Source organism: Ruegeria sp. CE8 (assembly GCF_056537465.1).
Window position 1 is genome coordinate 1 of record NZ_JBQFRP010000011.1, and the last position, 111,203, is coordinate 111,203.

A 111,203-nucleotide genomic window follows, 5' to 3' on the forward strand; every position below is an offset into this window, starting at 1 on the left:
ACAAATACTGGTCCCCCGTCAACCGCGTCGACAACGCATACGGAGACCGAAACCTCGTCTGCACATGCCCACCAATGTCAGAATACGAAGAAGCCGCCGAGTAAAAACGCGAAACCCCCGCTGAAAAGCGGGGGTTTTTCTTATGGTACGAACCCTTCAGGCACGCCGAATGGCGGCGTCTCTACGCTTGACCCCGTCAGTGCCTGCAAAAAGGCGATGAGACTTTTTATTTCCTCGTCGGATAGTTCTACTAGACGAATGTCGATCTTGGTGCGCTGACGTTCCATTTCGAACTTGTCGTCCCACACCACAAAGTCCGCTTTCTGAAGCCAGGGCACGTCGGGCAAAGCGGCCATGTCCCGAGTCCACTGCGACAGGCTCTGCTGCGGATTCAGATGATGACGGATCATGCTTTCGAGATCGGGTAACGCTCCGTTATGGCCGTAAGGCGCAGTCAGCGCGATGTTTCGAAGCATCGGTGTGCGAAACCTGTAGGCATCTTCCAACCGGTCGCTTTCGCCCATGCGACCGACGTCCCGGACGTAGGGGTCCCATTGTCTTGTACGGCCCGGTCCGAATGGTGGCAGAGCCAGCGCGTGAAACTTCTGATCCGACATGAGCGGCCCGGAATGGCAGGCAGAGCATTGCGCCTTTCCGTAAAACAGGCTCATGCCGTTCTTTTGGTCCTGTGACAGGGCGGTAGTGTCTCCGGCCAGATACTGATCAAACGGGCTGTCTGTGCTGCGCCATTCGACGGCCATGAAGGCTGCAAGCGCGTTGGCTATCTGGGTGATCGAGATGTCCTCGGTCGCCTCGATTTCGTCAAACGCAGCGACGATGGCCGGACCATAGTTCGGATCGGTGCGCACCCTTTTGGCGAGGATCGGCCAGCCTTTGTCGATCCGGTCGTGTACGGCTCCAGTGACCTGGTTCTCGGCCACGTTGCCTGCCATCTCAAACTGCGAGGTCAGCGGAAACAACGCCTGCGCAGCGAGCAGTGAGTTCAAACCCTCTGGCAACCATTCCTGTGCGGGCGAGTTGAAGCGGTTGCCATAAACATCTGAGATGCTCAGCCGACCGTCGTGAAACAGGGTGTGAATGTCCTTCGCCCCTAGGTTCCAAAGGCCCGGAGAGTTTCGGGGGATGCGTTTGCGGATCTTGTCGGCGCCTGTGCCGGGGTTTCGGTCGGGTCCCAGGCCGTCACCACCTTCGCCGATGCCCAGTGACAACCCGTCCGACGTTCCGAAATCGGGGTGATGGCAATGGGCGCAGGCGATGTTCTGATTGCCTGACAGGATCGGGTCGTAAAACAGTTGATGACCGATGGCGGCCTGTTTCATATCAAAGGACAGGAAATCGTCATCTGTTAGCGGTCGTGGAAGTTCTTGCGCGATTGCCGTCCCGGCCCAGAGGAAAGCAGCCACCCCATGCGTCAGTATGTTTTTGCCCTTTGTCTTCTTGCCACCCCGGCGCTTGCCGAACTGGAGCAGGCCCGCGATATGATGGAGGCGGGAGAGTTTGAGGCCGCGCGCGAGGAACTTTGGCCCGCCGCGCGTTCTGGCAATGCCGAGGCGGAAGAGCTGATCGGTGTGATGTATGGCCTTGGGCTGGGCGTCGAGCAGGATTATGAGCGGGCCTTTGAATGGTATCTGCGCGCCTCGATGAAAGGTCATCCCGGGGCGCAGTCTGGTGTTGGCTGGTATTATGAGCTTGGTCTGGGCATGCCTGCGCCCGATCTGGTGCGGGCTTACATGTGGTACACGCTTAGCGCCATTGGCGGCGATCCCGACGCGGCGATCAGCCTTGAGGAAGTGGTCAAGAAAATGTCGCCGGAGCAGATTGAAAGGGCGCATGTTCTGGTCAACGACTACAAAGGGTGGATGTACCCGTTTCGGTGAAAGGGCCGGGCCACAAGGCCCGACCCACAATTGATTAGTTCAGGTCTGCATCGCGTGACGCATTGATCTCGCCTTCCGCAATCGAAACGGCTTCGGTCAGCGCGGCAAAAATCTCATCACCGCGAGCCACGTTCGACTGGAACCACTCGTAAACAGGCGTAGCCGCATCTTTGAACGCGGCTTTCTGATCGGGTGTCGGGACGTAGAGGTCACCGCCGCCCGCAACGAAATCTTCATAAGCCTGGATCGACTTGCGCTTGGGCGAGGCAAAAGTGGCCTGCTGCAGGGCATAGAAACCGTCGACGACCACGCGGCGCAGATCCTCGGGCATCTCCTGGAACTTGGCGTTATTCATCCACCACAGCGCACCCATATAAGCGTGGCCGTCCAGCGTGACGTATTGCAGGCCTGCATCCGGGAACTTCATGCCCATGATGTCGGTAATGCCGTTCTTGGATCCTTCAACAACACCGGTCTGGAAGCTGGTGAACAGCTCGGGCCACGGAATCGGCGTGGGCGAGGCGCCCAATGCCTTGACCAGTTCCTGAGGCAGGTCAGCGACCACGGTGCGGATCTTCAGGCCTTCCATGTCCGCGGGTTCGGCGATCCGGCGCTGCGTGTTCGCAAAGTTGCGCCAGCCGCCTGTGTTGCCGATGGTCATCAGACGGATCGCACCGCCGGAATCCTCCAGCGCCATCTCGCGCATTTTCCGTGTGAAATCACCGGACAGTACACGCTCGGCCACACGGTCATCTGCCATCAGGTAGGGAAGATCGAGCACCTGTACGTAAGGGAAGATTCCCGACGCACCGCCAGAGGTAGAGATGTAGATGTCGATGGTGCCATCAGCAACGCCCTGCAGGCATTCCGCGCCGTTCGAACACAACTGCGTTCCGATGAACAGTTCGACTTCGATCGCACCGTTCGAGGCCGCTTCGACAAAGTTTTTGAAAACGATCAGACCGTCATAGTCCTCATCGTTTTCATTAGAGTTTGCAGTCGCGCGCAGCGTGTAGTCAGCTGCAGTTGCCGCGATGGCGGATGCGGCAACCAGCGATGTCGCTAGGGCTGCTGTTTTGATAAATCTTCCGAGCATGCGTTTCCTCCCTGTGATACTCAGTCAGTTTGCAAATCCCGTTATGCGTGGGATCGTCATTGATAATGCGGGGACATAGGTGATCAGAAAGATCACTATGATTTCGACAGCCAGGAACGGCAGGATCGCCTTGGCAATGGTTTCAACCTTTTCCCGTGACACGGCGGCGGCCACGAACAAAACCAGCCCCATGGGCGGTGTCGCAAGACCAACGGTCAGGTTGACGCTCATGATGATGGCAAAGTGGATCGGGTCGACGCCAAGGCTGGTAAAGATCGGGGCCAGGATCGGGCCAAGGATGATAATCGCGGGGCCTGCATCCAGAAACATACCAACGATGAACAGCAACAGGTTGATCAGGAACAGCAGGATCAGCGGGTTTTCCGACAGGCTGAGGATCAGCGAGGCCAGTTGTTCAGGCGCGTGGCTGAGGCTGACAACGGTTTTGAACGCCATCGCGGCACCCACCAGCAACAATACGACGGCCGAAGTCAGGCCTGCATTGCTGAGGATTTCCGGCACCTCTTTCAGGGTCAGTGTGCGCAGCACGAAGAACCCGATGAGGAATGCATAGCCGACAGCAACTGCCGCAGCTTCGGTTGGTGTGAAGATACCGCCCAGAATACCGCCGAGGATGATGACCGGTGTCAGCAACGGGAAGAACGCCTTGAGGCTGGCCTGTCGACGCTCGCCCCAGGTGTACTTCCTGCTGGCGACGGGAAAGTCGTATTTGTCGGCCATCACCTTGATCATCAGCATCAGACCAACGCCCACCATGACGCCCGGCACGATACCGGCAAGGAATAGCGCCGCAACGCTTTCGCCCATGACATAGGCATAGATGATCATGATGCCCGAGGGCGGAATGATCGGCCCGATCACCGAACTGGCCGCTGTGATCGCAGCGGCGAACTTGCGGGTATAGCCCTGTTTCTCCATCGCTGGGATCAGCATGGACCCCAGCGCCGAGGTATCGGCAACAGCCGAGCCTGACAGGCCTGCAAACAGGATCGAACTCAGCACATTCACATGAGCCAGACCGCCCCGGAAGTGCCCCATCAACGCCTGACTGAATTCAACCAGGCGAATGGTGATGCCACCGCGGTTCATCAACTCACCAGCCAGCATGAAGAAGGGGATGGCCATCAGCGGAAAGCTGTCCATGCCGTTATAGACGTTGCGGTAGAGCAGCGTGATGTCGTTGGTCTGGCCGTTCAGCCATAGCAGAATGCCGGGGGCTGCCAGCAGAGCGAAAAAGACCGGCAGGCCGATCAACAGGAACACGAGAAACGTGGGCAGGAACCATATCAGCATTTACTCGGCCCCCACGGGTGCGTCGGCAATGTCCGGTAGCAGATGCCCGCCGCCCATCAGGGTTACGAAGGCGCGCAATATCAGTTCGATGTTCACCGAGATCAGCAGGATGACGCCAACCAACAGCGATGCCATCATCCAGCTGCGGGGGATGCGATACCACTCGTCAAATCCAAAGGATGTCGGCAGATACAGCGCAGCTGTGGCGAATTTGCCGCCAAAACCGGTCACCTCGGACCAACCGATATTGACGGCGACCAGCAGCACGGCCAGCGAAACCAAAAGAAGCAGGATATTCAGGATCTGCCCGATCCCACGCGGCAACATCAGGGGCACCATGTCGATGGCGACGAACCCGCCACGCCGAAATGCCGTGGGGGCCATCAGGCCCGTCATCCACAACATACAGAACCGCGCAGCCTCATCCGGCCAAGGCAGCGCGTTGCCCAGAACGTATCTGAAAAACACCTGAATCAGGATCGCGATTACCATAAGCGCAATCGCAACGACACCAACCGCGCGGCCCAATCGCAACACGGTTTCATTAACAAACGCGATCGGCGCAAGCACCGACGTCAATCCGCCCATGCGGATCCTCCCTTTTCAGCCGCGGGTTTCCACCGCGACAGTTATTCCGCGCTTACTGGTGCGCGAATTGGCCGAGCTTTCCGGCGTAGAAGGTCAATGCGTCTCCGTCCGCCATACTGGCACGCAGGACCTTTCCAATAACAATAACGTGGTCGCCAGCGTCATGATAAGCGTGTTGCTCACACTCGAACCGGGCCAGGCAGTCGGGCAGCAGCGGGGTTCCGTTTTCACAACGGTCGTGCTCGATATCCTGAAGCGCAAACGCGTCTTTCGAGCATCCAAAGCACAGCTCGGCCTGTTCGGATGACAAGACGTGAACACTGAAATGGCGCGCCTCGTGAAAATAACGGAAGCGCCGAGAATTGCGGTCCCCCGCCCACATCACAAGCGGCGGATCCAGAGACAGCGACGAAAAGCTGTTGGCCGTGATGCAGACCGGTCCATCGGCGCTGTCGCAGGTGACGACAGTGACACCGGTGGCAAAGCGGCCAAAGGCATCGCGCAGGGTGCGGGTGTCGTCCTTGTGCGGGACGAAGGTGTGTGTCATGTCCTTTGAGATTGCGTTCATCATGGTACCTCATGCCCCAGTGCCGCCTCGTACAGGCGAAACCAGCTCTCGCGATCCAGATTGACTTTCAGCGCATCGGAAATGCCTTTGATGCGGTCCAGATTGTTAGTGCCCAGAACCGGAAGGATACCGGCTGGATGCGCCAGCAGGAACGCGATTGCGACGGCGGCGCGATCCACGCCGAACTCGACCGCGATCTCATCCGCAACCACACCGACCGGAGGGTTTCCGGCCATCAGCAACCCGCCACCTAATGGTGACCAGGCCATTACCGGCTGGCCGTGTTGTTGATGAAAGGCAAGATCACCGTTAGTGAAGGGGCTGATCTCACCCAGAGAAATCTCGATCTGGTTGGCCACCAGTTGCGTATTCATCGCCGATTGCAGCAAGCTCCAGTCCCAAGGGCGGAAATTGGACACGCCCACTGCGCCGACCTTGCCGCTGGCGACAACTTCGTCCAGCGCGGCACCTGTTTCGTGATGATCCATGAACGGATCGGGGCGGTGGATCAGCAGCAGGTCGATATGATCGATAGCCATTTCTGACAATGACGTCTCAACCGATTTCAGGATATGCGCGCGTGAGGTGTCATAGTACTTGCACTTGGCGTCCGCATATCGGCCCATCGGCGCGACGATGTCACATTTGGTGACGATTTCCATCTGTTTACGCAGGCCCGGATTTGCGCGTAGGGCGTTGCCCAGAACAGCCTCGGCCGCGTAACCGCCATAGATGTCGGCCTGATCGAATGTGGTGATGCCCTGATCCAGGCAGGTCTGAATCTTGGCCTCGACATGGCCTACTGACGTATCCGTGTCATCGCCCAGCCGCCACATGCCATAGACAAGGCGGCTCATGTCCAGCGAGTCAGATAGTTTTACGCGTTGCATCAGCGACGAACTCCATTGCCCAGCGGTGTGGCCGGTGTATTTGCAGGAACCCTTCCGTAGGCTTCGGGAAGGGAGCAGGTTTTCAGGTTCGGCATAACACGGCTGCCAAAATGGCGGGCTTCGTCCATGTGGGGATATCCCGAGAAGATGAAGGCACGGATGCCCATCTTCTGATATTCCTCGATTTTGGACATGACCTGATCAGTCGATCCGACCAGAGCTGCGCCGCACCCAGACCGCGCGCGTCCCACACCGGTCCATAAGCCAGGTTCGACATAGCCATACTCATCCGCCAGATCGCGGTTCTTGGCCTGATGTGCCACACCCAGTGAGGTCGCATCCAGCGCCCGTTCACGGATCGCGCGGCCGTATTCGTCATCCAGTTTGGACACGATGTAATCCGCGTATTCCTGCGCTTCGGCCTCAGTATCGCGAACGATCATGTGCACGCGCAGGCCGTAATCCAGCGTTCGGTTGTAGTTCTCGGCAACCGCGTGCACGGCCTTCATCCGTTCGGCCAGTTGATCCTTGGTCTCCGGCCACATCAAGTAGACGTCGCAATGCTCGCCACACAGGTCCAAGGCGGATGGGGAATAGCCACCAAAGTACAGAAGCGGCCCGCCGGTCTGATAGGGTTTCGTCGGATCGGTCGTCAGCCCTGAGAAGTTATAAACCTCGCCCGCATGGTTGATTTCATCCTGGGTCCACGCCTGTTTCAGGATCTCAACCACCTCGCGCGAACGCTGATAGCGATAGGCGCTGTCGGCTTTCTCGCCGGGGAAGTCGGATGAAATAATGTTGACGGTCAACCGCCCTTTCAGCATGTGGTCCAGCGTAGCAATGGTGCGGGCTAGCATGATGGGTTGCATCTCACCGCAGCGAACAGCGGCCAGCATGTTGATCTTTTCAGTAATCGGCGCGCATCCCGCGACAAAGCTCAATGTGTCCTGACCCACCTGATAGGACGAAGGGCAGAGGATGTTTCGGAACCCTTGCGCCTCGGCCTCTTTCACGATGCCCGAGCAGTGGTCCCAGCTGGATCGCAGATCGCCATCCGGCACGCCAAGAAACTGGTAATCGTCCGAGCACAGCGCCGCGAACCACGAAACCTCGGCCGCATTCAAATCGGGTGAGGTGATGGGGACGATGGTCATCTGATTCGCTCTCCGCAGTGCTGTGACTTTCCTCTTGCGTAGCAATCACATTGATGTAGATCAATGGTGTATCAATTTTTCCTGCGACCGAGTGAAGCGCCCCAAGATGTCCTCAGCCAACCGAAACCCGAATGCTCTGCCTGTTTACGTTCAGATCGCAGAGCTTCTGATCCGCGACATTGCTGCTGGACGCCTGATTGATGGAGAGCGTTTGCCGCCGGAAAGAGATCTAGCAGCCGAACTGAAGGTTTCGGTCGGGACCCTGCGAAAATCGCTCGCTGAGCTTGAGAAAAAAGGCATGCTGGAGCGTATTCAGGGGTCCGGGAATTACATACGCGAGACCGGAACACAGAACAGCGTCTATGCAATGTTTCGCTTGGAACTACCCGAAGGCGGCGGGTTGCCACGCGCGGATATCCTCTCGGTCGATCATCTGAAAAAGCCTGTGGACCTGCCGCGTTTTGGGGCGTCTGAAATGGGATCGCGGGTGCGCCGGATGCGCTACCTGAATGACACAATCATCGCTGTCGAGGAGATCTGGCTGGACGAATCTGCCGGACAGATTGATCGGCACCTGCTCTCCGACTCGTTGTACCGGTACTATCAGCACCAGCTTGGGTTCTGGATAACGCGAGCTGAAGACAGGGTTTCTCTTGGGGCGCTGCCGGATTGGACGCCTGCTGATTTCACCAAGCCAGTCGGAGAAACGGTTGGCTACATCGAACGGTTCAGTTGGTCGGAAAAACCCGAACCGGTTGAGTTTTCAAAAACATGGTTCGACCCGGATCGGGCCACCTATGTCCAACGACTGAAGTAAAAGGAACTGCGCATGACCCGGACCATTCACTACGGGCTGATCGGATGTGGTATGATGGGGCAAGAGCATCTGCACAATATTGCCCTGCTGGACGACACGCGCGTTTCAGCGATTTTCGAACCGGACGCCGAGATGGCGAAGGCTGCACAGGCGATTGCGCCGGATGCGGTGATGGTCACGTCGGTCGAGGACTTGTTGGCGGTTGCGGATTTGGACTGCGTTGTCATCGTCAGCCCCAATCATGTGCACGTGGATCAGATTGAAGAGATTGCCCGAACACGACCCTTGCCGTTGCTGGTCGAAAAACCTCTGTTCACTGATCCTGCAGATGTCGCGCGGCTGGAAGCCGTCCAGCGCGACTATCCGCATCCGATCTGGGTGGCTATGGAGTATCGCTATATGCCACCCATCGCCGCTTTGGTTGCCGAGGCGGAGGCTACGGGTGGCGTCAGGATGCTGTCGATCCGCGAGCATCGGTTCCCATTTCTTGAAAAGGTTGGGAACTGGAATAGGTTCAATCGCAATACGGGCGGGACATTTGTCGAGAAATGCTGCCATTTCTTCGACCTCATGCGCCTGATCCTGCAATCTGACCCGGTGCGCGTCACCGCAAGTGGCGGGCAGGCGGTGAATCACCTGAGCGAGTCGTATGAAGGTGAGACACCGGATATCCTCGACCACGGATACGTCATCGTAGATTTCGCCTCGGGTGCGCGCGCGATGCTAGAGTTGTGCATGTTTGCCGAAGGGTCGCGGTATCAAGAGGAAATCTCGGCCGTTGGTCCGGATGCTAAGATCGAAGCGCTGGTTCCCGGACCCGGGCGCTTCTGGCCGGAACATTTGGGGGAGCCGCCCGTGCCGCAGGTCATCGTCAGCCCTCGCGACCCGAAGGGGCCGATTGCCAAGGAGATACCGGTCGATCCGCGCTTGCTGGCCGCCGGGGATCACAACGGTTCGACCTTCTATCAGCATCAGGGGTTCCTGGCAGTTCTGCGAGGCGAAATAGCCAGGCCGGAAGTGACACTGCAGGATGGTCTTTGGGCAGTGAAGATGGGGCTGGCCGCGCAAGAGGCGCTTGAGACCGGAGAGACCGTCCGCTTCGCTTCGTGAAGCCGATAGGAAACTCACGTTCCAGATACGCGCATATTCTGGTGTCGTTTTTGACACCAGAAGCGTCTTTTCCGCTTGCTGAGCGTATTGCCACGCAATAGCTCTGTCCGTGGGACACCCCTCCCCAACGAGGGGCGTGTATCTGGAAGGATAATACACATGGCTATCGAACAACCGGCGACGCGGCCGGCTAATCCGCGTTTTTCCTCGGGCCCCTGCGCCAAACCCCCCACATTTGATTTGACCAAACTGGCGGATGCTGCGCTGGGCCGGTCGCACCGTGCTGCGGTTGGCAAGGACAAGCTGAAGGCCGCCATTGAGGGCACGCGCGAGGTGCTTGGTATTCCGGCAGACTACAAGATCGGTATCGTTCCCGCGTCAGACACCGGTGCGGTTGAGATGGCTCTGTGGTCGTTGCTGGGCGAACGCAAAGTCGAGATGCTGGCCTGGGAAAGCTTTGGTGCGGGCTGGGTAACCGACGTGGTCAAGCAACTGAAGATCGATGCCGAAGTGAAGACGGCTGACTATGGGCAACTGGTTGATTTGGCGTCGGTAGACTTCGCCAATGACGTTATCTTTACGTGGAACGGCACCACCTCGGGCGTGCGGGTTCCAAACGGCGACTGGATCGTCGATGACCGCCAAGGGCTGACAATTTGTGATGCCACCTCGGCAGCTTTCGCGATGGACCTGCCGTGGGACAAGCTGGATGTAACCACCTTCAGCTGGCAGAAGGTGCTGGGTGGAGAAGCGGCTCATGGCATGCTGATCCTGTCGCCCCGCGCTGTAGAGCGATTGGAAAGCTATACGCCCGCGTGGCCGCTGCCAAAGATTTTCCGCCTGACCAAAGGTGGCAAGCTGATCGACGGTATCTTTACCGGAGCCACGATCAACACGCCGTCGATGCTGGCGGTCGAAGACTACCTGTTTGCCCTGGATTGGGCGCGCTCGGTTGGCGGGCTGCAAGGCCTGATCGCTCGCGCCGATGCCAATGCCGGTGCGGTGCATGCGTTCTGCGATCAGAACAACTGGATCGCCAACCTGGCCGAGGACGCGGCAACGCAGTCGAACACCTCGGTCTGCCTGAAATTCACCGATCCGCGTATTCAGGACGGTGCGACGTTCGCCAAAGCTGTTGCCAAGCGGCTGGAGGCCGAGAACATCGCCCTGGATATCGGAGCCTATCGCGATGCGCCTGCCGGCTTGCGTATCTGGTGTGGCGGTACGGTCGAAACCCAGGATATCGAAGCGATGCTGCCCTGGCTGGCATGGGCTTTCGAGACCGAGATTGCCGCGCAATCTGAAGCCGCCTGATCCTTTCCAATCTTCACCGGGCCGCCTCAGGCCCGGATCTCTCATTACATGCAAGGACCACGAACATGGCTCCCAAAGTACTCGTCTCTGACAAACTCAGCGAAACCGCCGTTCAGATTTTCCGAGATCGCGGCATCGACGTGGATTTCATGCCTGATCTGGGCAAGGACAAAGACAAGCTGGCCGAGGTGATCGGTCAATATGACGGTCTCGCCATCCGCTCGGCCACCAAGGTCACGCCCACCCTGCTGGAAAAGGCGGACAATCTGAAAGTTATCGGTCGCGCAGGCATCGGGACCGACAATGTCGACAAGGATGCGGCCTCGAAAAAGGGTGTGATCGTGATGAACACACCCTTTGGCAACATGATCACCACCGCCGAACACGCGATCGCGATGATGTTCGCCGTGGCGCGGCAAATCCCCGAGGCCAGCACTTCGACCCATGCGGGCAAGTGGGAAAAGTCCAAGTTCATGGGGATCGAGCTGACCAACAAGACCCTCGGTGTTATCGGCGCGGGCAACATTGGCGGTATCGTTTGCGAACGCGCGCTGGGCCTGAAAATGAAGGTCATCGCCTACGACCCCTATCTGGGCGAAGAGAAAGCCGCCAAGATGGGTGTGGAAAAAGTCGAACTGGATGAGCTGTTGTCGCGGGCTGACTTCATCACCTTGCACGTGCCATTGACCGACCAGACGCGCAATATCCTGAGCCGCGAGAATCTGGCCAAAACCAAGCCGGGTGTGCGCATCGTCAACTGCGCGCGCGGTGGTCTGGTCGATGAGGCGGCTCTGGCCGAGATGCTGACCTCTGGTCATGTTGCGGGTGCAGCCTTTGACGTGTTCAGCGAGGAGCCGGCCAAGGACAACCCGCTGTTCAACCTGCCCAACGTGGTCTGCACGCCTCACCTTGGTGCGGCAACAACCGAAGCACAGGAAAACGTGGCGCTTCAGGTGGCTGAGCAGATCTCGAACTACCTGCTGACCGGAGCTGTCGAAAACGCACTGAACATGCCCAGCGTGACCGCCGAAGAGGCCAAGGTCATGGGACCGTGGATCAAGCTGGCGGGTCATCTTGGCAGCTTCATCGGCCAGATGACGGATGAGCCGATCAAGGCGATCAACATCCTCTATGACGGCGTCGCGGCGGAAATGAACCTTGCCGCACTAAACTGTTCTGTCGTCGCTGGGATCATGAAGAAATTCAATCCCGAGGTGAACATGGTCTCGGCCCCGGTCGTTGCGAAGGAACGCGGAATTCAGCTGTCGACCACCAATCAGGACAAGTCCGGCGCCTTTGAAGGCTATATCAAAGTGACTGTGGTGACCGAAAAGCGCGAACGTTCGATTGGCGGTACGGTCTTCAGCGATGGCAAGCCGCGCTTCATCCAGATCAAGGGTATCAATATCGACGCCGAAGTCGGCGCGCATATGCTCTACACCACGAACGAGGATGTCCCGGGCATCATCGGTACGCTGGGCCAGACCATGGGCGAGAACAACGTGAACATCGCTAACTTTACGCTGGGCCGCGCCGAAGCCGGAGGCGAAGCCATCGCATTGCTTTACGTGGACGAGCCGGTTCCGGCCGAAGCGCGGGCGAAATTGGCGGAAACCGGGCTGTTCACTCAGATCAAACCGCTGGAGTTCGACGTGGCCTGAGTTGTGGTCCAAAAATTGTGATTTCGACGATGCCCGTGCTTGAAAAGTGCGGGCATTGTCTTTTTTCTGCAAGCATGTTGCTGCCCAAGGCGGCTTACACTTTTTAGAGGCACCGTTTTGAGCTCCCCAGTTTACGCAATCGGCGACATTCATGGTCAGCTTGAGATGCTGCAACAGGCGCTGAGCCTGATCGAAGCCGACGGTGGGCCGGACGCCCACGTGGTGTTTCTGGGTGATTATGTGGACAGAGGGCCGGACAGCCGTGCTGTTCTGGACCTCTTGTCCGCAGAACACCGCGCCGGGCGGAACTGGGTCTTTTTGCTTGGCAATCACGACCGGATGTTTGCCCGCTTCCTGAACGATGGCTCCACGGCCGAGGCCAAACTGCGGGTAGGGGAACACTGGTTGCATCATCGTCTGGGCGGGGCAGAGACTTTGGCGTCATACGGCGTCGTATTCTCGGAGTATGACCGCATCTACCAGCTTCTTGAGCGGGTGCGCGATGTTGTTCCGAAAACCCATATCGAATTTCTGAACAGCCTTGTGACACATCATCAGGTAGGAGAGGTGTTCTTTGCCCATGCAGGCATTCGCCCCGGTGTCGCTTTGGCGGATCAAACCGAAGAGGATCTGGTTTGGATACGGGGCGAGTTTCTGAACGACCCGCGCCCGCATCCTTGTCTGATTGTCCACGGCCACACGCCCGCCCAACGGGCCGAGCATCTTGGCAACCGGATCAACCTGGACGGCGGTGCCGGGATGGGCCGACCACTGGTTCCGGCGGTGTTCGAGGGTCGCAACTGCTGGCTGTTAACCGAAAATGGTCGTGCGCCTTTGATCCCTAGCTCTTGACGAACAGATCCCTGAACTGTTCGCGCAGGGCGCTCTTCTGCACCTTACCCATCGTATTGCGCGGCAGTTCATCCAGTACGATCAGCTTTCGGGGATGCTTGAACCGCGCCAACTCGTTTTGAACATTGGACAGAATGGCATCAAGGTCTGGCGTCCCACCAGGCTCTGCCACCAAAAGGCCCAGCACCGTCTCGCCAAAATCAGGGTGCGGCACGCCAATCACGGCGCTTTCCAGCACACCGGACTGATCGTCCAGCACCAGTTCGATCTCTTTCGGATAGATATTGAACCCGCCTGAGATGATCAGGTCTTTGCCCCGACCGACGATATGGAGATAGCCGTCCTCGTCTACGCGCCCCAGATCGCCCGTGATAAAGAACCCGTCCGCACGCAACTCGGCGGCGGTTTTCTCAGGCATCTGCCAATAGCCTTCGAAAACGTTTGGACCGCGTACTTCGATCATGCCGATCTCGCCCTGCGGCAGTGTTTCGCCCGTATCAGGGTCAGTTACCTTCAGTTCAACGCCCGGCAAAGGAAACCCGACAGTCCCTGCGCGGCGTTCACCGTCATAGGGGTTCGAGGTGTTCATGTTGGTTTCCGTCATTCCATAGCGTTCAAGGATGCGGTGACCGGTGCGCGCCTCAAACCGTTCATGGGTTTCGGCTAGCAAAGGGGCCGAGCCCGAGATGAACAGCCGCATATGCCGCGCCAGATCGCCGGTAAAGCGCTCATCCGCCAACAGGCGGGTATAGAAAGTCGGCACACCCATCATCGAAGTTGCCTGGGGCATAAGCCGCAGGACATCATCCAGATCGAATTTCGGCAGAAAGATCATTGACCCGCCTGAGGCCAGAATGATGTTCGTCGCGACAAACAGCCCATGTGTGTGAAAGATCGGCAGGGCATGCAGCAGCACGTCTTCCTTGGTAAATCGCCATTCCTGGACCAGCGTCTCGGCATTGGACAACAGGTTTGCCTGAGTCAGCATTGCGCCTTTGGACCGTCCGGTTGTGCCAGAGGTATAGAGAAAGGCGGCAAGGTCGTCCTCGGCCCTCTTCACCGGTGCAAATGCCGGCAGCATTCCCAAAGCCCGGCGCATGAGGCTGCCCGATCCGTCGGCATTTAGCGTCTCTAACCTGGCGTTTTGCGCCTCAGCGATCGGTGTCAGTTCTGCCTCGCTGGCGGTATCGCAAACCACCAATGCCGCGCCGCTGTTTTCGATGAAATAACTGAGTTCCACTGATTTGTAGGCAGTATTCAGCGGCAAAAAAATCACCCCGGTCAGTGCGCAGGCCGCGTATAGGGCCAAAGCCTCGGGTGACTTTTCCACCTGAACCGCAACCCGGTCGCCGGGCTCAAGCTCAAACCCGGTCAACGCATTGGCGATCCGGGCGGTCATGTCCAGAAATGCGGCGTGGGAGATGATTTGGCCGTCAGGCAGATGCAGGAATGGCGTGTCCTTTCCTGCATGAATACCAAACAGTCGATCATACAGAGGGTTGCCCATCCCATAGTTCCTTCGCACTGGACCAAATTGCGCTGAATCTGGCGTGGATTAGAAAGACGGTAAAGCGGAAATCGCAGACAAACTCAGAACTGTGTGGTCATGCGGTACCCGGCGGCAAAGTACATCTTCGCGAAAGTGACCGGCTGCCCCTCCAGCCACGTGATACGCTCGCCCGTGAACACCGGTTCGCCCACAGGGACGTCCAGGAACCCCGCCACTGTTTCATCCGCACGGCTGGCCAGGAAACTCAGCTCAACATTGGTGAATGGAACGGTTTGGATCAGCCATTCGTTCGGACCGATGGCAGCAAAATCCGCCTCAGCCACTTGCGGAACCGAGTCGATGACGATCCAGCGATCCTCGTATTGGAACGGCGTGTTGCCGTTGAAATGCATGCAGCGCACTTGCATGACGCTTTGATCCGGCTTTAAGGCAAGACGCGCACGCAGCCAATCGGGGGCGTTCGTGACCTCCGATGAAACCAACGCATAGCGATAGGTGCCGCCCAGCGCCTCAACCTCGTCCCGCACCATTGGGATCGTAAAGCGGGCCTGCCGTTGCGGTGCGCTCAGAACGCGCGTGCCAGCTTTCCGGCGCCGCTCCAGATACCCTTCCTCGGCCAGTTCTCGCAACGCGCGGTTCACTGTGGTCCGGGTGCACGAGAATTCGACGGCAAGGTCCTGTTCATTCGGCAGCAGAGAGTCGGGCCGCCACCGCCCCGACCGAATGCGCGCCAGCACGGTTTCTTTGATGTCCCTGTAGCTGGTGGTTTCCGTCGGTTGAGTCATGTGCCTGCTTTCTTTGATAGGTCGGTTTAGACGTCGGCTAGTAGATCGGCAATTGCTGACCGATAGGCGGGGACGATCCTGTCCCGGTTTACGTGGCGGCCTTGCTGCACCATGTGCCTTCCGGCAGACCAAAGATCCGTCACCAACCCATCCGGGGCAGCAAAACAAAGGCCGTCCAGCAATTGCTGGTCGGTCAACGCGCACAGCGTGGGATGAGTCCGGTCGATTGCAACGAGGTCCGCCAGTTTACCGACAGCGATCTCCCCGGCATTCCGCCCCAACGCTTGCGCACCCCCTGACGCGGCCCCGGTGTAGAGCGCATTACCGACCGACCCTTCGTCCTTGACCAGAATAGTTCGTGCTTGGTCTCTCAACCGTTGCGAATACTCCAGCGTCCGCAGCTCCTCAGGTAGGGAAATCCTTATATTAGAGTCTGATCCAACGCCAAATCGTCCGCCTTCGCTGACGTATACAGCCCCGTTGAAGATACCGTCGCCCAGATTGGCCTCGGTGATCGGACATAGTCCGGCAACCGCGCTAGACTGCGCCAGGGCACGGGTTTCTTCGTTCGTCATGTGGGTTGCATGGATCAGGCACCACTTATGGTCGACCTCTGCGTTGTCCAGCAACCAGGCAACGGGACGCTGACCCAAAGCAGCTTCGACATCGGCGACCTCTTTGACCTGTTCCGCGATGTGAATGTGCACCGGACCATCAGGAGTGGCATGCAGGACATTCTGCAAATCTGCAGGCGACGTCGCCCGCAGGGAGTGCGGAGCAATCCCGATGACGGAGTCGGTATTAGGGAGCGCTGCTCGGCACTCCTCAACCAGATGCAAGAACCGATCCGGCGCATTGCCAAATCGTAATTGTCCGCCGGTTAGTGGTTGCTGCTCGACGCCGCCGTAAGTGTAGAGAACGGGAAGGTGGGTCAGCCCGATACCGGTATGGTTGGCCGCAGAAAATACGCGCTGGCTGAGTTCGGACAATCGGTCGTAAGGCGTTCCTCCCGGTTGGTGATGGACATAATGAAACTCGCCGACCGAGGCATATCCGGCCTCCTGCATCTCCATATAGACCAGCGCGGCAATGGCTTCGAGGTGATCCGGGGTCAACGTGTCCAGGAATCGATACATCAGAGTGCGCCAGGTCCAAAAGCTTTCGCGCCCCGCAGCACGGACCTCGGTCATGCCGGCCATGGCGCGTTGAAACGCATGGCTGTGCAGGTTGCCCAGTGCCGGAATCAGCACATCAACTTGTGTGTCACCGCGCAGCGCAGATGTTCCGGTCTGCACTTTCTGAATCTGCCCCTGCTCGATTTCTATCCGCAAATTGCTGACCCAATCAGAGCCTAACAAAGCGGTTTTTGCGTGGATCGTCATCGTATTTCCATTTTGTGTAGACTTTAGACCTTTATACGTATACGAAAAATCCAATCGCAAAGGGAGCCCAAAAGAATCGTCATGGTGAAAAAATCTGTTCTTTTCAGCACGCGCGTGGCGACCATGGTCCATGGGGATGAGCCTTACGGGATGGTTAAGGATGCGGCGCTTGCCGTCGACGGCGGAAAAATCGTTTGGATTGGGCCTAAAACTGCGCTGCCCGCAAAATATGACGATTGGTCTGTGACGGATTACGGCGACCGGCTGATCACGCCCGCTCTGATCGATGCCCACACACATGTGGTGTTCGGCGGAAACAGAGCGGTCGAGTTCGAAATGCGCCTGAAAGGGGCCTCATACGAGGAAATCGCGCGCGCGGGCGGCGGCATTCTGTCCACAGTCACCGCGACGCGTTTGGCCAGTGAGGATGAACTGCTGGCGGATGCCCTGACCCGAGTGGATGCGTTGCTGGCCGAAGGGGTGTCCTGCATCGAGGTCAAATCGGGTTACGGGCTGGACACGGATACCGAGCTTAAGATGTTGCGCGTTGCGCGCCGGATCGCCAAAGCACGCCCGTTTCGCGTAAAGAACAGCTTTCTGGGCGCGCATGCGGTGCCGCCCGAGTACAAAGCGCACCCGGACGACTACATTGACAACGTTTGTATTCCCACACTGCGCCAGGCCCATGAAGAAGGGTTGGTGGATGCCGTAGACGGTTTTTGCGAAGGAATCGCCTTTGATCCGGCGCAAATTGCTCGGATCTTTGATGTCGCAAAGGAATTGAACCTTCCGGTCAAATTGCATGCGGAACAACTTTCGAATCTGGGCGGCGCGGCGCTGGCGGCCTCGTACGGCGCGTTGTCTGCAGATCACATCGAGTATCTCGACGAGGAAGGCGTGTCTGCAATGGCACAGGCAGGCACCGTGGGAGTACTGCTGCCCGGGGCGTTCTACACACTGCGCGAGACACAGGTGCCGCCAGTTGAACTGCTACGCCAGTACGGGGTTCCAATTGCACTGGCGACCGATTGCAACCCAGGATCGTCGCCGCTGACGTCCTTGTTGCTCACCATGAACATGGCCTGCACGCTGTTCCGCCTGACACCCGAAGAGGCGTTGGCCGGTGTTACGCGTCACGCCGCGCAAGCGCTCGGGTTGCAAGACACGGGAACGATCGCCTCAGACCAGCGCTCGGATCTGGCAGTCTGGGATGTCGAGCACCCGGCAGAACTGTCCTACCGCATTGGATTCAATCCATTACACACGCGCATTTTCGGAGGTTCGGCATGAAGGCCCTCTCGCTTGTCCCGGGGCAGGTTTCGCTGTCTGATCTGGCAGAGGTTTACTGGAACCAAACATCCGTATCACTGGACCCTGCGTGCAGACCCGTGGTGGAAGCTGCGGCTCGGCGAATTCTGGACGCTGCAGCGGGTGTAGAGCCTGTTTATGGCGTCAACACCGGGTTCGGCAAACTGGCAAGCCACAAGATTGCCGCCAAAGATACTTCGACCCTTCAACGCAACCTGATCCTCAGCCATTGCTGCGGCGTCGGGCCCGCTGTGTCGCGCCGTGTGACCCGATTGATGATGACCCTGAAGTTGCTGTCTTTTGGCCGTGGCGCATCGGGCGTTCGTTGGGAACTGATCAAACTGCTGCAACAGATGCTGGCCAAAGGCGTTACGCCGGTGATCCCGGCCCAAGGCTCCGTCGGTGCATCTGGTGACCTTGCGCCGCTGGCCCATATGACCGCTGTCGTCATCGGGTCAGGGGAAGCAGAGGTTAATGGTTCGGTCTTGCCGGGTGAAGTGGCGCTGAAATCCGTCGGTTTAGAGCCTATTGAGCTGGGTCCGAAAGAAGGTTTGGCCTTTATCAACGGTACCCAGTTTTCGACCGCGTTTGCGCTTGCGGGTCTGTTTGAAGCATGGCGCGCTGCCCAGAGCGCGCTTGTCATTTCGGCCCTGTCGACAGATGCCATCATGGGGTCCACCGCACCGCTGCAACCTGAGATCCACACTCTGCGCGGTCATCGCGGCCAGACCGAGGCCGCCAGCGCCATGCGTGCCACGCTAGCGGGTTCCGAGATCCGCGAAAGCCACCGGGATGGTGATACCCGCGTGCAGGATCCTTATTGCATCCGGTGCCAACCGCAGGTCACGGGCGCGGCTATGGACGTCATGCGTCAGGCCGCGGCTACGCTTGAGATCGAGGCGAACGCTGCCACCGACAACCCCCTTGTGCTGACTGAAGCGGGGATCATCGTGTCAGGTGGTAACTTCCATGCAGAACCGGTTGGCTTTGCCGCCGACATGATCGCGTTAGCCCTGTCCGAGGTCGGAGCGATCGCACAGCGTCGCATCGCGTTGATGGTGGACCCGACGCTCAGCTTTGACCTGCCGCCTTTCCTGACACCAGACCCAGGCCTGAACTCGGGTCTGATGATTGCAGAGGTCACCACTGCTGCGCTGATGAGCGAAAACAAGCACCTCGCCAACCCTTGTGTCACCGACAGCACCCCGACCTCGGCCAATCAGGAGGATCACGTGTCCATGGCCGCGCATGGTGCGCGACGTCTGACACGGATGGTCGAGAACCTGAACTACATTCTGGGCGTCGAACTGCTGTGCGCGGCGCAGGGGGTGGAGTTTCGCGGGCCCTTGGCAACCAGCGAGCCATTGCAGCAAGTGATCAACAGGCTCCGGGCGGATATCCCGCCGCTGGCAGAGGACCGCTATTTGGCGCCGGAACTGGAAACCTCCAAGCAACTGGTGGCCGGGGGTGAGATTCTCGGGGCCGTGGGCACTCCGATGCCGGAGTTGTTCTGATGCAGGTCCTCAGCGTTCAGCGTGGGGATGGACCTGTTGTGTTGGGGCAACCCCATGGCGGCACCCATGTACCAGCCGAAATAGCGACTCGTCTGAATGATACCGGGCGCGGATTGGCAGATACGGATTGGCACATAAACAGGCTCTATGAAGGGCTTTTTGATAGCGCAACGGTCGTACGCTCCCATGTCCACCGTTATGTTGTCGACTCGAACCGAGACCCTGCCGGGTCCTCGCTGTATCCGGGACAGAACACGACGACCTTGGTGCCCCTGACCGATTTTGACGGGCAGCCGATCTGGCATCCGGGCCAAGAGCCGTCCGAGGATGAGGTTGAGGACAGGCGGCGAAAGTACCACGCACCTTATCATGCTGCCTTGCTGGAAGAACTGACCAGAGTGCGGGACACGCACGGCGTGGCGATCCTGTTTGACTGCCACTCGATCCGTTCGGTGATCCCGTTTCTGTTCGAGGGCGAATTACCGGTGTTCAATACCGGAACGAATGACGGACAGACCTGCGATCCGGCCATTGAGCAGGCCATTCACGAGGTTGCGGCCGCTGCGAACGGGTATGATGCGGTCCTGAACGGTCGCTTCCGCGGCGGCTGGACCACCCGACACTATGGCCGCCCTTCAGAGGGGTTCCATGCCGTCCAGATGGAGATCGCACAGCGGGCCTATATGGATGAAACGCCCCCTTGGACATGGCGTGAAGATCGTGCCGAGAACCTACGCCCTCATCTGAAAACGATGCTGACCCGCCTTAATGAACTTGCCCTATCGGGCGCATTGACCGCACAAGGAGCCCAGAAATGAGCGATCCGCGCAAGAACACCCGCGACATCTATCCGCCAACCGGCCCCGAGTTGAACGCCAAAAGCTGGGTGACCGAGGCTCCGCTGCGGATGCTTATGAACAACTTGCACCCGGACGTGGCCGAAAACCCGCACGAGCTGGTGGTCTATGGCGGCATCGGGCGCGCGGCCCGCACGTGGAAAGATTTCGACACTATTGTTGCCGGTTTGAAGGATTTGGAAGAGGACGAGACGCTGATCGTCCAGTCCGGCAAGCCTGTCGCGATCATCAAGACGCACAAGGATGCACCGCGGGTGCTGATCGCCAATTCCAACCTTGTGCCGCATTGGGCGACCTGGGATCACTTCAACGAGCTCGATAAGAAAGGCCTGATGATGTACGGCCAGATGACGGCTGGCTCGTGGATTTACATCGGAACACAAGGCATCGTCCAAGGCACCTATGAAACATTTGCTGAGGCAGGTCGTCAGCACTATGACGGCGACTTGACTGGCAAATGGATTTTGACCGGTGGGCTGGGCGGCATGGGCGGCGCGCAACCCTTGGCCGCTGTATTTGCTGGAGCTTGCTGTCTGGCCGTCGAATGCAACCCGGACAGCATCGATTTCCGCCTGCGCACGAAATACCTAGACGAAAAGGCGGAAACGCTGGATGAGGCGCTCGAGATGATCGACCACTGGACCAAAGCGGGTGAGGCGAAGTCGGTCGGTCTGCTGGGCAACGCGGCAGAGATTTTCCCCGAGATTTACCGTCGGATGGCCGAAGGTGGCATGCGTCCGGATATCGTCACCGATCAGACCAGCGCACATGACCCGATCAACGGCTATCTTCCGCTGGGCTGGACCATGGGAGAGTGGCGCGAGAAGCGTGAAACAGACCCTAAAGCGGTGGAAAAGGCTGCTCGTGCCTCGATGAAACAGCACGTGTCCGCGATGGTCGATTTCTGGAACGCCGGTGTGCCGACACTAGATTACGGAAACAACATCCGGCAGGTGGCGCAGGATGAGGGTCTTGAGAATGCATTTGCCTTCCCGGGTTTCGTGCCCGCCTATATCCGTCCGCTGTTCTGCAAAGGGATCGGCCCGTTCCGCTGGTGTGCCCTGTCCGGCGATCCCGAGGACATCTACAAGACCGACGCAAAGATGAAGGAGTTGTTTCCCGAGAACGACCATCTTCATCGCTGGCTCGACATGGCGCAAGAACGGATCGCGTTTCAGGGTCTGCCCGCACGGATTTGCTGGATTGGTCTGGGTGACCGGCACCGCGCTGGGCTGGCCTTCAACGAAATGGTCGCCAATGGCGAGTTGAAAGCGCCGGTTGTGATCGGTCGGGATCACCTGGATTCGGGGTCGGTGGCAAGTCCAAACCGCGAGACCGAGGCGATGCTGGACGGCTCGGACGCGGTCTCGGATTGGCCGCTGCTGAACGCGCTGATCAATACGGCGAGTGGTGCAACCTGGGTCTCCCTGCACCACGGCGGTGGTGTCGGAATGGGCTTTAGCCAGCACGCGGGCGTTGTGATCTGCGCTGATGGCACCGAGGATGCTGCGCGGCGGTTGGAGCGGGTTCTGTGGAACGACCCGGCCTCGGGTGTGTGGCGCCATGCGGACGCCGGGTATGACATCGCCAAGGATTGTGCCCGTGAACATGGGCTGCGTCTGCCGGGTATCTTGGGCTAGTTCGAAACTGTCTCTGGCGAAAATGCTGCACCTGCGATATGCGCAGGTGAGCTTGCCGGAGATCGAACATGTACGTTGCCACCCTGTTGACCAACCCCAACGCGCCGACCCTGGAACTCTCGTTGGTCGAGTCCTTGCGAAACGCATGGGGTGGGGGTGAGATCGTTTGGCTCAGCCCGGATGAGGCAGCAGAGTTCGCACTGGCCGAGATGCCGGGCAACCACTGGGATGTCTGGGCGGACCTGCAGCAGATGGGCGTGGATCTGGTTGTCCAACAAGCCGAGGGGCGTCGCAAAAAGATGCTGCTGGCCGATATGGACAGCACCATGATCCAGCAGGAGTGCATTGACGAACTGGCGGATGAGGCCGGCGTCGGCGACCGCGTCAAAGACATCACCGCGCGCGCGATGAATGGCGAGTTGGATTTCGAAGGCGCACTGACTGAACGGGTCGGATTGCTGGAAGGTTTGGATGAGGCGGTGATTGGCAAGGTTCTGGACGAACGCATCACGCTGATGCCGGGCGGCAAGGAACTGGTCGCCACGATGCGCCAGAACGGAAGCTATGCCGCATTGGTATCTGGCGGATTTACAGCTTTCACGGCGAAGGTGGCCGAGTCGCTGGGCTTTGACGAAAACCGCGCCAACACTTTGCTGGCCGAAGACGGGAAGCTGACGGGTGATGTACTGCGGCCCATTCTGGGGCGGCAGGCAAAGGTAGATGCGTTGGAACAAATCACGGCGCGTTTGGGTCTGGCTGAGGCAGATGTTCTGGCTGTCGGAGATGGGGCGAATGATCTGGGGATGCTGCACCGAGCGGGAACAGGCGTCGCGCTCCACGCCAAGCCCACGGTTGCCGAGCAATGCGAGGTTCGGGTCAATCACGGGGATCTGACAGCATTGCTGTATGTGCAAGGCTACAGTCGATCGGAGTTTGTGGCCGACTAAGGGCTTTCCATTATTTAACTCTTGTGTTAAATAATGATAATGAACACACTGTTAAATGCTTTTTCTGCTTTGTCCGATTCCACTCGGTTCTCGATTGTCGAGCAGCTGATGCAAGACGGCGAACTGCCCGCCGGTGATTTGATCCAAGGGCGCGGCATGTCAGGTGCCGCAATCTCGCGCCATCTGAAAGTGCTGCGCGAGGCCGGGCTGGTGCAACAGCGCGTCCAGGGCACCCAGCGGATGTATTCTATCCAACCCGATGGGCTGCGGGCGATTGCCGAATGGACCATTTCAAAACGTCAGTTCTGGGAAAGCAGCCTTGATCGTCTGGGCGACCTCATTGAAAGGGAAAATTCATGGCCGACCTGAAATTGGAACGTGAGTTCCCTACCAGCCCCGAAAACCTGTTTGCATGGATCAGCGATGGCGCCAAGCTGCTGCAGTGGTGGGGGCCAGAGGGAGTGCATGTGCCCGAGCATAATCTGGATTTCTCGCGCACGGGGCCATGGTATTCGGTGATGAAGAACGCCGAGGGTCAGACATTCAAGGTGTCGGGGCATGTGACCCATGTTGATCCACCCAATTCCGTCGGTTTCACCTGGGCCTGGCATGATGATCAGGATCAACGCGGGGCGGAAAGCCATGTGACCTTCGCGGTCATAGCAACAGAAAACGGCGCGCGGCTGGTTCTGGACCATCGTGAACTGGCCGATGCCGAGGCCGCCGCGAACCACAATTCCGGCTGGACCTCGTCGCTGCGCAAGCTTGAGGCGCAGCTGGTTTAGGAATTCATCAGGGAGGAAATACAATGCCACAGTATTTATTTGTTTATCACGGCGGAAGTACACCGACTGACCCCGCCGAAGTCGAATCAACCATGGCCGCTTGGGGTGCTTGGTTTCAGAACATGGGCGAAGCGCTGGACATCCCTGGCAACCCGGTTGGTCAGTCCTATACCGTCAGCTCCGGCGGTGTTGTTGACAATGGCGGCGCCAACCCGGCGTCAGGCTTTACCGTCATCAAGGCGGACAGTATTGATGCCGCAACCCAAATGGCCAAAGGCTGCCCGATGGTTGTCAACGGCTCAGGTTCGGTCGAAGTCGCCGAGGTGCACGAGATCGAGATGTGATGACCTTAGCCGGGGAACCCCGGCGCAGGTCGGATCACGCCGCATTCCAGCCCGCGACGGCTGTACTGTATGGCGTTCATGAATTTGCGGGTGGCCGGGTGATCGGCCTCCAGCACACCGAGGCTGACCAGAATGGCGGCTATTGCGCATTCGCTGGCGCGGGTTGTGCCGTCGGTGATTTTTAGCGCGACCCCCAGTTTCTTCTCAGGAATGATGGCGACGAACACCGCCTCGGCCCCGGTCTTGATCGCGGCGCGACCGTTCATGGCGCGCATCAACTCGGTGCAGGCGCGGCTTTCACCGGCAACAAGTTCAGGGTGTTTGATCATGGCAGCGGTCAACTGCTGAGCCGCGTCGCTGGCCCGGTCAGACCGGTCGGCAGCTGACGCAAACCACGCCATCGAACGCGCGAGACCCACCAGCGAAGTGGCAAAGTTCGGTGCCGAACAGCCGTCAATCCCATAAGCCGGGCTGGTTTCGCCGGTGGTTTCTTCAAGCGCGGACAGGCAGGCCTGCTGAACGGGGTGGTCGATTTCCAGATACTCCGGTCCGGCTCCCATATGCTGGGCGACGGTGAGAAACCCGCAATGCTTGCCTGAACAATTGTTGTGGATCTGGCAGGGCGTATCATCGGAAAGGATCAGCCCGTCGCGCGCGGCCATGTCCTGCGGCTCCTGCGGACCGCAGCGCAAATCGTGCTCGTTCAAGCCAAGGTGGTCCAGCCATGCCGACACGCGGTCCGTATGGATATGGGCACCGCTATGCGAGGCGCAGGCCAGCGCCAGTTGCTCGGAGTTCAGTCCGTATTTCGCGGCCGCGCCCGAGGTGATCAGGGGCAATGCCTGTATCATCTTGGCCGAGGACCGGGGGTAGATTACAGCTTGCGGATCGCCCCAGCTTTGCACGATCTGTCCGGTGTCATCACAGATCACCGCATGCCCCCTATGCAGGCTTTCCAGCAAGGGCCCGCGCCACAATTCAGTCATTGGTATGGGCTGTGTCATCTGGACCTCCGGTTTTATGCGCAAAAATCTGCCAATCGCCCTTTCGCCTGTGGCGAAACCTGCGTTAGTGTGTGTATGTCGACAATCATCGGAATACGCAACTTACAGACGAACCGGCAGAGTTCGTACGCATATCCGGTGGGTATGAGGTATTAGGTCGAGCTAGGAGGCTGGACAGATGGGATCAAAACTCGTCCGCATGATCGCGGGCCTGTGCGTGGCGGGGATGGCCACAACCGCAACCGCTCAGCAGGCGACCAGCACCAATCGCGTGGCAGCCAAGACGGATTGGAGCGTTTTCGTCGAAGACGATCCCACCGAATGCTGGAGCGTGTCCGCCCCAAAGGAAACCGTAAACACCCGCGGTGGCCGTGTGGTATCCGTGCGCCGCAGCGATATTCTGTTGTTCGTCTTCTACCGCCCGAATGCCGAGGTCAAAGGTCAGGTCACCTTTACCGGCGGCTACCCCTTTGCGGCAGGATCGACCGTGAATCTTGAGATCGACGGGTCCGAATTCGCGCTGATTACCGAAGGCGAATGGGCATGGCCAGCGACGGAAGGCGAAGACCTGAAGGTCGTCGCAGCCATGAAGCGCGGCACCGAGGCTGTTCTGACCGCCCGGTCCGAGCGTGGCACGCAGACCAAAGACACGTTCTCTCTGCTGGGCTTTACGGCCGCGATTGAAGACGCCGAAAAGCGCTGTACCAACTGATCCGGACAGAAATTCGCGGGCCCTTCGCGATCCTGTGTTAGCCTTGCGCCAACACAGACATTTCTGATTGACGAGGTCCGCCATGCGTTTCGCCGCCCTTCTTTGTTTTGCTCCGTTTGCCGTATTTGCCGATCCCACCTTGGAATGCACAGATGCAGGCTCGCAGGTTGAGATCGGCGCTTGCGTGTCCAAAATGGAAGAGCGTGTGAATCAAGCGCTGGCCGAAAGTTACTCTTTTGCCTTGGCCGCGGCGCAGGAGCTGGACGAGGTGACAGGCCGCGTTGTGGCCCAGCCCGCGCTTGAGACATCGCAGAACTCTTGGGAGGCTTACCGCGATGCGCAATGCGAGGCGGTGGGTGCCTGGTTCGGAGGTGGATCGGGAACAGGTATTGGTATCACCTCCTGCAGGGTGGATCTGGGCCGAGAGCGTGTGGACGAATTGCTGCGCATGGCAAATTAAGCGTCACGATTTCTTTTGATCTTTGCGCGCGATCCTATATAGAGGCGCATCCCAAGCCAGAATCCGTTGAGATAGCCACATGTCGCCCAAAGCGCCGATCACTCAAGACGTCATGACCATCCCCCGCAAATTGCCGGAGGGGAAGGTAAACCTTGTCGGCCTGACCCGCGATCAGTTGCGCGCGGTTCTGATCGAACACGGCACGCCGGAAAAGCAGGCCAAGATGCGCACAGGTCAGATCTGGCAGTGGATTTACCAGTGGGGCGTGCGCGACTTTGCCGAGATGACTAACCTTGCCAAAGCTTATCGCGCGCAGCTGGCCGAGAGTTTTGTGATCGAAATCCCCGAGGTCGTGACGCGTCAGGTGTCCGAGGACGGTACCCGTAAGTATCTGTGCCGAATCGCGGGCGGGCACGAGGTTGAAGTGGTTTACATCCCCGAGGAAGATCGGGGCACGCTGTGCATCTCGTCTCAGGTGGGATGTACGCTGACTTGTTCATTCTGCCATACGGGCACGCAGAAACTGGTGCGCAACCTGACGGCGGCAGAGATTGTCGGTCAGGTGATGATGGCCCGCGACGATCTTGAGGAATGGCCGACGCCCGGCGCGCCCAAGGACGAAACGCGCCTGTTGTCGAATATCGTTCTGATGGGCATGGGCGAGCCGCTCTATAACTTTGAAAACGTCCGCGACGCGATGAAGATCGCGATGGACCCCGAGGGGATTTCTCTGTCACGCCGTCGGATTACCCTGTCGACCTCGGGTGTCGTGCCAGAAATCGCGCGGACGGCTGAGGAAATCGGCTGCTTGTTGGCGATTTCCTTCCACGCCACGACAGATGAAACCCGCGATGTGCTGGTGCCGATCAACAAGCGCTGGAACATCGAAGAGCTGCTGCAAGCGCTGGCGAGCTATCCCAAAGCGTCGAATTCCGAGCGGATCACCTTTGAATACGTGATGCTGGATGGGGTGAACGACAGCGATGAGGACGCGCGCCGTTTGATCGATCACATCAAGCGCCGCAACATTCCGGCCAAGATCAACCTGATTCCGTTCAACGAATGGCCCGGCGCACCCTACAAGCGCAGTTCCAACAATCGCATCCGGGCGTTTGCGAACATCATCTATCAGGCCGGCTATGCCTCACCCATCCGCAAAACGCGCGGCGAGGACATCATGGCAGCTTGTGGTCAGTTGAAATCGGCCACCGAGCGCGCCCGAAAGTCGCGTAAACAGATCGCAGCCGAGGCGGGATTGCAAAGCTGAACTGTACAACCTGTGTGCAACGCCCATTAAGAAATTAATGTTTGGGCCGCTGTTTTTTGTATGCACAATTTGATATATTTGCAGGGCCAGAGCCGGATGGGGATGGCTCACTTTCGCGCACAAAGCAGTGAGAGTTGCAATCCGGTTGTGGCGCGTTTGTTCAGGGCCGCTATCTTTTTCAAGACGTAACATGCGGCGTTCAGGCGAACCTTACGAACCGGGTGGGCCAAGTAAATGATTTTGCGATTAAGAAATCTGTTTTCAAACTTTCTTTTGGCTTTGCTTTCAGCGGGCCTTGCTGCGGCGGTTGCCGATGCTCAATCCACGGACGAGGACGCACATCTTGCCATTGAAAATCCTGCGGATCTGACCAAAGAAGAAGCGTTGCGCATATATGAGTCCCTGCAACGCCGGATGGAACGCGGATATGCAGCCGCACAGTTGGATTTGTTGATGAACTACCAGGCGTGGCCTTTGTTTAATGATGCGCCCTATATCTCGGCCACCCATGGTCAGCGCTATGTGAACAGCTACGCCAATCGCATGGCCCACAACTATGGCACCTTGGCTGAGGGGGAAAAGCTGCCGATGGGGTCGGTGCTGGCTAAGGACAGTGTAACCGTCACCGATGAGGGCAACGTCCACCCAGGGGCTCTGTTCGTGATGGAAAAGCTGCCCGAAGGCACGAGCCCGGAAACGGCAGACTGGCGCTATATCATGGTGATGCCGGATGGATCATTATTCGGCGACACGATGGGCGCACGTGCAGGTGCCGTCGCCTACTGCCACGAATGCCACGAAGCGGTCGCGGACCGGGATTACACGTTCTTCGTTCCCGAAGAATACGTCGTCGGCAACTGAGCGCAGTCAGACAGCGTCACCCGGCAACTTCAGCGCCGTGGCTTCGCTGCGGCTGAGTTGTTCGCCTTGTTTGCGTTTCGACAGCACTTCCCGTGCCAACGCGTATTTTTCGTCCTGCCAGAAGATCAGGCAGCCGTTGCACCCTTTGCCGCAGCAACCCTCGGTGCCGATGCGGTTGGTCTTGAACCGGCGTTCGTTGCCATCCTCACCGATCTTTCCCACCAACTCGTCGCGGCGGCGGGCATAGGCGTTGGGGTTGTCACGGCCCGAGGTTTCCAGCCCTTGCACCAGCTTGTCAAAGCGGATGCGGCTCCAGTGTTCATCGGTCAGTGCGCGTTCCTTGCGCAGCACGGAATAGACAGGGAACCGGGCACGCAAGTCGTCGATATCTTCGTGATCGAACAGGGTGAAGGGCATGCGGATGACAGTTTTGGTGCTGCCATGAACCACGTCCAGCCGCGCTCCGTCATCGGCGCGTTCGAAATCATAGACCCGCAGCAGAACTGTGTCGCGCGAGATGGGTGAGACGAAATCCAGCACATCGCCTGGTTCCAGCTTGTTCTTCACCTCGACCAGAAACGCATCCTCGGTCACTTCGGTGACAATACCGGCATATTCCCACTGGGCGATTGAGGCCGTGTGTTCATAGTCATGCGCATAGTTTGTTAGGCGACCCTCATGGAAGGCCAGCGTGTAGCCACGGTTCCCGACGGTTTCGAGTTCGCGCATATAGGGCTTCGGGTCCCAGTTCTCGGGGTCCGCGTGGTAATCGTCGATGGCCATCCGATAGGCGCGGGCGACGACGGCAGCGTAATATTCCGATTTGCCTCGCCCTTCGACCTTGAGGCTGTCGACGCCGATCTTCAGGTACTCATCCAGTTTCGGCATAATACACAGATCGCGCGAGTTCAGGATGTACGAGCCGCGATCATCCTCTTCGATGGGCATCAGATCCCCCGGGCGGCAACCTTCCTCGAGTAGAAATTCGAACAGGTCGGCGTTTTCCTCGGTGATGCGCAACTCCTGATGCGTGCCATCCTTGAGGCGCAGCTTCAGGCCATAGTTCCAGCGGCAGGAATTGGCGCAGTTGCCCTGATTGGCACCACGCTCGGCCATGAAGTTCGACAGCAGGCAGCGGCCCGAATAAGTCATGCACATGGCACCGTGAACAAAGGCCTCAAGTTTGATATCGGGGCATTTCTCGCGGATTTCGACCAGTTCGGCGTAGGAAACCTCGCGGGCCAGAACCACCAACTCGGCCCCCTGATCCTGCCAGAATTTCACCGAGAGCCAGGAGCAGATATTGGCCTGGGTCGAGATATGCAGCGGCAGTTCGGGCGCGCGTTCGCGGACATATTGGAACACACCGGGGTCGGCGATGATCAGCCCGTCGGGTTTCACCTTGCGCACCGTGTCGATGTATTCGTCCAGCTTCGGGATGTCCTTGTTGTGCGAGAACAGGTTCAGCGTCAGATAGGCGCGCCGACCATGTCGGTGGCAGAACTCGACCCCTTCGATCACCTCTTCCAGCGAGAATTCGGATTTCGTGCGCAGCGACATGTCCGGTGTACCCAAATACACGGCGTCCGCCCCGTAGAGGATGGCGAGTTTCAATTTGCGCAGATTGCCCGCAGGCATCAGCAATTCGGATCTGGACTGGGTCATGAGCGTACCGGGCGTTGGATCAAGGGAGCCTTTTACGGTAAATCCCCGGCGTCCAAAAGACCGTTAGCTGCGACTGAATCGCGCTGTGCCGATGACCTCGATCAATTGCTTGCGAATGGGTTCGGGTTGCGTTTCGACGGCATTCAGAACCTCGCGCAGTTCAGCGCGCAGGCCGTGCATCTGGTCGATCAGAGACAGCATCATCGACAGCGCATCCGGTTCCATCTCGTACTGGTCGTGCAACTCGCAGGCCAGTTCCAGTCGCGCTACGTCGAGGGTGTGATACACCAACCCCTGCTCGGTCTGCTCAGGGATTACGATTTCAGCCGCCAGATATTCAGTCAAACGGGACGACGTCAGGCGGGTGACGGTTGCGATCAGCTGTTCTTCGGTCAGGCTCATGACGGCATTCCTTTGCGCGGATCATAGCTGTGGCTTTCACGCCATGTCTCCATGAATTGCTTCAGCTCATCATCGATCTTGTCGGGCATGGACACGGTTAGTTCGATCAGCTGATCGCCCCGATCCGACGAGCCGCGTTTTTTCACCCCTTTGCCGCGCAGGCGCAGTGTCTTGCCGCTGCTGGTGCCAGCCGGGACACTGACGTTAACGCCGCCGTCGATTGTTGGGGCGGGAACCTTGCCGCCGAGGATGGCCTCGTCAATCGTGATCGGCAGCGTGATATGGATGTCGTCGCCCTGCCGGTCAAAGACCGGGTGCCTTGCCACCGATACAGTGACCAAAGCATCGCCCGGAGGACCTTCACCAAACCCCGGATCGCCTTTGCCGCGCAGGCGGATGGTTTGCCCATCCGTGATACCGGCGGGGATTTTCACCTCGATCCGGTCACCATCGGGCAGCGTCAGCTTTTGGCTGGCCCCGAAAACTGCATCCAGGAAACTGATTTGCAGGCTGTAGCTGCGATTGTGGCCGGGCGCGTGGAATTCATGCGTGCGCTGCTGGTATCCGCCCCGCCCCCGCATGAACTCAGCAAAGATGTCGGACATATCGTCCGGGTCCGCCGCCCGCCCGCGATAGGGATTTCCGGCGGCTTCGGCATACTCGCGATAGTATTGCTGCTGCGGCCGTTCCTGGCCCGAGGCATCAATCTCGCCATTGTCATAACGCGCGCGGGTGTCCGGGTCTTTCAACAGGTCATAGGCGGACGCCGCCGCCTTGAACTTGGCCTCGGCCTCGGCGTCCCCGGGCTTCAAATCCGGGTGGCATTCCTTGGCGATGCGCCGATAGGCCTTTTTGATTTCGGCGGCACTGGCGTCTTTGGCGACGCCAAGGACGGTATAGGGATCGTCGCTCATCTCACCTCTCGTCGATGGGGGTGGGTCTGATCTTGATGAATGTGTTTTATCATGCGATTTCAATGGTCCAAAAGAAAGCGGCTTTTGAATCCGCTCGCAAATTCCCGCGAGTCTGTTAACATCTGCATGTTTCGAACTGTTTTTTGACGGAGACCTCCATGACGCGCAGATTCAAGTCCATTCTGGCCCTGCTGGTCGGCAATGCCATCGGGTTGTTGCTTGCAGCGATTTTGTTGCCGGAATTCGCGATCCGGCCGATCTCGTTCATCGTGGTGGTGATCGTCTTTACTCTGGTGCAGTGGATTGCCGAGCCGCTGATCCTGAAGCTGGGCGAGAAAAGAGCACCCGCGATCAAAGGGGGGATTGCGCTGATCGTGACCTTCGTCGGGCTGTTGGTCACCGATCTGGTCACAAATGGGCTGACCGTGGGCGGAATCTCCAACCTGCTGGCCGCGACGCTTCTGGTCTGGCTGGGCGCGCTGATCGCCAGTGTTGTGCTGCCGATCTACGTGTTCAAGGAACTGCGCGAGCCTAAAAAGTAACTAAAGCGCGCTCAGACTGGTCTCGATCGCCTGCCAGAGCTCTTCCACCGGTTCACATCCGACAGACAGGCGGATAAAAGCGGGGTCGACATCGTCGCCCCAGCGCGCACGGCGTTCCGCGGAACTGTGGACGCCCCCGAACGAGGTCGCGGGCCGCAGCATCGAGCAGGCGTTGATGAACTCTTCCGCTTTCGTCTCCGACTCCAACGTGATCGACAGAAGGAACCCGAATCGTTCGGTCTGGGCCTTGGCCAGAGCATATGAGGTGTCGCCCGGCAGGCCGGGATAGCGAATCTGCTTCACGGCCCAATGACCTGCCAACCGTTCGGCCAACAACTGCGCCGAGGAACACATACGGTCGAACCGCACATCCAGCGTTTCCAACCCGCGATGCAACAGCCATGCCTCATGCGGGCCGGGGATCGCACCCGAGACGCGTCGCCACTCCTCGACCCGCTCCATGATCTGTGCGTTGCGGCTGGCGACATGGCCCATCAGCAGGTCGGAATGCCCGCCCATGGCCTTGGTGTCCGACGCCACCACAACGTCGATCCCCAGATCCAGCGGGCGTTGCCCCAGCGGGGTCAGCGTAGTGTTATCGGCAATCGTGATGCCGCCTGCAGCCCGAACAGAGGCCGCGACCGAACGCAGGTCGATCATGTCCAGACCGGGGTTCGACGGGCTTTCGACAAAAACCACGTCGAATTCGTCGAATCCGCCATCATCGAAAGCGGTCGTTGGGCGCTCTGTGACCGAGACACCCAGATTGGACAGAAACCTTTCGGCCAGCAGGCGGGTCACATAATAGCCATCGGACGGGATCAGAATGCGCGCCCCGGATTTGACCGTCGCAAACAACGCGGCCGAGATCGCGCCCATACCTGACGGAAAAGTCAGGCAGGGTGCGCCTTCCAGATGGGCCAGAACATGCTCCAGATGCTGCCAGGTTGGGTTGTCGACGCGGCCATAGGTGGGCAGGCCATCCGTGGCACCGGGCAGGTGGTACATGCTGCTTTGGGTGAGCGGCAGCGCAACCGGCTCCCCCGCGTTCAGGGCATTGCCGCGCAAGTGCAGCATCTCTCCGGTCTTGGGGGGTGTCATGCCTCAACGTCCCGGAATTTGGTCGCGGGGTGGGGCCGGTTCCCAGTTCTCGATGATCTCGACCGCCTCTTGCGCGGTGTCGACAAACCGGAACAGATCCAGATCCTCGTCCGAGATCGTGCCCGCGTCGGCCAGGGCCTCCCAGTTGATGACCTTTTCCCAGAACTCCCGCCCGAACAGCAGGAAGGGCACGCGTTCCATGCGGCCGGTCTGGATCAGGGTCAGGGACTCGAACAGCTCGTCCATGGTTCCAAAACCACCGGGGAAGATGGTGATCGCGCGGGCGCGCATCAGGAAATGCATCTTGCGGATCGCGAAATAGTGGAAGTTGAAGCTGAGATCGGGCGTCACATAAAGGTTCGGAGCCTGTTCATGCGGCAACACGATGTTCAGGCCGATGGAACAACCGCCAGCATCCTGCGCGCCACGGTTTCCGGCCTCCATCACGCCCGGGCCTCCGCCAGTTACGATGACGTTTTCCCGGCAGCCGGTTTCATTGGACTTCTCGGTCATCAGACGGGCGAATTCCCGGGCCTCGTCATAGTACTTCGACAAGCCGGCCAGCGTGTCCGTCCGCGCGGTGTGTTTCTTTGAAGGCTCTGGAATGCGCGCGCCACCGAACATGACAATGGTCGAGGTGATCTCACGCTCGGACATGATCATCTCGGGCTTCAGCAATTCCAACTGCAGGCGCACGGGGCGCAGCTCATCCCTGCACAGGAAGTCATCATCCGCAAAGGCCAGGCGATAAGCCGAAGAACGCGTCTGTGGCGTGTCCGGCACCTCGCTCGCGGTCGAGCGGTCGGTCTGTGCGTCGCGGAAAGGGCTGAGGCGGTCTTCTCTCATGTGTGATGCATCCCTGCTTGCGTGTTCTTAAAACAGCTATAGGGTTCGCGGGCAGAGTGCCAGTCACGGAAGAACAAGAATGAGTTGGAAGCGCGAAATTTCCGCAGCCGCCGAACGGATCAATGGGTATGCGCAGGTAACTCCTGTGATTCAAAGTCGTTTGCCCGGTTTGGAATACCCGATCGAGATGAAGCTTGAGCACATGCAGCACACCGGCAGTTTTAAGGCGCGTGGGGCGTTCAATACCTTGCTCAGCCTGGATGTTCCCAAGGCCGGTGTTGTGGCGGCCTCGGGCGGCAATCATGGTGCGGCAGCGGCGTATGCCGCGCAAACGCTGGGCCACCCGGCCAAGGTCTTTGTGCCGGATCTTGCAGGGCCGTCCAAGATTGCCCTGATCGAACAGACGGGAGCAGATCTGACGGTGGTGCAGGGCGAATACGCCAACGCCCTGAACGCAGCGCAGGCGCATGAAGCGGTAAGTGGTGCCATGCAAATCCATGCCTACGACGCGCCTGCAACGGTCGCCGGGCAGGGGACATGCTTCGCCGAATGGGAAAGGCAGGGCTTGGAGGCCGATACTGTTCTTGTCGCCGTCGGCGGCGGTGGCCTGATCGCCGGCGCGCTGGCCTGGTTTGACGGTTCCCGCAAGGTCGTGGCGGTCGAGCCAGAAACCTCTTGCGCCCTTAATGCAGCGTTGCAGGCGGGCGAGCCGGTGGACGTCTCGGTCTCTGGCATTGCGGCCAATGCGCTGGGCGCGCGGCGGATCGGGTCGATCTGTTTCGATATGGCGCAGGGCATGACCTCGGTTCTGGTTTCTGATGATGCCATTGCACAGGCGCAGCAATCTCTGTGGCAGACTCATCGCATTCTTGTGGAACCCGCGGGCGCTACCGCATTGGCGGCCCTGGCATCTGGCGCATACCAGCCGGAACCGGGTGAACGCGTCGCGGTTCTGGTCTGCGGCGGAAATATCTCGCCCGATCCGTTTCTTGAGTGAATTATCGGCTTGTGGAAGCAGGTTAAGGATTTTATCGATAATCTATGACTGCAACCATCGCCGACACAATTTACCAAAATCTCAGCCAGAAGATTATCACCGGCGAATTGCTTGCCGGTGAAAAGTTGCGGCAGGACCACATCGCCAAGGCGTTTGAAACCAGCCATGTTCCGGTACGCGAGGCTTTGCTGCGTCTCGAAGCACACGGTTTGGCCCAAAGTGAACCGCGCCGCGGGATGCGAGTCACCGCGCTGGACCCGGCAGAGGTTCGGGAAGTCGTCGAAATGCGCGTCGCATTGGAATCGCTGGCATTGCAACATTCGGTGCAGAACATGACTCCCGGCGCGCTCAAAGAGGCGGATGACGCACGGATTACTTGCGACGCAGCACAGACGATGCCGGAATGGGAAGCCCGCAATCGTGCCTTTCACCGCTCGATCCTGACCCCATGCGGGCTGCCACGGCTTTTGCACGCCATCGACGATTTGCACATAGCCGGTGCGCGCCACCTGTTTGCCCATTGGCGTCCCAAATGGGTGCACCGCGCTGATAGTGACCATGCAGCGATCGTGCAGGCGCTCAAGCGCAAGGACGCGGCCACGGCAACAGCCATTCTGACGCGCCATATCCGACGCGCAAGCTGATCACAGGTCAACCTAGCCGCAAATCGTACCTTCTGCGTCGCATTGCACCACGAGATGCAGTTGCGTATAGGCCAAACAAACGTGAACAGATTCTGCAGGGAGCCCTCCGATGTCCAACGCGCAACTGGAAACCGCTATCGAAGCCGCCTGGGAGGCGCGCGATACCATCACGCCCGCCACCACCGGCGAACAGCGCGAAGCGATCGAAGACACGCTGAACGCGCTGGACAGCGGTTCGCTGCGCGTTGCCGAAAAGCTGGAGAGCGGTGATTGGCACGTGAACCAGTGGGCCAAGAAGGCGGTTCTGCTGGGCTTCCGCATCAAGGATATGGAAATCCAGAACGGCGGTCCTCAGGAGGGCGGCTGGTGGGACAAGGTGGACAGCAAGTTCGCCGGTTGGGGTGAAAGCCAGTGGCGCGCCGCCGGTTTCCGCGCCGTTCCGAATTGTGTGGTCCGTAAATCGGCCTACGTCGCACCAGGCGTGGTACTGATGCCGTCCTTCGTGAACCTCGGCGCTTATGTCGACGAAGGCACCATGGTTGACACATGGGCCACCGTTGGCTCTTGCGCGCAGATTGGCAAAAACGTGCACCTGTCGGGTGGTGTTGGTATCGGCGGCGTGCTGGAACCGATGCAGGCCGGCCCGACCATCATTGAGGACAATTGCTTTATCGGCGCACGCTCAGAAGTGGTTGAAGGCTGCATTGTCCGCGAAGGTTCGGTTCTGGGCATGGGCGTGTTCATTGGCAAGTCCACCAAAATCGTCGACCGTGAAACCGGTGAAGTCATGTATGGCGAAGTACCGCCCTATTCGGTGGTTGTTGCGGGCTCGATGCCGTCCAAGAACAATGTCAGCCTGTATTGCGCCGTGATCGTGAAGCGCGTTGATGAAAAGACCCGCTCGAAAACCGGGATCAACGAATTGCTGCGCGACTAAGTCAATCGCAGCTGAGAAACGGGGCTGTAGCAGAATTCGCTACAGCCTTTTTGTATCTGGCTTACGCTTTGATCGGATAGCGGTCGGGTTCTTCAAAGACGTCGATCACCCGGGTCCCGGCCTTGATCGTTCCCCCATGTTCGACACCGGACGGGATCGTGTAGCTGTCGCCGGGGCGATAAATCTTGGTCTCATCGCCGATGGTCAGTTCAACCTCACCTTCGATCACCGTGCCCCATTGCGCCTTGTGCGAATGCGGGGGCAGTTCGAAATCCTTGAGGAAGGTGAAGAATGCCACCAATCCCGAATCCGACCGGATGACCGCGGTTTGAACCACGTCCGTTGGGAATGGCACGTCGAGGGCCGGGAAGTCCGTGATGAAATCGGGATACGCCATGAAAATTCCTTTGCGGTTTGAAACAAGTTTTCCCGGGCACTATGGACGTGCCGAAGCCGTCCTGCAATTCCCGGCTGCTTGACCGCAGACAGACGCGCAGCTATGGCCCCCTGCATGGAAAAGCAAAAGAAACCGTCCCGTCAGCAAGTCTACACATTGCTCGTTCAGATCGGCCGCAAAGAGGGCGATGGTCTGCCCGAAGGTGCGACCGGGGCAGCGTTGATGTGCTTTGCCAGCGGAGTGGACGAGGCCGAGGCCGTGCGCGAAACCGTCGCCATCCTGAAACAGGCTGATACCGCACCACTGGATGTCACGGGTTATGGCACATTGGCCGAGCGCGAAGCGCAGGGGCACGACATTGATCCCGATGAGCGCGCCCTGATGCAGCGGGCACTGGATGAGAACGCCGTTATCGTCGCCCAGATGACCCCGTTTTTCGGGGATGAGGAACCGGCTTAGTTCCGTACTCCGAACCACTTGCGGTAAATGTCGTCATAGGTTCCGTCTTCGCGCAGCGCGAGCAGGGCCTGATTGACGTCCTCGACCAGAGGTGAGCCCGTGGGGAATGCGATCCCGTAGTTTTCACGCAGGAAAACCCCACCGGTCATGGACGCGATCCGGCGTCCTTCATGCGACGCGAAATAGGACAGGATCGGGGCGTCAAAAACGACGGCGTCCAGTTCTTTCTCCCGGAACGCCGTCAGCATGTCGTCCAGGTTTTCATAGCCGGAAAACTCAATCTCGCGCCGGTTCAGGAAATTGGCTGCTGTTGATTGCGAGATCGTACCGACCTGCTTGCCATACAGGTCATTTACCGAATTCACGCTGCCACTGATCGCATCTACGGTCATGACCGACGTGATACGGGCCGTGAAGACCGACACGATGAACAGCGAGGATACGACCAGAACGACACCCAGCAGCCGACCAAACGGCGTGCGCGGCATGCGTTCTTCAAACCCGCCATTTACCACAAGGTTCAGGGCCCACCAAAAGGATGGGAACCAGGCCTCGTTCAGTTTGCGGTCAAAATAGGGCTGGGCGCGCCGTTCAAAGCCCCACATCAGCATCCCGCCACCCAAAAGGATGGCAAAGGCCAGACCGATGGCGATGAATAGTTCGACCGACAGTAACGCATGCAACAACGAGGGTGTGCGCACGGCATCGGACGGCACCATGATCTGCAAGCCAGCCTCAAAGATAGGCTGGCTGAAGTCCATTTGCGTTTCCCGCGCCGCCGTGATCGAGATATTGGCAATTGCCAGTTCAGCGGACGCATTCCGAACCGCACCCAACATGTCACCGAACGCCTCGACCCGGTTTACCGAATAGTCCCAATTCAGCGATTCCGCCAACGCCTCGAGCAGTTCCATTGAAAAACCGGTCTGTGCCCCGTCCTCGACATAGGAAAACGGGGGGCGGGTCACCGTGGCGACCGTCAGCGTCTGAGCCTGGCTTTGCTGTGCGAGAGCGGCGAAAGTCAGGCAGATCAATCCGAAAATGGCGCGTTTCATCGTCGACTTACCTGCTTCGCGGCCCTCTAACGCAGATTTGATCCGGGCGGCAAGGTGGCCGCAAGGTAAACATCTATGTTTTATTGGGGTGTCATCTTGAGGCGCGCAGAGAAAAACCCTGCAAATTCGGTCGGGAAGGGGTTGGCAAGCCGGACAATTCGTTGAATCTGTGCGCGAACCAACCAATGGGGGCAGATAATGACAGATCCGGTAGAGTTGACGGCAAACCTGATCCGTTGCCCATCGGTCACACCCGACGAAGGTGGCGCGCTTGTTTTGCTGGAAAGCGTTCTGACCGAGGCGGGGTTCGAATGCACCCGTGTTAATCGCGGTGACGTCAGCAATTTGTTTGCCCGCTGGGGCAAAAAGGGGCACGCGCGCAGCTTTGGGTTCAACGGTCATACCGATGTCGTCCCGGTGGGTGATGAGGCCGCGTGGACAACGCCGCCATTCGGCGCCGAAATCCGTGACGGCGTGATGTTTGGCCGAGGCACAACCGACATGAAATCGGGTGTCGCGGCATTCGCGGCAGCGGCGATGGACTTTGTACGTGAAACCCCCCCGGACGGGGCCGTGATCCTGACCATCACTGGTGACGAAGAGGGCGACGCGGTGGACGGCACCACGGCGCTGCTGGACTATATGACCCAGGCCAACGAGCAAATGTCCGTCTGTCTGGTAGGCGAGCCGACCTGTCCGAACACAATGGGCGAGATGATGAAGATCGGGCGGCGCGGCTCGATGACCGCTTGGTTTACCGTAACCGGCGTTCAGGGGCATTCCGCCTACCCGCATCGGGCCAAGAACCCTCTGCCTGCGATGGCGCGGCTGATGCATCAACTGGCCAGCCACGAGCTTGATCAGGGCTCCGACCACTTTGATGCCTCGACACTGGCCGTCGTGAACATCGACACTGGCAACACTGCGACCAATGTAATCCCCGCGCAATGCAGTGGCGCGGTGAATATCCGGTTCAACGACCTGCATTCGGGCGCAGGCCTCAGCGAATGGCTTCAGTCCGAGGCACGCGCAGTCGCCGAAGCCTATGACGTCGATGTCGACCTCCGCATCAAAATCTCGGGCGAAAGCTTTCTGACGCCACCAGGTCCTCTGTCCGATCTGGTCGCGCAAGCCGTCGAGGCGGAAACCGGCATCCGCCCCGAGATGTCGACAACGGGCGGCACATCGGACGCGCGGTTTGTCAAAAACCACTGCCCTGTTGTGGAGTTCGGGCTGGTTGGTCGAACGATGCATCAGGTGGACGAATGTGTCGAGATTGCGCAAATCGAACAGCTCAAGGCGATCTACTCGCGTATTTTGCGGGACTATTTCGCCTGATCGATGCAGCGCACACTGGTCATAATGGTGAAAGAGCCACGCCCGGGCCGGGTCAAGACCCGGTTGGGGCGCGACATCGGTATGGTCGGCGCGGCCTGGTGGTTTCGCTGGCAAACGCGTGCGTTGATCCGTCGTCTGCGAGACCCGCGCTGGCAGATCGTGCTTGCCGTTGCCCCTGATCAAGAAGGTCTGACCAGCCGCATCTGGCCCGCAGACCTGCCGCGCGCGGGGCAGGGGCGGGGTGATCTGGGCGATCGTATGGAGCGGATGTTGCGCGGCATGCCGAAAGGTCCGGTCTGCCTGATCGGAGCTGACATTCCCGGCATTACGCCATCGCACATTGCGCGGGCGTTCAAGGAATTGGGGCGCGCGCAAATGGTGTTTGGCCCCGCACCGGATGGTGGCTATTGGCTGGTCGGTGCGCAGCGGTACAGGCCGCTGCCGAAAAGCCTGTTTCAAGATGTTCGCTGGTCGACTGAATACGCTCTGGCCGATACACTGGCCTCGGTTCCTGGGTGTCGCGTGGCGTTTCTGGATCAATTGCGTGACGTGGATACGGTTTCGGATCTGAAAACCTGACCCAGCCCGCCGCTTTTTGGTCATGACGCCGTCGCATCCCCGTGATAGGCCGGAACTATGACTCGCATCCCCACCAAGCAGGAGGTCCTCGACTGGATCTCGGCGAACCCCACCCTGACCTCGAAACGCGATATCGCCAAAGCCTTTGGTATCAAAGGCGCGGATCGGATCGATCTGAAACGTATCCTCAAAGAGCTTGAGGCCGAGGGGCATCTGGAAAAGCGCAAGCGCAGCTACCGTGACCCGGATCGCTTGCCACCAGTCAGTGTGCTGCAGGTGAAGGCGCCTAACGCGGATGGCGATCTGTTCGCGCGCCCGCTGGAGTGGCATGGCGAAGGGGTCGAGCCGATCGTTCTGATCGTCGCCCGCGCCAGTGATCCCGCGCTGGGCGAGGGCGACCGCATTCTGGCCCGCCTGACGGTGGTGCATGAAGAAGACCATAATTACGAGGCTCGCCTGATCCGCCGGATCGGGACCAACCCGCGCAAGATCGTGGGTATCTTCCGCAAAGGGGCCGAGGGTGGGCGGATTGTGCCCATCGACAAGACCGGCCAGACGGAGTGGCTGGTGGCAGACGGTGCGGTACTGGGTGCGAAGGACGGCGAACTGGTTGAAGCAGAACAGGCCGGACCGAAGAACCGCATGGGTCTGCCGCGTGCCCGCATCGTGGAACGGCTGGGCGATCCGTCTGCACCCAAGGCGGTCTCGCTGATTGCCATCCATCAGCATGGCATTCCAGACGATTTCCCGGACAAGGTTATTGACGAGGCCGACAAGGCCAAACCCGTTGGTCTGAAAGGGCGCGAAGACCTGCGGGACATGCCGCTGCTGACCATCGACCCGTCAGACGCACGGGATCATGACGATGCCTGCTATGCCCATGCCGATGACGACCCCAAGAACCCGGGTGGTCATGTGATCTGGGTCGCGATTGCCGATGTGGCCGCCTATGTGCAGCCTGGCACCGCGCTGGACCGTGAGGCCCGCAAGCGGGGCAACTCCAGCTATTTCCCGGACCGGGTTGTGCCGATGCTGCCGGATCGTCTGTCGGGCGATTTGTGCTCGCTGCACGAAGGCGTCCCGCGTGCCTGTATTGCTGTTCGGATGCAGATTGACGCGAACGGCAACAAGACCGGCCATCGCTTTGTACGTGGCCTGATGCGCTCGGCCGCGTCGCTACACTATGCCGAGGTGCAGGAAGCCATCGACGGCAACCCAAATGACCGCACCGGGCCGTTGTTAGAGCCTGTTTTGAAGCCGCTCTACGCCGCTTATGCGGCCCTGAAAAAAGCGCGGGCAGAACGTCAGCCGCTGGAACTGGATTTGCCCGAACGCAAAATCGTCCTCAGCGACAAGGGTGAGGTCGAAAGCGTGGCCTTCCGTGAACGCCTTGACGCACACAAACTGATCGAAGAATTCATGATCCTCGCGAACGTCGCCGCGGCCGAGACTTTGATCGCCAAGCGCCGCCCGCTGCTATTCCGAGTGCATGAAGAACCCGCGCCTGAAAAACTTGAAAGCCTGCGCGAGACTGCGCAAGCGGCGGGGCTGAATCTAGCCAAGGGGCAGGTACTGCAGACACGTCACCTGAACGCGCTGTTGAACGCCGCCGCTGGGACTGAGGATGCGGAACTGATCAACCTGACGACGTTGCGGTCGATGGCGCAGGCCTATTACAACCCCGAGAACTTTGGCCATTTCGGTCTGGCACTGCGCAACTACGCGCATTTCACCTCGCCCATCCGCCGCTACGCCGACCTGATCGTGCATCGCGCGCTGATCTCGGCCCATGGCTGGGGCAAGGACGGGCTGACCGAGGATGAAATCGCGCGGCTGGACGAAACTGCCACCCATATCTCGGATACCGAGCGCCGCTCAATGATGGCCGAACGGGATACGACGGATCGTTACCTCGCCGCCTATCTCAGTGAGCGAGTAGGGAATGAATTCAGCGGTCGCATCAGCGGCATCGCCCGCTTTGGTGCCTTCGTGAAGATGGATGAAACCGGTGCGGATGGGCTGGTGCCAGTCCGGTCGCTAGGGCGCGAGTTCTTCCATTTCGACCGCGAAGCCGGAACATTGATGGGGTCAGACAGCGGGTTGATCATTGCCATCGGTCAGCGGGTCACGGTTCGGTTGACCGAAGCCACGCCCGTCACCGGTGGGTTGGAACTGGAGCTACTGTCCATCGACGATCAGGCTCTGCCGCGCGGACGCGGGCCTGCCAAGCGGGGCACGCGGCGCAAGGCAGTCAGTACCAAGCGCAAGAAAGACAAGATCAAGCGCAAGGTCGAACGCAAGCGGCGTCAAAGGTGATAGGTCAGCGCCCGAGCGATCAGCCAGCCATGACGGGTTTCATCGATCTGATCCGGGTCATCGAACAGGATTGCCCGATTCCCGTCGATCCGATCCTCGCCCGGAAAAGCTGATGTGAAATCGCCCATCAACCGGCTTTGACAATGCACGAACAGGGCAAAAGATGCCGATTTGTGCGCTCCTAATCGAATGGTTGATCCCTTGGGGGCCAGATAGGCGGGCTGGCCCCAACGCAACGCCTCCTGCAATGGGTTCGCCTTGGGCAGCGTTTCAGCAGTTGAAAGCACCAATTCACGCAGGGCAAGAACACCCGTGCGGGTGTCCTTGGGAAATGCCTCAAAAGCGGCCTCCACGGCAGGGTCGTCAAAGGGTGTCATGACAGCGGAATCGCCTGTTCCATTCGATCTATGTAGCTGTTCAGCAGGTTATCCTGCTTTATCCGCCGGGTCAGTGGTGTATCCGCCGGCGTCGCGCGCATGGCGGCCAGCATGGGGCCGACGCTCATATCCGCCGAGGTTGGTTGGTTGCCCAACAAGTAGGGCGATTGCCAAAGATAGGCGGATATCGCCTCAAGGTCCCGTTCCAGTCGGTCTTGGCGTTCCGCGGGTGAGAAACGGCTGACACCCTGAAACCCCAGACCATTGACGACTTTCTTGCGTATGGAATTCGACACGGGCGTTCGGATCAATGCCGGAATGACGGAAAAGAAGGTTTTTCGCAGAACCGGCCAGACTTCGTCGTTACCCCAGCGATCCAGTACGATCTGAAAATAGATATGCTCTTCTGCCATGCGGATCAGCGCACGGGACTGCGCCTTTTGTATGTCGGTCAATCCCTTGTCGAAATCCGCACCCTGCGCCTCGAGCCAGTCGCGGATCAGATCACTGTCGGGGACCAGCCGTTCCGGGGTGCGCAGAACGGGCAGTTTCTGGTGCGGCATCTTGCGAGGGTCCAGCATGTCGGACCGCTGCCAGCGCTGGCCGGCGTGCTGGAGCATATAGGCGGTTTTCACGCAGAAGGGGCTGGCGCTGAACAGGCCAAAGGCGGAGGGGTAGGTCAGAAGGGTCAGCATCGTCGGCTCCTTGATTGGGGTGCCAAACGGTTAGATCAGTCTAATGACAGAAATTGGCATTAGGTTTAAGGTAGGCTGCATTATGTCCCGTACCGCCCGCCTGTTCCAGCTGATGCAAGCCTTGCGTTCTGGTCCGTCGCCAAAGACGTCCCAACAACTGGCGCAGGATCTTGGTGTTTCGCCCCGCACCGTGCACCGCGATATCGATTCGTTGCGTGGGCTTGGGGCGGTGATCGACGGCGAGGCTGGGTTTGGTTTTACCCTGATCGAAGACGCAACTTTGCCGCCGCTCGGGTTCACCGACGATGAGCTGGAAGCGTTGGTTCTGGGCCTGCGTGAGGTGCAAGCCATTGGCGATCCAGGGCTGGCCGAAGCGGCCGGCAATGCATTGCGCAAACTGCAGGGTCGCTTGCCGCAACGCCAGTCCCATCGCCTGAGTCACGCGGTACTGACCGCGACGCGCTTTGACCGTCCGGCAAAGCCGACAATCGACGTGTCTGACTTGCGGCAAGCTACTTGGGATGAACGCACGATCGAATTCGCCTACACGGACGCCAAGGGTGACGACACCCGCAGAAAGGTCAATCCGCTAAGCATCGTGTACATGGATCGCTCCAGTGTCATGCTGTCGTGGTGCCATCTGAGAGAGGATTTCCGGTTTTTTCGGCTGGATCGGATTCGTGAAATGTCCGTTACGGATGAAAGCTTTAGGCCAAACCGTGTGCCGTTACTACGCGAGGCTTTAGCCCAAATCCGCGCCGAGCGAGAAGCAAATGATTGCTAGAACGAAAGCTGAGCGCTTTGGAAATTTCCGGTTTTGCGTTATCCTGAGGTCGAGCAGTACTCAGGAAAATTCGGAATGCGTAAGTGCATAGGTGGCGTCATGACCGCCGCATTATGGGCATCCATTGTGCAGGCGGAATCAATCAACTCGCTGAGCGGGTCACAGACCATACAATTGGCATCGGCAGGTGTGGTCGTGTCCATCCGGCCGGTCTTGCGGCCCTCAGTTAAGGAGCACCGGGTGTCAACGGAAGGAAACGCGCGATTTCAGGCGTGGCTTGGAGCTTTTCGGGAAAGAGCGGTCGAGCAGGGGATATCGACCTCAACGCTGGATCGGTCTCTGGCCGGCCTGACTTATGACAGGGATGTCATCAAGCGAGACCGAAATCAGGCGGAATTTTCCAAACCAATCTGGGAATATCTGGACTCTGCGGTCTCGGATTCGCGGGTCAGAAATGGCCGCGCCGGGTTAGAGCGTCATCGCGATGCGTTGACCCAGATCGAAGCGCAATTTGGCGTTGAAAAAGAAGTCGTGACCGCGATTTGGGGGCTTGAGACGTCTTTTGGAACGTTTCGAGGCAACGATCACACCATCCGGTCACTGGCCACGCTGGCCTTTGATGCGCGCAGGGCGCAATTTTTCGAAACCCAGTTGATCGCGGCGTTGCAGATCGTTCAGGCAGGCGATGTCAGTCCAATCAACATGGTGGGCAGTTGGGCCGGAGCGATGGGGCACACCCAGTTCATGCCGACATCGTACCTCGACCACGCGGTGGATTTTGACGGCGACGGTCGGCGCGATATCTGGTCGGACGACCCGACTGATGCGCTGGCTTCGGCGGCGGCCTATCTGGCGCGGCATGGATGGACCAAAGGGCAGCCCTGGGGTGTTGAAGTGACATTGCCCAAAGGGTTCGACTATTCCACGGCGAGGCGGGATCACACGCTGATGCCGTCGGAGTGGGCCGCACGCGGCGTGGCGTCTATGAGTGGCGCTCCGATTTCGGATCATGGCCAAGCGGCGATCCTGTTGCCCGCCGGAGGACAGGGTGTTGCGCTGATGATCTTCGACAATTTCAGCGTGATTGAAAAATACAACGGCGCCGACGCCTATGTAATTGGAATCGGCCACCTGTCCGACCGTCTGGCCGGACGCACACCGTTTCAGGCTGATTGGCCGCGGGGAGACCAGATACTGAGCTTCACTGAGAAGAAGGAACTGCAAACCCGCCTGACCGACGCTGGATTCGACACGCAAGGCATCGACGGGCGCACCGGGCCGAACACGGTCAATGCGGTTCGGGCGTATCAATTGGCGCAGGGGTTGTTGCCGGATGGGTACGCCAGCTTGAAACTGCTGGAACGGCTGCGGTGACTTAACGGCGCCTGCCCCGAGATGATATTCTATCTGTCAGTCGGGAGTTCTGCACCATGGGCAAACAAACCCATCCTGGTCCCTGTGCCCGACACAAGGATCGTATCACCGGGCTCTACGGTGGTGGCGAGCTCCTCAGACAGATTGCAAAGCCTGTGCCAAGGTGACGGCACGCCTTCCAGCGCAACAGAGTATGGGCAACGGCCGTCTGGCCCAGAACCGCCATACCAGTCTGAGGTGTAAGGCAATTCGATTTCCTGTCCCGCGAAAGTGGAAACTACTATCGGGAATCCATATGTGGCCGGCCCGGCGCCGTCCAAAAGGACAAACCAAACCGGAACAAAACAGAATAAAAACCATTGCGAAAAGACGTTTGACTTGGCGGATGCAGAGTTTTGGTTCATCCACAGTCTAAAACACACGACGCTAATAAAGCATAGTACGGCAACGCTCAAAGCAACGTCGAAAGTGCGAGCTTTGATTAACCAGTCAGGAGACGGAAAATACTGTACTGAAAAGAATGATAGGATGACGTGCGGAGCGGTAAGCACAAGATAAACTAGCAGTACGACTCTGACCCACGGTGCAACAATTGGTTTCTTTTGATTGGCCAGCGTTTTCTCGGATGTTGGAATTAAAAGCTCTTAAATCGAATGCCTCTGAGCTAAGTTTGAAATCTAGCAGTTGTAAAGACGTCATTCTACTTCGAGTTGAAGAAAGGGCGATTGTCGAACCAACCGCCCCGTGTGTCCTTTCAGTCCAAACCGTCGGCTTATGACGCCGCCTTCATCAACCCCTGAGCGATGATTTCGGCATGCGCCTCGTGCAATGACTTGTAAATCCGCACGAACATCTCGTCGATCTCTGCAGGCGTCAGAACCAGCGGGGGAGAGATGATCATCCGGTCGCCCACATGCCGCATGATCAGGTTGTTGGCAAAGCAGCGGTCGCGGCAGATATATCCGATCGTGCCCGGCTCGGACGCGAATTTGGCGCGGCTGGCCTTGTCCGGCGTCAGTGCGATCGAGGCCATCATGCCAACGATCTTGGCCTCACCGACCAGCGGATGGTCGACCAGTGCCTCCCATTTTTCCTTCAGGTAGGGCGCGGCCACGTCGCGGACGTGTTCGACGATCCCCTCTTCTTCAAGGATGCGCAGGTTTTCCAGCGCAACGGCTGCAGCAACCGGGTGGCCGGAATAGGTGTAGCCGTGATTGAATTCGGTGCCACCGATCACCTCGGCGATCTCATCATTGACGATAGACCCGCCGATTGGCGCATAGCCCGAGCTGAGGCCCTTGGCGATGGTCATGATATGCGGCTTGATGCCGACAGTTTCGGAACCGAACCAGTTGCCGGTGCGGCCAAAGCCGCAGATCACCTCATCCGCGATCAGCAGGATGTCGTATTTATCACAGATACGCTGAACCTCGGGCCAGTAGGTATCTGGGGCTACGATCACGCCACCTGCGCCCTGCACGGGTTCGGCGATGAAGGCCGCGACGCGGTCTTCGCCCAGTTCCAGAATGGCCTCTTCCAGCTCACGCGCACGAGCCAGGCCGAAATCCTCGGGCGCCATGTCACCACCCTCGGCCCACCAGTTCGGCTGGTTGATATGGTGAATGTTCGGGATCGGAATGCCGCCCTGCGCGTGCATTCCTGCCATACCGCCCAGCGATGCTGAGCCTACGGAGGACCCGTGATAGGCGTTCTTGCGGCTAATGATGATGTTCTTGTCAGGCTGGCCTTTTTCAGCCCAATAGGTCCGTACCAGACGAATGTTAGTGTCGTTCGCCTCGGACCCGCCGGCGGCAAAGAAGACATGGTTTAGATCGCCCGGCGCCAGCTCTGCAATTTTGGCGGCTAGGGCGATGGCCGGAACGTGGGTCGTTTTGAAGAACGTGTTGTAATAGGGCAATTCGCGCATCTGGCGCGCGGCGACCTCGGCCAGTTCGTCGCGGCCATAGCCGATATTGACGCACCACAGACCGGCCATGGCGTCCAGAATCTCTTCGCCTTCGCTGTCCGTCAGGTACACGCCCTTTGCGCGTGTAATGACCCGCGCGCCTTCTTTGCCCAACGATCCGTTGGCAGAAAACGGGTGTATGTGATGCGCCGCATCCAAAGCCTGCAACTCGGCGGTCGGCATGTGATTGGTGATGGTCGACATCAGAGAATCTCCTGCAAAAGCGGTTGCTCGTCACAATATGATCAAATTTTGTGCTGTCAATCGAATCGAACTGAATCAATCGCCTGTCAAAGCGTCGGACATCAGTTCCATCCCTTGTTCAATGTCCTGTGCAGTCGCTTTCGCCACATTTTCGGCATCCCCCGCGCGCAAAGCCGAGATGATGTCCTTGTGCCGGTCAGGCAAGCTATGAGTGCCAAATCGCCCGCATACAACGCGCAGGGAAGGGCCAAACCGCAACCACAGCCGCTCGGCCAAATCGTTGAGAATCGGAGCATCCGCATGTGCATAGAGCGTTTCGTGAAACTGATGGTTCAAACGCAGGTAGCCGCTGACATCTCCATCTACGATGGTCTGATCCAATCGCTGATCAAGCCGCTCAAGCTGGTCGATGTCTAGGGGTGTCACGGTGGCAGTTGCGCGGCGAGAAAGCTCTGATTCTATTGATATTCTTGCGAATATCATCTGTTCAACATCGGCGTTGGACAGCAGCGGAACGCTGACGCGGCGATTGCCCTGAAACATAAGCGCGCCGTCCGAAATCAACCGCCGGATTGCTTCGCGCACCGGAGTCATTCCGACCCCAAGCGAATCAGTCAGACCTTGTATCGTGACGGGCTGTCCAGGGACCAGTTCCCCGTACATGATCTGTGATCTCAGGGTTTGGTACACCTGCTCATGCGCCGGTCTCTTTCCTTCACTCTCATGGGCGCCGGATGCTTTATTTTTGATCAAATCCAAGTGGTTTACCCTGTTTCCCGTGGTGTTGTCTTGCCAGAAGCCTGACCTCGTGAAACCATACGATGGATCGAGCAAAAACGCAAAACTTGATCAAATCCAAAAAAAAGGGAAAATACCCGTACATTCGCAGGGAGAGAAATATGTCAATCAAAACGCTGACGCTGACGGCAATCGTCGCGCTGGGGACTTCGGCGGCTTTTGCCGAAGAGGTGCGCGTCTATAACTGGTCCGACTACATCGACGAAGAACTGCTGAAGAAATTCGAGGAAGAGACGGGCCTGACCCTTATCTACGACGTGTTCGACAGCAACGAGGTACTGGAAACCAAGATGCTGGCCGGGGGCTCGGGCTATGACGTGGTGGTGCCATCGGGCACTTTCCTTCAGCGTCAGATACAGGCTGGCGCGTTTCAGGAGTTGGACTCAGCCAAACTGTCCAACGCTGGCAATTTGTGGGACGTCATTCAGGAACGCACTTCTGGGTATGACCCGAACAACGCCTATTCGATCAACTACATGTGGGGAACCACAGGTCTTGGCCTCAATGTCGACAAGGTCAAGGAAGCGCTGGGTGAAGACGTTGCCCTGAACAGCATGGACCTTGTTCTGAAACCGGAGAACATGGAAAAGCTCGCCTCGTGCGGGGTGCATTTCCTTGACGCTCCGGCCGAGATCATTCCGATGGTTCTACAATACATCGGCGAAGACCCGGACAGCCACGACCCCGACGTGATTGGTAAGGCCGAAGAAATCCTCGCTGGTGTCCGTCCGCATGTTCAGAAGTTCCACAGTTCGGAATACATCAATGCGCTGGCAAACGGTGACATCTGTGTGGCTGTTGGCTGGTCGGGTGACGTCCTGCAAGCTCGGGACCGCGCAGCCGAGGCGGACAACGGTGTGAACATCGAATACCATCCCTTCGCCGAAGGTTCGCTGATGTGGTTCGACCAGATGGCCATCCCGGCAGATGCTCCGAACCCGGATGGCGCGCACCAGTTTCTGAACTTCATTCTGGACGCCAACAACATGGCGGCAGCCTCGAACTATGTGTACTACGCCAACGGTAACAAGGCCTCGCAAGAGTTCCTTGAGGAAGACGTGATCGGCGATCCTGCGATCTATCCGGATGATGCAACAATGCAAAATCTCTACATCACGACGCCCTACCCGTCGAAAACACAGCGCGTGGTGACGCGCATGTGGACCAAGATCAAATCGGGCACCTGATCCGAAGTATCTGAGCAAGGCGGCCTGTCCGCCTTGCTGTTCCAATCAGACTGTCTAACGGGGGCCGTTTTGAACACTACCGTCTTTGCGCCGTGGGAAGATCCACAGGCGAAACCATTGATCCAATTCCAGAATGTAACCAAACGTTTTGGTGGGTTCACGGCCATCGACAACCTGTCTTTGGACATTTTCGAAAAGGAGTTCTTTGCTCTGCTGGGTCCGTCCGGCTGCGGCAAAACCACCATGATGCGGATGCTGGCCGGGTTCGAGACGCCGACCGAAGGGCATATTCTGCTGGGCGGCCAGGACATCGACCCTGTGCCACCGAACAAACGGGCGGTGAACATGATGTTCCAGTCCTACGCGCTGTTTCCGCACTTAAGTATTTGGGAAAACATCGCTTTCGGTCTCCGCCGAGACAACATGCCAAAGCATGACCTTGAGGATCGCGTCGAAGAAATGCTGCGCCTGACCCGGCTGGAACAGTTTGCCCGCCGTAAACCACACCAGATCTCGGGCGGTCAACGTCAGCGGGTGGCACTGGCGCGTTCTCTGGCCAAGGCACCGAAACTGCTGCTGCTGGACGAACCTCTGGGCGCGCTGGACAAGAAACTGCGGCAGGACACGCAGTTTGAGCTAATGGATATCCAGGAAAAGACCGGCACAACATTCGTGATCGTGACCCACGATCAGGAAGAGGCTATGACCGTTGCCAGCCGCGTAGCCGTGATGGATCAAGGAAGGCTGATGCAGGTGGAAACACCGGACCGCATCTATGAAAACCCGAACTCGGTCTATGTCGCGGATTTCATCGGCGATGTGAACATCATCGAAGGCCGGGCCTCGTCCAACGGTGACGATACCTATCAGATCGACTGGGCCGAGGGGCAGTCGCCGTTGACGGCGACCTCGGCCAACGGGTTTTCGCAGGGACAGACCTGTCACCTTGCGATCCGGCCCGAAAAAGTGACGATCTCGGCAGACCGCCCGGCAGATGCCATCAATGCGGTGCAGGGCAAGGTTCACGACATCGCCTATCTGGGCAATCTCTCCACCTATCACGTTGAACTGCCGAACGGCACGATTATCAAGGCACAGACGGCCAACACTCGCCGTATCTCGCGCCGGTCGTTTACATGGGAAGACCCGGTCTGGCTGTCCTGGACAGCAACCGCCGCGGTTTTGCTGGCAAGCTGATGCGCCGCGCGTTTCTGATTGCCGTTCCGTATGTCTGGCTGCTGGTGCTGTTTCTGGTGCCGTTTTTGATCGTCCTGAAAATTTCACTTTCGGATACCGAGCTAGCCATTCCGCCTTACACGCCGACGCTGGACCTGTCGCAGGGGTGGGCGGGAATCAAAGGCTTCTTCAGTCAATTGGACTTCGAAAACTATGTCTGGCTGACCGAGGATGATCTCTATTGGAAGGCCTATCTGTCCAGCGTCAAGATCGCCCTGATCTCGACGGCGCTGACCCTGCTGGTGGGCTATCCCATCGCATACGGTATGGCCCGTGCGCCAGAGGAATGGCGCCCGACGCTTATGATGCTGGTGATCCTGCCGTTCTGGACCTCGTTCCTGATCCGGGTCTACGCGTGGATGGGTATTCTGTCCAACGAAGGGTATCTGAACCAGATCTTGTTGTGGCTGGGTATCATCTCGACCCCGCTGACCATTCTGAACACGAACACGGCGGTCTATATCGGCATCGTCTACACCTATCTGCCGTTCATGATCCTGCCGATCTATTCCTCGCTGGAGCGTATGGACGGGTCGCTAATCGAAGCGGCCGAGGACTTGGGCTGCTCCCGGATTCAGGCGTTCTGGCTGGTGACTATTCCGCTGTCTCGCCCCGGCATCATTGCAGGTTGTTTCCTAGTGATGATCCCGGTGATCGGTGAATTCGTGATCCCTTCTTTGCTCGGCGGTTCCGGCACCCTGATGATCGGTAAAGTGCTGTGGGAAGAGTTCTTCTCGAACCGCGACTGGCCGGTGGCCAGCGCTGTTGCCGTGGTCTTGCTGCTGATCCTCGTGATCCCGATCGTGCTGTTCCAGCGCAACCAGCAGAAACAGACGGAGGCTGAGCAATGAACAGGATGAGCTGGTTCAACGCGGTCTCGCTGACTTTGGGATTCGCGTTCCTCTACATCCCGATGGTCATTCTGATCATCTTCAGCTTCAACGAAAGCAAACTGGTCACAGTATGGGCGGGGTTTTCAACCAAATGGTACGGTGAACTGGCTCAGAACGAAGCGTTTCTGGACGCGGCCTGGGTCACAATCAGGGTGGCTGTGTTCTCGTCGACGCTGGCGACTATTTTGGGCACGGCTGCGGCTTATGTGCTGGTGCGCGGCGGGCGGTTCTTTGGCCGCACGCTGTTTTCCGGCATGATCTACGCGCCTCTTGTGATGCCCGAAGTGATCACGGGTCTGTCGCTGCTGCTGCTGTTTATCGGCATCGGACTGGACCGGGGCATTCTGACCATCGTTCTGGCGCACACCACATTCTCGATGTGTTTCGTGTCAGTCGTGGTGTCCTCACGCCTTGTGACTTTTGATAAGTCATTGGAAGAAGCCGCTTTGGATCTGGGCTGTTCGCCCGCGCAGGCGTTTCGTCTTGTGACACTGCCCATCATTGCGCCTGCGGTAATTTCGGGTTGGTTGCTGGCGTTCACCCTGTCTCTGGACGATCTGGTGATTGCGTCGTTTACGTCGGGCCCGTCGGCGACGACTTTGCCGATTAAGATTTTCTCGGCCGTACGCCTTGGCGTCAGTCCCGAGATCAACGCCTTGTCAACCATCATGATTGCGGTCGTAACGGTTGGCGTCATCACCGCCTCTCTGGTCACGAAACGGGCAATGGTGCGGCAAAAACAGGATGAACTTGCCGCTGCGCGCACCGAATGAAGCGTCTGTTCCCGGATTACACTTATGGCCCCGGGCCGCGGCAGAACTGCTGGTGGGACGAAACGATTGCGGCGCCGGATTGGCCAATTCTCGATGGCGATCTGAGCGTAGACGTCGCCATTTTAGGCGGCGGGTTCACGGGCCTTTCGGCAGCGCTGCATCTGGCCGAGGCCGGTACATTCGTCGCCGTATTGGAGGCTGCGACCCCAGGCTGGGGGGCTTCAGGCCGTAACGGCGGGTTCTGTTGCCTTGGCGGGTCCAAGCTGAGCCATTCGGCCATGGTCCGGCAATTCGGCTTGAACGCTGCACAGTCATACCAGCAGGCCGAAGGTGACGCTGTCCAATTGGTTGCCGATCTGCTGGAGACACACCAGATCGACGCCGATACGCATTCAAACGGGGAAACCCAGTTGGCGCATTCCGCACGGGCGATGGAAAAGCTGCGCCGTACAGCCGAAGACTCGGGCATCTTGCACGAAGCAGGCGAATTGCTGGGGCTGGGGTTTGGGGGTGACTTTCACGGCGGGTACACCAATCCGGTCGGGTTTGGCCTGAACCCCAGGAAGTACCTGTTTGGGCTCGCCTCTGCTGCGGAATCTCAAGGCGCTCGCCTTTTTCAGAAAACGGCGGCTGAAAGCATCCGAAAGACGAAAGCCGGCTTCGAAGTTCAGACTGGAACGGGACTTATCCGCGCTGCGAACGTGCTGATCTGCACCAACGGGTACTCCAGCGAAGACGTTCCGCAATGGTTGTCGGGCCGGTACATGCCCGCACAGTCCACTGTTCTGGTGACGCAGCCCCTGTCTGAGCCCGAGTTGCAGGCGCAGGGCTGGACTTCGGATCAGATGTGTTACGACACCCGAAACTTGCTGCACTATTTCCGCCTGATGCCCGACCGGCGGTTTTTGTTTGGTATGCGCGGTGGGTTGCGGTCTTCGCCCAAGGCTGAGGCCGCAATTCGCAGAACAGCTCAGCAAGACTTTCGGCGCATGTTCCCGGAATGGGCGGACGTAGAAGTTAGCCACATGTGGTCCGGAATGGTTTGCCTGTCCCGAAATTTGACGCCCTATGCCGGGCCAGTACCCAATCAGTCGGGCATATTTGCCGCCTTCGCCTATCATGGGAATGGTGTCGCGATGGGGACATACTGCGGACGCGCCCTTGCACGCATGGTCCTGAACCAGCCAGACGAACTGCCCGAACCGATTACGCAGCCTCCAGCGCGGTTTCCCCTTGGGGCGTGGCGACGTGCGCTGATGCCGCCAGCCTATGCTGCGATGGCGATCGCTGATCTCTGGTCGCTTTAAAGCACGGCGACTTCCAGCTCCAGCGACACAGCATAATCCGCGGCCCCGTTTTCGATGCGCCAAAGGCAATAGGCCGCCATGCGCCAAGCATACCAAGGGCGCAACTCGGTAAATCGCGCGACCGTTTCGGGGTGATCATAGGCGGCCAGAAACCGCTCTTCTTCCGCCGGGCTGAGTGGATATCCCCGATATAGCCGTTGCATGGCAGGCGACAGGAACATTGCGATGTCCTCGCAAGGGTCGCCCCTAGCTGGGCATTGCCAGTCAATCAGGGTCATGCCCGACTGTGAGACAAGAATGTTTCCCGCTACCGTATCGCCGTGAATAAGGCATGTTCGCGCGGTCGGGGCAACGTGACCTGCCGGATATAGCTGTGCCAGGCGGGCCCGCGTGTCCGACCGGCATTCGCTCAGAATGCGCTCTGTGTGCTCAGACAGATCCGCGCTGCCATTGCATCCGTCCGGCACCCGAACTGCGGCATCGAGCTTGTGCAGTTTACGCAACAACTTCGCAACATCCTCCGGCCCCTCTTTCCAAGGCGATCCAGGGGCGTGATCGTAGAATACCCAATTGCCCGTGTCATGCGCTCCGGTCGCGCGCAGGCGCGGAACGAACCCCGTTGGTTCCAAGGCGCGCAGGCATTGCGCTTCATGGTCTGGGTCGTTGCGAAACAGGGGATTGCGCGGCGTTGCGCGATACAGTTTCAGAACCTTGTCACCGCCGCCGCCCAGTACTTTCCAGACCTGGTTGGTGCGCCCCCCATACAACGTCTGAAACTCCGCGCCGGGCTTGACAAGGCCACGGGCACGAAGGGCGTCGATAAGATCAGGTGGGGGGCAAGTCGGGGCAGGCAGCGGGTTCACCAGTTGGGTTAGTGAGTCGATTTTGCCAAGGTTTGGCCTGTCGCGCCCTGCAGATCAAGCTTCGGCTCTGACCCCCGACACCGTCGTGGCGGAAACAACTTGGCCGCTTGCCAGCGTCAGCATCACCTGATTTTCCGCAACCTGAGCTTCGACGACCTGATTGTAGGCGGCAGCCAACTGTTGCGACAGCAACTTGTCCCCGTCATAGCTTTCCAGCGTCGCCGAGTAACTGCCCGCCGCCAAAGGCTGGCCGTCGCTACCCTTACCTGCCCAGACTGTTCTCGTGTCGGTCGTTGAAACGGTAAGGCGGTCGACGACAGTGCCGTCGCTGTCGCGGATGACCATGACTGCTTTGTTCGCCGTGGGCTCGGCCTTGGCAAACAGGTCCACAGGTTCGCCTTCAAAGTTGAAAGCCGATGGCGCACGCACGTTCATGCCGACCCATTTGCCGAGTTTATCAAGATTGGAGCCACCAAGAGTTTGGCTGAGCGCCGACAACATATCATTGGTTTGAACTTGTTGCTCGACCATCGAAAATTGCGCCAGTTGCGAGGCATATTCCGACGCATCCAAAGGCTTTAGCGGGTCCTGATTCTGGGCCTGCACGGTCAGCATTTTCAGAAATGCTTCGAAATCCGACGCCAGCCCCGTGCTTTTTTGCGTTTTCGCGTTTTGCGATTGCACAGGGGTTTGGGTGTTCTGTTGGGTGGGCGTAATCATGATCACAACCTCATGTCGATACGGCCGACGAGGCCGGTTCTTGAAAGGGGTGGGGCCTTGGTTTGTGGGTCCAGGGCCTGAGCTGTTTCTGCAGACAATTCTGCCTCGGAGTTGGGGCGATCCTGTCTGGCGTCCGAGTGCGTCCCGAGGTCAAACGACAGATCGCCGAGGCCGAGATTTCTGAACTCCTCTTCCAAAACCGAAAGGTGCCGGCGCATCATGTCCAAGGTTTCGGGGCGTTCCGCGGCAATTGTCATGTGCAGGCCATCGTCTCGGCCATTCAATACGATGGAAACGCGACCCAGTTCTTCAGGGTTTAGCGCAATCTCGACGACTCCGGATTGCGGTTGCGCATTAATGACGGCCGCCATTTGCCCCGCAATCGCCCGAGCCGTTTCCAAGCGGGCCGTCGTTGTCAAAGAATGAGTCGTCTGCGCGCCGTCCCTGCTGGTCGAAACGGGCAGAGAATCTCTGAGCGGTTGGGTTTCTTCCACGTCCAGCGCTATTTGTGCGTCGTTCTGCGTGCGGGACTTTTCGGGGGCGAATAATTGCATCTGAGCGATGCTCAGCGCTCGGTCCGGCGTGAGTTTCGGCTGGTGCGTAGAAATGGGTGCAGGCGAATGCTGCGCTTCCTGCCGGTCCATCGCAGGTTTCACGGTCGGGCCGACCACCTCCCTTGCGGGTGTTTCAGGGGTTTGCAACTTTGATTTGACTGGTTCCGGTCTTGGTTGCCCTTCTGAAGATTGGATAGGTGTAAAATGTTCAACCGTGTCTTTCCGAGAGTTCTGAGTGACCTTTCGCGCGTTTTGGTTTTCCGAGTCCGGCTTAACGAAACTTACTTGTGTGTCGGGGCGTCCGTCTGCTTCCGAAATCTGTTCGTTCAGGTCAGGCGAAGTTGCCTGTACGGCATGGCCGACAGGTTCGGCCAAGGTTGGCTTTGCATTCTGTGCCACCTGCAAATCAGCCTGCGGGGGATCGACAAGGACTTCTGCCTCCCCCTTTGGGTCGATGTCTTCAGCCTCTGTATCATCGTCTGTTTCTTTAATCTTGGGATCCGGGGCCGCGATCTCATCGCTAGGCGCATCGCCGTGTTGCTTCAACACGGTGGCAAAATCTGCGCCGGCGTCTTCGCCCGGTTCATTAACGGTCGCTTGGGTTTTTGTGGCTGCGGTCGGCGAGGCTGTCACCACAGAAATGAGATTGGGCATTTTGCTCCGGCTCCGGTTGTGTGACCTGAAACTTGCCCGCAGGAAGTTACGTTTATTTTAACCGCTTTCGCCTTTGATCAAGAAAGTTCGATGCAAATTTCGGAGAAAGCAATGAAGGTTTCTGCGACCCTTCCACTGGCTCAAGCGCCCTCACAATCTGAGAAACTTCGTGCTGCGGCTGTCGAGCTGGAGGCAGCGTTTCTTGGTGAAATGTTGAAGTCAGCGGGGCTGGGCAAAGCACGGCAGACCTTTGGTGGCGGTGCGGGCGAGGATCAGTTCGCCTCGTTTCTCGTTCAGCAACAGGCCCGAGAGTTGGCCAAAACCGGCGGCGTCGGCCTGTCCGAAATTCTGTTCCAGTCCATGATGGAGAAAACCAATGCCGACGATGTCTGACACCAATCTGATTAAGTCCTTGGAAGAGGTTCTGGATATTGAGAGAAGCGCGCTTGTGCAGGGTGATCTGGACAGGTTGCACCACACGGCGCCGGAAAAGGAAAAGCTGATTGGCGCAATCAACGATCTCGAAGTCTTGGACAGTGATGAGTTAATTCGTCTCCAGAAAAAGGTCGAGCGGAACCAGGCTTTGCTGAACAGCGCCGCTGATGGGATTCGCGCCGTGGCCAATCGCATGGCCGAACTGCGGCGCGTAAGGCAGGAATTCAGCACCTATGGAGCGGACGGGCAGCGCAACGGATTTGCCGTACGACACCACGCAAAACTGGAAAAACGGGCATAGTTATAGGTTTGATTCAAATCCGAAATTTCTGACCTTCCCGCCTTAGCACTCCGTTAGGGTATCGGCGTCAAAGGTGTTCGGGCACCTGGAAACAGCAGGTGGCGCGAACAGCCCGACGGCGGATCGCACCGATCAGAAAGACGTCAAAGCCCGCACGAGTGGCGGGGTGAGCATGGGCGCAAAGGGCCCGAACGGAAAAGGAAGAAAGCTAATGTCCAGCATTCTGACAAACAATGGCGCGATGGTTGCGCTGCAAACACTCAAGTCGGTCAACAAGGACCTTGGGGCAACACGGAACGCGATCTCGACGGGCAAAGACGTTGCAACTGCAAAAGACAACTCGGCCGTTTGGGCGATTTCCAAAGTCATGGAATCGGATGTCAAAGGCTTCAACGCGATCAAGGACAGCCTGGCACTGGGTGAATCCACCGTTGCGGTTGCGCGAAACGCGTCTGAAACCGTCACCGACCTGCTGAATCAGATGAAAGGGAAAATCGTAGCGGCGCAGGAAGAAAACGTTGATCGCGACAAGATCAACGCGGACGTGACTGCGCTCAAGGGGCAGATCAATTCGGTGGTGAAGGCCGCCCAATTCAATGGTCTGAACCTTGTGGACGGTTCGACCGGTTCGGCATCCATTCTGGCTTCGTTGGATCGTGACAACGCGGGCGGGGTGACGGCTTCGTCAATCAGTGTGGCCGGGCAAAACCTGTCGACCGGTGGCTATGTAACCAAGGCGGTATTCGACGGTTCGGCAGGATCGTCCACCGGCAATGATCGCGTCGGTGCGACCATCGCAAACACCGCCACTTCGGCAACCGCGCTGGTGACCGATGAATCCAGTGGTGCTTTTGCCGCTGGCGACAAGGTGGTCGTTGCCATCGACGATCAGGTCGTGTCCTACACCGTGACAGCGGCAGACGCCGCCGCGACCACCACCGGCGATATCGTCGCCGTAGGACTGAAAGCCAAAATCGAAGAGATGGGCATCACCGGTCTTACCGTTGGGTACGACTCGGGTACACAGGGTACTTTGGCCATCACGAACAACACTGGTCGTGACGTGTCGTTCTCGGCTCAGTTCGTGAATGCGGGTTCGGGTGGTCTGGGTGCTATGGCGGGCTTGGATGTGTCCACCGGTGCGGGTGCAACGGCAGCACTGGCTACGATTGAAACTCTGATCGACACCTCGATCGACGCATCGGCAGCCTTCGGTTCGGCTCAGGGCCGGATCGAGACCCAGAAAGAGTTTATTTCGAACCTGGCGGACTCGTTCAAATCCGGTATCGGCTCATTGGTCGATGCGGATATGGAAGAGACTTCGGCACGTCTGCAGGCCCTTCAGGTTCAGCAGCAGCTGGCCACCCAGTCGCTGTCGATTGCCAATCAGGCACCGCAGTCGATCCTGTCGCTGTTCCGCTAAGTTCAGGAACTTGGTCGGGGCGCGGCGACGCGCCCCGATACTGACCGCCGAGTGGCGGATTACTGGAAGGATTTCAAGTGACACCGCAAGCCCTTGCTCAACGCGCATACGCACAGACCGCTGCGCCAACACGCACACCGCGCGATACCGAATACGAAGCGATTTCAAAAATAACACGCCGTCTCAAGGCCGCCGCCGCCCGGCAAAAATCCGATTTTGGTGGGTTCGTTCAGGCGTTGCACGAAAACCGTCGCCTTTGGACGGTATTGGCCAGCGGCGTAACGGATTCGGATAATGCGTTGCCCAATGAATTGCGGGCACGGATTTTCTATCTGGCTGAGTTTACAGAACTACACAGCAGTCAGGTGTTGGGCAACAAAGCGTCGGTTGAACCTCTGCTTGAGATCAACATGGCGGTTCTGCGTGGTCTGCGGCAAATGGGGGCCACCTGATGGCAGGGTTGGTTTTGAAGTTAGCGCCGAAAGAGCGGGTTTTGATCAATGGTGTGGTCGTGGAAAACGGAGACCGTCGCAGCCGGTTCTCGATTATGACGCCCGAGGCGAATGTCCTTCGCTTGCGGGACGCCATCCATCCGGACGAAGTGAACACGCCTGTTCGACGTGTATGCTATGCTGCGCAGTTGGTGCTGTCGGGCGATATGGAACCTGACCGGGCGCGCCAACAGCTGTTGCGGCGCGTTGAGGAACTGAGCCAGGTCTTCACGGATGCGGACAGTCGCAGAGTTTTGGCTGAGGCAACTGAAGCTCTGCTGGCCGAGCAATACTACAAATGCCTCAAGGCCCTGCGTGCGCTGTTGCCGCGCGAAGAACGGCTGATGGCCTATCAGCAATGACGTTCCAGCCGGTCATACCTTCGGGCGGGATCGTTGGTTGGCGATTTCTGCAGCGCACATATGACGCACAGATCGAGAGTTTTTCCTCATCCGCACCCAACAAAAGGGACAGCGAGTACTTTCTGGAGAACATAAAAAAGGTCCAAACGGCAGAGGATCTGGTGGCCGACCGCCGGTTGCTACAAGTCGCGCTGGGCGCTTTTGGGTTAGAGTCCGATCTGGATAACCGCTATTTCATCCAGAAAATCCTGTCTGATGGAACCAAGGCCCAAGATGCTCTGTCAAACCGCCTGTCCGACAAAAGGTATCGACAGTTCTCCGACGCGTTTGGGCTAGGGCCGGGTGAGGTGCGCAAGACCGGGCTGATTACAAATATGGAGGAAGTCGCCCGCGACAACGTGGTGTCCCGTTTCGAAGTCGCGGTAGGCGAGTCGGATGAAACGATGCGGATCGCATTGTATGCACAACATGCGCTGAGCGACCTCGCCGCAAAAGGGGGCAGCACAGACACCAAGTGGTTCGATTTGATGAGCTTGCCTCCGCTGCGCAGCATGATGGAAACGGCGCTTGGGTTGCCGTCCAGTTTTGGCCAGCTGAACATCGACAGACAGCTTGAAGTCTTCAAGGACAGGTTGTCAGGACTGACCGGGTCCGATGATCTAAGCCAATTCAAGGATGAAGCGGCAGTAGAACGGCTTACGGATCAGTTTCTAGCCCGCAGTCAGATTGCGCAGCTGGAAAGCACGATCTCTCCTGCGCAGACCGCACTGATTCTGCTGGGGGGGTGACGCACTTCGTTCATGGTCTCAGCAGACGCTGGTCGCCGATTTGGAAGCCCGCAGTTTGTACCGCAGTCTGGTTGGAAAACACCGATGGATCGTGCGTGTCAGGCGTTCAAAACGGTGTCTGCCGAGGTCCTGAGAGCGTAGCATTCAACGGGTTGTGATACGTTGTGGAGCTTGACGTCCCCAAGCGGAAGAGCATTGGCGCACGCTGGCAAGATATCCGCAGAGACGACGATCCTTTGGTTCACCGTTTTACCGTATTCCCCCAAACGTGCGGCGATATTCGCGGCCTGTCCGATCACTGTAAAGTCCAGCCGTTCACGCGAGCCGACATTGCCGTAGGTCACGCGTCCGTAAGCGACACCGATCGAGCAATCGCAATGGGTGTCGGAACCTGATTGACGCAGTTCTCCAAGCTTTTCAACAATTTCAACCGCGGATCGTTGGGCGTTGCTGCGCGCAGAGATAGAGTCCTCGCCCGCAGGAAAAACGGCCAGAACAGCGTCACCGATGAATTTCAGAACTTCGCCCCCGTGATCATGCACGATGCCTGATACGGTTTCGAAAAAGTCGTTCAAAAGGTTGATATACGCCTCGCGTCCAAGCCGTTCTTCCAGGCTGGTCGAGTTGCGCAGATCGCAGAACATGATAGCGGCATCAATCTCATCGCCGTCACCGCGACGGATCTCACCGCCCAGCACACGCGCGCCCGAGCGTTTGCCTACATAGGTCTCTAGCAGCACCTGAGCGTTTTCACGCTGCATGAAGACCTCATAGAACCGGGCGATCACCAAAGAGCATTCGAACACCAGCCCAAGGTTTTCCGTGGTGAAGCCGTCCGGATGATCGCAGGTCAGGGTCAGGACATTGGTGCGCCCGTCCGAGAATCGCAGGGGCATGGCCACATAATCGGTCGCGCCTTTTGCCCGCAGATCCTCCATGATCGGAAAACTGTTTTGCGGATTTTCGGCGTTCAATCGCTGGCGCACACCGCCCAGCCCGTTGGACACATGTCGTAGGGGGCTGTTGATATAGGCCGGGTGATCGTGGATTTCATAAGTGGGAACATTGGTCGAGATTTCAGCCTCGCCCTTTTCCCAGATGTAGTGTTTTCCCGCGATCAACGGATGCAAGGACCAAGTCAGGATGCTGAGACGCTGAATGGCGATGCCATGTTCCAGCATTTTCTCGGCCAGTGCTTTGGTGAAGCCTTCTGGGGTATCGTTTTCGGACGCGCCCCGCATCAGCCAGTCGATCAGAGGGCCGCTGATATTGCCGTCATCGGGCTCTCGCAGGTGGTTATCGCCCAAATCGATCTTGGAATAGGCATTGGGCATGAACCCGATATGCCCCTGAATGGCAACGCTTTCGGGAAGGGCCTCTTCATAGGCCCAGACGGAATTGGCCAGCCGCTCACCGCCAAGGATGACGTCGTGATAGGTCGCAGTGCCCTTGAACGGGCAAAAGGTCTGCAATTCAGTCTCGTCGCTCAGATCAACATGCACGTCTTCGCGCGGGATGTAGATCGTCGGCGGAAGACGCGTTTCATACATGACCTTGGCGTTATGGCTTGCGGCCAAAAGGGTCTCATCCCGGTAAATCGCGATCCGACCGTTCAGCCGTTCAACTGAGATCCCATAGCCTTTTGTTCTTGGTGTGGCGTGGACGTTCATCATCAACCTCCCTGGCACGGGTCTCTATAGGATGGGCCCTGGGACGGGATTTTCCAAGAGGGGGTCTCGGCATTTTTACCGCACGATAGCTGTGCGGTAAGGTCGGTTCAGACCATCTGGATCACGTCTTTTTCGATGGACAGCATATAGCCTTTCTTGGCGATGTTCTTGACCAGCAACTCGCTTACCATCTGATTGCCCAAAGCATCGCGCAGCCGTTTGATCCGTGTGGCACCGGCGGCCTCGTCACAATCAGCAGCGTCCTTGCCGGAAATCACCCCTTCGATCTGGGCGCCAGACAGCACTTCGTCATCCAACCGGGATTCCGCCAGCACAGACAGGGTTTCCATGGCCGCCGGGGTCAGCTTGAAATCCATGTTGTTCAGGTAAACGGTGTTCTCCTCGCGGCTGATCAGCAGGGATGTCACCTGAATACCAGTGCGTTCGATCTGGGCCATCCGGCGGTTCAACATCACCAGCATTACCAGAAACACCAGCGCCGTTACCAGCATGGCGCTGGCAAAGACCAACAGCACGAAAATCACCATGCGATAGCTGGACAGAGTGTCGGCAAAGGCGGTGCCGGATTGAGCCAGAATCTCCAACAACCGGATTTCGGTCTGTGAGGTCAGGTCGCTTTCGACAAACAGCCGCTCCACGCGCGCATTGAAGGCGTTGGCGTCCGGCAGGGTCCAGAACAGGAAAACGGCGGCTGTGACAAGAATCAGGATGATCGCCGCAATGCCCGCACCAACCAGTCTTGATCCTGACCGTCTGGCTTCAGTAACGGAGATAGAATTGTCCGGCATTGGCCTTCCTTTTTTCCAATCCTTCCGGCCCAAAGACGGACATCACATTCAACAAGGTCCAGCCCGACGCCTTGAGGCGTTGCGAGACCTCTTGTTGGGCCTGGCCTTTGTCACAGGCCGAAACCTGCATCACACCGTAGTGTAGCCGCAGAGGGTTGTCCTGCTTGGCCTTGTAATCCGCATAGCACTCGGCCGACGCGGCGGTTCCAAGCGATATCAGGGCCGCAACGGCCAGAGAAGAGAGGATCGGTTTCATAGGCCGCATCCTGCGCATGGCTTGGCCCGATATTCAATAACCTAAGGGGTTTGAGGCGCGTGATATCCGATAACAACCGCCCGTTATTGCTTGTCTGAGGAGGGTGGACCCAGTTTCGGGGCATCAAGTTTGCGGTCTGCCCCGGATCGCCCCGAAACATCAGGAAGGACACGCACCATGCACCGCAAGTTCATCGCATTAATCGTAGCCACTGCAATTACCATCACGGGCGTCTCGGTCTCGCAGGCGCGGGCGGCGGATGCCAAGGATATCCTTGGGGGGCTTGCCGCCATCGCGATCATTGGCGCCGGGGTTCATTACTATAATCAGGAAAAGCGCAAGAACCGGACGACGCGGCAACAGACCTACACGCCGCAGCCGTATGTGGCCCAGCCCAGTTACCCAGTGCGCCCCCTGCCGCAACACGTTGCGCGGTACGACCTGCCACAGCAATGTCTGCGCACCTATAACGCCTATTCAAACAACCATCCGCTTCTGGCACCGAGCTGCCTCAAGAAGCACTACCAACATGCCAATAGCCTGCCGCAAGAGTGCAAGGTCGGTTTCTGGAATGGCAAAAAGGTGAAGCGGGCATACGAACCCGCATGCCTGCGCCAGCAAGGATACCGCGTCGTTTACAAGTAATCACTTTCGAGCAGGAGCGGTGCCACAGAAGCACCGTGCAGGAGAGGGTGGCGCAAGCCGCCCTCTCTTTTTGTCTTGCGATGGGGCGCGAAACGCGGTTTTCGGTGGGTATGACAAACCCTGATTATTCAATTGAACAGGCGGCAGTCGCGCAAGGATATCTGCGTATTGCTGGTGTGGATGAGGTTGGCCGCGGGCCTTTGGCCGGGCCGGTGGTCGCAGCGGCCGTGATTCTGAACCCCGAAGATATTCCCGAGGGGTTGAACGATTCCAAGAAGCTGACGGCCAAACGGCGTGTTGCAATGGACGCTGCTGTGCGCGACCGGGCCGAGTTCGCCATAGCCGAGGCTACGGTTGCCGAGATTGACGAACACAACATCTTGCGGGCCTCGCATCTGGCGATGGAGCGCGCGGTTGCGGCGCTGGACCCGCCGCCGGACTATTTGCTGATCGACGGAAATATGATCCCGCGGGGTCTGACGATCCCAGCGCAGGCGGTCGTCAAAGGCGATGCGCATTCGGTGTCGATTGCGGCAGCTTCGATCATCGCCAAAAACTGGCGCGATCAACTGATGGTGGATTTGGCGCAACAGCATCCCGGCTATGGATGGGAAAAGAATGCAGGCTATCCGTCAAAACAACACAGAGAAGCACTGCAAAATCTCGGCGTGACCCCACATCATAGGCGTTCGTTCAAACCGGTACACAATATCTTGTATCAAGAGTAAATCGTAAGCTGCTGATTCAAAAAAGAAATTGACGGCGAATCGACTTTGACTCATCCTTGTCTCAACCAAATGAGCGCAAAAGCGCCGTGGAACTTGAGGCAGAGATATGACAACGACCAAGACAAAGGGCGCAACCGCGCTCCCTTTAAACACGATTCTATCTGGCGACTGCATCGACGTGATGAACAGTCTGCCTGCGGAGTCGGTTGACCTGATTTTCGCGGATCCGCCCTATAACCTGCAGCTCAAAGGCCAGTTGCACCGCCCGGACAACAGCCAGGTGGATGCGGTCGACGATCACTGGGATCAGTTCTCGAGCTTTGGCGTCTATGACCAGTTCACCCGTGAATGGCTGAAGGCCGCGCATCGTCTGCTCAAGCCGAATGGCGCGATTTGGGTGATTGGGTCTTACCACAACATTTTCCGCGTTGGTTCGGCTCTGCAGGACGCCGGGTACTGGATTCTGAATGACGTCGTGTGGCGTAAATCGAACCCGATGCCGAATTTCCGAGGCAAGCGGTTTACCAACGCGCATGAGACAATGATCTGGGCGTCTAAGCGTGAAGGTGCCAAGTACACGTTCAACTACGAAGCTCTGAAGGCGCTGAACGAAGGCGTACAGATGCGTAGCGATTGGGTGCTGCCGATCTGCACCGGCCATGAACGCCTCAAGGATGAAAACGGCGACAAGGCTCATCCAACGCAAAAGCCGGAATCGCTGCTGCACCGTGTCCTGATCGGCTCGACCAATCCGGGCGACGTCGTGCTGGACCCGTTCTTTGGCACAGGTACAACCGGTGCCGTTGCCAAGATGCTGGGCCGCGAGTTCATCGGGATCGAGCGTGAGGAAAGCTATCGCAAGGTCGCCGAGAAGCGCATCTCGAAGGTGCGCAAATTCGACCGCGAAGCGCTGGAAGTCAGCGCCAGCAAACGCGCTGAGCCGCGTGTGCCCTTTGGCCAGTTGGTCGAACGCGGCATGCTGCGCCCGGGCGAGGAGCTTTATTCCATGAACCAGCGCCACAAGGCCAAGGTCCGTGCGGATGGCACGCTGGTTGGGCAAAACGTCAAAGGTTCGATCCATCAGGTCGGCGCGCACTTGGAAAACGCACCGTCCTGCAATGGCTGGACCTACTGGTGCTTCAAGCGCGACGGCAAGACGGTTCCGATCGACGTTCTACGCCAGCAGATCCGGGCAGAGATGCACAACTGATTTACGAACACCGCCGGTGCCTGTGGCCTGACACAAGGCACTAAGCCTTGCCCCGCCGATCACGGCGGGGTCTTTTGTTTTGTTGCCCTCTCAGCGTCGATATGAGATTTCTTGCCCTGCTGCGCACGGAAGGAGCCTCGGCCATGTCGGAAACCACAGCCAGCGAATCCCGTCTTGAACGGTTCTCGATCACCAAGCCGGATGTGTACGATCTGGAAAACAAGTACACCGAGGCTGCGCTGGAACGGCACAAGCGCGAAGGGCTGGAGCTGGCCGTCCGCGCGCGCTGGATCGCGATGGGCCTGACCGGCATTCTGCTGGTCTTCCTGAATCCGCAATGGGAGGTGTTGTGGTATCACTTCATCCTGCTGCTCATCTGCGCAAATGGCTGGCTGATCCGGCGCGCAGGCAGGGTCGGGCAGTCGCGGGTCGAGTTGTTGCTGATCTTCGTTGATTTGCTGATCATGACGCTGGGGATGATCGTACCAAACCCATTTAGCGATGATGTCCGACCGCTGGCCATGCAATACCGGTTCGACAACTTCCAGTATTTCTTCATCATTCTGGCCGCAGGCACCTTGGCCTATTCATGGCGCACGGTTGTAGCCATCGGATCATGGACATTGATGATGTGGACCGCAGGCTGGGTGATCGCCTGGTGGGTTGCAACCCCAATCCCCGGCATCAGCGAACGTGTAGCCGAGGCGCTGACCGGGTATCCGGATGTTGCCGAATGGCTGGACCCCAACAGCTTTATGCCCGAGCTGCGCATTCAGCAGGTCATCGTTTTCATGATGGTTGCGGTCACGCTTGGCATCTCAATGCGACGTCTTAACCGGCTCTTGATGACCAATGCGGGGCTGGAGAGAGAACGCGCAAACCTGTCGCGGTATTTCTCGCCCAATGTTGTCGATGAGCTGAGCCAGAATGACGAGCCCCTCAAGCAAATCCGCAAGGAAAACATAGCCGTTCTGTTCATCGACATTGTTGGCTTCACCAAATTTGCCGCTGGTCGCGATCCTTACGAAGTGATTGAGGTGCTGCGCGGTTTTCATGCGCGCATGGAGTCCGAGGTGTTTCGGCATCACGGAACGCTGGACAAATACCTTGGCGACGGGCTGATGGCCACGTTTGGGACCCCGGTGCCGACACCATTGGATGCGAGCAACGCAGTGGCCTGCGCGCGCGACATGGTGGGCGTGATTGACCGTTGGAATCTGGAACGGCGACGCGCCGGCGAGCCCGAGATACATGTCGGGATCGGCGTCCACTACGGCTCGGTGGTATTGGGAGATATCGGGGCGAACCGGTTGGAATTTGCAGTCATCGGGGATGCAGTGAATGTATCGGCCAAGCTGGAGGCAATGACACGCGAGCTTGGCGCGCGCGTGGTGTTGAGCGATGCGGTTCGTACGCAGGTGATGCAGGAAGGCGATAACGTCGCGGAATTGACGGCAGAGTTTGCCAAACACGAAAATCAAGTGGTTCGGGGTGTCGAAAACAGGATGGATGTTTGGGTGAAATAGAGCAGAACTCTCCCGCCGGTCTGTGTCGCATCAAAGATGCGATCCATCCCTTTGGGCCGGGCAGCGCGTTGGCACGCGCTGCGGTCAGGAACGGGGCAGAGGGTTTAGCGACTTGTTGTAGGGCTTCCAGTCGGTGACTTCGGGGTAATATTGGCGCCGCCATGCCCGAACTTTGGGGTTCATGACGCGACGCCACAGTGGTGGGATCATCGCCGCGACGGTCATCACGGGGTAGCCGTAAGGCAGTTGGGGGGCCGCGTCCTCTGAGTGGTGTTGCAGCAATGGAAAGCGCCTGTTGGGTTTGTAGTGGTGGTCGGAATGCCGTTGCAGATTGATGAGCAGCCAGTTTGATGCCCGCTGCGAGGCGTTCCAGGAATGGCGCGGCTGGACGTGCTCGTAATTGCCTTCACCCAAGTGTTTGCGGGTCAGGCCATAATGTTCGACGTAATTCACGAGCTCCAGCTGCCAAATGGCGACACCGGCCTGGACCAGAAACAGAGCAACGCCCGGCCAACCTCCAACAACAAACGCCAGCGCAAGCATGCCCGCCTGCAGCGCCCAATAGCGCCAGAATGGGTTTGCCGGGTCGGTCCACGGACGCCGTTTGCGCGCAAGCTTGTCCCGTTCTGCCTGGAAGGCGGACACCAGGCATTGCCACAAGACACGAGGGTAGAACCGGTGGAAACCCTCGTTGTAGCGCGCGGTGACCGGATCACGCGGAGTGCCGACATAACGGTGATGAACCAGCAGATGTTCGGACCGAAAATGGGAATACAGCACCATCGCCAACAGGATATCACCCAACCACCGCTCGAACCGACCCTTCTGGTGCATCAGTTCATGGCTGTAATTGATCCCGATCGTGCCGGAAATCACACCCATTCCAAAGAACAGGCCGACCTTGGACAGTGTCGACAGGTGATCCGTGTGGGTTGCGTACCAAATCAGACCGTACAAAGTCAGAAATTGAACGGGAACCCAGGCCTTTGTCAGCAGGATGTACCATCTCAGCGTGCCATCCGATGTGTCCGGGTCGGCGTTGTCCAAATTCAGGCCGGTCAGCCGATCCAGGGCGGCAAAGGCCCACCAGGTTGACATGGGCACCAGCAACACCCACCAGCCACCGGCAAATGCGGTGGACCAGATCACGGGGACCAGCAGGAAAGACACCCAGAACGGCGACGCCGATTGCCAACGAGAGAGATTGTCTGATGCGATCATCATTTGGCTCCGATCAACTGCGCGCAGACTAGCCCCACAACGCTATGGCGTACAATGGGTTACGTCGAGCGCCAGAGGTCATAGGCCTTGCGCATGACAGTCGGCAGGTCACTTGGGCGGAATGCGTGTTTTTCCATGACGATCAGGTCGTCACGGTCCGTTTGACACGAAAGGGGGGCGGTCCAGATGCGTAGAATCAGGTGGAAATGGGTAAACGTGTGGCGAACCTCGCCCGGCAGCATCTGCCAGTTCGCCGGAAACGGGGGGAACTCAACCGGAGCCTCGGACCATTCTGACCCTGGCCAGCCCAACATGCCGCCCAGCAACCCTTTGTCCGGGCGGCGTTCCAGCAGCAAAGCTCCATCAATGCGCCGTGCGATATACACATGTCCAAATCGGGTAGGTTTTGGCTTTTTAGGCGTCTTGCGCGGCAGATCGGCCTGCGTTCCGGCCACCCGCGATGCGCAGGGATCCCGTACGGGGCAGATACCGCAGGCCGGGGATTTGGGGGTGCAGATCGTGGCACCCAGATCCATCACCGCTTGCGCGTAGTCACCCGGGCGCGTGGCCGGCGTCAGATTGGCGGCAAGGTCCTTGAGTTGCGGTTTCGACCCCGGCAGCGGGAGGTGGATGTCGTAAAGGCGGGCCATGACCCGTTCGACATTGCCGTCCAACACCGTTTCACAGCGATCAAATGCTATGGCTGAAATCGCGGCCGCCGTGTAGGGGCCGATACCCGGCAATTTCAAAAGCGCGTCATAGGTGTCGGGGAACTTTCCACCATGCTCATCCGCCACGACTCGGGCGCATTTCAGCAGGTTTCGCGCACGGGCGTAGTATCCCAGTCCGGCCCATTCGCCCATCACCTGATCATCCGGGGCAGCGGCCAGCGCCTCGACCGTCGGCCAGCGGGTTGTGAAGCGCAGAAAATAGTCGCGAACGGCGGCAACGGTGGTCTGCTGCAGCATAACTTCGGACAACCAGATGCGATAAGGGTCGGGTAGCACGCCCGCCGCCCGGTCCGCCGGACCTACGCGCCAAGGCATTGTGCGGGCATGGCGGTCGTACCAATCCAGCAACGCGCCGCTCACGTCAAAATCACCGGTGTCACGCAAGTTTTATCTATCTCCTTGTCGGGTTTCGCTGGCGCCCGTTTGTATGCCCTTTACAATAGCGGTGCAGAAGTTGGAAACCAGATGCAGCGCAGACGTTCTTCGACCCGCGGGTTCAAACGCACCGCGACATTGCTGAACGACCAGATTCGGCGCGCCGGGGAAAGCCGGGGTTTTGCCGTATCCCGCCTGTTGACCCATTGGGCCGAGATCGTGGGTCAGGATATGGCCGCCATCGCGAGGCCAGTGAATGTGGGTTACGGCAAGGGTGGAATCGGTGCGACGCTGACCGTTCTGACCACAGGCCCGCAAGCCCCAATGCTGGAAATGCAAAAGGAACAACTGCGCGGAAAGGTGAATGCGGTTTATGGCTATAACGCCATCAGCCGGGTGCGCATCACCCAGACCGCTCCAACAGGATTTGCCGAGGGGCAGGCCAGTTTCGACCACAAGCCGAAGCAAGCGAAACCCAAGATCGAACCTGAAATAGCAGCCGAGGCGGATCGGACGGCGCAGGGGGTTCACGATGGTGACCTGCGCGCAGCCCTTGAACGTCTGGGCCGTAACGTTTTATCCAAGCAAAAACGCTGAGAAAGGGCTGAGAAATGAGCCGTATTGCAACTGGAATTTGTGCGGCTGTCGCCGTGGCCGCTGGCGGCTATTGGCTGTCGCTGTCGAATTCCAACCCCGCCTATCCGCTGATCAGCAGCGCCGAGGCGCAAGAGGCCGATCTGGACACCTCGACCATCGTCGAAATGACGTTGGGTGCCGAAGACGCGCCGGTTGAGATTATCGAGTATGCTTCTTACACCTGCCCGCATTGTGCGAATTTCCACAACGGCGCGTTTAAAGAGCTCAAAAAAGACTTTATCGACACCGGCAAGGTGAAGTTCATCTACCGCGAGGTTTACTTTGACCGCTATGGCTTGTGGGCTTCGATGGTTGCACGCTGCGGCGGGCCCGAGAAGTTCTTTGGCATCTCGGACCTGATCTATGAAGGTCAGTCCGAATGGACCAAGGCCGGTGGCCCGGCCGAGATCGTCGACGAGCTTCGCAAGATCGGCCGTCTGGCCGGTATCGACAATGATCAGCTTGAAGCCTGCCTGCAGGACGGAACCCGGGCGCAGACGCTTGTGGCGTGGTACCAGGACAACGCCGAACGTGACGGCGTTCAGGCGACGCCTTCCTTCGTTGTGAATGGCAAGAAGGTCGACAACCAGTCCTACGATGACTTCAAGAAACTGATCGAAGACGAACTTGGCAGCTAAGCGCTTTCGCGACCGGCTCGATCAGGGCCGGTCGCTTTTCAGGGCGACGGGGCGATCTGCATCAGCATATCCCGGACCTTGTCGGCCTCATCTACTTTCAGACGAACAGGCAGGGTGATGACCTTGCTGCGAAACGCGGCGGGCAGACGCACGGCGTCTTTTTCCGTCGTCACCATCTGTGCACCCAACAGCCGCGCCTCATTTTCAAGCCGTGTCATCAGCGCAGGTGTCAGGGGCTGGTGATCGTCCAATGCCTCGGCCCGCAGCAACGTGGCACCTTGCTGGCGCAGAGTGTCGAAAAACTTCTTGGGATGGCCAATGCCCGCAAAGGCCAGAACGGGCGTATCGCTCCAATCCATGCCGGTTTGCAGCGGTTCAACAGCACCGGTTGCGTGAGGTACGGTCAGGTTCTGTTCCCAACGTTCAGCGAATTCCGCCTGAGCATTGGCATCGCCAAGCGACAGGACAAGATCGGCGCGTTGCAGTCCGACATCGACCGGTTCCCGTAACGGTCCGGCTGGCAGACATAGGCCATTCCCGAACCCGCGAGCCGCATCCACAACGATGATTGAGAAATCCTTGGCCACCGAGGGGTTCTGAAACCCGTCATCCAGCACAATTACCGAGGCTCCGGCATCCGCCGCCGCCTTTGCCCCGGCCGCACGGTCTTTGGCGACCCAGACATCAGCAAATGCTGCCAGCAAAAGCGGCTCATCTCCGACCTGCGCAGCCGTATGTTTGCCGGGATCCACACGGACCGGCCCTTCCAGTGAACCGCCGTGGCCACGTGTCACGACATGTGTTTCATGCCAGGCGTCGCGCAGCTGCTCGATCATCCAGATCACGGTTGGAGTTTTCCCGGTGCCGCCCGCATTGAGGTTGCCAACGCAGATGACCGGAACGCCGGGGTTCATTCCGGGGTCTGACGCGACCCGGCGGGCCGTTGCCCCAGCATAGAGACGTCCCAAAGGCGCCAGCATCCGGGCACGCAGATCCAACTGATCCGGTGATGTATTCCAGAAATCAGGTGCCCTCATCGTCTGCACTCCGCTGATCCAGATAATCTTGCACCATGTCGATCAGATTGTCCGCTTGTGGCGCTCCCTCGGTTACGATTTGCCACCCGGCCAGCGCCATGTTGGCGGCCTGATCTGGTGCCAAAAGCTCGACAACCGCATCGCCAAGCTCGGTCGCGGTTCTGACTGTGCATGCTGCGCCTGCCCGGTCCAGCTGATCGTATAACTGCTGATGGCTGTGCACAAACGGGCCGTGGATCACGGCAGACCCAAGCGCTGTTGCGATTAGCGGGTCCTGCCCGCCTGCGCCGCGCTCCAGAGAACTGCCCATGAAGGTGACCGGGGACACCCTTTGCCACAGACCCAGATCCTCGGGCACGGCGGACAGGATTACCTGTGTCATATCCTCGACCACACCGGTTTCGTCCCAGTTGGTGCAGCGCAGGTCCATGGCTTCGAGCCGCCGGTGCAGCGGCCCGGCCTCTGTGATGTCCGCCACATGCAGCACCAACGCCAGCCGGGGCAACATCCGCATGGCCTGCCTGTGGGCGCTAAGAACCGAGATGAATTCTTTGTCCTGCACCCATGCCGCCAGCCAGACGGGGCGGCCGGACAGCGCATGGTTCACTTCAATCAGTTCGTCTTCGGGCCAGGGTCGCGGATTCGGACTGAAATGAAGTGGTGGCGCTTCTTTGACCTTGGTCGAAGAGATGCCGAGCCGGCGGATTTGCCGGGCGGATTCAGGCGTGGTGCACAAAATCGTTCGGAAACAGTCAATCGTATATCGGGTGATATCCGGCAACCAGCGCCCACCTCGCGCGACTTTCACGTCGGCTTCAGCCTCGATCAGGATCAGGGGGATGCCGCGTTCATCGGCGCGCGTGATCACGTTTGGCATCAACCCACCGCCAACCCAAATTCCGAGGTTTGGCCGCCAGTGATCCAGAAAGGCGCGGGCAGCCCCGGTATGTTCGGACGGCAGATTGACAAGGGGATAGCCGCAACTTGCCCACCGCCTCAGATCGGCGTCAGGAGGAACCGTCAGAACCACGGATAAGTTGGGTCGCACTTGCTGCAGCCGTTGGCAAAAATCGATAGTGGCGCGGTGACGTTCGCGCGCGTTTATGTGAAGCCATAAAACCTCGCCATCAGGTCGCGGGATATCGCGCTGGTTTGCGGCATTCTGCATACCCCAGGACAGCACGCGATAGGCGGCAAGGCTTAATGAGCGTGGCTTGCTCATGGTGCGATTCCAGGGCTTTCCGGTTCAAGTTGTTTGGACAGTAGACCATAAACACCTGAACCTGCAGCGATCACCCCGTTCAGGCGTGGGTGCGCATTGTTGAACCGCAGGGGCTCGCGCTGCCGGTCCGAACATACGCCGTGCGCCTCGCGGATAATCAGATCGCCTGCCGCGATGTCCCATTCCCAACTGGGTCTGAGCGTCATCATCCCATCAAACCGGCCCTGCGCGACGAGGGCCATGCGATAGGCCAGCGACGGCCGGTAATTCCGTTTGAAGTCCGGGACCTGTCCCTGACGCCAGTGGCGGGGTTGCAAATTCGGTTTCGCGGCCAGAACTTCGGCGCTTTCCAGATCACTGCGTTCGGTCACTCTGATCGGGTCGTTGTTGAGCGTCGCGCCCTGACCTTTGGCCGCTGTGTAAAGCAGGTTTCGCAACGGCAGGTAAATCACCGCCGCTGTTACCTCGCCCCGCTCGGCGATCGCCAGAGAATGCGCCCAGGTTTTTGACCCTTCGGCAAAGCTGCGGGTTCCGTCAATCGGGTCGATGATGAACACGCGATCCTTAGACAGCCTGTCCGCCGAATCCTCGGTTTCTTCGCTAAGCCAGCCATAGCCCGGTCGTGCAGCGGGCAGGCGTTGTTCCAACATCGCGTTCACGGCCAGGTCGGCCTCGGTCACCGGGCCTGCACCATCGGGTTTGTCCCAGCGTTGCGCTGTGCTGCCCGAATACCGTGTGGCGATCTTGCCGGCCTCTAATGCGGCGTCAATCAGCAGTTGCAGGTCAGTTGCCGGCAAGTGTCATTCCTTCGATCAGCACCGAGGGGACCACGCGAGACAGGTACGCGCGCGCATCATTTGCAGGGATGATCCGTTTCAGCATGTCGCGCAGGTTGCCTGCAATTGTGCATTCATTGACCGGGTGGGTGATTTCACCGTTCTCAACCCAAAAGCCCGATGCTCCGCGCGAGTAATCGCCAGTGTTCGGGTTGATCGTCGATCCGATCATCGAGGTAACCAGCAGCCCCGTTCCCATATCGCGCAGCAGATCGGCCCTGCTATGGTCGCCCTGGGTCAGGCTCAGATTCCAGTTGCTGGGCGAAGGAGGACCGGACACGCCGCGTGCCGCGTTGCCTGTAGAAGTCATGCCCAGCTTGCGTGCGCTCGATAAATCCAGGGTCCAGCCGGTCAGGACGCCGTTTTCAACAATCGCTCTGCGCCGCGTTGGCAAACCTTCCGCGTCAAAGGGACGGGAGCCCGAAATGCGCGGGCGATGCGGGTCTTCGATCAGCGACAGGTGCTCAGGCAGAACCTGCTCTCCCAGACTATCCTTCAGCCATGATGCGCCACGGGCAATGGCTGCGCCGTTGCTGGCCGCCAGAAGGTGGCCGATCAGCGATGATGAAATGCGTTCGTCAAACAGAACGGGGAAAGTGCCCGTCGCGGGCTTTCGCGCCCCGACTATCGCCACGGCGCGTTCGCCTGCGGTGCGGCCAATCTCTTCAGGGCTACGCAGGTCGCTTTGGAAGGTACGGCTGTCGCCGTCATAGTCGCGTTCCATCCCCGTGCCTTCGCCCGAGATGGCGACGCAGGACGTCGAGCGGCTACTGCGGGAATATCCTCCGGAAAAGCCATTCGTGGCCGCCAAATGCACGCGATGCGTTCCGTACGCAGCCGCGGCGTCGGACACTTGCGACACGCCTTTAACGGCCAGAGCGGCGGCTTCGGCGGCCAGTGCATCCGACAACAGTATTTCTGCCGAAGGTTCGGGCGTCGGATCGAATTGCTCCAGCGCTTCGATGTCCCAGTCCTTTGCCAGCTGGTCAGGTGCGGCAAGGCCAGTAAACGGGTCCTCCGGCGCTTCAGCAGCCATGGCAACCGCGCGTTCAGCCATAGCCTTCAGCGTTTCAGGGCGACTGTCAGAGCTTGAAACGATCGCCTGTCGCTTTCCGAGAAACACCCGCAACCCCAGATCCGTACCTTCGGATCGTTCCGCATGTTCCAGCGCCCCGCCGCGTACTTCAACCGAAACCGAAGAGCCATCCAGCACGATGGCATCCGCCGCTTCGGCGCCCGCTTTGCGGGCCGCGTCCAGCAGGTTCTGGCTGATTTCTTCAGGTGTGCGGGTCATGAGGCCTCCGGTCTTTGTGCCTTGGACCTAGCCTTGGACCGCTGGTCTCGCAAGGCCTGCGGCTATTTTAGGTTGAGCAAATTGTGTTGAGTTGTCGGTTGGCACTGTTGGTTCCGTGCCGTGTTTCGTCATTTCGGACGAGAGTTGGGGAAGGCGGTGAGACCGCCTTCCCAATTGATTACTTGATGCGCTGGCCGTTCGCCAGAATCTGGCCGTCACCAGTGAATTCGATTTCCGAATTAAGCGTGTCGGGCTCTTCGCCCGGTACCGCCATCAGGCCCATCATCATCCGGGCGCCCATCGCGTCGCTGTCTGAGACCAGCCCCATCCCGATCAGCTTGTCGATCAACGCGTTGGCACCCACCAGTTTCAACTTTGCAATGCCGGTAGGTGTGGGCATGCCATCAAACTCTTCGGTGTTGGAGTTGTCGAAGGTGAAGTCACCCTCGCCCGTCAGCTTGGCCCCGACCAGCGAAATCAGCAATTCGTTGATCTTCAGAGAGTGCAGCTCGCCCGGTACTTCGTCGGAAAACTCCAGATCTTCGGCAACGGTGGGATCGAAGAAGTTCATCAGCACCTTGGCGGTTCCCGTGGTGTCCAGCGATATTGTTGCCGGATCACGCGGCAAGGCTCCTGCCGGGTCGAACATGCTCCACAGTACATCCGACATGGTGAAGTCGGTCAGGTTCATCGCGAAGCCAAATGGCTGGATTTCCTCGGATTCCTGAACCGGAATTTCGAATTTGAAACCGGCGTTTTCCATAGCGATTTCGATCGGGAAGGGCAGTTCAGCCGTTGTCACCGCAACTTTCGAGCTGTTCTGTTCGACGTCGTAGGCCAGGCGCTGGGCGTCGATGCTGGCGCCGAACTTACCGCCCTGGGATTCGCTGCCCACCGAAAAGGCCTCTCCTTCGCTGGTTCCCGCAATCGCGGTCTGTCCCGAGCCATAGGTAAAAAGGCCGGAGAACGAAAAACCGTCGGAATAGAGAGCCTCTGGGTTCGAGAAATCGAAATTCGCGGGGATGACGTTGGTGCCCTCAAAGGTCAACTGGCTCATGGAGCCGTCGATCTTGCCCGTGTCCTCGTTTTCTGGGTCGGCGAACGCGAGGTCGTAGGTCAGGCCACCGGCGGTGAATTTCTGGTCGATATCGCGGTTCTCGCCGATCTTCATCCGCGAGCTGCCGGCCAGATTGGTCATAGCCACATTCACGGCCAGAACGTCCTCGGGCATCGCTTCGCCATCGACATTCAGCCCGTCCAGCTTGATGCCAATGCTATCGGCGGAATAGTCATAGGTCATCTCGTCCGGATCACCCGAAACGACCATGTTCAGACCGGTTTGGGAATAGTCGATTTCGAGGGAAAACTCGTCACCGTCTCCCTCACCAGACATGGTCAGAGGGAAATTGTCGGGAAATCCAATGTTGACCGTGCCATCGCCATTTTCGGTCAAGGTCATTTCGGGAACAACCATACGGAAAGTCACATCTTCTTCCGGCAGATCCATCGAAACGGTCATATCGGCAATCGTCGTGACATTCCCGGCGACGGTTTCTTCGCCCGCGACGGTATAGCCCATCTGGTTCAGGTAGGCTTTCCAGTCATTCCAGACGTCCTGAGAAGTAAGATCGGCAAGTGCACCCTGCGTGACAACGGCATAAGCCAAAACTGCGCCACAGCTGCGGCGGAGGAAAACGGACATTACAGTACCCTTCTAGATAATTTTGCGGGCATCGTCGTGTTTGTGGCGGCGGGCGTCAAGGGGCAAGGACTGGACCCTTTCCCCATTGACGGGGTAGAGATTCACACAATTTCAAACCGATGGAGGTAGAGGAACCAAATGCAGGGGAAAACCGTACTGATAACTGGGGCCAGCCGGGGCATCGGAGCCGAGGCAGGGCGCGTATTTGCCGCAGCGGGTGCAAACGTGGCGCTGGTCGCCCGCAGTCGCGATCAGATCGACGCGCTGGCCGCCGCGTTGGGGGACACCGCAATCGCGCTGGAATGCGACGTTAGCGATTTTGCGCAGGTGGAACAGGCCGTTGCCGATTGTGTTGGTCGGTTCGGCGGTCTGGACGTTCTGATCGGAAATGCCGGTGTCATTGATCCGATCTTTCACCTGTCTAACGCCGATGTCGCGGCGTGGAGCAAGGCAATCGACATCAACCTCAAGGGTGTTTTCTATGGAATGCGGGCCGTTCTGCCGATCATGCGTGCGGCCGGCGGTGGAACGGTACTGACCGTTTCATCAGGCGCGGCTTCGAACCCGGTTGAGGCGTGGAGCCATTATTGCGCGTCGAAAGCGGGCGCAAAGATGATGACGGAATGCCTGCATCTTGAGGAATCGATACATGGCATTCGCGCGATGGGCCTTTCACCAGGAACGGTGGCTACCGAGATGCAGAAGGTGATCAAGGCTAGCGGCATCAACGCGGTCAGCCAATTGGATTGGAGTGACCATATCCCCGCCGACTGGCCCGCGAAGGCGTTGCTGTGGATGTGCAGCCCGGACGCCGATGAGTTTCTGGGCACTGAAATCTCGTTGCGGCGCGAGGATATTCGACAAAGGGTTGGACTGACGTGATTGATCTGAACAAAGAGGACGGGCTTTGGATCGTCACTCTGAACAACCCGGGCAAAGCCAATGCGCTGACCGGGGCGATGTTGACCGAGCTGGCCGAGATCGCTGAAGCCGCAACCGAGGCTCGCGCGCTGATCCTGACCGGCGCGGGCAAGGTGTTCAGTGCCGGTGCCGATCTGGCCGAAGCGCATACGGGGCTTGCCACGTCCGACGTGTGGGAACGTTTGTCCGGTGCGATCGCCGCCCTTCCGTGCATGACCGTCGCGGCGTTGAACGGCACTCTGGCCGGGGGTGCCAACGGCATGGTGCTGGCCTGTGATGTCCGGATTGCGGTTCCGACGGCCAAGTTCTTTTACCCGGTGATGAAGCTGGGCTTTCTGCCACAACCTTCGGACCCGGTCCGCATGGCGGCCTTGATCGGGCCATCGCGCACCAAGATGATCCTGATGGCCGGTCAGAAAATCACAGCGGATGAGGCTTATGCATTTGGGCTGGTGGATCGTATCGTTGCGCCAGAGGCCCTGATGCCAACGGCACGAGAACTGGTTGCCGACAGCGTCGTCGCCGATCCCAACATCGCCGCCGGAATCGCCGAGTTGTGCCGATGAGGCTCTCTGGCTTGCGGTTGCGCGTCGCCGATCCTGAACGTCTGGCCAGGTTCTATGTCGACGTTCTGGGAATGACGGCGCAAGCGCAGGGGGTAAGCCTGCGCGTCGGCTATGACGGGCAGGATGCCGATCTGTTGCTGATGCCGGGTGGTGGCGGGTACACCCACGACAGAGGGCAACGATACTGGAAGATCGGCATCACACTTCCTGATGTTGATCTTGCCGCCGCGTTTTTGCGTGAAAAAGGCGTCGAGGTTCCGGAACCCAAGCAGTTTCTCGACATCGGCTATATGTGTCATCTGTCAGATCCCGAAGGGTTCGTCATTGAACTTCTTCAGCATGGCTTCGAAGGCAACCGACCAGAGCACGCCGCCGATCCGGCCGCCCCGTTTGCGCAAGCCCGAGTCGGCCAGATAACTCTCAGGACCGGTGACATCGCTGCCGAAGATGCGTTTTGTCGAGCGCAAGGCATGCGCCTGCTGTCGATGCAGGATGTCGGTCAATATGGGTTTGACCTCCACTTTTATGCATTCACCGATGACGTGTTGCCGAACCCGGACCTTTGGGCCGTTGGAAACCGGGAATGGCTCTGGAAGCGCCCCTATACGACGCTGGAATTCCAGCACATCGCGGGTGCGCAATTTGCCAAAGCTCCCGATTATCGGGGATTGGAGGTTCAGGACCTTGAGGCGCCAACACGGGACGCATTCGGCGATCCGGTGAACCCCGGCTGATCAACGGCCACGTCGTTTGCCTGGGACTTTCGAACGAAACCCGGGCGGGCGTTTGCGAACCCAACTCAGGAACTTCTCCAATCTGGGATGGCTGCGAAGAGCCTCAACCGTGTGAAAGTCGCGGGCCAGTTCGGCTTCGGTGAGGGTTGCGTGGACCTCTTTGTGGCAGATCTGATGCAACAATACCGTGGGTCCGCCCTTGCCCCCTTTGAGTTTTGGGATCAGATGGTGCAGGCTGCCGCCCCCATTGGGGATCGGGCGGTCGCAGAGCGGGCAGATCGGATCGCTGTTCGTCATGACGAAGGTAAAGTTGCGCCGGGTGGCGCGAAAGGCAAGAGGGCATGGATGGCACAGGCAATGGTGATCGGAGGAGGACCCGCGGGCCTGATGGCGGCCGAGGAGCTTGCCAATACCGGGCACGATGTCCTTGTAGCCGAAGCCAAGCCATCGGTTGCGCGCAAATTTCTGATGGCGGGGAAGTCAGGGCTGAACCTGACCAAGGACGAAACTTTCGAAACCCTGCTGCAGTCTTACGGAGAGGCTGCTGACTGGCTGCGCCCAATGATCGCTGAGTTTGATGCCTCGGGTGTTAAGACATGGGCGCAGGGGCTGGGGCAAGAGTTGTTTACTGGCTCGACCGGGCGCGTGTTTCCAACGTCAATGAAAGCCTCCCCCCTGCTGCGCGCGTGGCTGGCCCAGCTCGCAGAGGCTGGCGTGCAGGTCCGAACCCGTTGGCGGTGGGTCGGCTGGGATGGCACCGCGCTGATATTCGATACACCCGACGGTCGGCAGAGCATCGAGGCGGATGCGACCGTACTTGCGCTGGGCGGGGCAAGCTGGTCCCGCTTGGGCTCTGATGGAGTTTGGGCGCCGCTATTGCAAGACAAGGGTGTGTCACTCACACCATTCGCGCCTGCGAATTCAGCGATTTCCGTGGATTGGAGCCCACATATGCAACCCCATTTCGGCGCCGCGCTGAAATCGGTTCGCTGGACGGCCGGGGAATTGGAAAGCCGGGGCGAGGCCGCACTGTCTGCGAACGGGCTGGAAGGCGGCGGATTATACTCCCTGACACCCGCCCTGCGCGAAGGCGCGCCGTTGTTTGTCGATCTGGCGCCCGATCTTGATGCAGATGCACTGAAAAGCCGCTTTTCGTCGAAGAAACCGAAAATGACGCTGTCCCAGTGGCTCAAGAAGTCACTGCATCTGTCTCCGCAGAAAGTTGCCTTGTTCCACGAAATGATTAAGCGCAGTGGCGTGCCGCATTCGGAAGACATGAGTGCGATCAAGCGCTTGCCGATTCTCCATGCTGGCCTGCGTCCGATGGATGAGGCCATTTCCACCGCTGGGGGAGTTCCGCGCGCGGCGCTAGATGAAGGGCTAATGCTGACCGCGCTTCCCGGAGTGTTTTGCGCAGGCGAGATGTTGGATTGGGAGGCTCCAACCGGGGGATACCTGCTGACGGCCTGTCTGGCGACCGGTCGCTGGGCCGGACGCGCCGCTGCAAAGTGGCTTGATCGGGCCAGTTAGCGGGTCTTTGCCAGCATTGCGAGGCGGATCATTGCCCGCTCGACCAGGGCTATGGCAGGTGCAGTTTGGCCAGCCGAACGTAGCGACAGGTCCGTGTCCGTAAGCACCGTCAAAGCGGTTTGCAGTTTGGGTGCGCCCCAGCCCTGGGCCTGCCGCAGAATGCGGTCACGGCGTTTGCCGTAAACCGGCGGTCGCAACTTACCGATTCCTTGCGCGGCACCGCCAGGGTCGGATGCGCAGGCGTAAAGCGTTCGGAAATGCCGGGTCGCGCCGATACACAGGCTCACGGCGTTGGTGCCCTGCGACTGCAATCTGCGGATCAACGGCCCAATCTCGCCCGCGCGGCCTTCTGCGACCACGTTCAGAACATCGTCCAGAGCGGCCTCGGTCGAGCGGGGCGCGCAGGCGTCGATGTCTTCGATGGTGAGTTCAGAACTGTCGCCACGTTTGTAAAGCGACAGTTTTTCAATCGTCTGTGCAAAATCTCCGGGGCTGATGCTCGTCGCCAGCTCGGTAATCGCCGACATCGAGTCGCGCGGGATGTTCTGTAACCCGGCCTCGGACAGAACCCTTTCTACTTCGGCCCGCGAGGGCGGGTCGTCGTAAATGCCGACGGCATAGGTCGACGGATGCGCCTCGAATGCCTTGCGAATCTTGGAGCTGGCTTTCAACTGCCCGGCAGTGACAATGATCTGCGCATCTCCGGGCACCCAGTCTTCCAGTGCGGCGATGATCGCGGGGGCGGCGGTTTCAGTTGTGTCTTCGACAAACACGGCGCGGGGGCCGGGAAAGAAACCCACAGCTTTGACGGCATCCAGCAACAAGGCGGGATCACCGCGCAGGTCGCCACCCGGAAGCCGGGTCAGTCTCATCTCTTCTTCGGCATTTGCGCCCAGAAGCGCAGCGAGCACCTGCTGACGCTTCAACGCTACCCGCATTGCATCGGCGCCGTAAATCAGCAGCCCGGTCTTGTTCGCGTCGGGTTTGGAGAAATACCCCTCGGCCTCGCGCGGGCTCAGCTTCATGCGGTCAGGCCCGGGGTTGCGTAAAGGCGGTTGATGATCTGATCGGACAGAATCACCATCAGGCGTTGGTTTGCGTCCCGCTCATCCGCCAGTGTCGAAACTGTCGAACCGGCCGCCGAATACCCGACAAAGTCTGTCACAGTGCCCGAGGCAACGATCTGACCCGTCGCATTCGATCTAAGCGAATAGTTCGCGGTGCCATTTATCGTATAGCGGTTGGTTTCGTTCGTGGTTGTGATCGCTGCTGCCAAGGTCGCAGTCGATACCGAAACGTCCAGATTGTACTCGCTGCCCGATGAGGCGCTGCGACCAAGTTTTTGTTCCAGGTCTTCGACCAGAAGATAGCTGGCGACTGTATTTGGTGCGGAAACGGCAACCCTTCCGTACAGGGCCGATCCGGCCCCGCCCGGTGCGTAGACCGGCTCAAAGCCACAGGCGGCGAGCGCCAGTGGCATCAGCAAAAAAGTTCTGCGATCAAACGACGACATTTACGATCCGGCCCGGTACAACGATCACTTTCTTCGGTGCAGCGCCATCCAGCGCCTTTTGCACAGCTTCGGTGCTGAGCGCGATTTTTTCAACCTCGTCCTTGGCCAGATCCTTGGCCACGCTGATTTCCGCGCGGCGCTTGCCGTTGATCTGGATCGGCAGGATGACGGTGTCATCGACCAGCATCGCCGGATCGGCAACTGGCCATGGCGCGGTAGCCACCAGCCCTTCGCCGCCCAGCAACTGCCACAGCTCTTCCGAGAGGTGCGGGGTCATGGGCGACATCAGTTGCGCCAGCGTCTTGGCGGCTTCGCGTTTCGCTGCCGTACCCGCCTTGGATTTGGCCAGTGTGTTGGTGAAAGCATAAAGCTTGGCGATCGAGGCATTGAAGCCAAAGGATTCCACACCGCCGGTCACGTCATGGATCGCTTTGTGCATCTCGCGCAGCAGCGCTTCGTCCTCGGCATTCGCAGGCACATCGGATTCTGCGATTTCTGAGGCGATGCGATGCACGCGGCTGAGGTGCTTGAACGCTGCCTCGGCCCCCGAAGCAGTCCATTCCACGTCCCGCTCGGGCGGCGAATCGGACAGCACGAACCAGCGGGCCGTGTCAGCGCCGAAAGCCGAGATGATGCTGACCGGGTCGACCACATTCTTTTTGGATTTCGACATTTTGGCAGAGGGGATGATCTCGACCTCGGTGCCGTCGACCAGTTTGCCGTCGGTCACATCCTCGGGCAGGTGATAGACCGGGCGACCATTTGCGTCGCGGGTCTGGTAGATTTCGTGCGTCACCATGCCTTGGGTGAACAGCGCATCGAACGGTTCGATCGCCTTTTTCGGCAGGTGGCCTGTGATGTTCATCGCCCGCGCGAAGAAACGCGAATAGAGCAGGTGCAGAATCGCGTGCTCAATCCCGCCGATATACTGGTCGACATTCATCCAGTATTCGGCCTCGGTCAGATCGGTTGGCGTTTCAGCGCGCGGGGCGGTGAAACGGGCGAAATACCAGGAGGAATCGACAAAGGTATCCATTGTGTCGGTTTCGCGCTTGGCCGGCGCACCACACTTCGGGCAGGCACAATCGCGCCACGTCGGGTGCCGATCCAGTGGGTTGCCCGGTTTGTCGAACGTGACATCGTCGGGCAGTTGAACCGGCAGGTTCTCTTTCTTCTCAGGCACCACACCACAGCTGTCGCAGTGAACAACGGGAATCGGGCAGCCCCAATAGCGCTGGCGGCTAAGTCCCCAATCGCGCAGGCGATATTTGGTGACGCCTTCGCCCCAGCCCGCTTTTTCCGCGAAATCGACGGTGGCGTTGATCGCTTCGTCACCCGTCGCCTCGGTCAGACCGGCAAAATGGTTCACCCAGCGGACTTTCTCGGTCTTGGGCGGAACAAATGCGATCTTGTCGACCGGCGTGCCGTTATTCAGCGCGAAGAAGGTGTCCACGACCGGCAGGCCATACTTGCGGCAGAAATCCAGGTCGCGCTGGTCATGCGCCGGGCAGGCAAAGATCGCGCCGGTGCCGTAATCCATAAGAATGAAGTTCGCGATCCAGACCGGCAGCTCCCAGCTCGGGTCCAGTGGGTGTTTGACGCGGATACTGGTGTCATAGCCCAGTTTCTCGGCAGTCTCGATGGCCTCTTCCGTGGTGCCACCTTTGCGGCATTCGGCAACAAACTCGGCAACTTCGGGGTTTTCGGCCTCAAGCTGCTTTGCAATGGGGTGATCCGGCGAGATGCCGACAAAAGACGCGCCCAGCAACGTGTCGGGGCGAGTCGTATAGACGGTGATGGGTTCTTCGCCATCAGTGCGTTCGAACCCGAATTGCAGGCCGCGCGACTTGCCGATCCAGTTTTCCTGCATCAGGCGCACTTTGGCAGGCCAGTTGTCCAGCGTATCCAACGCCTCGAGCAGTTCTTCGGAATAGTCCGAGATTTTGAAGAACCACTGCGTCAACTCCCGGCGCTCAACCAAGGCGCCAGACCGCCAGCCGCGACCGTTTTCTACCTGTTCATTGGCCAGCACGGTCATATCGACCGGGTCCCAGTTCACCACGGCGTTCTTGCGATAAACCAGCCCGGCATCGAGCATATCCAGGAACAAGGCCTGCTGTTGGCCATAGTATTCCGGGTCGCAGGTGGCGAATTCTCGGGACCAGTCGATCGACAGGCCCAGTGGCTTCATTTGCCCGCGCATGTCGGCGATATTACCATAGGTCCAGTCTTTAGGGTGGCCGCCAATGGCCATCGCCGCGTTCTCCGCAGGCATCCCGAACGCGTCCCAACCCATCGGATGCAGCACGTTATGGCCAGTAGCCAGCTTGTGCCGCGCGATCACGTCGCCCATCGTATAATTGCGCACATGCCCCATATGGATACGGCCCGACGGGTAGGGGAACATCTCAAGCACATAGTATTTCGGCTTATCCGCCTTGTGCTGGGCGGTGAAGATCCCGGCCTTGTCCCAGGCTTCCTGCCATTTTGCTTCGATTTCGTTGGCCGAGTAGCGCGACATGGTGCGGTCCTTCGTAAATGAAAACGCCGGGCATGAACCCGGCGTGGTAATATTGTGATTTTCGGCGGGTGGCTAGAGCTTGTTGTCTGCAATGCGCAACTGACGTGCGCGATTTAGGATCGCATCCTCGACCGCCCGCGTCGTCGCGGCACTCACCGGAGCGCCGCCGCTGGTCTGCAGTGCAACCGACAGGGACCGGGCGGCCAGCGCCGGGTCACTGATGTGAACGGTTGCGCGATACTGCCGCCCGCCGCCGGGCGGCGTGCCGTAACCAGTTACGATCACACCGGTAAACGGGTCGACCTCCTGCACTGGAAGAAAGTTGAGAACATCCAGCGACGCGGCCCACAGGTAGCGGTTCACATTAACGATCTGCTCGGCATTGCCGCGGTCGAACACATCCCAGATGGTTGTGCGATTCGGATCGTTCAGTTCGCGTTCTGCTGTGCGGGTGCTGTCTGTGTTAAGCAAATCCGGATTCGGGGCAGCACCCCGATTCTGTCCGCAGGCCGACACGGCAGCAGTCATTATGATCAAACCGAAAATCGTCTGCAGGCGCATTGTCGACTGGTCCTGTTTCACTTGGTCTACTTTGTTACGTGTTACTCCTAGACAAGGTCCAGTTCAGCAACAACCCTATTCTTATTACATATGTCGCAGCGGTGCGCAGATCTGCCCTGAAAACCGACTGTGGCATCCTTGCACCAATTTGTGGTCAATGCGTAGTTCACTTTTAAGCCAAGCTTGCGTGAAGGGGGCAAAAAGAGCGAAACGGTTCCCGTGCTGAGACATGTGCTGAGGCATATGTCGAGTAGAAAAACTTTGAAACCGAGGGAAACAAGATGAAAAAAGTTCTCTTCGCAACGACCGCGCTGATCGCAACCGCAAGTGTTGCCGCAGCCGACGTTCGCTTCAGCGGCTATGGCCGTTTTGGTATTGGTTACCAAGAAGACCGCAACGGTGACGTTCCGAACTTCACAGTTGACACAACTGCTGGCAGCCCCACCGAAGGCCAAGTTGTTCGCGGCACCAACGGTGTAGCTAACTCGAGTGCCGTCGCTGAGGACGTCAAAACCGACAGCACCATCCTGGTCTCGCGCTTCCGTCTGAACATCGACGGTGTTGCAGAAACCGACGGTGGTGTTGAGTTCTCGGCTCGTGTTCGTCTGCAGGCTGACGAAGACGACGGCAACGGCGAGCAGAATCGTGCTGGCCTGAACGGCGCACGCTTCTCGGTCATCTACGGTGGTCTGCGTGTTGACGCCGGCAACGTCGCCGGTTCGTTCGACAACCTGGCAAACTACTACGGTAACGAGCCTGGCCTGGAAAGCTTCATCGGCCAGTACTCGGGCGTTGACTACAGCTTCCTGAGCTACACTTCGACCGGTACCGGTTCGAACGCTGTGTTCTTCCAGTACGCAGTTGGCGACTTCGCCTTCGGCGCGTCCTACGACCAGGCAACCATCGCATTTGATGGCGTTCCGCAGGATGCAGACCGCTGGGACGTCAGCGCAACCTACACCTTCAACAACATCACCGCTGCTCTGGCCTACGGTCAGACCAAGGCGAACGTGAACAGCAGCAGCGAAAAGCAGTCGCTGACCGTTCTGACCCTGGGCGGCGAATGGGGTGACTTCTCGGGTACCCTGTTTGTAGCGGACGATGACGTTGTGAACGCAGCTCGCAACGGCACTGCATACGGTCTGTCGGCAGCCTACAACATCGGCGCGGCAACCACTCTGACCTTCGCTTACGGCGACGGTAATGCGTCTGACGACCGGCAAGAGTATGGTATCGGCGCGATCTACGACCTGGGCGGCGGTGCATCGCTGCGCGGTGGTATCGGCCAAGAGAAGCGCGGCGACGCCGACGGCAAAATCCGTGCTGACTTCGGTGCGCAGTTCAACTTCTAAGTTGATCTGAACCGCAAAGTTTAGGGGCAGGTCTTCGGACCTGCCCTTTTCTTTTGTGCCGACATGGTGTTTTTCTGCGCCCATAGCAGAGAGAGGAAACCCATGTCGCTGAACGACATTACCGCCCGCGTCGCCAAAGCCGAATCCGCTGCCGGGCGACCTGCGGGATCGACGAAACTGATCGCGGTCTCAAAGGTTCAACCGAATGAGCGTGTTCAGGATGTGCTGGAACAAGGGCATCGGTGTTTCGGCGAAAACCGGGTTCAGGAGGCGGCCGGAAAATGGCCGGACTTCATGGAGCAATTCTCAGGCATCGATCTGCACCTTATCGGGCCGTTGCAGACCAACAAAGCCCGGCAGGCAATGGAGTTGTTCAACGCGATTCACTCGGTGGATCGCCCCAAACTGGCCAAGACTCTGGCGAGGCTTGCGCAGGAAGTTGGTCACTGCCCTGATCTGTTCATCCAGGTCAACACCGGAGAGGAAGAACAGAAAGCCGGTGTCATGCCGGTTGATGCGGACGCTTTTATCTCTGAATGCCGGTCTCTGGACCTGCCGATTCAGGGGTTGATGGCGATTCCACCGGTTGATGAAGAACCTTCGCTGCATTTTGCATTGCTGGCCAAGGTTGCCGAGCGCAACGGATTGCAGGGCCTGTCGATGGGGATGAGCAGTGATTTCGAACAAGCGATAGCGCTGGGTGCCACGCATGTACGCGTTGGGTCCGCGATCTTTGGCGAACGGGTTAAATCCGAGGGATAATCAGGCGCGTTCCGGGGGCTATTCTGCGGGCAATCCAATGCAGGTGGTCGCGGCGAAACGCGACGCAGCCCTCGGTCGGGTAACTCGGGCGCCGCCATTGGTGCAGGAAAATCGCCGATCCGCGGCCCGGTACCGCATTTGGCCAATTCCAGTCGGTGATCAGCACAAGATCGTATAGCGGGTCCGCGCGTCGCAGTTTTTCGTGGCTATGCGCGTAAGGCGAACTGACCATCTGATTGTATTGGCTATCGTCACTGTCGTCCGACCAAAGATCGCCAGGACCTATAGGGATTGCCCATGAGGTCGGTGCCAAAAGCCTGTCCGGTCGATACAGCATGCCGACGACGTGATGCACCCCGGTCGGCGTTGCTCCGTCACCTTCACGCTTGTTGTCGGTCAACCCGCCTTTACCGATTGAGCAGGGAAAGACACGTCCGGCAAAACGGACGCCGCGCGGGGTCAGAACAAGATCATCGGGCGTCACAGAAGGTGGCCTGATTTTGCAGCCTTGGTTGCCAAATACCCGCGATTATGAGCCGTTTCACCCACTTTGAGCGGTACACGCTCGGTCACGGCGATTCCCGTCTTCTCCATCATCGCGATTTTCGCCGGGTTGTTGGTCAGCAGCCGAATCGAGTTGAAACCCAATTCTTTGAGAATGTCCGACCCCAGCCGAAAATCGCGCTCATCGTCTTCGAAACCCAGCCGATGATTGGCTTCGACTGTATCAAAACCCTGATCCTGCAGGAAATAGGCACGCATCTTGTTGGCAAGGCCAATGCCGCGTCCTTCCTGATTGAGATACAGCAATACGCCAGAGCCTTCGGCCCCCATCTGCGCCAGCGCGCCACGCAGTTGCGGGCCGCAGTCGCATTTCAGGCTGCCCATCAGGTCGCCTGTGAAACAGGCCGAGTGCAAACGGGCCAATACCGGCTTGCTTCGGTCCGGACGCCCGATTTCCACGGCATAATGCTCTTCTCCGCCATCTTCGGGACGGAACACGTGCAGGCGACCCGCCTCGGACACTTCCATTGGCAAACGTGCCGCAGCGATCTCGTGCAAAGCGCTGCGGTCAGCCAGATGCGGCGCGGCGCGGGTATGGTCAATGCAGGTCAGGCCATGGGTTGCAGCAAAGTTGCGCCCATCCTCAATAGAAACCACGACGGCTGCGGGCAGCAACCGAGCGGACTTGGTCAATGCGATTGCAATACGATGCAGGTTGGCATTGCCCTGCCGCTCGGACATCAACGGGCCTTTCATCGGGGTGTTCAGATCATCGGATGGATCGGCCACAGCTTGAACCCAGGTTATATCGGTGTCTGAGGGAATGATCACGCGTGCCAGATCGCCATCATAGGCCCGCGCCTTCAGGGTTTCCGCCCGTCTGACTGTGATTGCCACCACAGGTTGACCTTCCAGGCTCCGTAAATCGGCAAGCCTCTGCGCGCTCAGCGTTTCCGACGCTATTGCCAATACGCTAAATCCGCTGTCGTCTGTCAGCACAACCGGAACGCCCATGCGCAAATCTGCGCGGGCGCGCGCCAGCAATTCCGAAATATCGGGGATCAAACTCATTTAGTTACCCTGTAACGTTCCAGCCTTCGTCTAACCCGATCAGCGGGAAATGTGAAACAATTCCTACGCGTCAGACACGAGGGCGTGAGACGATTGCAGTAAATCTTGTTGATTGCATCTTCCGCACGCAAATGGTGGAAAAGGCTTAGGAGGACCGGACATGGCTCAGCTCAAGAAAATCCTGCTGGTGGATGATGATGAAGACCTGCGTGAGGCGCTCAGCGAGCAACTTGTGATGACCGAGGATTTCGACGTGTTCGAAGCGGCAGACGGCCAATCTGCCATGGAGCGGGCACGCGAGGCAATCTACGATCTGGTCATTCTGGACGTCGGCCTGCCGGACACCGATGGGCGAGAGCTGTGCCGCCTGATGCGCAAGCAAGGTGTCAAAAGCCCGATCCTGATGCTGACAGGCCATGACAGCGACGCGGATACCATTCTTGGTCTGGACGCAGGCGCCAACGATTATGTCTCTAAGCCGTTTAAGTTCCCGGTCCTGCTGGCCCGTATCCGCGCGCAGCTGCGTCAGCATGAACAGTCCGAGGACGCGGTCTTTGTGCTGGGGCCGTATACGTTCAAACCGGCCATGAAGATGCTGATCACGGAAGAAGACCGAAAAATCCGCCTGACCGAGAAAGAAACCAATATTCTTAAGTTCCTGTATCGCTCGGCCGATGGCGTGGTTGCCCGCGACGTACTGCTGCACGAGGTCTGGGGTTATAACGCTGGCGTCACGACGCACACGCTGGAAACCCACATCTATCGCCTGCGTCAGAAGATCGAGCCCGATCCATCGAATGCGCGCCTTTTGGTCACAGAGTCCGGTGGATATCGCCTGGTTTCGTAACCCTGACTGGATTGACATGGGTCAAAGTGATACTCTGGATGTGTAATTAGATTACTCCCAACCCGCGCATGTCCGGGTTATGACATGCACCTCCCTGTTGGACTGCCGGGCCTTATGGCCCGGCTTTTTTTCGAAGTGTAATCAAGCGCTACGCCTTGAAATCGCAGGCGCATATCTGAACAGATACTATGGTATTCATTCAGAGGTCGTCACATCCGGAATCGTAGCTGTTGTGACGTTCACTGCTTTGATTCTGTAGGCCGAAGGCGCAATTTCGTTCCCGCTGGGCCGAATCTGTAAGCGGCCGGTGATCCATACGGGGTCTGCCGTTATGTCGATCCCTTCTGCGTATTCGACCGTGATGACCTGATCGGGAAGCGGGGGAAGCGGATGCCGGCAATCCTGATCCATCGGCGGAATCAGCAGAAAGCGTTGGACGTTCCTGAATTCGAACTCCACGGGGTGGGCGTAGCCCGCAATGCGGATTGTGATGCCATCAAGGTCAGTGTTTCCCGGCGTGCATTCGGCAAGTTGCAAGGACAGCATCCGGTCCGACATATCCTTTCCGGTGCAATTCGGATTGGAAAGATAGGTCTCAAGGACAGCCGAACAACTTTGTGGGCGCCCTTCCTGTAGGTCGGTCCAGGACACTTGCAACGGCTCGGCCAAGGATGGCGAGCCGAGCAGGGCAAGCGCGAGGGCTGAATAGACCCGCAGCTTAATTGTCGTTTTGACCATGCGTGACAGTCAGCGGGCTGCGATAATCGGGCTCGGTTATCCCGAGCTTGTTCATGGCGACACCGGTCAGGCATTCTCGCAGCAGCCGATTGGCGTTCAGCGCGGACACATATGTCGGGTCCATGTGAGGGGACAGTTCGACCAGTTCAAAGCCCACAAGGTTGGTTTCGGCGCAGAGACGACGCAGGATATGGAAGGCCTCACGCGGCATCAGCCCGCCGGGCTCAGGCGTTCCGGTGCCGGGAACAAAGGCAGGATCAAGCGTGTCGATATCGAATGACACAAAGATGTACTCCGGGCCATCTTTGGCCTCGGCAATGGCATCTTCCATCACCGCATCCCAACCACGATCTTCGATCTCGGCCATTGTGTGATACCGAAATCCGTTCTCGCGCATCCATTCAAACGCGCGTTCGTCCGGATAATAGCCGCGCAATGCAACCTGAATGAAGTTCTTGCCGGGAACCAGCCCTTCCTCGATCAGGCGATAGACCGGCATACCGTGGTTGATCAGGTGGCCCAGCCCGTATTTACCAGCATCATAATGTGCGTCGAAATGGACCACGCCGACGTTCCCCTTGCCGTACACATCTACCAGCGCGGCAACATCCGCATACATCAGAGAATGGTCGCCGCCGACGATAAACGGAATGACACGGGTGCCGTTCTCATGTTGTACTTCGGCGACCTGACGAACAAAGGACCGGACCGAGTGGATCGTGCGTTCGGTGCTCATCATGTCGTTCGGCGCGTTGCCATAATCGACAACGGTCATGTCCTGAAGCGGATCAACCATCACATGCATATGCGGTTGCCGCGCACCGTACCCCAAATACATCGACGATGCCCTGACCGCGTTTGGACCGTGAGATGCACCGCGCATTCCGCCGCCCATATCCGTAAAAGCGCCCATGATCGCAACATCGACCTCACCCGCGGCTAGGTCTGCTGGCGTTAAAGCAATCGGTTGGTGCAAAAACGTCGGTATCTGCATGAAGCCCTGCCCATAGAACCGTTGCAGGTCAATCGGTCCATCGGCCCGTTCTGTGCCATCAAAGCTTGGCAGCAGGGTCCGCCACGCGTTGTAGGTCGGATCTTCCGTATCAAGCGGGATCACGGGTTGTTCGCCCTCCCGGATCGGAGCCTGGCTGCCCTCGTATTCGTGTCCGAAATACTGCGCAAAGGCGGGTGCAGAGCACAGGCATATCCACGCAGAAACAAGTATCTTCGACCCAATCGGCTTCACGGGTGTCCCCTCCCAGAGTATCGAATATATAAAAATTCATGATAATAAATATGTGTATTATGTAAAGGATTTCCCGAGACGGAAGCGAGCTGGCAGGTTCCCCTTGGCGTTAAATTCCGATGGGCATTTTTCCCGTGGCACCCGGTTTCACACCAAGCTAGTCTGCGCCAATCGCGTCAGAGGATTCCTGCCCATGCCCTTTACCCTTGCCACCTGGAACATCAACTCGGTCCGCCTGCGCGAGCCCATCGTGCTGAAATTGCTGCAGGAAGAAGCGCCGGACGTATTGTGCCTGCAGGAGTGCAAGTCTCCGGTCGAGAAAATCCCGACCGAAGGTTTTGCCGAACTGGGCTACACCCACATGGTTGCGCGTGGCCAGAAGGGGTACAACGGCGTCGCGATCCTATCGCGCCTGCCGATGGAAGAGGTTGGCGACAAGGATTTCGCAGGGCTCGGGCACGCGCGTCACATAGCGGGGCGTTTGGAAAACGGTGTGACGATCCACAATTTCTACGTGCCCGCTGGTGGTGATATTCCGGATCGCGAGAAAAATGAGAAGTTCGGCCAAAAACTCGATTACCTCACAGATATGCGCGACTGGTTCCATGCCGAAAAGCCCGAAAAGTCTATTCTGGTTGGCGATCTGAACATCGCCCCGCGCGAAGATGATGTCTGGTCGCACAAGCAATTGCTCAAGGTCGTCTCGCACACTCCGATCGAGGTTGAGCAGCTTGCCGAAACACAGGATGCAGGCGATTGGGTCGACATCACGCGTCAGGATATTCCCGAAGGGCAGCTCTATAGCTGGTGGTCCTATCGCGCGCGGGATTGGGACGCTGCAGACAAGGGGCGGCGGTTGGATCACATTTGGGCGACGCCTGATATTTCCAACGCGGGACACTCCAGCCGCATCCTGCGTGATGCGCGCGGATGGGAAAAACCCAGCGATCACGCGCCGGTCTTCGCGACATTCGACCTTTGACCACGCAACTCTACTATTGGTTTCTGCCCTGTGTGATTGCATATAGAGCCCAAATTCGAACGAAAGAGTGAATGCCATGGACCTTCTGAACGCCGCAGCCGGACCTGATGCCACCGATCTGATCAAAGACGGATCCGAGGCCACCTTTATGGCCGACGTCGTCGAGACCTCGCAGGAAACCCCAGTCATCGTTGATTTCTGGGCGCCCTGGTGCGGCCCATGCAAAACCCTTGGCCCGTTGCTGGAAGAGGCCGTGACCGCCGCCAAAGGCGCGGTGAAGATGGTCAAGATCAACGTTGACGAGGCGCAAATGATTGCGGCGCAGATGCGCGTCCAGTCGATTCCGACTGTCTATGCATTTTTCAAGGGCCAACCGGTCGACGGATTTCAGGGTGCCGTGCCAGGATCTGAGATCAAGGCCTTTGTGGATCGAGTGATCGAAGCGGCGGGCGGCGAAAGCCCCGGCGGGCAGTTGGATGACGCGGTTCAGGCCGCCGAAGAGATGTTGGCCGAAGGCGCAGCAGTTGATGCCGCGCAGACTTTTGCCGCCATTCTTGGTGAAGATCCGAACCACGCAGCGGCTTATGGCGGTTTGGTTCGTGCTCACATCGCGTCCGACGATCTGGAGCAGGCAGAAGCCATTCTGAACGGCGCACCCGCGGAAATTTCGACCTCGCCCGAAGTTGAGGCAGCCCATGCCCAGCTTGAACTGGCCAAACAGGCCGCCGACGCAGGTCCGGTGGGTGAACTGAAGGCTGCGGTCGACGCGGACGCTGACAATCATCAGGCGCGCTTCGACCTGGCGCAGGCGTTGCATGCAAATGGCGAAGTTGAAGAGGCGGTTGCGCAATTGCTTGAACTGTTCCGTCGTGACCGTGAATGGAGTGACAGCGCCGCTAAGACACAACTTTTCACGATCTTCGATGCACTTAAGCCCAATGATCCGATCGTTCTGAACGGGCGTCGCAAGCTCAGCTCGATGATATTTGCCTAATTCCGGATCAGAGCTACACTCGGGTACATGATGCATCCCGCTGATCTGCCGGAAACGGTATCCGTTTTCCCATTGCCCGGGGCGCTGCTGCTGCCCCGCTCGCGCTTGCCGCTGCATATCTTTGAGCCGCGCTATCTTCAGATGCTGGACGACGCCCTGAAAACGCAGGAGCGTCTGATCGGTATGGTGCAGCCGAACCCGTGCCAGAGCAACGAGGGCAAGCTGCACCAGATTGGTTGCGCGGGCCGCGTGACGCAGTTTTCCGAAACCGAAGATGGCCGCTATCTGATCACGCTGACCGGGATTTCGCGTTTTCGTATCCGGGCAGAACTGGACGCCTTTACACCGTATCGGCGTTGCTCTGTTTCGTGGGGCGGGTTTGACCGGGATCTTGGCAGGGCAGAACACGATGACCGATTTGATCGCTCGAATTTCCTGATGCTGCTGGAACGGTTTTTTTCATCGCGTCAGCTGTCCACGGACTGGGACACTCTGAAGGACGCAGATGACGAGCTGTTGGTCAATTCTCTGTCCATGCTTATGGATTTCGACCCCGAAGAAAAACAGGCGCTGCTTGAGGCGCCTTGCCTTCGCACACGCCGCGAGACACTTGTAACACTGATCGAATTCGCCATGCGCGGCGGATCGAGTGAGGAAAAACTGCAATGACCGAAGCCGAACACCCTTTTGACCGTCACATGCTTGAGGCGCTGATCTGCCCGCAGACACATACCACGCTGCGCTACGACGCCGAAAAGCAGGAATTGGTGTCCAAGGCTGCCGGTTTGGCTTTTCCCATCCGCAACGGCATCCCAGTGATGCTGGTGGATGAAGCGCGCGAGCTGGATTAAATCGCGCGACCCTGCAGCAGTTTTGGCAGGTCTCCGGTCAGTCCTGCGGCCTCGCGCACAAAGCCTCGGCGCAGGCCGGGCAATGAGCCGACAATCTCCATCCCGATGTCGCGCCCTAAGCGCAGGATTGGGTTGTCGTTGGAAAACAGCTTGTTGAATACATCCGTCGCCATGGCCAGTGCGGCAGTGTCGAACCTCCGCCATTCCTGGTAGCGTTCCAGCACCAGTAGCGAGCCGATATCCTCGCCCCGCCGCCCGGCCAGCGTCAGAACTTCGGCCAGCGCACCGACGTCGCGAAGGCCAGCGTTCAGCCCCTGTCCGGCAATAGGGTGCATCCCGTGTGCGGCGTCTCCGACCAGTGCCATCCGGTCGCCGATGAAAGAGTTGGCGATGGTCAGGTTCAACGGATAGGTGAACCGGTCGCCCTGCAGGCGGATATCGCCCAGATAATCACCGAAGCGCGGGCGCAGGACCTGAAGGTAATCCGCCTCGGACATGGCGTTAATGCGTTTTGCCATCTCGGTCCGCTCGCTCCAGACGATTGAACTGCGGTTGCCGGTCAGCGGCAGAATCGCCAATGGGCCGGGCGGCATAAAGAACTGATGCGCGATTCCGTGGTGGGGCAGGTCGTGCTCGATGGCGCAGACCAGCGCTGTCTGACCGTAATCCCAACCAGAGCGCTTGATCCCCGCGCGTGCGGCTGTTCCGCTGCGGCGTCCATCGCAGCCGACAAGCAGACCTCCGGTGACCTGTGAACCGTCATCAAGCGTCAGAGTGACCCCGGTCGCATCGGCGTCCTGCGCGATTACGGTCTTGCCATTGATCTGCTTGATGCCTGTTTCGTCTGCCATCGCATCCAGGAACGCGCGGCGCAGGTGGCGATCTTCGACCATATATCCCATCGGGCCTTCTTCGATCTCGGCATGATCGAAATGCATGAAGAAAGGGGATGGCCCGGCACCGGCGTGGCCATCGGTCACCTTTATCTCAAGCATGGGCTGGGCATGCTCGGCGATCCGACCCCAGACACCAGTCGCGTCAAGCAGCCGTTGTGAGGCCAGCGCCAACGCGTAAGCACGCCCGTCAAAGGCGGCGCTCTTGCGCGTTTTCTCCGCCAATGCGTCGATCACGGTGACGGAATGCCCCGTTTGCGCCAGTGCCAATGCCAGGGCCGGGCCGTTCAGGCCGCCGCCTACAATCAGGATATCCGAGCTGTGTTCCATGGGCTGCAATATGCGCGCCCTTTCGGGATTGTCCATGTGCAGTCCTGTCGCTACCGTCCGTGAAGGCGATTTTTTCAAAGGGGGCGGGAATGCAGGACTGGCTGACCATGACGGCGTGTGATCTGGGCCGGGGTATTGGCATGGGGCAGATCGACCCGGTTGAGTTGACCGAGACTTATCTGGCCGCCATCGACGCGCATCCACATCTGGAAAGAATCTATGCCCGCATCACCCATGACCGGGCACGAGCCGAAGCTCTGGCCGCGCAGGAGAGGGCGAAACTGGGGTTGCGCCGCTCGTTGCTGGATGGTGTACCGATCAGCTGGAAGGACCTGTTCGATACGGCGGGTACCGCGACCGAGGCGGGGTCGGCCTTGCTGAAAGGTCGCGTTCCTGAAATGGACGCGGTCGTAGTTCGCAATGCCACAGCGATGGGAACGGTCTGTTTGGGCAAGACGCATATGAGCGAGCTGGCCTTTTCCGGGCTGGGTCTGAACCCGGTCACCGGAACGCCACCTTGCGTAGACGACGAGGATTCCGTGTCTGGCGGCTCGTCTTCCGGTGCTGCCGCTTCGGTGGCCTGGGGATTGGCGGCCTGCGGGATCGGGTCGGATACCGGCGGGTCAGTCCGGATTCCGTCCGCCTGGAACAATCTGGTTGGGTTGAAAACGACGGCAGGGCGCGTGAGCCTTGAGGGAACGGTGCCCCTGTGTCTGCGGTTCGATACGGTTGGACCGCTGGCCCGTTCGGTTGAGGATGCAGCCCATATGCTTGCTTTGCTGGAGGGCAGCAGCCCGCCCGATTTGCGTGGTGCCAGCCTTAAGGGTCGCCGCTTTGCCAACCTTCAGAACGTGGCCCGTGACGATCTGCGGGAAGCACCGCGCAAAGCGTTCGATGATGCCGTGGAGCGGTTGCGTGAGGCCGGGGCCGAGATCGTGCCGCTGGAAGTGCCAGAGCTTGAGGATGCTATGGCATTGTCCGGCATTCTGTACACCACCGAAGCCTACGGTTTGTGGCGCGATGTGATCGAAGCCAATCCCGATGCCATGTACCCCGAGATTCTGGAACGTTTTCGCGCAGGCAGAAACGCCACCGGAGCTGACTATATCGCCGCGTGGTCAAAGCTGAAGGCGAGCCGTGCAGCGTGGGACGCCGCGACCGCCGGATTCGATGCAGTTCTGGCCCCGACAGCGCCTATCTTGCCCCCGAATCTCGACCGGTTGATGAAGGATCACGAGTACTACGTGACCGAAAACCTGCTGGCCCTGCGCAATACACGGATTGGTAACCTGATGGGGCTGACGGCGCTGACTCTGCCGACCGGAACGCCGGGTTGCGGGCTGATGATGATGGGCTATCCGGGTTCGGAAGAGGCTCTGTTACGGCTTGGATCGGCCGCCGAGGCAGCGTTGGCCTGAATGCCACAATCCCCTGATTCGCCGTCTCTTTGTCTGGACGAAACAGGGCGCGGTCTGTAGTCTGCCTAAAAAACGGGGCGAAAATGATCCCGGTATTGAGGCAGTAGTTATGAATTTCCCCGAGCGGTTTTCGAACCTACCGGAATATGCATTCCCGCGTCTTCGCACCCTGTTGGATCACCATCAGCCGGGTGGCGAAGTGATTCACATGACCATTGGCGCCCCGATGCACGACTTCCCGAAATGGGTGCCCGACGTGATCATGGCAAACGCGGCCGGGTTTCAGGGCTATCCACCCAACGAGGGTTCACCCGAGCTGCGGTCGGCGATCACTGGCTGGATCAACCGTCGCTATGGCGTGAAGATGGACCCCGACACCAATGTAATGGCCCTGAATGGCACCCGCGAAGGGTTGTACAACGCGGCCATGGCGCTGTGTCCCGAACAGAAGAACGGTGAAAAGCCCGTTATTCTGTGCCCGAACCCGTTCTATCAGGTTTACATGGTGGCTTCGCTGTCGGTTCGGGCTGAGCCGGTTTTTGTGCCCGCCACCGCTACCACAGGCCACTTGCCGGATTACGCGGGGCTGCCCAAGGACGTCCTAAACCGGACGGTCGCGGCCTATATCTGTTCGCCAGCGAATCCGCAGGGGGCTGTGGCCTCTCGCGATTACTGGGCTGAACTGATCCAACTGGCCGAGACCTATGATTTCCGCATCTTCGCGGATGAGTGTTATTCGGAAATCTACCGCGATGATGCACCAACGGGCGTACTGACGGTTGCACAGGAACTAGGCGCAGACCCGGAACGGATTACCCTGTTCAACTCACTGTCCAAGCGATCCAATCTGGCCGGGCTACGTTCTGGCCTGATCGCAGGGGGGCCGGAAACCATCAAACGGGTCAAGCAGCTGCGGAACTACGCCGGAGCGCCATTGCCGCTGCCGTTGCAGGCTGCTGCCGCGCAAGTTTGGGCAGATGAAGTGCATGTCATCGAAAATCGTGCGCTCTATCAGAAAAAGTACACCATCGCGGATGAGGTTTTCGCCGATGTGCAGGGTTACATGCCGCCCGAAGCCGGGTTTTTCCTGTGGCTGCCGGTCGAGAACGGCGAGGAAACCGCATTGAAGCTGTGGCAGGAGACCGGCGTACGGGTTCTGCCGGGCGCATATCTTTCTCAAGGTGATCCGGGGCAAAACCCGGGCGAGCAATTTATCCGGGTCGCAATGGTGGCCCCAAAAACAGAGTTGCGGCAGGGGCTGATCACGCTCCGAGACTGCATCTATTCGTGAGGTACGAGGGCAAAATGGCATCATATAACGCGCGCAACCGCGATCCATTGCTGGACAGCACGACTCAGGCCGCTATCGAACGGCGCAGCAAGGAACTGATAGGGATCGCATTGATCCTGCTGGGGCTGGCGTCGGCCGCGATGATTTGGTCCTACACGCCGGATGATCCGAACTGGATGGTGTCGACCGACGCGCCGGTGCAGAACTGGATGGGGCGAATTGGCGCTTCGATCGCTGCGCCGCTGTTCATGATTGTTGGATGGGGCAGCTGGAGCATTGCTCTGGTGCTGATCGGCTGGGGAGTGCGCTTTGCCGGGCATTTCGGCGAGGAACGCGCGGTGGCCCGTCTGATTTTTGCCCCGATCTGGATTTCGGTCGTCTCGGTCTACGCTGCAACCTTGGTGCCGGGCGAGGCATGGCGCGCGACCCATAGCTTTGGTTTAGGCGGTCTGTTTGGTGACACCGTTATGGGGGCCTTGCTGACACTGCTGCCAATCTCCTCGCATTTCCTGGTTAAGTTGATGTCACTGGCGATGGCTGCCGGGATGCTGGCGCTGGGCGTATTTGTGTTGGGCTTTACCAAAACGGATGTCCGCAAAGGGGTGCGGGCATTCCTGCTGGGCCTCGTGATGTCTTACGACATGTTGATGAACCTGTTGGGTCGCAGTGCCTCGGCGACGGCGCAAGCCGCCCGTGACCGCCGTGCTCAGTGGGAGGAGCGTAAAGCAGCCCGCGCCGAAGCCGCAGATGCCATGTTTGATGACGATTTGGCATATGCTGATCCGGTGTTTGAAGAACCGGAATTTGACGAACCCGAACCTGCCAAGACCGGTCTGCTGGCGCGGATGCCCAGCCTGATCCGCCGACCCGAACCGATGCCCGAACCTGAACTGGTCGACCCCGAACCCATCGTCGGGTTTGATGAAATGCCGGGTGAGGATCGCATCCGCTCCAAGATTTCCGCAGCTGTGCGCAACCGCAAAGTGGCCACCGGTGAGATGGCACCAGAGCTCGATCCGAACCTACCGCTGACCAAAGGACGCGGCCGGGGTCCCGACCCGCTGATCCTGAACCCCAGAGGCGGGGAAGAACTGCCGCCCGAGCCGCCGATGACTTCGGCCGGTCTGCCGCCTGAACCGATGCTGACGGCGGAGCCTGCGCCGGAATGGCAGCAAGAGCCACTGCATCAGGATTTTGCGCCCGAGCCGGAATTCGAAGATGAGGCCGTGTTCGAGGATGCTCCTGAACCCGCGCCACAACTGCGCCCCGCGATGAAAATTCCGGTGGCTGAGCCACGCAAACCCGTGGTCGCACAACCTGTGCGCCGTGCGCCTCCGCCTTCGCGCCGTGCACAGGCCGAGGCACAGCCCGCGTTGTCCTTTGAGGATCGGCATTCGGACTTTGAGCTTCCACCGCTTAGCCTATTGTCAAACCCTGACAGCATTCAACGCCACCACCTCAGTGACGAGGCGCTGGAAGAAAACGCCCGGATGCTGGAAAACGTGCTGGACGATTACGGTGTAAAGGGTGAAATCGTCAGCGTCCGCCCTGGTCCGGTTGTCACCATGTATGAATTGGAACCAGCTCCCGGTCTGAAAGCCAGCCGCGTGATCGGTCTGGCGGACGATATTGCGCGCTCGATGTCTGCATTGTCGGCACGGGTTTCGACCCTGCCCGGACGGTCCGTGATTGGCATCGAACTGCCGAACGAAAACCGCGAGATGGTGGTGCTGCGCGAAATCCTCGCCAGCCGCGACTTCGGGGACGGCAACCATGCGCTGCCTTTGGCACTAGGCAAAGACATCGGTGGTGAATCGGTCGTGGCGAACCTGGCCAAGATGCCTCACCTGCTGATCGCGGGTACGACTGGTTCCGGTAAATCGGTGGCGATCAACACGATGATCCTGTCGCTGCTGTATAAGCTGACGCCGGACGAATGCCGCCTGATCATGATCGACCCCAAAATGCTGGAACTGTCGGTTTATGACGGTATCCCACATCTGCTCTCACCCGTTGTGACTGACCCGAAAAAAGCGGTCGTGGCCCTGAAATGGGTCGTGGGTGAGATGGAAGACCGCTATCGCAAGATGTCCAAGATGGGCGTCCGCAACATCGCTGGCTACAACGGGCGCGTGAAGGATGCCCTAGGCAAGGGCGAGATGTTCAGCCGCACGGTGCAGACCGGTTTTGATGACGAAACCGGCGAACCAACGTTCGAGACTGAGGAATTCGCACCTGAAGCAATGCCCTATATCGTTGTCATCGTTGACGAGATGGCCGACCTGATGATGGTTGCGGGCAAGGAGATTGAGGCCTGCATCCAACGTCTGGCGCAAATGGCGCGGGCCTCGGGCATCCACCTGATCATGGCCACGCAGCGCCCGTCGGTCGATGTGATCACCGGTACGATCAAGGCGAACTTCCCGACGCGGATTTCGTTCCAGGTGACGTCCAAAGTCGACAGCCGTACCATCCTTGGCGAAATGGGCGCCGAGCAACTGCTGGGGCAGGGCGATATGCTCTACATGGCCGGTGGCGCCAAGATCACGCGCTGCCACGGTCCGTTCGTTTCGGATGAAGAGGTCGAGGAAATCGTCAACCACCTGAAACAGTTCGGTCCGCCTGACTACATGAGCGGAGTGGTCGATGGCCCGGCTGAGGAAAAGGCTGACAATATCGACGCCGTTCTGGGCCTGAACACCGGTGGTAACACCAACGGAGAGGACGCCTTGTACGATCAGGCGGTTGCAATTGTGATCAAGGACCGCAAATGCTCGACCTCATACATCCAGCGGAAACTTGCCATTGGCTACAACAAAGCTGCGCGGCTTGTTGAGCAAATGGAAGACGAAGGCGTTGTTTCGGCTGCAAATCACGTCGGTAAGCGGGAAATCCTCGTCCCTGAGCAGTAGGATATTTAATAACAAGGGCAAAGCACTTATCTGATGGCTTATGAAACAGATTGCCTTTGCCCTTGTCCTGACACTGGCCGCACCTGCGGCCTGGGCGGCTGATAAGCTGCCGCTGTCGCAAATCTCCAACTATCTGAACGGTCTCAAGACCGTTGAGACCACGTTCACTCAGGTCAACGATGACGGCTCGCTCAGCACCGGAAAGCTATGGATTGAGCGGCCCGGGAAGATGCGGTTCGAATACGATCCGCCCAACAGCGCGGTTGTTCTGGCGCGCGCTGGAACGGTTCAGGTTTTTGACCCAAAATCAAACCAGCCGCCCGAACAGTATCCGCTGAAACGGACGCCGTTGTCGCTGGTGCTGGCGCGGAACGTCAACCTTGGGCAGGCCAATATGGTTGTCGGGCATGATTTCGACGGCACCGCCACGGTCGTCACGGCGCAGGACCCGAAAAACCCTGAATCAGGACGGATTGAATTGATGTTCACCGGCGATCCGGTTGAGCTGCGCAAATGGGTTATTCACGACAATGCAGGCAGCCAGACAACCGTGTTGCTGGGCCAGTTGAAAACAGGCGGAAACCTAAACAACAGTTTGTTTTCAAGTTCGAAAAGAAGCGGGTCAAGCAATCGCTGACCCGCTGGTTTTTTAGTAACGGCAGCTAGCCAATTGCGCCTGATAGAGTTTGGCGCGCGCATCCACATCGTTAGCGACATTCAACAGCCAGGATTTGCCGTAGTGGCTGCCGCGGGCGTAGCCCGTGTGCCCTTCGTGATAGGCCAAATACTGGTTGCGCGTGTCGCTGGGGTGAATGCCGTTCCGTTCATAGCTTTTGTTCATGTACCAGCCGATGAAATCTGACGCGTCGCGAATGCGGTCCCGCTTGGCGCGGCGTTTGCCCGTTTCCTTTTGGTATTCGTCCCAAGTTCCGTCCAGCGCTTGACTGAAACCATAAGCACTGCTTTGACGCCCCATTGGGATCACGCCCAACACATACTTATGCGGTGTGCGTGCATCGTGCTTGTAGCGACTTTCCTGATAGATCGTCGCCATCTGAACGTGAATGGGCACGCCCCACTTCCGTTCGGTGCTTTTAAACGCCTTGATATAGTCAGGCCTTTCGCGCGCAATGCTGCACGCGTCGTTCAATCTGCTTGGCGGCTGTTTGGATCCACCGCCACAGGATGCCAAAAGCAGCACCCCGAAGAGTACGAATAGAATTCTGCTCATGTGCCTCGCGCCTTTTTTCTTTATTCTAGCGTAGATTGAGGATTTAGGAAATCACAATCGTTACAAAACAATAGCTAGAATTAGAGGCAAAGCGCCCACGGACAACACTGTTGAGACCATGACCATCCCGGCGACAGCGTCCGCATCGGCATCAAACCGCTCGGCCAACAGGTATGAGGTGACGGCGACCGGTGTGCACATCTGCAAGACCAGCACGCCAAACGCGATTGCATCCAGATCAAAGGCGTGGGCAATCACCCATCCAAGGCAAAAGCAGACAATCAGTTTCAGGGCCGACAACCAGATCGCTTGCCCCAGTTTGCGTGTCGTTAACCGCGCTATCGCGACCCCGACCGTGATCAGCATCATCGGGATTGCCATCTGGCCAAGTAGTTCAAGAGTGTTCGTCAAAAACAGGGGCGTTTCCCAGTCACGCCACAGAAACAGGGCGCCAAGCAGGGTAGCCCAAACCATCGGTTCGCGTGCGACCTTTCCAAAAGCGCCCCGTCCGGCGACCAGATAGATGCCGTAAGTGAAGGAAAAGAGCGCAGTAACGGCCAGAAAAATGACCGCAAAGCCCAGACCGGCCTGCCCAAAAGCAAAAATACACAAAGGCAGGCCCAGATTGCCGGTATTCCCAAAGATCAGTGGCGCGAGATATGTTCTGCGGTCCAATCCGCTGAACCGAACGAAAACTCCAAAGGCCACGGCCAGCCCGGCATGGCTTGCAATCGCGGCGAGCGTGAAGCGGGTCAGCTCGCCCGCCGGAATCTCGGTTTGCATCAGCGCCACAAAGATCAGACTGGGCACCGCAAGGGTCACTGCAAGGCGTGTTACGAACTCGAGCCGGTACTCAAAACCAAGCTTGACCCAGGTGAATCCGACACCTGCCAAAAGGAAGACCGGAGCCACGATTTCGAACACTGTCAGTAAGAGGTTCACAGACTGTTTCCTTTAATTTCGGATCAATGAATGGCATTTCGGCCCGGAAAGAGGTAGTAAGATCTCTGGGGGCTGAGAAATGTTAAAGACACATGCCAAGTACCGCCTGGGTCAGGTGGTCCGCCATAAGAAACATCCCTTCCGAGGGGTGATTTTTGACGTGGATCCTGAATTTTCCAATACTGAAGAGTGGTATCAGGCCATTCCCGAGGACAGCCGCCCCATTAAGGATCAGCCGTTTTATCATCTGCTCGCAGAGAACGACCAATCCTTCTATGTGGCTTATGTTTCAGAACAAAATCTGGTTGCAGATCAATCCGGGGAACCGGTTGAGCATCCTGATATTCCTGACATGTTCGGTCCTTTCGAGAATGGTGCGTACCCGCTTCACTTTAATTTGAACTGATTATTTTGACGCGCCGTTTTGGCCGTTAGTACCCAAGCGCACAACCATCTTTTCGGGGGTCACTGGCCCCCTCCAGAATGCCGTCTCTACGGATTCGGATTGCCTGGGCACCACCAAGAGGTGTTTCCGGGATTTGAACGTTGTGGCCTAAATTGGACAATTGTTGCAATGTTGTGGGCGGAATTCCGCGTTCCAGCTTTAGGACGCCCCCATCGGCGAAGGCCCGAGGTGCGTCTATGCTGGCTTGCAATCCCAGTCCGTGATCCGTGAGGTTGGACAACAGGCGCGCGTGTCCGGTCGGTTGAAACGCGCCGCCCATCACGCCGAATGGCATCAACACGCGACCATCTTGCTTGAGAAGTCCGGGAATGATCGTGTGCATCGGGCGCTTGCCCGGTCCCAACTCATTCGGGTGGCCAGGCTGCAGGTTGAAGCCCGAGCCCCGGTTCTGAAGCAGGATCCCGTATTTTTTCGATGCAATGCCAGAGCCAAAGCTGTGAAAAATAGAATAAATCAGCGAAACGGCCATTCGGTCCCGGTCGACGACAGTGATATAGACCGTGTCCTTGTGGACAGACTCGGATAACGGGGCTGCTGCGGGCATGGCGCGTTTGGGGTCAATCAAGGCCGCGAGCCTATCCGCCACCGTCTGATCGAGGAATTTTTCAGCGTGCGTGGTATGATCCGGGTCAGCAATGAACCGATTGCGTGCGTCATAAGCCAGCTTGGAAGCCTCAGCTTCGAGGTGAATAAGTTCGGCTCCAAGCGGGTCAAGGCTGGAAAGGTCGAAGTTTTTCAGAATGTTGAGGAGCAGGATCGCCGTGGCGCCCTGACCATTTGGGGGATGCTCGACAAGGTCGATCCCATTGTAGGTGCCGCTAACGGGCTGCGTTTCGGTGCACTTGGCGGCCAGTAAATCCTCTGCCGTATGTACGCCACCTATCGCGACCAACGCCTCGACCATGTCCTGAGCGATTTCGCCTGAGTAAAACGCGTCTCGCCCATTTCGCGCGATCTGCCGCAAGACTTCGGCCTGTCCGGGCGATCGAAAGATCTGCCCAACGTTCGGAGCTATGTCTTCGATCAGGTAGTGCGAGCGGGCTGCGCCCTGCAACGTTTCCGCGCCGATTTTCCAATCGAACGCGACCCGGGGTGCAACCGGCACGCCCACATCGGCATAGTGAATGGCAGGCTGCAAAATAGCCTCCAAACCCAGTTTGCCTTCCGTTTCAGCCAAATGGCAAAACGCATCGACCGCCCCGGGGATGGTCACCGCATCGGGAGTGTTCAGGGGGACAGCGTTCAGCCCCTTTGCCCGCAGTTCTTCCGGATTTGCGGCCGCTGGAGCGCGGCCAGATCCATTCAGGGCGCGGATTTGGTCTTCACCGGCGCGGTTGAACAAAACAAAGCAGTCGCCGCCGATCCCGGTCATCTGAGGTTCGCAGATGCCCAGCAGAACAGCGCCTGCAATCGCCGCGTCCATCGCATTTCCGCCTTGAGCAAGAATGTTCAACGCAACCTGTGCGGCCAGAGGATGCGATGTGGCGCACATTCCTTCGGTTGCCAGAACTTCGGACCGACCCGGAGTGTGAAAATCCCGCATAGCTTCGCCCTCCCCTTTTGAACGCGCCGAAGGTATAGCGCGGTCAGGGATTGTCTAGTCACATCAGGGAGAAGTTCCTCGGCGCCGTTCACTGGGTGGGGGCTGTGACACGTGGCGCCGAGGGAAGCTATCTGAGCTACGGATATCTTTTTCCCCGTTGTTTGCGGCGCGGCAATGGTGCGAACGGGGCCTTAATGTGACCATTTTGGGTCATGCCGTAAGACTCGGGAAATCGAACCGCAGCGACAACCGGTTACAGCCGTCGCTGCGCTCATAACGTATGTCACTCGTTAATTTATGAATCAGGAACCAGCCAAACCCGCCTTCGGGCAGTTCGTCTATCGATGATCCCAGCGGCGCCGGAACCTCATCAGGCACGCGAAACCCAGGCAGCGGATTGCCTGTATCGGATATCAGGATGTCCAGCCAATTTTGATGCAGCCGGCAATGCACTTGGACTTCCGCAGGAGTGATACCCGCATAGGCATGTTCCACCACATTGTTGATGGCCTCGGCCAAGGCGATTTTCACGTCGGCTGCCTTGTGTGGCGGTAAACCCTGCACCTCCAAACCTTTGCTGAGTTGGGCAATGCCAGCGCTGGCCTCTGCCTCGGTTGCGGCAAAGCTAAGATCCAAGCTGTTCCGATTACACATGGGCGTCGCGCCTATTCAGTCAGCGAGTTCATTTAGACGACGGCGCCAACGCGTCGTCCAAAGTCGGATAGAGTTTGAAAACCGTATCCATGCGGGTCAGCCGAAAGACCTTTTCGACAAAAGGGTGCAGCCCGGCCAGGTCAAGCCTTCGGCCACTGCCAAGTTGTTTCATCGAGGCAACGATGGCCCCCAGACCACTTGAGTCGATGAATTCTACACCTGATAGATCCAGCACCACGCGTTCCGCACCGCCTTCAGCTTCGTGGCGCATGTCTTCCTTGAACTGAATGGCCATAGCGGCATCGATCCGGTCGGAATGCACTTTGATGATTTGGGTTGCGTTTGTAATTGTACTGGAAAGGGCCATGCGCGACGGTTCTCTAAACTGAAAATCACTCGTAGAAATACGCTAGACGGCAATTCTTACCATTCGGTATCCATCTCTTGGGAAAAGAAGAGGAGCATCCAGATGAAACAAGTCGTTATCGCCGGTGCGGCGCGTACTCCGATGGGAGGATTTCAGGGGATGTTCGACTCGGTGGCTGCCGTCGATCTGGGCGGAGTCGCGATCAAAGCCGCGTTAGAGGGAGCAGGTGCTACAACTGTCGACGAAGTCCTGATGGGATGTGTCCTGCCTGCGGGGCAGGGGCAAGCGCCCGCACGCCAAGCCGGGTTTGCGGCTGGTCTGGGCGAAGAGGTGCCTGCCACAACGCTCAACAAGATGTGCGGATCGGGCATGAAGGCGGCTATGATGGCCTACGATCAAATCGCTCTGGGTCATGCGGACACAATGATCGCGGGCGGGATGGAGAGCATGACGAACGCGCCCTACCTGCTGCCCAAAATGCGCGACGGTGCGCGGCTGGGACATGCGCAAGCAATGGATCACATGTTTCTGGACGGTCTCGAAGATGCCTATGACAAGGGCCGCCTGATGGGCACTTTCGCCGAGGACTGCGCCGAGGCCTTTCAGTTCACGCGTGAGGCACAGGATGAATACGCGCTTCGGTCCCTTTCGAACGCGCTGGCCGCGCAAGAAAACGGCGCCTTTGCGGATGAGATCACTCCGGTTACCGTTCGAACGCGCAAAGGCGAGATTACTCAGGCTGCGGACGAACAGCCGCTTTCGGCCCGGCCGGAAAAAATCCCGACCCTAAAGCCGGCGTTTCGAAAGGATGGCACGGTAACTGCGGCGAATTCATCTTCAATCTCGGACGGGGCGGCCGCTTTGGTTCTGGCGTCTGCGGACGCGGCCGAAGCAAAAGGCCTGACCGTTCGCGCCCGTATCGTCGGCCACGCCAGCCATGCGCAGGCTCCGGGGCTGTTCACGACGGCACCTGTTCCGGCGGCGCAGAAACTTCTGGCGAACATCGGATGGTCGAAAGATGACGTCGATCTGTGGGAGGTCAACGAAGCCTTCGCAGTGGTCCCCATGGCCTTCATGCATGAGATGGGTTTGCCCCGTGACATCGTCAACGTGAACGGCGGCGCCTGCGCGTTGGGACACCCGATTGGCGCATCGGGCGCGCGGATCATGGTTACTTTGCTGAACGCTCTGGAAAAACGAAACCTCAAACGCGGTGTGGCGGCAATCTGCATCGGTGGTGGGGAAGGCACGGCCATCGCCATCGAACGTGTTTGACGCTTCACCTTTTTCCAAATACTCCGGCGCAGACTTTTGCCAAGGGTGCGACCATGACCGCCGATTACAAAACACTTGCCAAAACCATTGCGGCCCTGACCGAGGGGGAAACCGATGATGTGGCCCTGATGGCCACGATCGCCTGCGAGGTGCACCACGCCGACGACCGGTTCGACTGGACGGGCTTTTACCGGGTCACGGAGCCCGGAGTGTTGAAGATCGGCCCCTATCAGGGCGGGCACGGTTGCCTGGTGATCTCGTTCGAACGGGGCGTGTGCGGTGCGGCAGCGCGTACGGGTGAGGTGCAGCTTGTGCCGGATGTGGAGGCTTTCCCGGGTCATATAGCCTGTGCATCCTCCACACGGTCCGAGTTGGTTTTGCCTGTGCGCAACGCTGCAGGTGACGTCATAGCGGTATTCGATATCGACAGCGACCAGCCCGATGCCTTCACTGAAACAGATGCGGGTCAGTTAAGTGAAATTCTGACCAGCGTTTTTGCGAAATAGAAATGGCCGGGGCATGCCCCGGCCAGAATGTTCCAACACTACGCGAAAAGGTCAGGACGCAAGCAGTTTGGCTTTTTGCGCCGCAAACTCTTCGTCCGTCAAAACACCTTTTTCCTTGAGCGCGGCGAGGCGTTCCAACTCGTCCGCCGCTGACACGGTCGCAACTGATCGGATGTAATCCTTTTGCGCCTTTTCGATCTGTTCCATGGCCTCGACATTGTGCTGATGCATCCGGTCGCCGCGGAGGATCAGATAGGCCAGAACGCCCAGCCATGGGATCAGAATCACAAAAGCGATCCAAACCGCTTTGCCGCCCCCGCTCAGGTCTTTTGAGCGAAAGACATCGGCAACAACCGAAATCATCACCCAGAACCAGGCCACCATCAGGAATAACCAAAAGATCGACCACATTATGTCGAAGAATCCGATGCCGTTGTCCATTTGTCATACAACCCTTTGCTAATGCGAAAGAAATCTTTGCTTTAAGATCAAGTCGGATTGTAACAGACAGTTTTCAATTTGGTTAGTGTGTTATCTATCGCGGCAATTTCTCGTCACTTGAGGCCGGGCAAGGTTTGAGTGACCAGCACAGAGGCCACTACAGATTGGGCCCCTAATATTCCGAAAAGGTAATATGAAAACAGGCGCTTGCGCGTTTTGTGCCTGAACATCCAACGTCCCAGAACCGCGCCGGGACTGCCGCCCAGCACAGCAAGCCACAACAGTTTCCGCTCGGGGACGCGCCGTTTTCGGCGACCCGCACGCAGCTTGTCCCAGCCAAAAACAAGCAATGTCAGCCCGTTAATGATCCATAGATATATCACCGCAATCCACATACCCGACGGATAGCCAAACTGAGCGCCGTACCCAAGTGAAAAAATCCTTGGTTTTTTCACAGAATCAATGCATCGTGAAAAACGAGGAGAAAATTTCACGAAAACCCTGGAGCGTTCAATGAACAGCCAAGCCCCGCATAGCGCCACTCTCGGAGCCGACCTTCGGGCTTTGCGCAAAGCGCGTGGGCTGACCCTGACCGAGATTGCAGCGCGTCTGGGTCGTTCTGTTGGCTGGCTCAGCCAGGTCGAGCGCGACATGTCCGATCCGTCGATTTCGGACCTTCGCCAAATTGCCGAATGTCTGGGTGTGCCGATGTCGATGCTGTTCGCCCATTCCTCGTCACCGGCTGACGAGCAAGGCTACGTGGTGCGCGCCGGTACGCGCCGTCCGATGGGTTCCGGCGAGGAAGGCCTGATCGAAGAGCTGCTGTCGCCCGATCTGACCGATGATTTCGAGATGGTGCATTCGACGTTCAAGCCTCGTTCGAAAATGCAAACTCCGGCCAATCGGCCGACACAGGAGGTCGGGTACATGGTGTCGGGGCGGTTGGAACTGAATATCGGAGGCCGCCAGTTTTCGGTCGGTCCCGGCGACAGTTTTCGGATCAAACATGAACCCTATCAGTGGGCGAACCCCTATGATGAGCCCGCCGTGGCGATCTGGGTCATTGCGCCGCCGGTGTACTGATGAGTTTTGAGGCCTGGACCATATTCGCGCTGTTCTGGGTGGTGTTCGTCACTACTCCGGGTCCGAATGCGGTCAATTGCATTTCAAACGGTATGAGCCTGCCGTTTCCCAAAGCGATGCTGGGGGTACTGGCGATCCTTACACAGGCCAGCGTATTTCTGATCCTGTCGGCGCTGGGCGTAACGGCACTGATCGCTGCATCCCCGACCGGGTTCTTTATCGCGAAACTGGTGGGTGCCGGGTTCCTGATTTGGATCGGCGTCCGCGGCTGGATGAATGCCACGCGCCCGGCCCCGGCAAGCGAACGCCCAGCGCGGCATGTTTATCTGCACGCACTGGCGGTCGCGACGATCAATCCCAAAAGCGTGGCAGGATACCTCGCTGCCTTTTCACAGTTCGTACAGCCGGATGTGCCCATCTGGCAGCAGATGGTCGTCCTCATGCCAACGGCGCTGATCATCACCACGCTCAGCTATACCGGCTTTACCCTGCTGGGGGCGCTTATGGGCAAGGCGGCGCTGGGTGCGGTGTTCAACACCTGGGTGCGCCGCGTCATGGCCGCTTGTTTTATCATCTATGGCGTGTTGCTGGGTGCCAGCTCCACGCC

General features: G+C 58.5%; 117 protein-coding genes (1 of these 117 running past the window's edge). 65 read left to right on the forward strand and 52 right to left on the reverse strand.

The features are described from left to right. Positions 1-140: 140 nt before the first annotated feature. Entirely contained in the window at positions 141-1,424 is a 1,284-nt protein-coding gene (locus ACR0AA_RS16740) for a cytochrome-c peroxidase (protein ID WP_480665060.1), read from the reverse strand. Positions 1,425-1,427: 3 nt separating this feature from the next. Here ACR0AA_RS16740 and ACR0AA_RS16745 point away from each other — a divergent pair, with 3 nt between their 5' ends. Then, positions 1,428-1,898, forward strand: coding sequence for a tetratricopeptide repeat protein (locus ACR0AA_RS16745; RefSeq protein ID WP_480665061.1), 471 nt, complete (start codon positions 1,428-1,430; stop codon positions 1,896-1,898). A gap of 34 nt (positions 1,899-1,932) precedes the next feature. Here the strand turns inward: ACR0AA_RS16745 and ACR0AA_RS16750 are convergent, their stop codons facing one another. The 6 genes from ACR0AA_RS16750 to ACR0AA_RS16775 are packed head-to-tail and all read right to left on the reverse strand — an operon-like array spanning position 1,933 to position 7,508. After that, entirely contained in the window at positions 1,933-2,994 is a 1,062-nt protein-coding gene (locus ACR0AA_RS16750; protein WP_480665062.1) for a TRAP transporter substrate-binding protein, read from the reverse strand. A gap of 24 nt (positions 2,995-3,018) precedes the next feature. Further along, a complete protein-coding gene (locus ACR0AA_RS16755; RefSeq protein ID WP_480665063.1) occupies positions 3,019-4,308 on the reverse strand; it encodes a TRAP transporter large permease in 1,290 nt (429 codons plus the stop codon). Further along, positions 4,309-4,896, reverse strand: coding sequence for a TRAP transporter small permease (locus tag ACR0AA_RS16760; protein ID WP_480665064.1), 588 nt, complete (start codon positions 4,894-4,896; stop codon positions 4,309-4,311). Between the two features lie 52 nt (positions 4,897-4,948). Next, positions 4,949-5,464 carry a flavin reductase family protein gene (locus ACR0AA_RS16765; protein ID WP_480665248.1) on the reverse strand — a complete coding sequence of 172 codons (516 nt, stop codon included), beginning with the start codon at positions 5,462-5,464 and terminating at the stop codon, positions 4,949-4,951. Continuing rightward, complete coding sequence (locus tag ACR0AA_RS16770) at positions 5,464-6,354, reverse strand: aldo/keto reductase (RefSeq protein ID WP_480756471.1); 891 nt, start codon at positions 6,352-6,354, stop codon at positions 5,464-5,466. The genes ACR0AA_RS16765 and ACR0AA_RS16770 overlap by 1 nt, the downstream gene beginning before the upstream one ends. Continuing rightward, positions 6,354-7,508, reverse strand: a complete 1,155-nt coding sequence (locus ACR0AA_RS16775) for an LLM class flavin-dependent oxidoreductase (protein ID WP_480665066.1) — start codon at positions 7,506-7,508, stop codon at positions 6,354-6,356. Before ACR0AA_RS16775 ends, ACR0AA_RS16770 begins: the two co-directional genes overlap by 1 nt. Positions 7,509-7,614: 106 nt before the next feature. Here ACR0AA_RS16775 and ACR0AA_RS16780 point away from each other — a divergent pair, with 106 nt between their 5' ends. The 5 genes from ACR0AA_RS16780 (at position 7,615) to ACR0AA_RS16800 (ending at position 13,262) form a co-directional block, all read left to right on the forward strand. Further along, positions 7,615-8,325, forward strand: coding sequence for a GntR family transcriptional regulator (locus ACR0AA_RS16780; protein ID WP_480665067.1), 711 nt, complete (start codon positions 7,615-7,617; stop codon positions 8,323-8,325). A gap of 12 nt (positions 8,326-8,337) precedes the next feature. Further along, positions 8,338-9,435, forward strand: coding sequence for a Gfo/Idh/MocA family protein (locus ACR0AA_RS16785; protein ID WP_480665068.1), 1,098 nt, complete (start codon positions 8,338-8,340; stop codon positions 9,433-9,435). A 159-nt stretch (positions 9,436-9,594) separates the two neighbouring features. Further along, positions 9,595-10,749: a phosphoserine transaminase gene (locus ACR0AA_RS16790; protein WP_480665069.1), complete on the forward strand. Its 1,155-nt coding sequence runs from the start codon at positions 9,595-9,597 to the stop codon at positions 10,747-10,749. Between the two features lie 65 nt (positions 10,750-10,814). Next, positions 10,815-12,410 carry a phosphoglycerate dehydrogenase gene (gene serA / locus ACR0AA_RS16795; RefSeq protein ID WP_480665070.1) on the forward strand — a complete coding sequence of 532 codons (1,596 nt, stop codon included), beginning with the start codon at positions 10,815-10,817 and terminating at the stop codon, positions 12,408-12,410. A gap of 117 nt (positions 12,411-12,527) precedes the next feature. Next, complete coding sequence (locus ACR0AA_RS16800) at positions 12,528-13,262, forward strand: metallophosphoesterase family protein (RefSeq protein ID WP_480665071.1); 735 nt, start codon at positions 12,528-12,530, stop codon at positions 13,260-13,262. On the opposite strand, the gene ACR0AA_RS16805 is transcribed toward ACR0AA_RS16800, so the two are convergent. From ACR0AA_RS16805 to ACR0AA_RS16815, 3 genes are all read right to left on the reverse strand, one after another. Next, positions 13,252-14,769, reverse strand: coding sequence for a malonate--CoA ligase (locus ACR0AA_RS16805; RefSeq protein WP_480756472.1), 1,518 nt, complete (start codon positions 14,767-14,769; stop codon positions 13,252-13,254). The genes ACR0AA_RS16800 and ACR0AA_RS16805 overlap by 11 nt on opposite strands. Positions 14,770-14,852: 83 nt before the next feature. After that, on the reverse strand, positions 14,853-15,557 hold the full coding sequence (locus ACR0AA_RS16810; RefSeq protein WP_480665073.1) for a GntR family transcriptional regulator: 705 nt from the start codon (positions 15,555-15,557) through the stop codon (positions 14,853-14,855). Positions 15,558-15,583: 26 nt separating this feature from the next. Further along, positions 15,584-16,939, reverse strand: coding sequence for a formimidoylglutamate deiminase (locus tag ACR0AA_RS16815; protein ID WP_480756473.1), 1,356 nt, complete (start codon positions 16,937-16,939; stop codon positions 15,584-15,586). Between the two features lie 81 nt (positions 16,940-17,020). Here ACR0AA_RS16815 and hutI point away from each other — a divergent pair, with 81 nt between their 5' ends. From hutI to ACR0AA_RS16855, 8 genes are all read left to right on the forward strand, one after another. Continuing rightward, positions 17,021-18,229, forward strand: coding sequence for an imidazolonepropionase (gene hutI, locus ACR0AA_RS16820; protein WP_480665075.1), 1,209 nt, complete (start codon positions 17,021-17,023; stop codon positions 18,227-18,229). Beyond that, entirely contained in the window at positions 18,226-19,761 is a 1,536-nt protein-coding gene (gene hutH / locus ACR0AA_RS16825; protein WP_480665076.1) for a histidine ammonia-lyase, read from the forward strand. The genes hutI and hutH overlap by 4 nt, the downstream gene beginning before the upstream one ends. Then, complete coding sequence (gene hutG / locus ACR0AA_RS16830; protein ID WP_480756474.1) at positions 19,761-20,579, forward strand: N-formylglutamate deformylase; 819 nt, start codon at positions 19,761-19,763, stop codon at positions 20,577-20,579. The genes hutH and hutG overlap by 1 nt, the downstream gene beginning before the upstream one ends. After that, positions 20,576-22,258 (forward strand): urocanate hydratase, encoded by a 1,683-nt coding sequence (gene hutU, locus ACR0AA_RS16835; RefSeq protein WP_480665078.1) that lies wholly within the window; start codon positions 20,576-20,578, stop codon positions 22,256-22,258. The genes hutG and hutU overlap by 4 nt, the downstream gene beginning before the upstream one ends. Before the next feature lie 68 nt (positions 22,259-22,326). Further along, entirely contained in the window at positions 22,327-23,205 is an 879-nt protein-coding gene (serB, locus tag ACR0AA_RS16840) for a phosphoserine phosphatase SerB (protein ID WP_480665079.1), read from the forward strand. A 39-nt stretch (positions 23,206-23,244) separates the two neighbouring features. After that, positions 23,245-23,574 (forward strand): ArsR/SmtB family transcription factor, encoded by a 330-nt coding sequence (locus ACR0AA_RS16845; protein ID WP_480665080.1) that lies wholly within the window; start codon positions 23,245-23,247, stop codon positions 23,572-23,574. Continuing rightward, positions 23,562-23,990 carry an SRPBCC family protein gene (locus ACR0AA_RS16850; RefSeq protein ID WP_480665081.1) on the forward strand — a complete coding sequence of 143 codons (429 nt, stop codon included), beginning with the start codon at positions 23,562-23,564 and terminating at the stop codon, positions 23,988-23,990. Before ACR0AA_RS16845 ends, ACR0AA_RS16850 begins: the two co-directional genes overlap by 13 nt. A 23-nt stretch (positions 23,991-24,013) precedes the next feature. Continuing rightward, positions 24,014-24,334, forward strand: coding sequence for a YciI family protein (locus ACR0AA_RS16855; protein ID WP_480665082.1), 321 nt, complete (start codon positions 24,014-24,016; stop codon positions 24,332-24,334). A gap of 5 nt (positions 24,335-24,339) precedes the next feature. Here ACR0AA_RS16855 and ACR0AA_RS16860 read toward each other — a convergent pair whose 3' ends face one another. Beyond that, positions 24,340-25,338, reverse strand: coding sequence for an asparaginase (locus ACR0AA_RS16860; protein WP_480756475.1), 999 nt, complete (start codon positions 25,336-25,338; stop codon positions 24,340-24,342). Between the two features lie 178 nt (positions 25,339-25,516). On the opposite strand from ACR0AA_RS16860, the gene ACR0AA_RS16865 reads away from it, so the two are divergent. The 4 genes from ACR0AA_RS16865 to ACR0AA_RS16880 all read left to right on the forward strand — a co-directional run bounded on the left by ACR0AA_RS16865 (position 25,517) and on the right by ACR0AA_RS16880 (position 28,638). After that, entirely contained in the window at positions 25,517-26,050 is a 534-nt protein-coding gene (locus ACR0AA_RS16865; RefSeq protein ID WP_480665084.1) for an invasion associated locus B family protein, read from the forward strand. An 82-nt stretch (positions 26,051-26,132) separates the two neighbouring features. Next, the gene (locus ACR0AA_RS16870; protein WP_480665085.1) at positions 26,133-26,510 is read left to right on the forward strand and encodes a lysozyme inhibitor LprI family protein; all 378 of its coding nucleotides are present in this window, start codon (positions 26,133-26,135) and stop codon (positions 26,508-26,510) included. A gap of 79 nt (positions 26,511-26,589) precedes the next feature. Further along, a complete protein-coding gene (rlmN, locus tag ACR0AA_RS16875) occupies positions 26,590-27,777 on the forward strand; it encodes a dual-specificity RNA methyltransferase RlmN (protein WP_480756476.1) in 1,188 nt (395 codons plus the stop codon). 234 nt (positions 27,778-28,011) lie between these two features. Then, a complete protein-coding gene (locus tag ACR0AA_RS16880) occupies positions 28,012-28,638 on the forward strand; it encodes a cytochrome P460 family protein (protein ID WP_480665087.1) in 627 nt (208 codons plus the stop codon). A gap of 6 nt (positions 28,639-28,644) precedes the next feature. On the opposite strand, the gene ACR0AA_RS16885 is transcribed toward ACR0AA_RS16880, so the two are convergent. The 3 genes from ACR0AA_RS16885 to ACR0AA_RS16895 all read right to left on the reverse strand — a co-directional run bounded on the left by ACR0AA_RS16885 (position 28,645) and on the right by ACR0AA_RS16895 (position 31,619). Next, positions 28,645-30,303: a U32 family peptidase gene (locus ACR0AA_RS16885; RefSeq protein WP_480756477.1), complete on the reverse strand. Its 1,659-nt coding sequence runs from the start codon at positions 30,301-30,303 to the stop codon at positions 28,645-28,647. A gap of 63 nt (positions 30,304-30,366) precedes the next feature. Beyond that, the gene (locus tag ACR0AA_RS16890; RefSeq protein WP_480665089.1) at positions 30,367-30,705 is read right to left on the reverse strand and encodes a chaperone modulator CbpM; all 339 of its coding nucleotides are present in this window, start codon (positions 30,703-30,705) and stop codon (positions 30,367-30,369) included. After that, positions 30,702-31,619 carry a DnaJ C-terminal domain-containing protein gene (locus ACR0AA_RS16895; protein ID WP_480665090.1) on the reverse strand — a complete coding sequence of 306 codons (918 nt, stop codon included), beginning with the start codon at positions 31,617-31,619 and terminating at the stop codon, positions 30,702-30,704. The genes ACR0AA_RS16890 and ACR0AA_RS16895 overlap by 4 nt, the downstream gene beginning before the upstream one ends. Positions 31,620-31,777: 158 nt before the next feature. Here ACR0AA_RS16895 and ACR0AA_RS16900 point away from each other — a divergent pair, with 158 nt between their 5' ends. Next, entirely contained in the window at positions 31,778-32,161 is a 384-nt protein-coding gene (locus ACR0AA_RS16900; RefSeq protein WP_480665091.1) for a hypothetical protein, read from the forward strand. Here the strand turns inward: ACR0AA_RS16900 and ACR0AA_RS16905 are convergent, their stop codons facing one another. Together ACR0AA_RS16905 and ACR0AA_RS16910 are read right to left on the reverse strand one after the other, a co-directional pair. After that, positions 32,162-33,262 carry a cystathionine gamma-lyase gene (locus tag ACR0AA_RS16905; RefSeq protein WP_480665092.1) on the reverse strand — a complete coding sequence of 367 codons (1,101 nt, stop codon included), beginning with the start codon at positions 33,260-33,262 and terminating at the stop codon, positions 32,162-32,164. A gap of 3 nt (positions 33,263-33,265) precedes the next feature. Further along, entirely contained in the window at positions 33,266-34,108 is an 843-nt protein-coding gene (locus ACR0AA_RS16910; RefSeq protein ID WP_480665093.1) for an LOG family protein, read from the reverse strand. Between the two features lie 79 nt (positions 34,109-34,187). Between ACR0AA_RS16910 and ACR0AA_RS16915 the strand changes: the two genes are divergently transcribed. The 3 genes from ACR0AA_RS16915 (at position 34,188) to dapD (ending at position 36,686) form a co-directional block, all read left to right on the forward strand. After that, entirely contained in the window at positions 34,188-35,105 is a 918-nt protein-coding gene (locus tag ACR0AA_RS16915; RefSeq protein WP_480665094.1) for a threonine/serine dehydratase, read from the forward strand. 44 nt (positions 35,106-35,149) lie between these two features. Then, the gene (locus tag ACR0AA_RS16920) at positions 35,150-35,749 is read left to right on the forward strand and encodes a GntR family transcriptional regulator (RefSeq protein WP_480665095.1); all 600 of its coding nucleotides are present in this window, start codon (positions 35,150-35,152) and stop codon (positions 35,747-35,749) included. 109 nt (positions 35,750-35,858) lie between these two features. Then, on the forward strand, positions 35,859-36,686 hold the full coding sequence (gene dapD / locus ACR0AA_RS16925) for a 2,3,4,5-tetrahydropyridine-2,6-dicarboxylate N-succinyltransferase (protein ID WP_480756478.1): 828 nt from the start codon (positions 35,859-35,861) through the stop codon (positions 36,684-36,686). A gap of 61 nt (positions 36,687-36,747) precedes the next feature. Here the strand turns inward: dapD and ACR0AA_RS16930 are convergent, their stop codons facing one another. Then, positions 36,748-37,083, reverse strand: a complete 336-nt coding sequence (locus tag ACR0AA_RS16930) for a cupin domain-containing protein (RefSeq protein ID WP_480665097.1) — start codon at positions 37,081-37,083, stop codon at positions 36,748-36,750. Positions 37,084-37,197: 114 nt separating this feature from the next. Between ACR0AA_RS16930 and ACR0AA_RS16935 the strand changes: the two genes are divergently transcribed. Then, on the forward strand, positions 37,198-37,542 hold the full coding sequence (locus tag ACR0AA_RS16935) for a hypothetical protein (protein WP_058272663.1): 345 nt from the start codon (positions 37,198-37,200) through the stop codon (positions 37,540-37,542). Here ACR0AA_RS16935 and ACR0AA_RS16940 read toward each other — a convergent pair. Next, the gene (locus tag ACR0AA_RS16940; protein ID WP_480756479.1) at positions 37,539-38,597 is read right to left on the reverse strand and encodes a transporter substrate-binding domain-containing protein; all 1,059 of its coding nucleotides are present in this window, start codon (positions 38,595-38,597) and stop codon (positions 37,539-37,541) included. The two genes, ACR0AA_RS16935 and ACR0AA_RS16940, sit on opposite strands and share 4 nt — an antisense overlap. Positions 38,598-38,795: 198 nt before the next feature. Here ACR0AA_RS16940 and dapE point away from each other — a divergent pair, with 198 nt between their 5' ends. Genes dapE through rnr form a run of 3 tightly spaced genes read left to right on the forward strand, consistent with a single transcriptional unit; the run spans position 38,796 to position 42,830 of the window. After that, positions 38,796-39,935, forward strand: coding sequence for a succinyl-diaminopimelate desuccinylase (gene dapE / locus ACR0AA_RS16945; RefSeq protein ID WP_480665100.1), 1,140 nt, complete (start codon positions 38,796-38,798; stop codon positions 39,933-39,935). A gap of 3 nt (positions 39,936-39,938) precedes the next feature. Then, positions 39,939-40,514, forward strand: a complete 576-nt coding sequence (locus tag ACR0AA_RS16950; RefSeq protein ID WP_480665101.1) for a TIGR04282 family arsenosugar biosynthesis glycosyltransferase — start codon at positions 39,939-39,941, stop codon at positions 40,512-40,514. Between the two features lie 57 nt (positions 40,515-40,571). Beyond that, positions 40,572-42,830 (forward strand): ribonuclease R, encoded by a 2,259-nt coding sequence (gene rnr, locus ACR0AA_RS16955; RefSeq protein ID WP_480665102.1) that lies wholly within the window; start codon positions 40,572-40,574, stop codon positions 42,828-42,830. On the opposite strand, the gene ACR0AA_RS16960 is transcribed toward rnr, so the two are convergent. Then, a complete protein-coding gene (locus ACR0AA_RS16960; protein ID WP_480665103.1) occupies positions 42,821-43,207 on the reverse strand; it encodes a DUF1801 domain-containing protein in 387 nt (128 codons plus the stop codon). The genes rnr and ACR0AA_RS16960 overlap by 10 nt on opposite strands. Then, complete coding sequence (locus ACR0AA_RS16965) at positions 43,204-43,902, reverse strand: glutathione S-transferase family protein (protein WP_480665104.1); 699 nt, start codon at positions 43,900-43,902, stop codon at positions 43,204-43,206. Before ACR0AA_RS16965 ends, ACR0AA_RS16960 begins: the two co-directional genes overlap by 4 nt. 82 nt (positions 43,903-43,984) lie before the next feature. Here ACR0AA_RS16965 and ACR0AA_RS16970 point away from each other — a divergent pair, with 82 nt between their 5' ends. After that, complete coding sequence (locus ACR0AA_RS16970) at positions 43,985-44,686, forward strand: helix-turn-helix transcriptional regulator (RefSeq protein WP_480665105.1); 702 nt, start codon at positions 43,985-43,987, stop codon at positions 44,684-44,686. A gap of 99 nt (positions 44,687-44,785) precedes the next feature. Then, on the forward strand, positions 44,786-46,060 hold the full coding sequence (locus tag ACR0AA_RS16975) for a lytic murein transglycosylase (protein ID WP_480756480.1): 1,275 nt from the start codon (positions 44,786-44,788) through the stop codon (positions 46,058-46,060). 772 nt (positions 46,061-46,832) lie between these two features. On the opposite strand, the gene ACR0AA_RS16980 is transcribed toward ACR0AA_RS16975, so the two are convergent. Together ACR0AA_RS16980 and ACR0AA_RS16985 are read right to left on the reverse strand one after the other, a co-directional pair. Further along, positions 46,833-48,230: an aspartate aminotransferase family protein gene (locus ACR0AA_RS16980; RefSeq protein WP_480756481.1), complete on the reverse strand. Its 1,398-nt coding sequence runs from the start codon at positions 48,228-48,230 to the stop codon at positions 46,833-46,835. Between the two features lie 75 nt (positions 48,231-48,305). Then, a complete protein-coding gene (locus tag ACR0AA_RS16985; RefSeq protein ID WP_480756482.1) occupies positions 48,306-48,989 on the reverse strand; it encodes a GntR family transcriptional regulator in 684 nt (227 codons plus the stop codon). Positions 48,990-49,129: 140 nt separating this feature from the next. Between ACR0AA_RS16985 and ACR0AA_RS16990 the strand changes: the two genes are divergently transcribed. From ACR0AA_RS16990 to ACR0AA_RS17010, 5 genes are all read left to right on the forward strand, one after another. Next, a complete protein-coding gene (locus ACR0AA_RS16990) occupies positions 49,130-50,215 on the forward strand; it encodes a polyamine ABC transporter substrate-binding protein (protein WP_480665110.1) in 1,086 nt (361 codons plus the stop codon). A 69-nt stretch (positions 50,216-50,284) separates the two neighbouring features. Beyond that, positions 50,285-51,412, forward strand: a complete 1,128-nt coding sequence (locus tag ACR0AA_RS16995; RefSeq protein WP_480665111.1) for an ABC transporter ATP-binding protein — start codon at positions 50,285-50,287, stop codon at positions 51,410-51,412. Beyond that, entirely contained in the window at positions 51,412-52,302 is an 891-nt protein-coding gene (locus tag ACR0AA_RS17000) for an ABC transporter permease subunit (protein ID WP_480665249.1), read from the forward strand. The genes ACR0AA_RS16995 and ACR0AA_RS17000 overlap by 1 nt, the downstream gene beginning before the upstream one ends. Beyond that, positions 52,299-53,117, forward strand: coding sequence for an ABC transporter permease (locus tag ACR0AA_RS17005; RefSeq protein WP_480665112.1), 819 nt, complete (start codon positions 52,299-52,301; stop codon positions 53,115-53,117). Before ACR0AA_RS17000 ends, ACR0AA_RS17005 begins: the two co-directional genes overlap by 4 nt. Beyond that, on the forward strand, positions 53,114-54,424 hold the full coding sequence (locus ACR0AA_RS17010) for an NAD(P)/FAD-dependent oxidoreductase (RefSeq protein WP_480665113.1): 1,311 nt from the start codon (positions 53,114-53,116) through the stop codon (positions 54,422-54,424). Before ACR0AA_RS17005 ends, ACR0AA_RS17010 begins: the two co-directional genes overlap by 4 nt. Here the strand turns inward: ACR0AA_RS17010 and ACR0AA_RS17015 are convergent. The 3 genes from ACR0AA_RS17015 to ACR0AA_RS17025 all read right to left on the reverse strand — a co-directional run bounded on the left by ACR0AA_RS17015 (position 54,421) and on the right by ACR0AA_RS17025 (position 57,215). Then, positions 54,421-55,191 carry a phosphotransferase gene (locus tag ACR0AA_RS17015; protein ID WP_480756483.1) on the reverse strand — a complete coding sequence of 257 codons (771 nt, stop codon included), beginning with the start codon at positions 55,189-55,191 and terminating at the stop codon, positions 54,421-54,423. The genes ACR0AA_RS17010 and ACR0AA_RS17015 overlap by 4 nt on opposite strands. Positions 55,192-55,341: 150 nt before the next feature. Then, on the reverse strand, positions 55,342-56,007 hold the full coding sequence (locus ACR0AA_RS17020; RefSeq protein ID WP_480756484.1) for a flagellar hook capping FlgD N-terminal domain-containing protein: 666 nt from the start codon (positions 56,005-56,007) through the stop codon (positions 55,342-55,344). A gap of 2 nt (positions 56,008-56,009) precedes the next feature. Beyond that, the gene (locus tag ACR0AA_RS17025) at positions 56,010-57,215 is read right to left on the reverse strand and encodes a flagellar hook-length control protein FliK (protein WP_480756485.1); all 1,206 of its coding nucleotides are present in this window, start codon (positions 57,213-57,215) and stop codon (positions 56,010-56,012) included. Positions 57,216-57,326: 111 nt separating this feature from the next. Here ACR0AA_RS17025 and ACR0AA_RS17030 point away from each other — a divergent pair, with 111 nt between their 5' ends. The 6 genes from ACR0AA_RS17030 to ACR0AA_RS17055 all read left to right on the forward strand — a co-directional run bounded on the left by ACR0AA_RS17030 (position 57,327) and on the right by ACR0AA_RS17055 (position 61,015). After that, positions 57,327-57,608, forward strand: coding sequence for a rod-binding protein (locus ACR0AA_RS17030; RefSeq protein WP_480756486.1), 282 nt, complete (start codon positions 57,327-57,329; stop codon positions 57,606-57,608). Then, on the forward strand, positions 57,592-57,951 hold the full coding sequence (locus ACR0AA_RS17035; RefSeq protein WP_480756487.1) for a flagellar biosynthesis protein FlgN: 360 nt from the start codon (positions 57,592-57,594) through the stop codon (positions 57,949-57,951). Before ACR0AA_RS17030 ends, ACR0AA_RS17035 begins: the two co-directional genes overlap by 17 nt. Positions 57,952-58,162: 211 nt before the next feature. After that, a complete protein-coding gene (locus ACR0AA_RS17040) occupies positions 58,163-59,374 on the forward strand; it encodes a flagellin N-terminal helical domain-containing protein (protein WP_480756488.1) in 1,212 nt (403 codons plus the stop codon). 77 nt (positions 59,375-59,451) lie between these two features. Then, on the forward strand, positions 59,452-59,826 hold the full coding sequence (gene flaF, locus ACR0AA_RS17045; protein ID WP_480665120.1) for a flagellar biosynthesis regulator FlaF: 375 nt from the start codon (positions 59,452-59,454) through the stop codon (positions 59,824-59,826). Then, entirely contained in the window at positions 59,826-60,227 is a 402-nt protein-coding gene (gene flbT / locus ACR0AA_RS17050; protein ID WP_480665121.1) for a flagellar biosynthesis repressor FlbT, read from the forward strand. Before flaF ends, flbT begins: the two co-directional genes overlap by 1 nt. Beyond that, positions 60,224-61,015, forward strand: a complete 792-nt coding sequence (locus ACR0AA_RS17055; protein WP_480756489.1) for a DUF1217 domain-containing protein — start codon at positions 60,224-60,226, stop codon at positions 61,013-61,015. Before flbT ends, ACR0AA_RS17055 begins: the two co-directional genes overlap by 4 nt. 98 nt (positions 61,016-61,113) lie before the next feature. Here the strand turns inward: ACR0AA_RS17055 and ACR0AA_RS17060 are convergent, their stop codons facing one another. The 3 genes from ACR0AA_RS17060 to ACR0AA_RS17070 all read right to left on the reverse strand — a co-directional run bounded on the left by ACR0AA_RS17060 (position 61,114) and on the right by ACR0AA_RS17070 (position 63,750). After that, complete coding sequence (locus ACR0AA_RS17060; RefSeq protein ID WP_480756490.1) at positions 61,114-62,685, reverse strand: DUF427 domain-containing protein; 1,572 nt, start codon at positions 62,683-62,685, stop codon at positions 61,114-61,116. 107 nt (positions 62,686-62,792) lie between these two features. Continuing rightward, positions 62,793-63,494 carry a winged helix-turn-helix domain-containing protein gene (locus ACR0AA_RS17065; protein WP_480665124.1) on the reverse strand — a complete coding sequence of 234 codons (702 nt, stop codon included), beginning with the start codon at positions 63,492-63,494 and terminating at the stop codon, positions 62,793-62,795. After that, the gene (locus ACR0AA_RS17070) at positions 63,466-63,750 is read right to left on the reverse strand and encodes a hypothetical protein (protein WP_480665125.1); all 285 of its coding nucleotides are present in this window, start codon (positions 63,748-63,750) and stop codon (positions 63,466-63,468) included. The genes ACR0AA_RS17065 and ACR0AA_RS17070 overlap by 29 nt, the downstream gene beginning before the upstream one ends. A gap of 177 nt (positions 63,751-63,927) precedes the next feature. Between ACR0AA_RS17070 and ACR0AA_RS17075 the strand changes: the two genes are divergently transcribed. The 4 genes from ACR0AA_RS17075 to ACR0AA_RS17090 all read left to right on the forward strand — a co-directional run bounded on the left by ACR0AA_RS17075 (position 63,928) and on the right by ACR0AA_RS17090 (position 67,859). Beyond that, positions 63,928-64,395 (forward strand): hypothetical protein, encoded by a 468-nt coding sequence (locus ACR0AA_RS17075; RefSeq protein ID WP_480756491.1) that lies wholly within the window; start codon positions 63,928-63,930, stop codon positions 64,393-64,395. A gap of 110 nt (positions 64,396-64,505) precedes the next feature. Continuing rightward, positions 64,506-65,123, forward strand: a complete 618-nt coding sequence (locus tag ACR0AA_RS17080; RefSeq protein WP_480756492.1) for a ribonuclease HII — start codon at positions 64,506-64,508, stop codon at positions 65,121-65,123. A gap of 106 nt (positions 65,124-65,229) precedes the next feature. After that, positions 65,230-66,333 carry a DNA methyltransferase gene (locus ACR0AA_RS17085; protein WP_480665128.1) on the forward strand — a complete coding sequence of 368 codons (1,104 nt, stop codon included), beginning with the start codon at positions 65,230-65,232 and terminating at the stop codon, positions 66,331-66,333. A gap of 143 nt (positions 66,334-66,476) precedes the next feature. Further along, entirely contained in the window at positions 66,477-67,859 is a 1,383-nt protein-coding gene (locus ACR0AA_RS17090) for an adenylate/guanylate cyclase domain-containing protein (RefSeq protein ID WP_480665129.1), read from the forward strand. An 84-nt stretch (positions 67,860-67,943) separates the two neighbouring features. Here the strand turns inward: ACR0AA_RS17090 and ACR0AA_RS17095 are convergent, their stop codons facing one another. Together ACR0AA_RS17095 and mutY are read right to left on the reverse strand one after the other, a co-directional pair. After that, positions 67,944-69,080: an alkane 1-monooxygenase gene (locus ACR0AA_RS17095; protein ID WP_480665250.1), complete on the reverse strand. Its 1,137-nt coding sequence runs from the start codon at positions 69,078-69,080 to the stop codon at positions 67,944-67,946. A 59-nt stretch (positions 69,081-69,139) separates the two neighbouring features. Beyond that, the gene (gene mutY, locus ACR0AA_RS17100; protein ID WP_480665130.1) at positions 69,140-70,195 is read right to left on the reverse strand and encodes an A/G-specific adenine glycosylase; all 1,056 of its coding nucleotides are present in this window, start codon (positions 70,193-70,195) and stop codon (positions 69,140-69,142) included. 81 nt (positions 70,196-70,276) lie between these two features. Between mutY and ACR0AA_RS17105 the strand changes: the two genes are divergently transcribed. Together ACR0AA_RS17105 and ACR0AA_RS17110 are read left to right on the forward strand one after the other, a co-directional pair. Beyond that, entirely contained in the window at positions 70,277-70,783 is a 507-nt protein-coding gene (locus ACR0AA_RS17105) for a DUF721 domain-containing protein (RefSeq protein ID WP_480665131.1), read from the forward strand. A 14-nt stretch (positions 70,784-70,797) separates the two neighbouring features. After that, complete coding sequence (locus ACR0AA_RS17110; RefSeq protein ID WP_480665132.1) at positions 70,798-71,460, forward strand: DsbA family protein; 663 nt, start codon at positions 70,798-70,800, stop codon at positions 71,458-71,460. Between the two features lie 38 nt (positions 71,461-71,498). On the opposite strand, the gene lpxK is transcribed toward ACR0AA_RS17110, so the two are convergent. From lpxK to ACR0AA_RS17135, 5 genes are all read right to left on the reverse strand, one after another. Then, a complete protein-coding gene (gene lpxK / locus ACR0AA_RS17115) occupies positions 71,499-72,497 on the reverse strand; it encodes a tetraacyldisaccharide 4'-kinase (protein ID WP_480665133.1) in 999 nt (332 codons plus the stop codon). Further along, positions 72,484-73,719: a 3-deoxy-D-manno-octulosonic acid transferase gene (locus ACR0AA_RS17120; protein WP_480665134.1), complete on the reverse strand. Its 1,236-nt coding sequence runs from the start codon at positions 73,717-73,719 to the stop codon at positions 72,484-72,486. Before ACR0AA_RS17120 ends, lpxK begins: the two co-directional genes overlap by 14 nt. Next, a complete protein-coding gene (locus tag ACR0AA_RS17125) occupies positions 73,716-74,516 on the reverse strand; it encodes an inositol monophosphatase family protein (RefSeq protein ID WP_480665135.1) in 801 nt (266 codons plus the stop codon). Before ACR0AA_RS17125 ends, ACR0AA_RS17120 begins: the two co-directional genes overlap by 4 nt. Continuing rightward, entirely contained in the window at positions 74,503-75,849 is a 1,347-nt protein-coding gene (locus ACR0AA_RS17130; protein WP_480756493.1) for a TldD/PmbA family protein, read from the reverse strand. The genes ACR0AA_RS17125 and ACR0AA_RS17130 overlap by 14 nt, the downstream gene beginning before the upstream one ends. A gap of 178 nt (positions 75,850-76,027) precedes the next feature. After that, on the reverse strand, positions 76,028-77,551 hold the full coding sequence (locus ACR0AA_RS17135) for a DUF2125 domain-containing protein (protein WP_480756494.1): 1,524 nt from the start codon (positions 77,549-77,551) through the stop codon (positions 76,028-76,030). A gap of 138 nt (positions 77,552-77,689) precedes the next feature. Between ACR0AA_RS17135 and ACR0AA_RS17140 the strand changes: the two genes are divergently transcribed. Genes ACR0AA_RS17140 through ACR0AA_RS17150 form a run of 3 tightly spaced genes read left to right on the forward strand, consistent with a single transcriptional unit; the run spans position 77,690 to position 79,772 of the window. Next, entirely contained in the window at positions 77,690-78,433 is a 744-nt protein-coding gene (locus tag ACR0AA_RS17140; protein ID WP_480665138.1) for an SDR family oxidoreductase, read from the forward strand. Continuing rightward, positions 78,430-79,038, forward strand: coding sequence for an enoyl-CoA hydratase/isomerase family protein (locus tag ACR0AA_RS17145; protein WP_480665140.1), 609 nt, complete (start codon positions 78,430-78,432; stop codon positions 79,036-79,038). The genes ACR0AA_RS17140 and ACR0AA_RS17145 overlap by 4 nt, the downstream gene beginning before the upstream one ends. Beyond that, the gene (locus ACR0AA_RS17150; protein WP_480756495.1) at positions 79,035-79,772 is read left to right on the forward strand and encodes a VOC family protein; all 738 of its coding nucleotides are present in this window, start codon (positions 79,035-79,037) and stop codon (positions 79,770-79,772) included. The genes ACR0AA_RS17145 and ACR0AA_RS17150 overlap by 4 nt, the downstream gene beginning before the upstream one ends. On the opposite strand, the gene ACR0AA_RS17155 is transcribed toward ACR0AA_RS17150, so the two are convergent. Then, positions 79,773-80,069 (reverse strand): HNH endonuclease, encoded by a 297-nt coding sequence (locus ACR0AA_RS17155; RefSeq protein WP_480665142.1) that lies wholly within the window; start codon positions 80,067-80,069, stop codon positions 79,773-79,775. It abuts the gene before it with no gap. 48 nt (positions 80,070-80,117) lie between these two features. Here ACR0AA_RS17155 and ACR0AA_RS17160 point away from each other — a divergent pair, with 48 nt between their 5' ends. After that, on the forward strand, positions 80,118-81,302 hold the full coding sequence (locus ACR0AA_RS17160; RefSeq protein WP_480665143.1) for a TIGR03862 family flavoprotein: 1,185 nt from the start codon (positions 80,118-80,120) through the stop codon (positions 81,300-81,302). Here the strand turns inward: ACR0AA_RS17160 and holA are convergent. The 4 genes from holA to ACR0AA_RS17180 all read right to left on the reverse strand — a co-directional run bounded on the left by holA (position 81,299) and on the right by ACR0AA_RS17180 (position 85,897). Next, positions 81,299-82,327 carry a DNA polymerase III subunit delta gene (gene holA / locus ACR0AA_RS17165; protein ID WP_480665144.1) on the reverse strand — a complete coding sequence of 343 codons (1,029 nt, stop codon included), beginning with the start codon at positions 82,325-82,327 and terminating at the stop codon, positions 81,299-81,301. The two genes, ACR0AA_RS17160 and holA, sit on opposite strands and share 4 nt — an antisense overlap. Continuing rightward, positions 82,324-82,815, reverse strand: coding sequence for an LPS assembly lipoprotein LptE (gene lptE, locus ACR0AA_RS17170; RefSeq protein ID WP_480756496.1), 492 nt, complete (start codon positions 82,813-82,815; stop codon positions 82,324-82,326). Before lptE ends, holA begins: the two co-directional genes overlap by 4 nt. After that, entirely contained in the window at positions 82,802-85,336 is a 2,535-nt protein-coding gene (leuS, locus tag ACR0AA_RS17175) for a leucine--tRNA ligase (RefSeq protein WP_480756497.1), read from the reverse strand. The genes lptE and leuS overlap by 14 nt, the downstream gene beginning before the upstream one ends. 72 nt (positions 85,337-85,408) lie before the next feature. Then, positions 85,409-85,897: a DUF3576 domain-containing protein gene (locus ACR0AA_RS17180; protein ID WP_480756498.1), complete on the reverse strand. Its 489-nt coding sequence runs from the start codon at positions 85,895-85,897 to the stop codon at positions 85,409-85,411. Between the two features lie 281 nt (positions 85,898-86,178). Here ACR0AA_RS17180 and ACR0AA_RS17185 point away from each other — a divergent pair, with 281 nt between their 5' ends. Next, complete coding sequence (locus tag ACR0AA_RS17185) at positions 86,179-87,249, forward strand: porin (RefSeq protein WP_480756499.1); 1,071 nt, start codon at positions 86,179-86,181, stop codon at positions 87,247-87,249. A gap of 102 nt (positions 87,250-87,351) precedes the next feature. Continuing rightward, positions 87,352-88,011: a YggS family pyridoxal phosphate-dependent enzyme gene (locus ACR0AA_RS17190; RefSeq protein ID WP_480756500.1), complete on the forward strand. Its 660-nt coding sequence runs from the start codon at positions 87,352-87,354 to the stop codon at positions 88,009-88,011. On the opposite strand, the gene ACR0AA_RS17195 is transcribed toward ACR0AA_RS17190, so the two are convergent. Next, a complete protein-coding gene (locus ACR0AA_RS17195) occupies positions 87,995-88,495 on the reverse strand; it encodes a L,D-transpeptidase family protein (RefSeq protein WP_480665151.1) in 501 nt (166 codons plus the stop codon). The two genes, ACR0AA_RS17190 and ACR0AA_RS17195, sit on opposite strands and share 17 nt — an antisense overlap. Further along, a complete protein-coding gene (gene ribA / locus ACR0AA_RS17200) occupies positions 88,492-89,586 on the reverse strand; it encodes a GTP cyclohydrolase II (protein ID WP_480665152.1) in 1,095 nt (364 codons plus the stop codon). The genes ACR0AA_RS17195 and ribA overlap by 4 nt, the downstream gene beginning before the upstream one ends. Before the next feature lie 160 nt (positions 89,587-89,746). On the opposite strand from ribA, the gene ACR0AA_RS17205 reads away from it, so the two are divergent. After that, entirely contained in the window at positions 89,747-90,433 is a 687-nt protein-coding gene (locus ACR0AA_RS17205) for a response regulator transcription factor (protein ID WP_058272567.1), read from the forward strand. A gap of 195 nt (positions 90,434-90,628) precedes the next feature. Here ACR0AA_RS17205 and ACR0AA_RS17210 read toward each other — a convergent pair whose 3' ends face one another. Beyond that, on the reverse strand, positions 90,629-91,171 hold the full coding sequence (locus ACR0AA_RS17210) for a DUF3299 domain-containing protein (RefSeq protein WP_480665153.1): 543 nt from the start codon (positions 91,169-91,171) through the stop codon (positions 90,629-90,631). Then, entirely contained in the window at positions 91,152-92,417 is a 1,266-nt protein-coding gene (locus ACR0AA_RS17215) for an agmatinase family protein (RefSeq protein WP_480756501.1), read from the reverse strand. Before ACR0AA_RS17215 ends, ACR0AA_RS17210 begins: the two co-directional genes overlap by 20 nt. Before the next feature lie 193 nt (positions 92,418-92,610). Here ACR0AA_RS17215 and ACR0AA_RS17220 point away from each other — a divergent pair, with 193 nt between their 5' ends. From ACR0AA_RS17220 to ACR0AA_RS17235, 4 genes are all read left to right on the forward strand, one after another. After that, positions 92,611-93,399 carry an exodeoxyribonuclease III gene (locus ACR0AA_RS17220; protein WP_480665155.1) on the forward strand — a complete coding sequence of 263 codons (789 nt, stop codon included), beginning with the start codon at positions 92,611-92,613 and terminating at the stop codon, positions 93,397-93,399. A 76-nt stretch (positions 93,400-93,475) separates the two neighbouring features. Continuing rightward, a complete protein-coding gene (gene trxA / locus ACR0AA_RS17225) occupies positions 93,476-94,393 on the forward strand; it encodes a thioredoxin (RefSeq protein WP_480756502.1) in 918 nt (305 codons plus the stop codon). 27 nt (positions 94,394-94,420) lie between these two features. After that, entirely contained in the window at positions 94,421-95,062 is a 642-nt protein-coding gene (locus ACR0AA_RS17230) for an LON peptidase substrate-binding domain-containing protein (RefSeq protein ID WP_480756503.1), read from the forward strand. Continuing rightward, the gene (locus ACR0AA_RS17235; RefSeq protein WP_480756504.1) at positions 95,059-95,244 is read left to right on the forward strand and encodes a Trm112 family protein; all 186 of its coding nucleotides are present in this window, start codon (positions 95,059-95,061) and stop codon (positions 95,242-95,244) included. Before ACR0AA_RS17230 ends, ACR0AA_RS17235 begins: the two co-directional genes overlap by 4 nt. On the opposite strand, the gene ACR0AA_RS17240 is transcribed toward ACR0AA_RS17235, so the two are convergent. Beyond that, on the reverse strand, positions 95,241-96,503 hold the full coding sequence (locus ACR0AA_RS17240; RefSeq protein ID WP_480665159.1) for an FAD-dependent monooxygenase: 1,263 nt from the start codon (positions 96,501-96,503) through the stop codon (positions 95,241-95,243). The genes ACR0AA_RS17235 and ACR0AA_RS17240 overlap by 4 nt on opposite strands. Positions 96,504-96,556: 53 nt before the next feature. Here ACR0AA_RS17240 and ACR0AA_RS17245 point away from each other — a divergent pair, with 53 nt between their 5' ends. The 4 genes from ACR0AA_RS17245 to ACR0AA_RS17260 all read left to right on the forward strand — a co-directional run bounded on the left by ACR0AA_RS17245 (position 96,557) and on the right by ACR0AA_RS17260 (position 102,725). Next, positions 96,557-97,885 (forward strand): amidase, encoded by a 1,329-nt coding sequence (locus tag ACR0AA_RS17245; protein WP_480665160.1) that lies wholly within the window; start codon positions 96,557-96,559, stop codon positions 97,883-97,885. 109 nt (positions 97,886-97,994) lie between these two features. Then, entirely contained in the window at positions 97,995-99,176 is a 1,182-nt protein-coding gene (locus ACR0AA_RS17250; RefSeq protein ID WP_480665161.1) for an aminotransferase class I/II-fold pyridoxal phosphate-dependent enzyme, read from the forward strand. Positions 99,177-99,190: 14 nt separating this feature from the next. After that, on the forward strand, positions 99,191-102,088 hold the full coding sequence (locus tag ACR0AA_RS17255) for a DNA translocase FtsK (protein ID WP_480665162.1): 2,898 nt from the start codon (positions 99,191-99,193) through the stop codon (positions 102,086-102,088). A 40-nt stretch (positions 102,089-102,128) separates the two neighbouring features. Then, positions 102,129-102,725, forward strand: coding sequence for a LolA family protein (locus tag ACR0AA_RS17260; RefSeq protein WP_480665163.1), 597 nt, complete (start codon positions 102,129-102,131; stop codon positions 102,723-102,725). A 12-nt stretch (positions 102,726-102,737) separates the two neighbouring features. Here the strand turns inward: ACR0AA_RS17260 and ACR0AA_RS17265 are convergent, their stop codons facing one another. Further along, positions 102,738-103,319 carry a transglycosylase SLT domain-containing protein gene (locus ACR0AA_RS17265; RefSeq protein WP_480665164.1) on the reverse strand — a complete coding sequence of 194 codons (582 nt, stop codon included), beginning with the start codon at positions 103,317-103,319 and terminating at the stop codon, positions 102,738-102,740. Between the two features lie 60 nt (positions 103,320-103,379). Next, positions 103,380-104,261 carry an AEC family transporter gene (locus ACR0AA_RS17270; protein ID WP_480756505.1) on the reverse strand — a complete coding sequence of 294 codons (882 nt, stop codon included), beginning with the start codon at positions 104,259-104,261 and terminating at the stop codon, positions 103,380-103,382. A gap of 79 nt (positions 104,262-104,340) precedes the next feature. Between ACR0AA_RS17270 and hspQ the strand changes: the two genes are divergently transcribed. After that, on the forward strand, positions 104,341-104,667 hold the full coding sequence (hspQ, locus tag ACR0AA_RS17275) for a heat shock protein HspQ (RefSeq protein WP_239340877.1): 327 nt from the start codon (positions 104,341-104,343) through the stop codon (positions 104,665-104,667). Positions 104,668-104,692: 25 nt separating this feature from the next. Here the strand turns inward: hspQ and ACR0AA_RS17280 are convergent, their stop codons facing one another. The 3 genes from ACR0AA_RS17280 to ACR0AA_RS17290 form a co-directional block, all read right to left on the reverse strand. Then, positions 104,693-106,270, reverse strand: coding sequence for a gamma-glutamyltransferase family protein (locus tag ACR0AA_RS17280; RefSeq protein WP_480756506.1), 1,578 nt, complete (start codon positions 106,268-106,270; stop codon positions 104,693-104,695). A 210-nt stretch (positions 106,271-106,480) separates the two neighbouring features. Beyond that, a complete protein-coding gene (locus ACR0AA_RS17285) occupies positions 106,481-106,924 on the reverse strand; it encodes an ATP-binding protein (RefSeq protein WP_480665167.1) in 444 nt (147 codons plus the stop codon). A gap of 28 nt (positions 106,925-106,952) precedes the next feature. After that, positions 106,953-107,291, reverse strand: a complete 339-nt coding sequence (locus ACR0AA_RS17290) for an STAS domain-containing protein (protein ID WP_480665168.1) — start codon at positions 107,289-107,291, stop codon at positions 106,953-106,955. 102 nt (positions 107,292-107,393) lie between these two features. Between ACR0AA_RS17290 and ACR0AA_RS17295 the strand changes: the two genes are divergently transcribed. Together ACR0AA_RS17295 and ACR0AA_RS17300 are read left to right on the forward strand one after the other, a co-directional pair. Further along, the gene (locus tag ACR0AA_RS17295; RefSeq protein WP_480665169.1) at positions 107,394-108,566 is read left to right on the forward strand and encodes a thiolase family protein; all 1,173 of its coding nucleotides are present in this window, start codon (positions 107,394-107,396) and stop codon (positions 108,564-108,566) included. 53 nt (positions 108,567-108,619) lie between these two features. After that, on the forward strand, positions 108,620-109,072 hold the full coding sequence (locus ACR0AA_RS17300; protein WP_480665170.1) for a GAF domain-containing protein: 453 nt from the start codon (positions 108,620-108,622) through the stop codon (positions 109,070-109,072). Between the two features lie 51 nt (positions 109,073-109,123). Here the strand turns inward: ACR0AA_RS17300 and ACR0AA_RS17305 are convergent, their stop codons facing one another. Both ACR0AA_RS17305 and ACR0AA_RS17310 read right to left on the reverse strand, forming a co-directional pair. Next, complete coding sequence (locus tag ACR0AA_RS17305) at positions 109,124-109,513, reverse strand: SHOCT domain-containing protein (RefSeq protein WP_480665171.1); 390 nt, start codon at positions 109,511-109,513, stop codon at positions 109,124-109,126. Between the two features lie 113 nt (positions 109,514-109,626). Beyond that, entirely contained in the window at positions 109,627-109,968 is a 342-nt protein-coding gene (locus ACR0AA_RS17310; RefSeq protein ID WP_480756507.1) for a DUF1294 domain-containing protein, read from the reverse strand. A gap of 58 nt (positions 109,969-110,026) precedes the next feature. Between ACR0AA_RS17310 and ACR0AA_RS17315 the strand changes: the two genes are divergently transcribed. Both ACR0AA_RS17315 and ACR0AA_RS17320 read left to right on the forward strand, forming a co-directional pair. Then, a complete protein-coding gene (locus ACR0AA_RS17315; RefSeq protein WP_480756508.1) occupies positions 110,027-110,596 on the forward strand; it encodes a helix-turn-helix domain-containing protein in 570 nt (189 codons plus the stop codon). Next, positions 110,596-111,203, forward strand: the 5' portion of a protein-coding gene (locus tag ACR0AA_RS17320) for a LysE family translocator (RefSeq protein ID WP_480665173.1). It continues 16 nt past the right edge of the window; only the first 608 of its 624 coding nucleotides appear in the window; the start codon lies at positions 110,596-110,598; its stop codon lies off the right edge, out of view. Before ACR0AA_RS17315 ends, ACR0AA_RS17320 begins: the two co-directional genes overlap by 1 nt.

Bases quoted from the DNA above. Each gene is read 5' to 3' on its own strand.
- ACR0AA_RS16745 (WP_480665061.1), top strand. From the start codon at position 1,428: ATGCGTCAGTATGTTTTTGCCCTTTGTCTTCTTGCCACCCCGGCGCTT.
- ACR0AA_RS16750 (WP_480665062.1), bottom strand. From the start codon at position 2,994: ATGCTCGGAAGATTTATCAAAACAGCAGCCCTAGCGACATCGCTGGTT.
- ACR0AA_RS16755 (WP_480665063.1), bottom strand. From the start codon at position 4,308: ATGCTGATATGGTTCCTGCCCACGTTTCTCGTGTTCCTGTTGATCGGC.
- ACR0AA_RS16760 (WP_480665064.1), bottom strand. From the start codon at position 4,896: ATGGGCGGATTGACGTCGGTGCTTGCGCCGATCGCGTTTGTTAATGAA.
- ACR0AA_RS16765 (WP_480665248.1), bottom strand. From the start codon at position 5,464: ATGAACGCAATCTCAAAGGACATGACACACACCTTCGTCCCGCACAAG.
- ACR0AA_RS16770 (WP_480756471.1), bottom strand. From the start codon at position 6,354: ATGCAACGCGTAAAACTATCTGACTCGCTGGACATGAGCCGCCTTGTC.
- ACR0AA_RS16775 (WP_480665066.1), bottom strand. From the start codon at position 7,508: ATGACCATCGTCCCCATCACCTCACCCGATTTGAATGCGGCCGAGGTT.
- ACR0AA_RS16780 (WP_480665067.1), top strand. From the start codon at position 7,615: ATGTCCTCAGCCAACCGAAACCCGAATGCTCTGCCTGTTTACGTTCAG.
- ACR0AA_RS16785 (WP_480665068.1), top strand. From the start codon at position 8,338: ATGACCCGGACCATTCACTACGGGCTGATCGGATGTGGTATGATGGGG.
- ACR0AA_RS16790 (WP_480665069.1), top strand. From the start codon at position 9,595: ATGGCTATCGAACAACCGGCGACGCGGCCGGCTAATCCGCGTTTTTCC.
- serA (WP_480665070.1), top strand. From the start codon at position 10,815: ATGGCTCCCAAAGTACTCGTCTCTGACAAACTCAGCGAAACCGCCGTT.
- ACR0AA_RS16805 (WP_480756472.1), bottom strand. From the start codon at position 14,769: ATGGGCAACCCTCTGTATGATCGACTGTTTGGTATTCATGCAGGAAAG.
- ACR0AA_RS16810 (WP_480665073.1), bottom strand. From the start codon at position 15,557: ATGACTCAACCGACGGAAACCACCAGCTACAGGGACATCAAAGAAACC.
- ACR0AA_RS16815 (WP_480756473.1), bottom strand. From the start codon at position 16,939: ATGACGATCCACGCAAAAACCGCTTTGTTAGGCTCTGATTGGGTCAGC.
- hutI (WP_480665075.1), top strand. From the start codon at position 17,021: ATGGTGAAAAAATCTGTTCTTTTCAGCACGCGCGTGGCGACCATGGTC.
- hutH (WP_480665076.1), top strand. From the start codon at position 18,226: ATGAAGGCCCTCTCGCTTGTCCCGGGGCAGGTTTCGCTGTCTGATCTG.
- hutG (WP_480756474.1), top strand. From the start codon at position 19,761: ATGCAGGTCCTCAGCGTTCAGCGTGGGGATGGACCTGTTGTGTTGGGG.
- hutU (WP_480665078.1), top strand. From the start codon at position 20,576: ATGAGCGATCCGCGCAAGAACACCCGCGACATCTATCCGCCAACCGGC.
- serB (WP_480665079.1), top strand. From the start codon at position 22,327: ATGTACGTTGCCACCCTGTTGACCAACCCCAACGCGCCGACCCTGGAA.
- ACR0AA_RS16845 (WP_480665080.1), top strand. From the start codon at position 23,245: ATGAACACACTGTTAAATGCTTTTTCTGCTTTGTCCGATTCCACTCGG.
- ACR0AA_RS16850 (WP_480665081.1), top strand. From the start codon at position 23,562: ATGGCCGACCTGAAATTGGAACGTGAGTTCCCTACCAGCCCCGAAAAC.
- ACR0AA_RS16855 (WP_480665082.1), top strand. From the start codon at position 24,014: ATGCCACAGTATTTATTTGTTTATCACGGCGGAAGTACACCGACTGAC.
- ACR0AA_RS16860 (WP_480756475.1), bottom strand. From the start codon at position 25,338: ATGACACAGCCCATACCAATGACTGAATTGTGGCGCGGGCCCTTGCTG.
- ACR0AA_RS16865 (WP_480665084.1), top strand. From the start codon at position 25,517: ATGGGATCAAAACTCGTCCGCATGATCGCGGGCCTGTGCGTGGCGGGG.
- ACR0AA_RS16870 (WP_480665085.1), top strand. From the start codon at position 26,133: ATGCGTTTCGCCGCCCTTCTTTGTTTTGCTCCGTTTGCCGTATTTGCC.
- rlmN (WP_480756476.1), top strand. From the start codon at position 26,590: ATGTCGCCCAAAGCGCCGATCACTCAAGACGTCATGACCATCCCCCGC.
- ACR0AA_RS16880 (WP_480665087.1), top strand. From the start codon at position 28,012: ATGATTTTGCGATTAAGAAATCTGTTTTCAAACTTTCTTTTGGCTTTG.
- ACR0AA_RS16885 (WP_480756477.1), bottom strand. From the start codon at position 30,303: ATGACCCAGTCCAGATCCGAATTGCTGATGCCTGCGGGCAATCTGCGC.
- ACR0AA_RS16890 (WP_480665089.1), bottom strand. From the start codon at position 30,705: ATGAGCCTGACCGAAGAACAGCTGATCGCAACCGTCACCCGCCTGACG.
- ACR0AA_RS16895 (WP_480665090.1), bottom strand. From the start codon at position 31,619: ATGAGCGACGATCCCTATACCGTCCTTGGCGTCGCCAAAGACGCCAGT.
- ACR0AA_RS16900 (WP_480665091.1), top strand. From the start codon at position 31,778: ATGACGCGCAGATTCAAGTCCATTCTGGCCCTGCTGGTCGGCAATGCC.
- ACR0AA_RS16905 (WP_480665092.1), bottom strand. From the start codon at position 33,262: ATGACACCCCCCAAGACCGGAGAGATGCTGCACTTGCGCGGCAATGCC.
- ACR0AA_RS16910 (WP_480665093.1), bottom strand. From the start codon at position 34,108: ATGAGAGAAGACCGCCTCAGCCCTTTCCGCGACGCACAGACCGACCGC.
- ACR0AA_RS16915 (WP_480665094.1), top strand. From the start codon at position 34,188: ATGAGTTGGAAGCGCGAAATTTCCGCAGCCGCCGAACGGATCAATGGG.
- ACR0AA_RS16920 (WP_480665095.1), top strand. From the start codon at position 35,150: ATGACTGCAACCATCGCCGACACAATTTACCAAAATCTCAGCCAGAAG.
- dapD (WP_480756478.1), top strand. From the start codon at position 35,859: ATGTCCAACGCGCAACTGGAAACCGCTATCGAAGCCGCCTGGGAGGCG.
- ACR0AA_RS16930 (WP_480665097.1), bottom strand. From the start codon at position 37,083: ATGGCGTATCCCGATTTCATCACGGACTTCCCGGCCCTCGACGTGCCA.
- ACR0AA_RS16935 (WP_058272663.1), top strand. From the start codon at position 37,198: ATGGAAAAGCAAAAGAAACCGTCCCGTCAGCAAGTCTACACATTGCTC.
- ACR0AA_RS16940 (WP_480756479.1), bottom strand. From the start codon at position 38,597: ATGAAACGCGCCATTTTCGGATTGATCTGCCTGACTTTCGCCGCTCTC.
- dapE (WP_480665100.1), top strand. From the start codon at position 38,796: ATGACAGATCCGGTAGAGTTGACGGCAAACCTGATCCGTTGCCCATCG.
- ACR0AA_RS16950 (WP_480665101.1), top strand. From the start codon at position 39,939: ATGCAGCGCACACTGGTCATAATGGTGAAAGAGCCACGCCCGGGCCGG.
- rnr (WP_480665102.1), top strand. From the start codon at position 40,572: ATGACTCGCATCCCCACCAAGCAGGAGGTCCTCGACTGGATCTCGGCG.
- ACR0AA_RS16960 (WP_480665103.1), bottom strand. From the start codon at position 43,207: ATGACACCCTTTGACGACCCTGCCGTGGAGGCCGCTTTTGAGGCATTT.
- ACR0AA_RS16965 (WP_480665104.1), bottom strand. From the start codon at position 43,902: ATGCTGACCCTTCTGACCTACCCCTCCGCCTTTGGCCTGTTCAGCGCC.
- ACR0AA_RS16970 (WP_480665105.1), top strand. From the start codon at position 43,985: ATGTCCCGTACCGCCCGCCTGTTCCAGCTGATGCAAGCCTTGCGTTCT.
- ACR0AA_RS16975 (WP_480756480.1), top strand. From the start codon at position 44,786: ATGACCGCCGCATTATGGGCATCCATTGTGCAGGCGGAATCAATCAAC.
- ACR0AA_RS16980 (WP_480756481.1), bottom strand. From the start codon at position 48,230: ATGTCGACCATCACCAATCACATGCCGACCGCCGAGTTGCAGGCTTTG.
- ACR0AA_RS16990 (WP_480665110.1), top strand. From the start codon at position 49,130: ATGTCAATCAAAACGCTGACGCTGACGGCAATCGTCGCGCTGGGGACT.
- ACR0AA_RS17000 (WP_480665249.1), top strand. From the start codon at position 51,412: ATGCGCCGCGCGTTTCTGATTGCCGTTCCGTATGTCTGGCTGCTGGTG.
- ACR0AA_RS17005 (WP_480665112.1), top strand. From the start codon at position 52,299: ATGAACAGGATGAGCTGGTTCAACGCGGTCTCGCTGACTTTGGGATTC.
- ACR0AA_RS17010 (WP_480665113.1), top strand. From the start codon at position 53,114: ATGAAGCGTCTGTTCCCGGATTACACTTATGGCCCCGGGCCGCGGCAG.
- ACR0AA_RS17020 (WP_480756484.1), bottom strand. From the start codon at position 56,007: ATGATTACGCCCACCCAACAGAACACCCAAACCCCTGTGCAATCGCAA.
- ACR0AA_RS17025 (WP_480756485.1), bottom strand. From the start codon at position 57,215: ATGCCCAATCTCATTTCTGTGGTGACAGCCTCGCCGACCGCAGCCACA.
- ACR0AA_RS17030 (WP_480756486.1), top strand. From the start codon at position 57,327: ATGAAGGTTTCTGCGACCCTTCCACTGGCTCAAGCGCCCTCACAATCT.
- ACR0AA_RS17035 (WP_480756487.1), top strand. From the start codon at position 57,592: ATGCCGACGATGTCTGACACCAATCTGATTAAGTCCTTGGAAGAGGTT.
- ACR0AA_RS17040 (WP_480756488.1), top strand. From the start codon at position 58,163: ATGTCCAGCATTCTGACAAACAATGGCGCGATGGTTGCGCTGCAAACA.
- flbT (WP_480665121.1), top strand. From the start codon at position 59,826: ATGGCAGGGTTGGTTTTGAAGTTAGCGCCGAAAGAGCGGGTTTTGATC.
- ACR0AA_RS17055 (WP_480756489.1), top strand. From the start codon at position 60,224: ATGACGTTCCAGCCGGTCATACCTTCGGGCGGGATCGTTGGTTGGCGA.
- ACR0AA_RS17060 (WP_480756490.1), bottom strand. From the start codon at position 62,685: ATGAACGTCCACGCCACACCAAGAACAAAAGGCTATGGGATCTCAGTT.
- ACR0AA_RS17065 (WP_480665124.1), bottom strand. From the start codon at position 63,494: ATGCCGGACAATTCTATCTCCGTTACTGAAGCCAGACGGTCAGGATCA.
- ACR0AA_RS17070 (WP_480665125.1), bottom strand. From the start codon at position 63,750: ATGAAACCGATCCTCTCTTCTCTGGCCGTTGCGGCCCTGATATCGCTT.
- ACR0AA_RS17075 (WP_480756491.1), top strand. From the start codon at position 63,928: ATGCACCGCAAGTTCATCGCATTAATCGTAGCCACTGCAATTACCATC.
- ACR0AA_RS17080 (WP_480756492.1), top strand. From the start codon at position 64,506: ATGACAAACCCTGATTATTCAATTGAACAGGCGGCAGTCGCGCAAGGA.
- ACR0AA_RS17085 (WP_480665128.1), top strand. From the start codon at position 65,230: ATGACAACGACCAAGACAAAGGGCGCAACCGCGCTCCCTTTAAACACG.
- ACR0AA_RS17090 (WP_480665129.1), top strand. From the start codon at position 66,477: ATGTCGGAAACCACAGCCAGCGAATCCCGTCTTGAACGGTTCTCGATC.
- ACR0AA_RS17095 (WP_480665250.1), bottom strand. From the start codon at position 69,080: ATGATCGCATCAGACAATCTCTCTCGTTGGCAATCGGCGTCGCCGTTC.
- ACR0AA_RS17105 (WP_480665131.1), top strand. From the start codon at position 70,277: ATGCAGCGCAGACGTTCTTCGACCCGCGGGTTCAAACGCACCGCGACA.
- ACR0AA_RS17110 (WP_480665132.1), top strand. From the start codon at position 70,798: ATGAGCCGTATTGCAACTGGAATTTGTGCGGCTGTCGCCGTGGCCGCT.
- lpxK (WP_480665133.1), bottom strand. From the start codon at position 72,497: ATGAGGGCACCTGATTTCTGGAATACATCACCGGATCAGTTGGATCTG.
- ACR0AA_RS17120 (WP_480665134.1), bottom strand. From the start codon at position 73,719: ATGAGCAAGCCACGCTCATTAAGCCTTGCCGCCTATCGCGTGCTGTCC.
- ACR0AA_RS17130 (WP_480756493.1), bottom strand. From the start codon at position 75,849: ATGACCCGCACACCTGAAGAAATCAGCCAGAACCTGCTGGACGCGGCC.
- ACR0AA_RS17135 (WP_480756494.1), bottom strand. From the start codon at position 77,551: ATGTCCGTTTTCCTCCGCCGCAGCTGTGGCGCAGTTTTGGCTTATGCC.
- ACR0AA_RS17140 (WP_480665138.1), top strand. From the start codon at position 77,690: ATGCAGGGGAAAACCGTACTGATAACTGGGGCCAGCCGGGGCATCGGA.
- ACR0AA_RS17150 (WP_480756495.1), top strand. From the start codon at position 79,035: ATGAGGCTCTCTGGCTTGCGGTTGCGCGTCGCCGATCCTGAACGTCTG.
- ACR0AA_RS17155 (WP_480665142.1), bottom strand. From the start codon at position 80,069: ATGACGAACAGCGATCCGATCTGCCCGCTCTGCGACCGCCCGATCCCC.
- ACR0AA_RS17160 (WP_480665143.1), top strand. From the start codon at position 80,118: ATGGCACAGGCAATGGTGATCGGAGGAGGACCCGCGGGCCTGATGGCG.
- holA (WP_480665144.1), bottom strand. From the start codon at position 82,327: ATGAAGCTGAGCCCGCGCGAGGCCGAGGGGTATTTCTCCAAACCCGAC.
- lptE (WP_480756496.1), bottom strand. From the start codon at position 82,815: ATGTCGTCGTTTGATCGCAGAACTTTTTTGCTGATGCCACTGGCGCTC.
- leuS (WP_480756497.1), bottom strand. From the start codon at position 85,336: ATGTCGCGCTACTCGGCCAACGAAATCGAAGCAAAATGGCAGGAAGCC.
- ACR0AA_RS17180 (WP_480756498.1), bottom strand. From the start codon at position 85,897: ATGCGCCTGCAGACGATTTTCGGTTTGATCATAATGACTGCTGCCGTG.
- ACR0AA_RS17185 (WP_480756499.1), top strand. From the start codon at position 86,179: ATGAAAAAAGTTCTCTTCGCAACGACCGCGCTGATCGCAACCGCAAGT.
- ACR0AA_RS17190 (WP_480756500.1), top strand. From the start codon at position 87,352: ATGTCGCTGAACGACATTACCGCCCGCGTCGCCAAAGCCGAATCCGCT.
- ribA (WP_480665152.1), bottom strand. From the start codon at position 89,586: ATGAGTTTGATCCCCGATATTTCGGAATTGCTGGCGCGCGCCCGCGCA.
- ACR0AA_RS17205 (WP_058272567.1), top strand. From the start codon at position 89,747: ATGGCTCAGCTCAAGAAAATCCTGCTGGTGGATGATGATGAAGACCTG.
- ACR0AA_RS17210 (WP_480665153.1), bottom strand. From the start codon at position 91,171: ATGGTCAAAACGACAATTAAGCTGCGGGTCTATTCAGCCCTCGCGCTT.
- ACR0AA_RS17220 (WP_480665155.1), top strand. From the start codon at position 92,611: ATGCCCTTTACCCTTGCCACCTGGAACATCAACTCGGTCCGCCTGCGC.
- trxA (WP_480756502.1), top strand. From the start codon at position 93,476: ATGGACCTTCTGAACGCCGCAGCCGGACCTGATGCCACCGATCTGATC.
- ACR0AA_RS17230 (WP_480756503.1), top strand. From the start codon at position 94,421: ATGATGCATCCCGCTGATCTGCCGGAAACGGTATCCGTTTTCCCATTG.
- ACR0AA_RS17235 (WP_480756504.1), top strand. From the start codon at position 95,059: ATGACCGAAGCCGAACACCCTTTTGACCGTCACATGCTTGAGGCGCTG.
- ACR0AA_RS17240 (WP_480665159.1), bottom strand. From the start codon at position 96,503: ATGGACAATCCCGAAAGGGCGCGCATATTGCAGCCCATGGAACACAGC.
- ACR0AA_RS17245 (WP_480665160.1), top strand. From the start codon at position 96,557: ATGCAGGACTGGCTGACCATGACGGCGTGTGATCTGGGCCGGGGTATT.
- ACR0AA_RS17250 (WP_480665161.1), top strand. From the start codon at position 97,995: ATGAATTTCCCCGAGCGGTTTTCGAACCTACCGGAATATGCATTCCCG.
- ACR0AA_RS17255 (WP_480665162.1), top strand. From the start codon at position 99,191: ATGGCATCATATAACGCGCGCAACCGCGATCCATTGCTGGACAGCACG.
- ACR0AA_RS17260 (WP_480665163.1), top strand. From the start codon at position 102,129: ATGAAACAGATTGCCTTTGCCCTTGTCCTGACACTGGCCGCACCTGCG.
- ACR0AA_RS17265 (WP_480665164.1), bottom strand. From the start codon at position 103,319: ATGAGCAGAATTCTATTCGTACTCTTCGGGGTGCTGCTTTTGGCATCC.
- hspQ (WP_239340877.1), top strand. From the start codon at position 104,341: ATGTTAAAGACACATGCCAAGTACCGCCTGGGTCAGGTGGTCCGCCAT.
- ACR0AA_RS17280 (WP_480756506.1), bottom strand. From the start codon at position 106,270: ATGCGGGATTTTCACACTCCGGGTCGGTCCGAAGTTCTGGCAACCGAA.
- ACR0AA_RS17285 (WP_480665167.1), bottom strand. From the start codon at position 106,924: ATGTGTAATCGGAACAGCTTGGATCTTAGCTTTGCCGCAACCGAGGCA.
- ACR0AA_RS17290 (WP_480665168.1), bottom strand. From the start codon at position 107,291: ATGGCCCTTTCCAGTACAATTACAAACGCAACCCAAATCATCAAAGTG.
- ACR0AA_RS17295 (WP_480665169.1), top strand. From the start codon at position 107,394: ATGAAACAAGTCGTTATCGCCGGTGCGGCGCGTACTCCGATGGGAGGA.
- ACR0AA_RS17300 (WP_480665170.1), top strand. From the start codon at position 108,620: ATGACCGCCGATTACAAAACACTTGCCAAAACCATTGCGGCCCTGACC.
- ACR0AA_RS17305 (WP_480665171.1), bottom strand. From the start codon at position 109,513: ATGGACAACGGCATCGGATTCTTCGACATAATGTGGTCGATCTTTTGG.
- ACR0AA_RS17315 (WP_480756508.1), top strand. From the start codon at position 110,027: ATGAACAGCCAAGCCCCGCATAGCGCCACTCTCGGAGCCGACCTTCGG.